Origin of the sequence: Faecalibacterium sp. Marseille-Q3530 (genome assembly GCF_017377625.1) — a bacterium.
In the GTDB taxonomy this organism is placed as follows: domain Bacteria; phylum Bacillota; class Clostridia; order Oscillospirales; family Ruminococcaceae; genus Faecalibacterium; species Faecalibacterium prausnitzii_E.
On record NZ_JAFREH010000013.1, the window covers coordinates 1 to 86,485 of the forward strand.

General features: G+C 54.8%; 82 protein-coding genes, 2 pseudogenes and 1 other annotated feature. Of the genes and pseudogenes, 60 read left to right on the top strand and 24 right to left on the bottom strand.

The features are described from left to right. Positions 1-152: transposon-transfer assisting family protein (locus tag J3350_RS10605; RefSeq protein ID WP_207686653.1), on the top strand; the 152-nt coding region annotated here is incomplete at its 5' end. A gap of 103 nt (positions 153-255) precedes the next feature. Here the strand turns inward: J3350_RS10605 and J3350_RS10610 are convergent. Further along, entirely contained in the window at positions 256-1,629 is a 1,374-nt protein-coding gene (locus J3350_RS10610; RefSeq protein WP_207686585.1) for a sodium-dependent transporter, read from the bottom strand. A 927-nt stretch (positions 1,630-2,556) separates the two neighbouring features. On the opposite strand from J3350_RS10610, the gene J3350_RS10615 reads away from it, so the two are divergent. The 14 genes from J3350_RS10615 (at position 2,557) to J3350_RS10680 (ending at position 20,423) form a co-directional block, all read left to right on the top strand. Next, positions 2,557-2,913 (top strand): TnpV protein, encoded by a 357-nt coding sequence (locus J3350_RS10615; protein ID WP_207686586.1) that lies wholly within the window; start codon positions 2,557-2,559, stop codon positions 2,911-2,913. Positions 2,914-3,074: 161 nt separating this feature from the next. Continuing rightward, positions 3,075-9,161: a DEAD/DEAH box helicase family protein gene (locus J3350_RS10620; protein ID WP_370569312.1), complete on the top strand. Its 6,087-nt coding sequence runs from the start codon at positions 3,075-3,077 to the stop codon at positions 9,159-9,161. Beyond that, entirely contained in the window at positions 9,158-9,490 is a 333-nt protein-coding gene (gene mobC / locus J3350_RS10625) for a plasmid mobilization relaxosome protein MobC (RefSeq protein ID WP_207686587.1), read from the top strand. The genes J3350_RS10620 and mobC overlap by 4 nt, the downstream gene beginning before the upstream one ends. 107 nt (positions 9,491-9,597) lie before the next feature. Further along, positions 9,598-9,873 carry a hypothetical protein gene (locus J3350_RS10630; protein ID WP_207686588.1) on the top strand — a complete coding sequence of 92 codons (276 nt, stop codon included), beginning with the start codon at positions 9,598-9,600 and terminating at the stop codon, positions 9,871-9,873. Between the two features lie 8 nt (positions 9,874-9,881). Then, the gene (locus tag J3350_RS10635) at positions 9,882-10,139 is read left to right on the top strand and encodes a hypothetical protein (RefSeq protein ID WP_207686589.1); all 258 of its coding nucleotides are present in this window, start codon (positions 9,882-9,884) and stop codon (positions 10,137-10,139) included. A gap of 628 nt (positions 10,140-10,767) precedes the next feature. Next, the gene (locus J3350_RS10640) at positions 10,768-12,183 is read left to right on the top strand and encodes a 6-phospho-beta-glucosidase (protein WP_207686590.1); all 1,416 of its coding nucleotides are present in this window, start codon (positions 10,768-10,770) and stop codon (positions 12,181-12,183) included. Between the two features lie 31 nt (positions 12,184-12,214). Next, a complete protein-coding gene (locus J3350_RS10645) occupies positions 12,215-13,408 on the top strand; it encodes a macrolide family glycosyltransferase (RefSeq protein WP_207686591.1) in 1,194 nt (397 codons plus the stop codon). A gap of 2 nt (positions 13,409-13,410) precedes the next feature. Continuing rightward, a complete protein-coding gene (locus J3350_RS10650) occupies positions 13,411-14,325 on the top strand; it encodes an AEC family transporter (RefSeq protein WP_207686592.1) in 915 nt (304 codons plus the stop codon). Between the two features lie 18 nt (positions 14,326-14,343). Then, a complete protein-coding gene (locus J3350_RS10655) occupies positions 14,344-15,012 on the top strand; it encodes a GDSL-type esterase/lipase family protein (RefSeq protein WP_207686593.1) in 669 nt (222 codons plus the stop codon). 372 nt (positions 15,013-15,384) lie between these two features. Further along, a complete protein-coding gene (locus J3350_RS10660; RefSeq protein WP_207686594.1) occupies positions 15,385-16,221 on the top strand; it encodes a PRD domain-containing protein in 837 nt (278 codons plus the stop codon). Positions 16,222-16,398: 177 nt separating this feature from the next. Next, positions 16,399-17,799, top strand: coding sequence for a PTS transporter subunit EIIC (locus J3350_RS10665; RefSeq protein WP_207686595.1), 1,401 nt, complete (start codon positions 16,399-16,401; stop codon positions 17,797-17,799). Positions 17,800-17,915: 116 nt separating this feature from the next. Further along, the gene (locus J3350_RS10670; RefSeq protein WP_207686655.1) at positions 17,916-18,680 is read left to right on the top strand and encodes a ChbG/HpnK family deacetylase; all 765 of its coding nucleotides are present in this window, start codon (positions 17,916-17,918) and stop codon (positions 18,678-18,680) included. A gap of 79 nt (positions 18,681-18,759) precedes the next feature. Further along, positions 18,760-18,957 (top strand): hypothetical protein, encoded by a 198-nt coding sequence (locus J3350_RS10675; protein WP_207686596.1) that lies wholly within the window; start codon positions 18,760-18,762, stop codon positions 18,955-18,957. 50 nt (positions 18,958-19,007) lie between these two features. Beyond that, a complete protein-coding gene (locus J3350_RS10680; RefSeq protein ID WP_207686656.1) occupies positions 19,008-20,423 on the top strand; it encodes a relaxase/mobilization nuclease domain-containing protein in 1,416 nt (471 codons plus the stop codon). Positions 20,424-20,748: 325 nt separating this feature from the next. Here J3350_RS10680 and J3350_RS10685 read toward each other — a convergent pair whose 3' ends face one another. Further along, on the bottom strand, positions 20,749-22,659 hold the full coding sequence (locus J3350_RS10685; RefSeq protein WP_207686597.1) for a LysR substrate-binding domain-containing protein: 1,911 nt from the start codon (positions 22,657-22,659) through the stop codon (positions 20,749-20,751). Between the two features lie 261 nt (positions 22,660-22,920). Between J3350_RS10685 and J3350_RS10690 the strand changes: the two genes are divergently transcribed. The 11 genes from J3350_RS10690 (at position 22,921) to J3350_RS10740 (ending at position 35,929) form a co-directional block, all read left to right on the top strand. Then, on the top strand, positions 22,921-23,982 hold the full coding sequence (locus tag J3350_RS10690; RefSeq protein WP_207686598.1) for a tripartite tricarboxylate transporter substrate binding protein: 1,062 nt from the start codon (positions 22,921-22,923) through the stop codon (positions 23,980-23,982). Positions 23,983-24,115: 133 nt separating this feature from the next. After that, positions 24,116-24,586 carry a tripartite tricarboxylate transporter TctB family protein gene (locus J3350_RS10695; protein WP_097777499.1) on the top strand — a complete coding sequence of 157 codons (471 nt, stop codon included), beginning with the start codon at positions 24,116-24,118 and terminating at the stop codon, positions 24,584-24,586. 13 nt (positions 24,587-24,599) lie between these two features. Next, positions 24,600-26,132: a tripartite tricarboxylate transporter permease gene (locus J3350_RS10700; RefSeq protein WP_207686599.1), complete on the top strand. Its 1,533-nt coding sequence runs from the start codon at positions 24,600-24,602 to the stop codon at positions 26,130-26,132. Next, the gene (locus tag J3350_RS10705; protein ID WP_242700259.1) at positions 26,125-27,231 is read left to right on the top strand and encodes an alpha/beta hydrolase family protein; all 1,107 of its coding nucleotides are present in this window, start codon (positions 26,125-26,127) and stop codon (positions 27,229-27,231) included. Before J3350_RS10700 ends, J3350_RS10705 begins: the two co-directional genes overlap by 8 nt. A gap of 13 nt (positions 27,232-27,244) precedes the next feature. Continuing rightward, on the top strand, positions 27,245-29,284 hold the full coding sequence (locus tag J3350_RS10710; protein WP_207686600.1) for a glycoside hydrolase family 28 protein: 2,040 nt from the start codon (positions 27,245-27,247) through the stop codon (positions 29,282-29,284). A gap of 15 nt (positions 29,285-29,299) precedes the next feature. Next, complete coding sequence (locus tag J3350_RS10715) at positions 29,300-30,394, top strand: glycoside hydrolase family 105 protein (protein ID WP_207686601.1); 1,095 nt, start codon at positions 29,300-29,302, stop codon at positions 30,392-30,394. A gap of 18 nt (positions 30,395-30,412) precedes the next feature. Beyond that, complete coding sequence (gene garD / locus J3350_RS10720) at positions 30,413-31,933, top strand: galactarate dehydratase (RefSeq protein ID WP_207686602.1); 1,521 nt, start codon at positions 30,413-30,415, stop codon at positions 31,931-31,933. Positions 31,934-31,997: 64 nt separating this feature from the next. Then, positions 31,998-32,882: a 2-hydroxy-3-oxopropionate reductase gene (gene garR / locus J3350_RS10725; protein WP_097777495.1), complete on the top strand. Its 885-nt coding sequence runs from the start codon at positions 31,998-32,000 to the stop codon at positions 32,880-32,882. A 16-nt stretch (positions 32,883-32,898) separates the two neighbouring features. After that, positions 32,899-33,801 (top strand): dihydrodipicolinate synthase family protein, encoded by a 903-nt coding sequence (locus tag J3350_RS10730; protein WP_370569313.1) that lies wholly within the window; start codon positions 32,899-32,901, stop codon positions 33,799-33,801. 24 nt (positions 33,802-33,825) lie between these two features. Beyond that, the gene (locus J3350_RS10735) at positions 33,826-35,058 is read left to right on the top strand and encodes a glycerate kinase (protein WP_207686603.1); all 1,233 of its coding nucleotides are present in this window, start codon (positions 33,826-33,828) and stop codon (positions 35,056-35,058) included. Between the two features lie 22 nt (positions 35,059-35,080). Then, the gene (locus tag J3350_RS10740; RefSeq protein WP_097777492.1) at positions 35,081-35,929 is read left to right on the top strand and encodes a sugar phosphate isomerase/epimerase; all 849 of its coding nucleotides are present in this window, start codon (positions 35,081-35,083) and stop codon (positions 35,927-35,929) included. Between the two features lie 403 nt (positions 35,930-36,332). Here the strand turns inward: J3350_RS10740 and J3350_RS10745 are convergent, their stop codons facing one another. Beyond that, positions 36,333-37,133, bottom strand: a complete 801-nt coding sequence (locus tag J3350_RS10745) for an SDR family oxidoreductase (RefSeq protein WP_097777491.1) — start codon at positions 37,131-37,133, stop codon at positions 36,333-36,335. Between the two features lie 241 nt (positions 37,134-37,374). Continuing rightward, on the bottom strand, positions 37,375-37,569 hold the full coding sequence (locus tag J3350_RS10750; protein ID WP_179859653.1) for a DUF3873 family protein: 195 nt from the start codon (positions 37,567-37,569) through the stop codon (positions 37,375-37,377). A 232-nt stretch (positions 37,570-37,801) separates the two neighbouring features. Between J3350_RS10750 and J3350_RS10755 the strand changes: the two genes are divergently transcribed. From J3350_RS10755 to J3350_RS10765, 3 genes are all read left to right on the top strand, one after another. Continuing rightward, complete coding sequence (locus tag J3350_RS10755; protein WP_207686604.1) at positions 37,802-38,134, top strand: helix-turn-helix domain-containing protein; 333 nt, start codon at positions 37,802-37,804, stop codon at positions 38,132-38,134. A 111-nt stretch (positions 38,135-38,245) separates the two neighbouring features. Continuing rightward, a complete protein-coding gene (locus J3350_RS10760; RefSeq protein WP_207686605.1) occupies positions 38,246-38,758 on the top strand; it encodes a hypothetical protein in 513 nt (170 codons plus the stop codon). A gap of 467 nt (positions 38,759-39,225) precedes the next feature. Next, positions 39,226-40,563: an FMN-binding protein gene (locus tag J3350_RS10765; protein ID WP_207686606.1), complete on the top strand. Its 1,338-nt coding sequence runs from the start codon at positions 39,226-39,228 to the stop codon at positions 40,561-40,563. A gap of 99 nt (positions 40,564-40,662) precedes the next feature. Here J3350_RS10765 and J3350_RS10770 read toward each other — a convergent pair whose 3' ends face one another. The 12 genes from J3350_RS10770 to J3350_RS10830 form a co-directional block, all read right to left on the bottom strand. Further along, positions 40,663-41,007 (bottom strand): GGDEF domain-containing protein, encoded by a 345-nt coding sequence (locus J3350_RS10770; RefSeq protein ID WP_207686607.1) that lies wholly within the window; start codon positions 41,005-41,007, stop codon positions 40,663-40,665. Between the two features lies 1 nt (position 41,008). Then, the gene (locus J3350_RS10775) at positions 41,009-41,623 is read right to left on the bottom strand and encodes a class I SAM-dependent methyltransferase (RefSeq protein WP_156060487.1); all 615 of its coding nucleotides are present in this window, start codon (positions 41,621-41,623) and stop codon (positions 41,009-41,011) included. 351 nt (positions 41,624-41,974) lie between these two features. Continuing rightward, a complete protein-coding gene (locus tag J3350_RS10785) occupies positions 41,975-42,484 on the bottom strand; it encodes a ferritin (protein WP_242700260.1) in 510 nt (169 codons plus the stop codon). A gap of 568 nt (positions 42,485-43,052) precedes the next feature. Beyond that, on the bottom strand, positions 43,053-43,982 hold the full coding sequence (gene trxB / locus J3350_RS10790) for a thioredoxin-disulfide reductase (RefSeq protein ID WP_207686609.1): 930 nt from the start codon (positions 43,980-43,982) through the stop codon (positions 43,053-43,055). Between the two features lie 14 nt (positions 43,983-43,996). Beyond that, positions 43,997-44,320 (bottom strand): thioredoxin, encoded by a 324-nt coding sequence (gene trxA / locus J3350_RS10795; protein WP_242700261.1) that lies wholly within the window; start codon positions 44,318-44,320, stop codon positions 43,997-43,999. A 161-nt stretch (positions 44,321-44,481) separates the two neighbouring features. Beyond that, positions 44,482-45,663 (bottom strand): FprA family A-type flavoprotein, encoded by a 1,182-nt coding sequence (locus tag J3350_RS10800; protein WP_207686610.1) that lies wholly within the window; start codon positions 45,661-45,663, stop codon positions 44,482-44,484. Between the two features lie 129 nt (positions 45,664-45,792). Beyond that, the gene (locus tag J3350_RS10805; RefSeq protein ID WP_207686611.1) at positions 45,793-46,656 is read right to left on the bottom strand and encodes a nitroreductase family protein; all 864 of its coding nucleotides are present in this window, start codon (positions 46,654-46,656) and stop codon (positions 45,793-45,795) included. Between the two features lie 34 nt (positions 46,657-46,690). Then, positions 46,691-47,734: a ribonucleotide-diphosphate reductase subunit beta gene (locus J3350_RS10810; RefSeq protein WP_005946381.1), complete on the bottom strand. Its 1,044-nt coding sequence runs from the start codon at positions 47,732-47,734 to the stop codon at positions 46,691-46,693. A 10-nt stretch (positions 47,735-47,744) separates the two neighbouring features. Next, positions 47,745-50,261, bottom strand: a complete 2,517-nt coding sequence (locus J3350_RS10815; protein ID WP_165852639.1) for a ribonucleoside-diphosphate reductase subunit alpha — start codon at positions 50,259-50,261, stop codon at positions 47,745-47,747. A gap of 165 nt (positions 50,262-50,426) precedes the next feature. After that, complete coding sequence (locus J3350_RS10820) at positions 50,427-51,638, bottom strand: FprA family A-type flavoprotein (protein WP_117506266.1); 1,212 nt, start codon at positions 51,636-51,638, stop codon at positions 50,427-50,429. A 23-nt stretch (positions 51,639-51,661) separates the two neighbouring features. Then, on the bottom strand, positions 51,662-53,575 hold the full coding sequence (locus tag J3350_RS10825) for an acyl-CoA dehydrogenase family protein (protein WP_207686612.1): 1,914 nt from the start codon (positions 53,573-53,575) through the stop codon (positions 51,662-51,664). Between the two features lie 22 nt (positions 53,576-53,597). Further along, on the bottom strand, positions 53,598-54,029 hold the full coding sequence (locus J3350_RS10830; protein WP_242700262.1) for an Rrf2 family transcriptional regulator: 432 nt from the start codon (positions 54,027-54,029) through the stop codon (positions 53,598-53,600). Positions 54,030-54,508: 479 nt separating this feature from the next. Here J3350_RS10830 and J3350_RS10835 point away from each other — a divergent pair, with 479 nt between their 5' ends. Together J3350_RS10835 and J3350_RS14175 are read left to right on the top strand one after the other, a co-directional pair. Then, a complete protein-coding gene (locus J3350_RS10835) occupies positions 54,509-55,588 on the top strand; it encodes a GGDEF domain-containing protein (RefSeq protein ID WP_207686614.1) in 1,080 nt (359 codons plus the stop codon). Between the two features lie 83 nt (positions 55,589-55,671). Beyond that, positions 55,672-55,839 (top strand): annotated as a pseudogene (locus tag J3350_RS14175) (hypothetical protein); the annotation flags it as partial. 409 nt (positions 55,840-56,248) lie between these two features. Here J3350_RS14175 and J3350_RS10840 read toward each other — a convergent pair. Both J3350_RS10840 and rbr read right to left on the bottom strand, forming a co-directional pair. Beyond that, positions 56,249-56,623 carry a desulfoferrodoxin family protein gene (locus J3350_RS10840; protein WP_207686615.1) on the bottom strand — a complete coding sequence of 125 codons (375 nt, stop codon included), beginning with the start codon at positions 56,621-56,623 and terminating at the stop codon, positions 56,249-56,251. A gap of 20 nt (positions 56,624-56,643) precedes the next feature. After that, positions 56,644-57,186, bottom strand: coding sequence for a rubrerythrin (rbr, locus tag J3350_RS10845; protein WP_158394941.1), 543 nt, complete (start codon positions 57,184-57,186; stop codon positions 56,644-56,646). 358 nt (positions 57,187-57,544) lie between these two features. Between rbr and J3350_RS14010 the strand changes: the two genes are divergently transcribed. The 6 genes and pseudogenes from J3350_RS14010 to J3350_RS14015 all read left to right on the top strand — a co-directional run. Further along, a complete protein-coding gene (locus tag J3350_RS14010) occupies positions 57,545-57,751 on the top strand; it encodes a DUF6219 family protein (RefSeq protein WP_082210884.1) in 207 nt (68 codons plus the stop codon). Between the two features lie 141 nt (positions 57,752-57,892). Further along, on the top strand, positions 57,893-58,063 hold the full coding sequence (locus J3350_RS10850) for a type I restriction enzyme endonuclease domain-containing protein (protein ID WP_370569315.1): 171 nt from the start codon (positions 57,893-57,895) through the stop codon (positions 58,061-58,063). A 163-nt stretch (positions 58,064-58,226) separates the two neighbouring features. Further along, on the top strand, positions 58,227-58,514 hold the full coding sequence (locus tag J3350_RS10855) for a hypothetical protein (protein WP_207686616.1): 288 nt from the start codon (positions 58,227-58,229) through the stop codon (positions 58,512-58,514). A 19-nt stretch (positions 58,515-58,533) separates the two neighbouring features. Continuing rightward, complete coding sequence (locus tag J3350_RS10860) at positions 58,534-60,039, top strand: DNA methylase (RefSeq protein ID WP_207686617.1); 1,506 nt, start codon at positions 58,534-58,536, stop codon at positions 60,037-60,039. Further along, positions 60,020-60,517 (top strand): hypothetical protein, encoded by a 498-nt coding sequence (locus J3350_RS10865; protein WP_207686618.1) that lies wholly within the window; start codon positions 60,020-60,022, stop codon positions 60,515-60,517. The genes J3350_RS10860 and J3350_RS10865 overlap by 20 nt, the downstream gene beginning before the upstream one ends. Positions 60,518-60,614: 97 nt before the next feature. Beyond that, positions 60,615-60,704 (top strand): annotated as a pseudogene (locus J3350_RS14015) (HFLK protein); the annotation flags it as partial. A 132-nt stretch (positions 60,705-60,836) separates the two neighbouring features. On the opposite strand, the gene J3350_RS10870 reads toward J3350_RS14015, so the two are convergent. After that, positions 60,837-61,781, bottom strand: a complete 945-nt coding sequence (locus J3350_RS10870; protein WP_097793271.1) for a bile acid:sodium symporter family protein — start codon at positions 61,779-61,781, stop codon at positions 60,837-60,839. A gap of 108 nt (positions 61,782-61,889) precedes the next feature. Beyond that, positions 61,890-62,148, bottom strand: a binding site (T-box leader). A gap of 313 nt (positions 62,149-62,461) precedes the next feature. Here J3350_RS10870 and J3350_RS10875 point away from each other — a divergent pair. The 10 genes from J3350_RS10875 to J3350_RS10920 all read left to right on the top strand — a co-directional run bounded on the left by J3350_RS10875 (position 62,462) and on the right by J3350_RS10920 (position 69,446). Next, positions 62,462-62,674: an HFLK protein gene (locus tag J3350_RS10875; protein WP_207686619.1), complete on the top strand. Its 213-nt coding sequence runs from the start codon at positions 62,462-62,464 to the stop codon at positions 62,672-62,674. 117 nt (positions 62,675-62,791) lie between these two features. Beyond that, entirely contained in the window at positions 62,792-63,517 is a 726-nt protein-coding gene (locus J3350_RS10880) for a MerR family transcriptional regulator (protein WP_207686620.1), read from the top strand. 103 nt (positions 63,518-63,620) lie between these two features. After that, positions 63,621-63,998 (top strand): desulfoferrodoxin family protein, encoded by a 378-nt coding sequence (locus tag J3350_RS10885; protein ID WP_015536964.1) that lies wholly within the window; start codon positions 63,621-63,623, stop codon positions 63,996-63,998. A 183-nt stretch (positions 63,999-64,181) separates the two neighbouring features. Next, positions 64,182-64,709: an O-acetyl-ADP-ribose deacetylase gene (locus tag J3350_RS10890; RefSeq protein ID WP_207686621.1), complete on the top strand. Its 528-nt coding sequence runs from the start codon at positions 64,182-64,184 to the stop codon at positions 64,707-64,709. A gap of 3 nt (positions 64,710-64,712) precedes the next feature. Then, entirely contained in the window at positions 64,713-65,378 is a 666-nt protein-coding gene (gene sfsA, locus J3350_RS10895; protein WP_207686622.1) for a DNA/RNA nuclease SfsA, read from the top strand. A gap of 437 nt (positions 65,379-65,815) precedes the next feature. Next, positions 65,816-66,094, top strand: a complete 279-nt coding sequence (locus tag J3350_RS10900) for a helix-turn-helix domain-containing protein (RefSeq protein ID WP_207686623.1) — start codon at positions 65,816-65,818, stop codon at positions 66,092-66,094. A gap of 280 nt (positions 66,095-66,374) precedes the next feature. Next, positions 66,375-66,668 (top strand): helix-turn-helix domain-containing protein, encoded by a 294-nt coding sequence (locus J3350_RS10905; RefSeq protein ID WP_207686624.1) that lies wholly within the window; start codon positions 66,375-66,377, stop codon positions 66,666-66,668. A gap of 142 nt (positions 66,669-66,810) precedes the next feature. After that, on the top strand, positions 66,811-67,878 hold the full coding sequence (locus J3350_RS10910) for a macro domain-containing protein (RefSeq protein ID WP_207686625.1): 1,068 nt from the start codon (positions 66,811-66,813) through the stop codon (positions 67,876-67,878). Between the two features lie 90 nt (positions 67,879-67,968). Then, complete coding sequence (locus J3350_RS10915; protein ID WP_242700263.1) at positions 67,969-68,730, top strand: vWA domain-containing protein; 762 nt, start codon at positions 67,969-67,971, stop codon at positions 68,728-68,730. Then, entirely contained in the window at positions 68,643-69,446 is an 804-nt protein-coding gene (locus J3350_RS10920) for an ADP-ribosylglycohydrolase family protein (protein ID WP_207686626.1), read from the top strand. Before J3350_RS10915 ends, J3350_RS10920 begins: the two co-directional genes overlap by 88 nt. Before the next feature lie 141 nt (positions 69,447-69,587). Here J3350_RS10920 and J3350_RS10925 read toward each other — a convergent pair whose 3' ends face one another. From J3350_RS10925 to J3350_RS10945, 5 genes are all read right to left on the bottom strand, one after another. Next, entirely contained in the window at positions 69,588-71,189 is a 1,602-nt protein-coding gene (locus J3350_RS10925; RefSeq protein ID WP_207686627.1) for a glycoside hydrolase family 36 protein, read from the bottom strand. Further along, on the bottom strand, positions 71,182-72,567 hold the full coding sequence (locus J3350_RS10930) for a glycoside-pentoside-hexuronide (GPH):cation symporter (protein WP_207686628.1): 1,386 nt from the start codon (positions 72,565-72,567) through the stop codon (positions 71,182-71,184). The genes J3350_RS10925 and J3350_RS10930 overlap by 8 nt, the downstream gene beginning before the upstream one ends. Further along, a complete protein-coding gene (locus tag J3350_RS10935; protein ID WP_207686629.1) occupies positions 72,558-74,939 on the bottom strand; it encodes a glycoside hydrolase family 2 TIM barrel-domain containing protein in 2,382 nt (793 codons plus the stop codon). The genes J3350_RS10930 and J3350_RS10935 overlap by 10 nt, the downstream gene beginning before the upstream one ends. Next, a complete protein-coding gene (locus J3350_RS10940) occupies positions 74,936-75,499 on the bottom strand; it encodes a TetR/AcrR family transcriptional regulator (RefSeq protein ID WP_207686630.1) in 564 nt (187 codons plus the stop codon). The genes J3350_RS10935 and J3350_RS10940 overlap by 4 nt, the downstream gene beginning before the upstream one ends. 209 nt (positions 75,500-75,708) lie before the next feature. Then, positions 75,709-76,362: an NAD(P)H-hydrate epimerase gene (locus J3350_RS10945; protein WP_207686631.1), complete on the bottom strand. Its 654-nt coding sequence runs from the start codon at positions 76,360-76,362 to the stop codon at positions 75,709-75,711. 287 nt (positions 76,363-76,649) lie between these two features. Between J3350_RS10945 and J3350_RS10950 the strand changes: the two genes are divergently transcribed. From J3350_RS10950 to J3350_RS11010, 13 genes are all read left to right on the top strand, one after another. Continuing rightward, positions 76,650-77,633, top strand: a complete 984-nt coding sequence (locus tag J3350_RS10950; protein ID WP_207686632.1) for a Gfo/Idh/MocA family protein — start codon at positions 76,650-76,652, stop codon at positions 77,631-77,633. A 92-nt stretch (positions 77,634-77,725) separates the two neighbouring features. Next, the gene (locus J3350_RS10955; protein ID WP_207686633.1) at positions 77,726-78,061 is read left to right on the top strand and encodes a hypothetical protein; all 336 of its coding nucleotides are present in this window, start codon (positions 77,726-77,728) and stop codon (positions 78,059-78,061) included. 117 nt (positions 78,062-78,178) lie between these two features. Beyond that, positions 78,179-78,616 (top strand): radical SAM mobile pair system MarR family transcriptional regulator, encoded by a 438-nt coding sequence (locus J3350_RS10960; protein WP_207686634.1) that lies wholly within the window; start codon positions 78,179-78,181, stop codon positions 78,614-78,616. Further along, positions 78,613-79,302 carry a radical SAM mobile pair protein A gene (locus tag J3350_RS10965; protein WP_207686635.1) on the top strand — a complete coding sequence of 230 codons (690 nt, stop codon included), beginning with the start codon at positions 78,613-78,615 and terminating at the stop codon, positions 79,300-79,302. Before J3350_RS10960 ends, J3350_RS10965 begins: the two co-directional genes overlap by 4 nt. After that, positions 79,290-80,198, top strand: coding sequence for a radical SAM mobile pair protein B (locus tag J3350_RS10970; RefSeq protein WP_207686636.1), 909 nt, complete (start codon positions 79,290-79,292; stop codon positions 80,196-80,198). Before J3350_RS10965 ends, J3350_RS10970 begins: the two co-directional genes overlap by 13 nt. Before the next feature lie 58 nt (positions 80,199-80,256). Continuing rightward, positions 80,257-81,024, top strand: a complete 768-nt coding sequence (locus J3350_RS10975) for an EFR1 family ferrodoxin (protein WP_207686637.1) — start codon at positions 80,257-80,259, stop codon at positions 81,022-81,024. A 27-nt stretch (positions 81,025-81,051) separates the two neighbouring features. Then, the gene (locus J3350_RS10980) at positions 81,052-81,678 is read left to right on the top strand and encodes an alpha/beta fold hydrolase (protein WP_207686638.1); all 627 of its coding nucleotides are present in this window, start codon (positions 81,052-81,054) and stop codon (positions 81,676-81,678) included. 32 nt (positions 81,679-81,710) lie between these two features. Then, entirely contained in the window at positions 81,711-82,115 is a 405-nt protein-coding gene (locus J3350_RS10985; RefSeq protein WP_207686639.1) for a C-GCAxxG-C-C family protein, read from the top strand. Positions 82,116-82,375: 260 nt separating this feature from the next. Continuing rightward, entirely contained in the window at positions 82,376-83,404 is a 1,029-nt protein-coding gene (locus J3350_RS10990) for a glycoside hydrolase family 172 protein (RefSeq protein WP_226947204.1), read from the top strand. A gap of 106 nt (positions 83,405-83,510) precedes the next feature. Then, complete coding sequence (locus J3350_RS10995) at positions 83,511-84,428, top strand: serine hydrolase (protein ID WP_207686640.1); 918 nt, start codon at positions 83,511-83,513, stop codon at positions 84,426-84,428. 235 nt (positions 84,429-84,663) lie between these two features. Then, the gene (locus J3350_RS11000) at positions 84,664-85,113 is read left to right on the top strand and encodes a low molecular weight protein-tyrosine-phosphatase (RefSeq protein WP_207686641.1); all 450 of its coding nucleotides are present in this window, start codon (positions 84,664-84,666) and stop codon (positions 85,111-85,113) included. Positions 85,114-85,418: 305 nt separating this feature from the next. Further along, positions 85,419-86,177, top strand: coding sequence for a cyclase family protein (locus tag J3350_RS11005; protein ID WP_207686642.1), 759 nt, complete (start codon positions 85,419-85,421; stop codon positions 86,175-86,177). Between the two features lie 18 nt (positions 86,178-86,195). Continuing rightward, entirely contained in the window at positions 86,196-86,405 is a 210-nt protein-coding gene (locus J3350_RS11010; protein ID WP_207686643.1) for a hypothetical protein, read from the top strand. Positions 86,406-86,485 lie beyond the last annotated feature (80 nt).

Sequence of the window (86,485 nt, forward strand, 5' to 3'; positions counted from 1 at the left end):
CCCGGCTGGGGCTTATCCACGAACTGCGGCTGATGCAGTGCTACCTGATGCCCGATGAAACTGCTCTGCGGGAACTGTCCGAACAGGTCATCGAAAAGCTGAAACTGCTGACCGATGCAGAGTTTGCGGAGGTTGAGTTTCCTATGGACTGATTTTTGCCGCCTGCGGGCGGCGTACATAGAATTTTTCATTAAAGAAAAACAGCCGTTTCCGCTTAAATAAAGAGAAACAGCTGCCTTTTTCAAAAATTTGTTGTCACATGGAAATCCAGCCAAGAGTATTGGCCACTGAACTGATCAGAATGATTGCTGCGAAGACAGGGCAAAGATAGCGAATCATAAAGTTGAAAATCTTTTTGCGGCGGAACGGTTTACCGTCCATTGTGATTTCTTCTTCGATTTTTTCTACGCCGATGACACGGGATACCAGCACGCAGGTGGAAATGGCGGCGATGGGCATCATAACAGAGTTTGTCAGAAAATCGAAGAAGTCCAGAAACTGCATCCCGAACACCGTCACACCGGCCAGCGGGCCGTAGCCAAGCGCGGACAGACTGCCTAAGACAACCATGATAATACCAATGCAGGCGGTAGCCATCTGTCGGTTCCAGCCGAGTTCATCCTCAAAGGTGGAAACGGCACTCTCTGTCAAGGCAATGGAACTTGTAACAGCGGCAAAGAGAACCAACAGGAAGAACAGTACGCCTACAACGTGGCCGAACCCCATACTCTCAAATACTTTGGGGATGGTGATGAACATCAAAGAAGGGCCTGCCTGCAGGGTGTTCGGGTCACCGCCAGAGAAGGAAAACACAGCAGGAATAATCATCAGACCTGCCATGATTGCAATGGCAGTATCAAAAATTTCGACATTTTCCGTGGATTCCTCAATGGAAACATCCTTTTTCATATAGGAGCCGAAGGTCACCAGAATGCCCATGGCAATGGACAGAGAGTAGAACATCTGCCCCATGGCGGTGACAACAGTCATCCATGAAAAGTTTGCAACGTTGGGAATCAGGAAATACTTGACACCGGCCAATGCGCCCGGACGGGTGACCGAGTAAATAGCTATGACCACAGATAACACCACCAGAACAGGCATCATCAGTTTGGACACACGTTCCACACCATTGCGAACACCGGCAAAAATGATGGCCAGCGTGAAAACCGTAAAGATGAGAAAACACACCTCGGCAGACTGGCCGCTGGAAATAAAAGCGGAAAAATAGCCATCCTGTGCTAACTCACTGCCGTGTCCACTGACATAGGTGGAAAGATAACGGATGACCCAGCCACCGATGACCGAATAGTACGGTACAATCAGAATGGGAATGATGGCATTGATCCATCCGCCAAACTTCAGCTTGCCGCTCTTGCCAAATGCTCCGAAAGCGCCGACCGGGCTCTTTTTGGTCATGCGGCCCAGCGCGGTTTCTGCCACGATCATGGTGTAACCAAAAGTAACGGCCAGCACAATGTACACCAGCAGAAAAATCCCGCCGCCATATTTTGCGGCCAGATACGGGAAACGCCAGATGTTGCCAAGGCCCACGGATGCGCCGGCAGCAGAAAGAACAAAGCCGATCTTACCGGAAAAGGCGCTACGCTTGGGTTGTTGTGAATCCATAGTAACACACTCCTATCCTTTTTTTCTATCCACAAACAGGATTAGTGTATCATAAATTTTACAGAGATACAATATTTCGTATCACAATACATTCCCCTGCGGGCAACTATAAAACGGTTGCCCGCTGTTTTTATGCTCAAAAACGGAAGGAGGCAACAATGTCAAGCAAAACCGAAGAATACCTTGCCCTTGCCCAGCGCACGGCCAACGGCTTGACCCGGTACTGGGAAAGCTGGACGGACTACTTGGCCACCGCATCCCGGCTGTACAAGTACCCCTTTGCAGACCAGCTCATGATCTACGCTCAGCGACCCGATGCCACAGCCTGCGCCGATTACGACGTCTGGAACAACCGCATGAACCGGTATGTCCGGCGCGGCTCCAAGGGTATCGCTCTGCTAGACGAATCTAGCGGATACCCGCGTCTGCACTATGTGTTTGATGTGTCGGACACCGGGGTGCGCCGCAATTCCCGTGATCCGGAGGTGTGGCAGCTCGGTCCCGATTTGATGCAGTCGGTTTCGGAGATGTTGAGCAAGACCTACGGCATCAGCGGGGAGCGTGTCAGCCAGCAGCTTGCGGATGTTGCCGGGAAACTGGTGGCAGATTACTGGGACAACAACGGCGGAGACATCCGCGTCATCGTTGACGGTTCGCTGCTGATGGATTATGATGAAGCCGGGATGGAGATGCAGTTCAAGTCCGCTGCCGCCATCAGCGTCACCTACACGTTGCTGGAACGCTGTGGATTCGAGCCTGCCGGGTGGTTCGACAAGGACGATTTTCAGGCGATCTACAACTTCTCCACCCCGGATGCCGTCTTTGCCCTCGGCGCAGCAGTCAGCGACATGAGCCGGGATGTCTTACGCCAAATTGAGCGCACCGTTAAAACAACCATTCGCCGCAGAAACAACGAAAGGAGCCAATATGAATATGAACAGCAGGAACGTGACCTACTCGACCGTCGGGGACTACCAGCTCCCGAACCTGACCCTGAACCAGCCCCGGAAGCCGCTGGGCAAGTACGGCAGGCTGCGCCGGACGTACCTGATGAACCATCGCCCGGTGTTGTACAACACGATGCTCCTGAACGGGAGCCTGTACCCGCACCTGACGGAGGTGGAGCAAACAGCAGAGAGCCGGATGCAGCAAACCATGGAGCAGTTGCTGAAGCAGGCCCCGGCCCCGGACAAGGAGCAGAATCAGATGGTATGGGTGCAGCACATGAACAGCCTGAAAGCGCAGGCCGAGGAACTGGTGCTGACGGAGCTGATCTACAGCTAAGTTTTCTGGATGCGAATATCCCCACAGAAGCCCAGCAAATCGAAAAAATCGACCAAGCGGAGAGCGAAAAAACGCCCTCCGCTTTTGTTTTGTCGCAGGCGGAAATCGAGAACGAACTGCGTAAGCACGGTTCAGGATTTGCAGGTGGTAAGCAGCGCATTATGGCACTGTACCAGAGCCAGCCTGATTGCAATCTCCGTGCCAAGGCACTGGCAAAGGAATACGGCATCGGTGGGCACTCCCACGATTTTTTGGACGGCAGCAGAGGCTTTGTCAACCATGACTGGAAAGGGCTGGAATTCGACCATTACCCCGACCACCAGAAAACCACCCTGAAATGGGCACAGGTGGAACAATATATCGACCTGATGATTCAGTCCGACCGCTACCTGACCGACAAGGAAAAGGAGTATTACACGCCACCCATCAGCGCAAAGCCGGATGGTGCCCTGACCCATGCAAAAAACCTGATCCGGGATTTCTGCTTGGAGGAATACGACTCCGAGCCGGACTTCTCCAATTTGTCCAAGATCGGCATCGCCTACACCAACGCCACAGACGAGGAGATTCCCATTCAAGTTAATGTGGATTTGGTGGGATACCGGGTGGAACGGTATCTGGGTGAGGTGCTGATAGACGAGCGGCAGTACGAAAGTCTGGAGGAACTGACTGAAACCGAGTTGGAGGCTCTGGATTTTTCGGAACTCGTCAGCGTCACGGATGATGAACTGGAGCACTACCACAGCAAGGCGGAAGAACGCCCGGCACGGCTGCCGCTGGATGCCGCCACCGAGTACAACGCCCTGAAGGAGCAGTACCCGGACGCTCTGGTAGGCTTTGAGCAGAACGGACAGTTTGAGTTTTACGGCGAGGATGCCCGGAAGGTCTGCGAGCTTGTAGGTGGAAAGTTGCTGGAAAAGGAAACGGAATTGGGCACAGTCCCGGTCACCGGTTTTCCACGCGACCAGTGGGCATACCGTGCCAAACAACTGTGGCAGTGCGGCGAGAACGTCTATCTTGCTGGGCTGAACGAGGACGGTACCCACCACCAGACCAAGTATCTGCGCCGGGAGGATTATCTGCCGCTGGGCACTACCATCCACATGGAGGGGCGCACTTTCCGGGTTGATACGGTAAATTTTGATAAAGATAGCGTGACCCTGCAGGATGTGGCACTGGCAGAAATGCGGATGCCGATTTTCCGGGAGGAACCGCTGGCGCTTGTCCGGGAGTTGTACGAACAGGAACAGGATATTCCGCAACTTTCCGATGAGGAATTGGACGAATTGCCCATCTCTACTGTGATAGACGGAAAGGTGCAGACCTTCCCGGATGCCGCCGCCTTGGATGAGGCCCTGAATGCTGAACCTGCGCCGGAGCCTGCCGGGAACTTCCACATCACGGATGATGATTTGGGTATCGGAGGTCCTAAGCAGAAATACGCCCGGAACATCGAAGCCATCCGCACCCTGTTTCGGTTGGAGGCGGAGCACCGTGGTGCCACCGCTGAGGAACAGCGGGTGCTTTCCCAGTATGTAGGCTGGGGTGGTCTGGCAGATGCTTTCGACCCCAACAGGGACGGTTGGGCAAAGGAGTACGCCGAACTGAAAGGGTTACTCTCCGAGGACGAATACGCCGCCGCCCGTTCCAGCACTCTGAACGCTCACTACACCAGCCCCACCGTGATCCGTGGCATCTACGATGCCGTGGAGCGCATGGGTTTCCAGTCTGGCAACATTTTGGAGCCGTCCATGGGTGTGGGCAACTTCTTTGGAATGCTGCCGGACAGCATGGCAGATAGCCGGCTGTACGGCGTAGAACTGGACAGCATCACCGGGCGCATTGCGAAAAAACTGTACCCGCAGGCAGACATTACCGTCGCTGGCTTTGAGACCACCGACCGCCGTGATTTCTACGATTTGGCGGTGGGCAATGTGCCTTTCGGTCAGTACAAGGTCAACGATAAGGCGTACAACAAGCTGGGATTTTCTATCCACAACTACTTTTTCGCCAAGGCCATCGACCAAGTGCGTCCGGGCGGCATCGTGGCATTCGTCACCAGCCGCTACACCATGGACAGCAAGGACAGCACCGCCCGCAAGCACATGGCAGAGCGTGCTGACCTGCTGGGAGCTATCCGTCTGCCCAACAATGCGTTTAAGGCAAATGCAGGCACGGATGTTGTCAGCGATATTATCTTTTTGCAGAAGCGTGACCGCCCTGCGGACATCGAACCTGCATGGGTGCAGTTGGGCAAGACCGAAGATGGCTTTGCCATCAACCAGTATTTCGTAGACCACCCGGAAATGGTGCTGGGAAATTTGGAACTGGAAAGCACCCAATACGGTCACGACCTGACCGTTGCGCCCATCGATGGCACTAGCCTTGCCGATCAGCTTGCCGAAGCGGTACAGCATATTGAGGGTCAGTACACCGAAGTCGAGGTAGAAACACCAGATATTGCGGATGCCGAAAACGAGAAGCATATTCTCCCGGCTGACCCGGATGTGAAAAACTTCTCCTACACGGTGGTGGACGGTGAGGTGTTCTACCGGGAAAACTCCGTGATGACGCAGGTGGAGCTGTCCGACACCGCCAAGGGGCGTGTCACCGGCATGGTGGAGCTGCGGCAGATCGTCAACGACCTGATTGACCAGCAGTTGAACGATTACCCGGACGAGGATATTAAAGCGACACAGGCAAAGCTGAACATTGTCTACGATGCCTTTACCGCAAAATACGGTCTGCTGAACGACCGCAAAAATGGGCGGCTGTTTGAGCAGGATTCCTCGTATTATCTGCTGTGTTCGCTGGAAAATCTGGACGAGCAGGGGCAGCTCAAGAGCAAGGCGGCGATGTTCACCAAGCGCACCATTCGCCCGGAGCGCACCGTCACCAGCGTGGATACCCCCAGTGAAGCACTGGCAGTGTCCATGGGGGAGCATGGCAAGGTTGATCTGCCTTATATGGCAGAACTGCTGGGCACACCCGGCGAGTACGGGCGCATCACCACCGAACTCTCCGGCGTGATCTTCAAAGATCCTGCCGCCGACCCCACCGACCCGGAAGCAGGCTGGCAGATGGCAGACGAGTACCTGTCCGGCGATGTCCGGGCAAAGCTGCGAATGGCGCAGTTCGCCGCCGAGACGAACCCGGAATTTGTGGTCAATGTGGATGCGCTGACCAAGGCGCAGCCCAGAGAACTGGAAGCCTCAGAAATTGATGTGCGGTTGGGCGCAACATGGCTTTCCCCGGACATCATCCAGAAGTTTATGACCGAGACCTTCCAGATCCCCTACTATCTGCGCCATGCAGTCAAAGTGAGGTATTCTCCTTATACCGCAGAGTGGCGTGTGGAGGGCAAGACCGCCACCGGGCGGGGCGATATTATTTCCTCTGAAACCTACGGCACATCCCGTGCCAACGCCTACAAGATTTTGGAGGAAACCCTGAATCTGAAAGATGTCCGCATCTATGACACCATCGAGGATGCCGAGGGCAAACCCAAGCGTGTACTGAACAAGCGGGAGACCATGCTGGCGCAGCAGAAACAGCAGGTCATCAAGGACGCTTTTGCCAACTGGGTCTGGCAAGACCCTCAGCGGCGCATTGCGCTGGTGAAGCAGTATAACGAGCTGTTCAACTCAACTCGCCCCCGTGAATACGATGGCTCCCACATCCATTTTGTCGGTATGAACCCGGAAATCACCCTCCGGGAGCACCAGCGCAACGCCATCGCTCATGTGCTTTATGGCGGTAATACGCTGCTTGCACACGAAGTTGGCGCGGGCAAAACCTACGAAATGGCGGCATCCGCTATGGAAGCAAAACGGCTGGGGCTGTGCCAGAAAAGCCTTTTTGTCGTGCCCAACCATCTGACGGAGCAGTGGGCAAGCGAGTTTCTGAACCTTTATCCCAATGCGAAACTGCTGGTGGCACGGCGCAAGGACTTTGAGACTGCCAACCGCAAAAAATTCTGTGCCCGCATCGCCACCGGGGACTACGATGCCGTCATCATCGGGCATTCGCAGTTTGAGCGCATCCCGCTGTCCTTTGAGCGGCAGGAACGTATCATTCAGGAGCAAATTTATGAAACGCTTGCCGCCATCAATGAGCTGAAAGTCCACGCAGGTGAGAATTTCTCCATCAAGCAGATGGAAAAGACCCGGAAAACGCTGGAAACCAAGCTGGAAAAACTGCGCTCCGATGAGCGTAAAGACGATGTAATTACCTTTGAACAACTGGGTGTTGACAGGCTTTTTGTGGACGAGAGCCATTTTTACAAGAACCTCTTTTTGACCACAAAAATGCGGAATGTCGCAGGATTATCCACGAGCGAAGCCCAGAAATCCAGCGATATGTTCGGCAAGTGCCGCTATCTGGATGAGATCACCGGCGGGCGGGGCGTGGTGTTCGCCACGGGCACGCCCGTGAGCAACTCCATGACCGAACTGTACACGGTCATGCGGTATTTGCAGTACAGCACCTTGCAGCAGAAAAAACTGACCCACTTTGACTGCTGGGCATCCACCTTTGGCGAGACCACCACCGCCATCGAACTTGCCCCGGAGGGCACCGGCTATCGTGCCCGCACCCGGTTTGCAAAGTTTTTCAATCTCCCGGAGTTGATGTCCATGTTCAAGGAGGTAGCCGACATCAAGACCTCTGACCAGCTCCACCTGCCTGTGCCGAACGCAAAATTTGAGACCGTGGTGGCAAAACCCTCGGAGATTCAAAAGGAAATGGTGCAGGAACTGAGCAAACGTGCTGCAGAAATCCACTCCGGCATCGTGGATGCGTCCGTGGACAATATGCTCTGCGTCACCAACGATGGGCGCAAGATTGGCTTGGACGTTCGCCTGATGAACCCCATGCTGCCGGACGACCCCAACAGCAAACTGAACGTATGCGTTCAGAACGTGCTGAAGATCTGGGAGAAAGGCAAAGACCAGAAGCTGACCCAACTTTTGTTCTGCGACCTCTCAACACCAAAGAACGATGGCAATTTCAACGTCTACGATGATATTCGCAAAAAGCTGATTGCCGCTGGTGTACCGGAAAATGAGATCGAGTTTATCCACAACGCCGATACCGAAGCAAAAAAAGCGGCATTATTCTCCAAAGTGCGCTCCGGCGATGTGCGAGTTTTGCTCGGAAGCACTGCAAAAATGGGAGCGGGCACCAACGTCCAGTCCCGACTTGTGGCGGTGCATCATCTGGATGTTGGCTGGAAGCCCAGCGACATGACCCAGCGCAATGGTCGCATCATCCGTCAGGGCAATATGAATAAGGAAGTCAAGGTGTTCAATTACGTCACGGAAGGGACATTTGACTCGTACTTGTTTCAGACCCTTGAGAATAAACAGCGATTCATCAGCCAAATCATGACTTCCAAATCTCCGGTGCGCTCCTGCGAGGACGTGGACGAGCAGGCACTTTCCTATGCGGAGATCAAGGCACTTTGTGCCGGAAATCCGCTCATCAAGGAGAAGATGGACTTGGACGTTCAGGTCGCCAAGCTGAAGGTGCTGAAAGCTGACCACCAGAGCCAGAAATTCCGTCTGCAAGACAAGCTGCTGACCAAATTCCCGGCTGACATTCGGGAAACGAACGCCTATATTGCTGGGGTGAAAGCGGACGCACAGCTTGCCGCCGCCCATCCGCAGGGCAAGGAGGAGTTTTGCGGCATGACCATCAGGGGCGTGACCTACGATGAGAAAAAGACCGCCGGTGAGCGTCTGGTGCTTGCCTGCTCCGAACTGCCCAATGCCGAGGAAAAAGTGATCGGCAGCTACCGGGGCTTTGAACTGTCTCTGCGGTTCGACACCTTTCGCAGCGAGTATCAGGCACTTTTGAAGGGCCAGCGGAAGTACACGGTGCCCTTAGGCACCGACCCGCTGGGCAACATTATCCGTCTGGATAATTCGCTGAACAACTTCCCGGAGCGCATTAACTCTGCTGAGAATGAACTCGCCACTCTGCATCAGCAGCAGGCGGCGGCGCAGATCGAGGTGGAAAAGCCCTTCCCGCAGGAAGAAGAACTGGCTGAAAAATCAGCACGGCTTGCGGAACTGAATGCTCAGTTGGACGTAGACGAAAAGAGCCATGACCCGGAGCAGGAGGAACAGCCAGACGAGGATGCCTCTCGCCGCCCCTCGGTACTGGCGGCTCTGGAAGAAAAATCCGACAAGCCGGAGCCGGTGAAGCCCTTCCGCAGTTATTACGACAAGGACGGTGATGCCCGGTGAGGGAAAAGCGGGATGAAATCATTATCCTGAGAACCACAAAAACCGAGAAGAACCGCATTTATGAGAAAATGCTGGGCATGGGCATCCGAAGCCTGAGTGCCTATATCCGTAAAATGGCACTGGATGGCTATTGCCTAAATCTTGACCTGCCGCAACTGCGGCGCATGGCATATCTTTTGCAGATGTGCAGCAACAACCTGAACCAATATGCCAAAGCCGCTAACGAAAATGGTCGGGTCTACGCCGCCGACATGGAGGACCTGCGGCAGCGGCTGGACGAGCTGATCGACATTGGTCGGCAGATTCTTTCCCGGCTGGCAGAACTCTAAAATTTTCCCCGCAGTTGGAGGGCTGCGGGGTACATACGGGTTGACATCCTTGCAGCGCAGGGGTTGACACCTTTATAATAGGAACGAAAGAAAGGCAGGTGCTGGATATGAGGTTCGTTTTTAAGATGATCGTTTTCCCGTTTTGGCTGATTACTGCTTTCCTTGCGCTGATGCTGAAATGGACGCTGAACCTGTCGGCGTTCGTGCTGGCTCTGCCCATGCTGTATATCTTCGGCTGCGGCCTTTATACACTGTACTGCCGGGAGTGGATGCAGTTTTTGATCTTACTGGTGGCAGAGTTTGGCTGCTTTGTGTTGATTTTCATGGGCACTTTGATTGCAGATACAGCAGAGCGTTTTAGTGGCTGGGTTGCCGGATTGTGAGGGGTGCTATGGAAAACCAAAAATTGGAGGCTTGTTATTCTGAGCACAGCAGCACGATTTTTTCTGAAATGCTGGGCGAGGACGAAAACTATCAACGGCTGAAAAACGCCAAAATAGCGGCAGAGAAAGCCTTGCAGAGCATCATCAGCCAAGAAGCGTGGAAGCAATACCTCGCCTTGGATGAGATCTGCAATGAGCTGGAATGCACCCGATATAAGGCGATGTATCTTGCAGGGGCAGCAGACTGCAAAAAACTAGAAGAATGATATCTGCTGAAATCCGTTTTCCTTGAAAGACATACGCACACCTTCTTCTTCGATGTGCTTATAGTATATCACATTTCCTACCATATTGGGTATCTTTCGTTTATTTATCGTAATTTTTTACCTTTGACCTTTTGCCCCCAACATCAGATTCTGAATATAATGTGCGCAAAAAGGCTTGGCTCCACAAAACGAAATTTATTATAACGTACAAAATTTAAGCGCTATTTTGGTGCATATGACGATTGACAAAACTGCATTAACAGTGGTAAAATACAAAAAATATGTAAGGTTTGTTACTCTTTGGAGGCTTTTCCTTGCACATACAAGCATGTTGTTGTATGTTTGTGTGTGTTAGGAGGAGTCTCCATTTTTTTTGAAGTGGAAAAATTATTTTGAAAAGCGAGTAGTAGGCAGGCACCACTTATTAGTTTAAATAAACTGTGAAGCTCATGGAGGAATTTTGAAGTATCAATGGGGCATAAATACAATGTAATTGCACCCCAACTGTACTCACTTTCAAGGCTTTAGAGTATTGGATGGTTTTGACAATATGTCCATCGCAGGCAGACAAAGTTTCTATTAAAAATCCTGCCTGAAACTGAGAAATTGCTGAATTGGAGGATTGTTTATGAGTAAATTCCCAGAACCATTTTTGTGGGGAGCAGCGGCTGCGGCCAATCAGATGGAAGGTGCCTATGATGCGGATGGCAAAGGTTTAAGCATTATGGACGTCATGACTGCGGGTAGCAAAACCGTCAAACGTCAGATGACAGAAAGTATCGAAGATGGTGTGTATTATCCGAATCATGTGGCGGTGGATTTCTACCATCATTACAAAGAGGATGTGGCCCTTTTTGCAGAGATGGGATTCAAGTGCTTCCGCACATCCATTGCCTGGAGCCGAATCTTCCCGGACGGAGATGAATTGTCACCTAATCCCGCGGGTTTGCAGTTTTATCACGATCTGTTCGACGAATGTCTGAAATATGGCATCCAGCCGGTGGTGACCCTGAGCCATTACGAGATGCCTCTCGGCCTCGTGAAAAAATACGGCGGCTGGCGAGATCGCCGTGTGGTGGATTTCTTCACTCGATATTGCGAAGCGGTATTTACTGCCTACAAAGACAAAGTAAAATACTGGATGACTTTCAACGAAATGAATGCCCTGGAATTTGATACCTGGCGTACTGCAGGAATTCAGATTCGTCCTGATGAAAACCGGATGCAGGTTACTTATCAGGCGGCCCATCATCAATTTGTTGCCAGCGCCAAAGCTGTACTACTGGGCCATAAAATCAATCCAAATTTCAAAATTGGCTGTATGACCCTCTTTGGCAGAGTATACCCCGAAACCTGTAACCCACTGGATGTCAAAGCTGCCGATGATATGATGGCGGGGATGCTGGCTTTCCCCGACGTACAGGTGCGGGGTGAGTACCCTCAGCGTCTGCTGAAACAGCTGGATCGCCAAGGTGTCATCCTGCAAATGGAGCAGGGAGATCTGGAGATTCTGAAAAAAGGCACGGTGGACTATATCGCATTCAGCTACTATAACTCATTAACTCAGACAGGCAGCAGAGAGCGCGCCGAAAAGGCAAAGGGCAATGTGGTCATAGGAATTGTAAACTCCTATCTGCCGTCTAATGAATGGGGATGGCAGATCGATCCAATGGGTCTGCGGTTAAGCATGCGTTACCTCTATGACCGATATCAGAAGCCCTTGTTTGTCGTAGAGAACGGTCTGGGTGCATCAGATGTGCTGGAGACAGATGGTTCTGTACATGACCCCTATCGGATCGATTATCTCCGTCGTCATATCGAATCGCTGAAAGCGGCCATTTGTGAGGATGGAATCCCGACCATTGGCTATACCATGTGGAGTTGTATCGACCAGGTTTCCTCCAGTACCGGCGAGATGAAGAAAAGATATGGTCTGATCTATGTGGACCGGGACGATCAGGGGAATGGCACGCTGGCACGGACCCCCAAGGACTCCTTCTACTGGTATCAGCATGTGATTGAGACCAACGGCGAGGAACTGTAAAGCAGCTGCCTCTATGGAAAGGAGTATTTCTATGCATATTGCTTTTGTTTCCCTCGGAGCTTTCGGCCATGTTAACCCCACCCTGGCCCTTGTGACCGAACTGGTGAAACAGGGGGTCCGGGTGACCTACTTCTCCACCGAACAGTTCAAGAATATTGTGGAGCCCACCGGGGCCAGGTTCGTAGCCGTGCCCTCCTGGATGGCACAGCAGGCCGGCCAGCAGGAAGGCGGCGCCGATGAGGACGTGGGCGCCACCGTCCCCTTCCTCTTTTTGAATGAGGCCGGCAGCTACATCGACCCCATCCTGGAGGTGCTGAAAGCCGACAAGCCCGACGCCATCGTCCACGACTTTGCCGGTATCGCCGGCACCATTGCCGCCGACGCCATCCATGTCCCCAACGTGATGCTGTACACCAGCTACCCCTCCAACGACAGCTACTCCATGGCCGCTGGCTTTGAGAGCGTCCCGGCGGAGCATCCCCTCCGCAAAGCCGTCGATGAAATCGCCAAGGGCTTTGTGAAGAAATACGGTTGCCGCAAAATGACGGTGAAGGAAATCTTCGACGGCCACGGAGATTTCAACCTGGTGATGATGCAAAAGCGGCTGGTGCCCCACAACGAGACCTTTGGAGACAACTTTGTGTTCACCGGGGTCCAGATCGGCAAGCGGACCGCCTTCGGCAGCTGGAAGGCCCCCGACAACGGCAAACCCCTGCTGTACTCTTCCCTGGGCACCGCCTTCAACAACTGGCCGGAGTATTACCCTATCCTGTTTGACGCAGTCCGGGACTTGGACATCAACGTCTTCGCAGCCCTGGGTTCCATCGACCCCGCCAGCCTGAAGGACATCCCCGCCAACGTGGAAGTAGGCCAGATGGTTCCCCAGCTGGACATCCTGTCCCAGGCATCGGTGTTCATCACCCACGCCGGCATGGGGGGCACCGGCGAGGCCATCTACTACGGCGTGCCCATGATCGCCATCCCCCAGATGGAGGAGCAGGCCATCACCGCCCGGCAGATCGAAAAGCTGGGGCTGGGCTGCGCCTTCCTGGACAAGAACGCCATCACGAGCGAGGGCCTGAAGGCCGCCATCGTGAAACTGCTGACCGAGCCCTCCTACAAGGCCACCGCTGCGGAATTCAGCGCAGATATGAAGAGCCTGGGCGGTGCCAAGGCTTCTGCTGAGGCTCTGCTGGGATTCCTGACCCGGAAGGGGGAGAAGTAATAGTGGAACTGTTTGGATTGACAGCCCAACAGCTGGTGCTTATGTTGATCTATCTGCTTTTGGGTTATGAGCTGTTCCGCTTCCACATCATTACTTCGGAAGGCAGTCGTGATCTGGCTGCATTGCTGGTGAAACTCGTCATCCCCGCCATCATCATCAATAGTTTCTGTGTTCCCTTTGCGGTGCAGAAACTGGCAGATCTGGCAGTCAGCTGGCTTTTGGCCGCGCTGCTGCTGGCGCTGGCCATCGGTATAGCCCATATTTTGTATCCCCACGCCCCGCTGGAGCATTTCAGCGCCGCCTTTTCCAACGCCGGATTTATGGGCATTCCGCTGGTCACAGCCGTGCTGGGGAGCGAAGCCGTATTGTATGCGGCACCCTTTGTGGCTTTGCTCAACGCCCTGCAATGGACCTATGGCATGGACGTAATCCGGGAAAAGAAAACCCCTCTTTCCCTTGGCCGGATTTTCTGGAATCCCCCTATGGTGGGCATTGGAGTAGGTCTGATCCTCTTTGTCACTGGATGGGGAGACGCAATGCCGGCTCTGCTGGGCAATGCCCTTCAGGGAATCTGTGCATTGAATACCCCTCTCGCCATGATGATTCTGGGGGTTTATCTGGCCAAAGAATCCCCAAGGACCCTGTTCACTGATAAAAAACTCTATCAGGTATGTGCCGTCCGTCTGCTTCTGGTCCCGGTGGTTTCCATTGCGGTCCTATGGGCCCTGCCTGTCCGGCGAGACATCGCCTTAGCTGTTTTGATATGTGCCGCCGCTCCAGTGGGGGCCAATGTAGCAGCCTACTCCCAACTGCTGAACAAGGACTATGTCTACGCCAGTAAGATTGTGGTGTTTTCAACGTTGTTCTCCTTGATCTGTTTGCCACTGATCGTTATAATTGGACAAATGGTTTTATAAAAGACAGGAGGTTCTACGATGGACTTTGATACATTTTATCAGGAAAATCTAAAGCGGGAAAAAGCTGACAAAATCACCCGCTATCATCATCTGAACCGCTATGTACGAAAAGGACAAATCGTGTTCGCCGGTTCCAGTTTGATGGAGCAGTTCCCCATTTATGAGTTTTTGCTGGACGATCAGCTTCCCTTCACCATCTACAACCGGGGTGTGGGCGGTTTTACAACTGCGGAAATGTTGCAGACTCTGGATGCCTGTATCTTCGAGCTGGAGCCCTCTCATCTGTTCCTGAACATCGGGACGAATGACCTGAATGGACCTGATTATGACCAAAACAGACTGATTTCCAACTACGAAAAAATCCTGCAAGCTGTCCGTCAGCACTTGCCTCAGACCAAGCTCTATCTGCTAGCCTATTACCCGGTAAACCCTAATGTCACAGATATTCCCTACCTGAAGGAAGTATTCCGTCACAGGACAAATACGCGAATTGCGGCAGCCAACGAAGCTGTCAAAAAGTTAGCACAGAAGTATGGTGCGGAATACCTGAATCTGAATGATGGACTGACAGATGCAGACGGTGATCTCAAAGCAGATTTTACAGTGGAAGGTATGCATATGTATGCAGACGGATATCGTTTCATATTGCGTAATCTGCTGCCAGTATTAAAACAAATTCATTTGTAACTATTTATAGATTACTTTTAGGCAATCCTGATCACGGTGTACTCATAATAGATAAATATTATCGGAGCATTCTGAACCTTGGATCTTGAGTTTCTAGGGTCACGGCAGTCTGTTCCGATAATATTTTGTCAATCATCTGTCTATCAAAGTTAATCTAAATGAGCCGCTTCCTTTCCTCGTTATAATGCACAATTCTGCGGAGTTTTCTTGGTGAAATTCACAGCTTGACATTTTCATATTAAAAATCTATAATATAGAAAAATAAAGCGGTTTGTTACTCTCCGGAGGCTTGTCCGCAAAGGCATGGGAAATGTAATTCGGTGCTTTTGTGTACGCCTGCGGTTTTATTTTTGTGGGCTCGGAGGGATATGTATGATCGTTGTAAAAAACATCAATAATAATGTCTCCCTCTGTCTGGACAGCCGCGGTAAGGAAGTAGTGGTGTTTGGAAAGGGCGTGGGTTTTGTAAAGCCGCCTGCTGAAATACCGCTCGCAAAAATAGAACGAACTTTTTACGACTTAAACAGTCAGTATCTATCTCTTCTAAATGATATTCCAGTCAAAGTAATTGATTTTACAGCCAGGCAGATAACAGCTATCCAGGATACCCTTCCCTATGAAACGAATTCCAACCTAATCCTAACTTTAGCCGACCACCTGGCTTTCGCTATGGAGCGAGCCCAGAAGGGCATTTACATCCCCATGCCCTCTATCTATGCGATGGAGACCGACTACCCATTAGAGATCAGTGTGGGTCGACGGATAGTAGCTAATTTGGAGCAGGAGTTCAAGACACGGCTTCCAAAGGGGGAGGTTCAAGGCGTGGCCATGCACTTCATCAATGCCCGAACCGGCCAGTCCAACCAAGCTGAGGCCAGCATTGAGGAGCGGTATGAGGACATCTTGGAGCGGACTACACAGATCATTGAGCACGAGCTGGGTATTACGGTCCAGCGAGATACCTTTAGCTACGCCCGCTTCGCCACCCATGTGCAGTATCTCCTAAAACGCATTTTTGACGATACGCACATCGACAGCGTCAATACCCAGATGTATGAGTCGATTCGGGACGAGTATGAAGCGGTATCAGGATGCGTGGACAGAATCGGAGAGTATCTGAAGAGCAACTGGGACGCGGAGTTAACGGAAGAGGAAAAACTCTACCTCATCATGCACATAAATCGGGTGCGCAGCAAAGAAATCGAATAGATTCAAAAGTGAATATGCTATAAAAAGGATTTGTTACCCTGCGAGGGGGCTTGACCTTTCAACACAGTGGGCGATATTTTTGCGCTGACTGTGCTGAAGGTCTTTTTTTTTGTATTTTAGGCGTTGGGCCCGACGCCATAAAATAAAACTAACACTGTTCAAAAAGGAGAGAGTACCATGGCAACTGACAACAAAAAAATCGCTCAGGACGTTCTGGCCGCTGTTGGCGGCAAGGATAACGTGACCTCGGCTACCCACTGCATGACCCGACTGCGTCTGACCCTTAAAGATATGGGCCTTCCCAATGAGGAGGAGGTCAAGAGCATCTCCGGCGTGCTTGGCGTGGTCCAGACCGGCGGGCAGTTCCAGATCGTAATTGGCCAGAATGTGCCCAAGGTTTACCGGGAGTTCTGCAGTCTGACGGGCCTGGCCGCCCAGGAAACGATCAACGAAAAACTGGATGCGCCCAAGGAAAAACTGACCCCGAAAAAAATCGCCTCCAACATCATGGGCTACTTAGCAAGCTGCGTAACCCCCCTGGTCCCTGTTATGATGGCAGCTGGTCTGTTTAAGGCTGTACAGGCCATATTGGGTCCTTCTATGTTCGGCATACTTACCGTAGAGAGCCATACCTATCTACTGCTGGATTTTGTTTTCAATGCTGGTTTCTATTTCATGCCGATTTTGGCAGGATTTAACGCTGCTAAAAAACTAAAAGTCACGCCTGCTCTTGGTGCTTATATGGGCTGCATTCTCTTGGCACCTGGCTTTATGCAGATGGTAACTGACAAAACGCCCTTCACTATCTTTGGCATCCCGGTTACCATGACAAATTACAGCCAGACGCTGTTGCCTGCTGTGGTGTCAGTGGCTTTCCTGGCTTTGGTTTATAAGCAGATCGAGAAGGTCATGCCCAGCTCTTTAAGCACCATCTTTACCCCGTTTCTCACGATGTTAATTACTACTCCCGTTGCTCTTTTGGTCTTAGCCCCCATTGGAACAATTGCGGGCAATTTGCTTGGCGGCGGCATTGTGGCGTTTGGCAACGCTACTGGTTTCCTGGGCGTGGCCGTCCTCGGTGCTATTTGGGAACTTCTGGTTATGACTGGTATGCACATGGTGGTCTCTATGCCGTTTTTTATCCTCTTCTTTGAACAAGGCTATCAAAGCGGCGCCATTTTAGGGGCTAACTGCGCTACCTGGGCTTGCTTCGGCGTGGCTTTGGGCGCGTTCCTGCGGATGAAGAAAAAAGAGGACAAGTCTATGAGCCTGGGCTTCTTCATTTCCGGTATCATTGGTGGTGTTACCGAGCCTACTTTGTATGGCCTGTGTCTCCAGTACAAGCGCTGCTTCATTCCCTTGATGCTCGGAGGTTTTTTGGGCGGCGCTTATATGGGCATCACTAATGTTTGCCAGTACGTACTGGGCAGTGGTACAAGCTTCCTGAGTGTCATTGGCTTTACCGGCGGAACTACTGCCAACCTGGTCAACGGTATCATTGCATGTGTTCTGTCTATGGTGGTAGCCACTGTGGCAACTTACTTTATCGGTTTCAGCAAAGAAGAGCTTAAGGGATAAAACTACGTTTTGCCCATCCCCGGTTCCGTCTGTGGGCTGGGGATGGGTTGCAGGCAAATCGCTTTCTACACGAGAAGCAGTTAAATATAAATAAGTGAAAGGGGATCAGATGAGTGATGGAAAAGCTCCAACTCATTGTTCGCGCTGATGACATTGGCTATTCTGAGGGCGTAAACTACGGCATCGAGAAGTCAGTGAAATCGGGTATTGTTCGTTCGGTGGGCCTTATGCCTAATATGGCTGCCGCCGCCCATGGTCTCAAACTGTTGGAGGGTACCGGAGTATGTATCGGCCAGCACACCAATCTGTGTATTGGAAAGCCCTGTGCCGATCCCAAGCTGATTCCCAGCCTGTTGGATGAGAATGGAAACCTGAAAAGCAGCAAAGCCTATCGGGAAGCTTGGGCAATTGGTAGCGAATTTACAGTCTTGGAGGAAATGGTCATAGAAATTGAGGCCCAATACCATCGTTTTAAGGAATTGGTAGGACATGACCCCAGCTACTTTGAGGCTCATGCTGTAATGAGCAAGAATCTTATCGCTGGGCTGAAAATTGTGGCCGAGAAGTATGGCCTTAAATACAACGCTATGAACTTTGATGGAACGGGTACCTTTAGCGGCAGGCCGCTCACCATTTGTCCAATGAACTCCATGAAACCAAACTATGATCCCTGGGAAACTCTTAAGAGCGGGGTGCGGAACGCCACACCAGGAAAACCAGCCGTATTCGTAGGACACCCTGGATATATTGATGACTTTCTCCTTTGTTCCAGTTCACTTACTCTTAACCGTGCCAAAGAGGTGACGATGCTCACCGATCCAGCCATGAAGAAATGGTTAGATGAGCAGGGCGTCGAGCTCATCACCTATGATGATATTTGAAGATAGACAAACAGCCTAAGGAGAATAAGCGTGTCCTGGGACGCAGTAGTTTGAGTACAACAGCACGATTTTTTCTGAGATGCTGGGTGAGGACGAAAACTATCAGCGGCTGAAAAAAGCCAAAATAGCGGCTGAAAAAGCCATGCGGAGCGTCATCAGCAAAGAAGCGTGGAAGCAATACCTTGCTTTGGATGAAATCTGCAACGAGCTGGAATGCGCCCGTTACAAGGCGATGTATCTGGCAGGTGCTGCTGATTACGAAAAATTATCCAAATGATCTTGATGCCGCCTTCGGGCGGCATTTTTGTTGCAAAGGGGGTGATGATGCTGGCAGCAACACGGTTGATTGCGCTGCACAAAAACAAAGGCAAGTCGGTTGCGGCCTGCCTGAAAAGCCGCACGGACTATGCAAAGAATCCTGACAAGACGAACAGGGGAGAGCTGGTCAGCAGCTACCAGTGTAGCCCTTTGACCGCAGACGAAGAATTTATGCTGTCCAAGCGGCAGTACGAACTTGCCACCGGACGCAGACAGAAAAGCGATGTGATCGCTTATCAGATACGGCAGTCCTTCCGACCCGGTGAGATCACCGCAGAGGAGGCTAATAAGGTGGGCTACGAACTGGCCATGCGCTTTACCAAGGGCAAGCACGCCTTTGTGGTGGCAACGCACACAGACCGGCAGCACATCCACAACCATGTGATCTTCAACTCAACAGCGTTGGATGGCACCAGAAAGTTTCGGGATTTTTTCTTTTCGGCGTTGGCAGTGCAGCGGTTGAGTGACCTGATTTGTTTAGAGCATCAGTTGTCCATCATTGAGAAGAAACCCTACCGGGAACGGCAGAAGCGTGTTCTCTATCCTCCCAAGGAGAGTAATCGTGACCGCTTGTGCGGAATCATCGACACCATCCTTGCAGAACAGCCGAAGGATTTTGAAGTCTTTCTGCAAAAACTGGAGCAGCAGGGCTATGAGGCGAAGCGTGGCAAGTACACGGCGGTGAAGGGAAAAGGGCAGAAGCGCTTTATCCGGTTCCGCACTCTGGGCACCGGCTATGGTGAGGACGAGATCAAAGCGGTGCTGGAGGGCAAGGCGAAACACCAACCGTACCAGAAGCAGCCGCCCAAAGAACAGCCCTTCCAGTTGCTGGTGGACATTCAGGGAAAAATGGCAGAGGGCAAAAGTGTCGGCTATAAAAAGTGGGCAACGAAGTTCAATCTGAAAGAGATGTCCAAAACTCTGCTGTTCTTACAAGAGCAGAAAATCAGCAGTGCCGAGGAGCTGCGGGAACGTGCAACGGCAGCAACAGAACGCTATCATGCTATGGGGGATTCCATCAAGGCAGCGGAAACAAGGCTGACAGAAATTGCTATCCTGAAAACCCACATTATCAACTATGCCAAGACCCGTGAAGTGTACGCCGCCTATCGGAAAGCCGGGTACAGCAAAAAGTTTTTGGAAGCCCACCGAGAGGAGATCACTCTGCACAAGGCGGCGAAAACTGCCTTTGACGAGGCCGGACTGCAAAAATTGCCTAAGGTCAAGGAGTTGGATGCGGAGTTTGCAGAGCTGCTGACCAAAAAGAAAGCAGCCTACCCGGACTACCGCAAGGCACGGAACGAGATGCAGAAACTGGTTCGGGCACAGAAAAATGTAGAACGATTTTTTGCGGAGGAAAAGGGCACCACCGAGAAAACTCAGACCCGATATGAATATTCTGTTTGTCGTCACGCACGATTATGAATTTCTGAACCGGGCGTGTAACTGCTATGTCCGGATAGATAAGATAAATTGATCGGGAAAATAAAAAAACAGCGACTTTGAACGGTCGAATTTGCTTTCAGACCTTCAATAGCAACAGCACCCCCACACAGATTGACATGCTACCCCCAGAGTATTCAGAGTTTTGTTTTTTACTCTGTCTACTCTGGGGGTAGCATATCACAGGACGGTGCCGGGGGCGAATTCTCCCGTTTTTTGGACTTCCTCAGCAGGCTTGCCGACATTCAGACCGGGAAGACCGTTGCTGCGGATGTTTCGTTTTGCAAAAGACGGTGCACCGACTGATTTATGGAAGTGCCAGCACATCGGTAAGGGAGGTGCGGATCAGTTCTATCAGCTCGTCGGTCACCGGGGGCAGGGTGCGTCCTACATGGTGTGCCAGCAGCAGATACAAAGGCTGGGGCGGGTCCAACGCAGCGCACCGGGGATGGTGGCGGCGCTCCATCAGGTTCAGGGGCAGCAGGGAATCGGCAATGCCAATATTTGCTAGCTGCCGCAGGATGGAGGTATCCGCCTCACAGGCAGCGGGGGGCAGCTGCCCGAACATCTGGGGCAGCAGGGCGTCTTGCAGGGTCCGGAGGGTGGAGCCTGCCGATGCCATTAGCTGGGGGCGGGGGTCCAGCCCCCCGGGGAACAGATCCCCGGGCTGCCATCCCTCCGGGCAGCGGCAGGGGGCAAAGCAGTAGACCATCTCCGTAAGGGTCAGTACCTGACAGTGCAGCAGGTCCTGCCGGGGCTGGGAGGAAAGAAAGATGCCCAGATCTGTGGAGGAGTTCATCAGGGATTCCAGGGTCTGCTCCCGGTTCTCCTCACGGATGGTCAGCTGGATATCCGGGTGCCGGGCGCAGAATGCAGGCAGGGCGTGGTCCCGCAGCGCCTTGGCAAACAGGGGGTCACAGCTGATATACAGTTTACCGCCGCGTCCCTGCCGGTAGGACTTGGTGTGGGCAAACATCTCGTTTTCGATGTGGAGGATGTTCCGGGCGTTGTTTACAAAGATGGTCCCGGCACTGGTGGGACGCAGCCGGTTGTGCTCCCGGGTGAACAGGGGAGTGCCCACCATCTCCTCCACGGCACGCAGGTGGCGGGAAAGGGCGGACTGCGCCAAAAAATGCCGCTCTGCCGCCCGGGAAAGACTCTGCTCCTCCACGATAGAAATCAAATACTCCATCACCCGGCTGTCAAGGTTCACCTCCTGCATGGTCTGCAGGGCGGTGCCCACTGCCTCCCGGGGCAGGCTGCCGGTGTCTGCCAGCTGAGAGGGTGAGAGCACTTCTTGCAGCAGCTGGTCCACCAGCGGGTCGTCGGTGGGCTTGTACCGGGGATCGCGGAGGCGTTCAGTGATCAGCAGACCTGCCAGATACCGCTCCGGCTCCGTAAGGGTGTGCCCCAGCGGGAAACGCAGGTGCAGGGTCTGGTGCACAGGAGGATTCAGCGGACGGTAGGCAAGTTCGCTGCAGGGAAATACGTGAGCGTTGCTTACCAGCCCCACTCCCACTGCCTGATGCATCATGGAGTCCAGCAGGATAACGTCGTTGGACTCAAAGGCGACTACGGGCTGGAACCCCGCCTGCTGGAAAAGCTGCTCTGCAATGAGCCGGATGCTGTGGCGGGGACCCTGCAATACAAAGGGAGTGTCCCGCAGGTCTGCCAGATGGATGGTCTCCTGCTTTGCCAGTGGGTGGGAGGCAGGCAGGGACACCAGCAGTTCTTCGTGGGCAATGGGGATGTCGGTGATCTCGCTGCTGGTGGCACCGGCGCCCAGTGCCAGGTCCACCAGTCCCCGGGCGATGGCTCCCGGCTGCTCGGCGGCATACAGCTCGGTGAGGCTCAGGGAGATGTCCGGGTACCGGCGGGAGAACTGGTTGTAGATCTTGCTGAAGATGATGGCACCCCGGTTGGGGGCGGTGGCAAGACGGATCGCCTTGCGGTTGCCGCCGGTGACCTCTTTCATGGTCAGCAGCATACGGTTCTGCTCGTCAAGGATCTTCTGGGTGCATTCCACCACATACCGTCCCACGGCGGTTGGGTACAGGCGGCGGTTGTACCGCAGGAACAAAACAAAGCCAAAGGTGCGCTCGCACTCTGCCAGAAACTTGCTCAGCGCCGAGGGGGAGACGTGGAGCGCCTGCGCCGCATGGCTCAGATTGCCATAATTTGCAATGGTGGAAAGGTAATAATACTGACGGGTGTTCATAGCAGTTCCCTTTTGTTACAAAATGGTAAAAAGTCGGATTTTAGCCAGAAATCTGCAAAGTGCTGGGGAATATGGAAAAGTTTTTCCATAATAAGTATAAAGGACCACAAAAGGAATTGCAAGCTGCTGTGAACAAATCGTTATGAAAAAACGGAATTCTTGTGTATCGTAAAGTGAAGCGGCAGGTTGTACAATAAAAGCACAGAGAGGGTAACACCTCAACCAACGCAGAATGATCACCGGAAAAGAAGGAGACTAACAATGAAGAAGATCACCAGAAGATCCATGCTCAAGGGCAGCGCCGTTGCTGCTGCAGCCCTTGCCCTGTCCGCCTGCGGCGGCTCCAGCTCCAGCTCCAGCTCCGCTTCCTCCGCCAGCGCTGCTGCATCCGCAGCCGCTGACGGCATCGGCTTCCCAAAGAATGAGACCATCACGCTGGCGGTTCCCGGCAAGGCAGGCGGCGGCTCTGACTTGGCCATCCGTTACTACAGCGAGGGTCTGAACCGTATCTACGGCCTGAAGACCACCGTCACCAACTACGACTCAAACACCGTCGGCCACCAGACCGTCGCCAACGCAAAGCCGGACGGCACCACCCTGACGCTGGCTACCTCTTCACTGAACATCCAGTACATCACCGGCAACGCTACCGTAAACCCCATGACCGACTTCACCTTGATCGCCTGCCTGCAGGACAACGGCTTCTCTACACTGGCTGTTCCTGCAAACGCACCTTACGATGACTTTCAGGGCTTCGTCGATTACGCAAAGTCTCATCCCAATGAGCTGAACGCCGGTATGCCGGCTGCAGGTGCAAACACCTTCCTGTTCGGCAAGCTGTGCAGTGTTCTGGGCATCGAGCTGAACAAGGTTGAATGTGCTTCCGAGTCTGACCGTCTGACCAATCTGGCCGGTGGATTCATCGACATCGGTGTCGTGGGTCTGGGCAACGCTCAGGAGTATTCCAAGGCCGGCAAGCTGAAGGTCATCGGCACCGTGGCGGGCGACGGCATCACCATCGACCAGTACCCCGCTGAGCTGCCTGAAAACTACAAGACTCTGCAGGAGCAGGGTTTCAAGGACTGCTACATGCTGGTCTACCACTACCTGATGGGACCTGCCGGCATGGACGAGACCATGGTCAAGCAGATGAACGCAGCCATGGAAGAGGTTGTCAACGACCCCACTGTCCATGATGGCATCGCAGGCATCGGCCACATCCCCGGCTGGCACGACCTTGAGGAGTCCGAGGAGCTGCATCAGAAAGAGTACGATGAACTCGTCAACATCGCAAAGAACCTCGGTATGTACGTTCAGGGCTAACCCAAAATTCTGCCATCGACTGCACTTTTTATCTGCACAGAAGTCTTTCTCTGAAAAGTGTAGATCCTCCTAAATAGACAGCCCGGAGCTTCTCCTCTCCGGGCTGTTTTTGAGAAAAGCGAGAGGTACTTCCATGAAAATGAGACACGATATGGTAACAGGCATCGTTGGCTTGCTTACCTGTATTTTCTTCTTCATCATGACCCAGCAGGTCCGCCAGCCGGCCAATCTGCTGGAGCCGGGTCCCCGGCTGCTGCCGTATGTGGCTATCTTCCTGATCGGCATCAGCTCCATTGCCCTCATCGTCAAGGGCTACAAGGAGCGCGAGATTGCCGAAAAGCCCTATTTCCCCAAGGGCGGCGTGATCAAGGTCACCAAGAGCTTTTTGATGCTGGTGATCTACGCCGTGGCTATGACCTATCTGGGATTTGTGATCACCACCCCGTTTGCAACCGCCGCCTTTATCTATGATTTGAAGGGCAACAGCGAAGTTAAGCCCGTGTCCACCGTCATCATCTCGGTGGTCGTCACGGCTGTGCTCTACGCAATGTTCGTCTTTGCGTTCCAGATCAAACTGCCCGCCGGCGTTCTGTTCGGCGGCTAAGGAGGGAAAATAAATGGCTGCATATCTTTCTGCTTTACTGGTCTGCATGAAGCCGCTGAACCTGCTGCTGATCTTTGCCATGGTCGCGCTGGGCATCGTCTTTGGTGCAATCCCCGGTTTGTCCGCTACTCTGGGCATCGCTCTGCTGCTGCCCATCACCTTTGGTCTTTCCACCGAGACTTCCTTTGTCATGCTGCTTGCCATCTGGATCGGCGGCGTGTCCGGTACCTTTATCTCGGCGGTGCTCATCGGCATCCCCGGTTCTTCCTCTGCCATTGCCACCTGCTTTGACGGCTATCCCATGACCCAAAAGGGACAGGCAAGCAAGGCGCTGGGCATCGGCATGACCGCTTCCTTCATCGGCACCGTGTGCTCTGTGGCGATCGCCACCGTGCTGTCCCCGGTGATCGCAGAGGCGGCTCTGCATCTGGGACCCTGGGAATATTTCTCCCTGTGCTTCTGCGCCATTACCCTTATTGCCTCCCTGTCCAAGGGCAACATCTTCAAGGGCATCATGTCCGCCGGCATCGGTCTGCTCATGGGCTGCATCGGCATGGACCCCATCAACGGCGCTACCCGCTTCACCTTTGGCAATGTGTACCTCACCTCCGGCATCAGCACCGTTGCACAGATGCTGGGTATGTTCGCCATGTGCCAGATCATCCGTGACAACGCCAAGGGCGAGGCAAAGATGCCCGATGTGGACGTCAAGAACATGAAGGGGCTTGGCATCGGCTTCAAGGACATCATCGAAAACATCAAGACCATTATCTTTGCATTCGCTTCCGGTCTGTGGATCGGCTTCTTGCCCGGCATGGGCTCCGGCATCTCCAACATGGTCGCCTATGGCTATGCCAAGGGCATCAGCAAGGATCCCGAAAGCTTTGGCAAGGGCAACCCCGCCGGCGTGTGGGCATCCGAGACTGCAAACAACGCTTCTCTGGGCGGCGCTCTGATCCCCATGATGGCTCTGGGCATCCCCGGTGACGGCATCACCGCTATGCTGATCGCAGGTTTGACCATCCACGGTCTGCAGGCTGGTCCTCTGTTCATGACCGAGCAGCCGGACCTTGCTATGCTGATCTTTGCCTGCGTCATGGTGTCCGCCATCGTCACCTACCTGATCCAGATCGTCACCAAGCGCTGGTTCCCCTACATCCTCAAGATCCCCTATCACTACCTGTATACCGTCATTCTGGTCATCAGCTTCATCGGTGGCTACGGCATCTCCAACACCATGTTCAACATCTACGTCATGCTGGCACTGTGCCTGCTGTCCCTGTTCATGAGCGTTGCCGGTCTGCCCACCAGCCCGCTGGTGCTGGCGTTCATCCTGTCCAGCAAGTTGGAGCGGTACTTCCGTCAGGGCATCAGCTACGCCCACGGCAGCTATGCCCCCTTCTTTACCCGTCCCATCTCTCTGATCCTGCTGATCGTCTCGGTACTCTGCGTGTTCTGGCCCTACATCTCCGATCACCTGAAGGCGAAGAGGGCGGCAAAGAACCCTGCCCCCACTGCCGCAAATGTGGACGTGAACGATGACTGATCCGGTACAGCTGCCTGCCCAGGAGCGGGTCTACGGTTCCCTTGCCTCCATGCTGCGCAAGTACGACCGCTACGCCCGGCAGGACGCTTTCCGGGGCAGCACTCCGGAGGAATTCCGGCAATGGCGGGAAGATACCCGAAGCCTTTTGCATTCCCTGTTGGGAACATGTAAAATGGAACGTGGTATACAAGATGCTCGCCGAATGGAGACCGTCTTCACAGAGGAGGGTATCCGCCGGGAGCACTGGAGAATCCAGGTGGAACCGGAGGTCTGGATGACCCTGTTCCTTTTGGCGCCTGCCGGCGCTGGAAAGGACACCCCGGTGATCCTCTGCCCTCCGGGGCACAACGGTGCCGGAAAGTACTCGGTCGCCGGTGTGCGGGACTACCCGCCCATTACCGAAAAGATCGACCACTACCATTACGATTACGGTCTGCAGCTGGCAAAACAGGGCTGCGTGACGGTGTGCCCGGACTGCCGGGGCTTTGGAGAGCGGCGGGAGGACCCGGAGGACACCCGGCGGCTGCCGGAAGGACTGAAGGGCGACTGCTACCGGCTGGCACACATGGGAGAGCCTCTGGGCATCCCGGTGTTGGGGATGCTGACCTGGGACCTGGCAAGGCTCATCGACTGGCTGGAAGAGGACAGGCGCTTCAACACAGACCGTCTGGGGGCCGTGGGGTTTTCCGGCGGCGGGATGCAGACGCTGTGGCTGGCGGCGCTGGACGACCGGGTAAAGTTTGCCGCCATCAGCGGCTATATGTACGGCTACCGGGACGCCCTGCTGACCCTGAACAACAACTGTTCCTGCAACTATGTGCCCCACCTGTGGGAGCATCTGGACATGGGCGATATCGCTAGCCTCATTGCACCCCGCCCGTTGTGGGTGCAGTCCTGCCGGGAGGACCGGCTCAACGGTCCCCGGGGCGTGGTAAACGCTCAGGAGCAGGTGGCGATCGCCGCCGAGGCGTACCGGCTGCTGGGTGCACCGGAAAACCTCCGGCACCAGATCTGCCCCGGCACTCACCAGTGGCACGAAGAAGACCTTGCAGAATATCTGACATTTCTTTTGGAGCATTCCATCAATAGCAAAGAGTAAGGGAGTTTTCCCCATGAACAAAAACGAGCTGCGCAATACCATCCTGTCCCAGATCCAGTTGCCCTGCATCGGCAAAAACCGGATGCAGGTGGAGCCGGTGCCGGGACAGATGCAGACCCGACAGCTGCAGCAGGCGATCGACGACCTCAGCCGGCAGGGAGGCGGAACGCTGGTCCTGCAGCCGGGCGTCTACCGCACCGGTGCGCTGCACCTGAAAAACGGCGTGGAGCTGCACCTTGCATCGGAGGATACTCTGGTGCAGTTTGTGCCCGATGACCCGGCAGAAAACTACCCGCTGGTGTTCTCTCACTGGGAGGCAAGTCCCTGCTACAATTTCAGCGCCCTGCTGTATGCCTGTGATGCACAGGACATTGCCGTTACCGGCAAGGGGGTGCTGGACGGCGGCGCCGATGCAGACCACTGGTGGAACTGGCATCATCAGGTGGAGACCTCCTGGTCTGAAAACAAGCCGGACCTGCAGCTTGCCGACCGCAGTGCCCTGCGCAGCATGAATCTGGGCGGGGTGCCGGTGGATCGGCGCATCTTTGGCGAAGGACACTACCTGCGCCCCAACTTCTTCCAGTCCATCCGCTGCCAGCGGGTGCTGCTGCAGGGGGTCACCCTCCGCAACAGCCCCATGTGGCAGCTGAACCCGGTGCTATGCAGCAGCGTGGTGGTGGACGGGGTGACCCTTTCCAGTCACGGTGCCAACAACGACGGCTGCGACCCGGAGAGCTGCAACGGCGTGTGGATCAAAAACTGCCGCTTTGACACCGGCGATGACTGTATCAGCCTGAAGTCCGGGCGGGACCGGGACGGCAGAGAGGCAAATGTGCCCTGCCGGAACATCCTGATCGAAAACAACGACTTTGCAGACGGTCACGGCGGCGTGGCACTGGGCAGCGAGATGAGCGGCGGCATCTACAATGTGCTTGCCAGCGGCAACCGATTCTCCAGCCCCAACCTGACCTATGCACTGCGGCTCAAGACCAACGCCCGGCGGGGCGGCGCTGTGGAGCGGGTCATGCTATGCGACAGTGTGATGGACCACGTCCACGGGGCGGCGGTCCACGGTACCATGCTCTACGAGGATGGGCGCAACGGCGACAGCCTGCCGGTGTTCCGGGACATCACCATGGAGAATATCACCGCCCACGGCGGAGATTACGGCGTCTTTCTGGAAGCATTCCCGGAGGTGCCTATTACCGGGCTGGTGATGCGGAACATCACCATTGACGGGGTGCGCCAGTGCCTGCGCAGCATGAACTGGAAGGATGCGGTGGTGGAAAACGTTACCATCAACGGTAAACGGTTCCCCCGTCCCGGCTATGTCCGGATCCTGGGGGTGCCCTGCATCGGAGGCACGGTCACTGCCAGCGCCGAGAGCTGCGGTGCACAGGAGCCGCTGACCTTCTGCTGGGAGGCGTCTGAGGATAACAAAAACTGGACCCGGTGCGGCGGGGGAGAGACCATCGCAGTGCCTGACGGGGCGGCATACCTCCGGGCCAGCGCCGCAAACCCTGCCGGAGACCGGGAGAGCAGCCGCAGCTACCGGGTGCTGCCGGCACCGGCGCAGGGAGCCGTTCCCCGGCTGTACTGCCGTGGGATGCTGGACGCCCCGGAACTGGAGCGGGGCAGCGAGCCGGTGACCCGGCTGGAAGTAGCGCAGATGCTGCTGCCCCTCGCCGATGATCAGCTGCCTGCCCCGGAGCTGACGGATACCGCCGAAGAAGCGGCACGCCGGGCAGCGGCAAACCGGTTCTTCCCGCTGGAAAAGGGCTGCTTTGCCCCCCGGCGCACCATCTCCCGACAGGAGATGGCAACGGTGGCAATGCAGGCGTGCGGGGTGAACTACCGCAACGCATCCAGTACCATGCCGGTGTGCACCGACGTGGACCGGGTGGCAAACAACTACGGGACCAATGCGGCGCGGGCGCTGTATTTTGGATTCATGCAGCTGGAGGCGGACGGACGCTTTGACCCGGAGCGTCCGGTGAGCCGGAAAGAGGCTGTGGAGATCCTGGACCGGGTGGCAGATTTTGCCGGACTGTAAAAGGAGATAAAACGCATGTGGCTGGAGTATTTTGAACAGTATCTGGACCGGGTCTTTCCCCGGTTCCTCAGCGAAAAGCCCTGGAATTATAAAGACGACCTTTGCATGGTGGGGGCGGAGGACCTGTACTGCGCCACCGGCAGCGAAAGTTGGCGGGAGCCGGTGCGCCGGAACTCTTCCTTCCTGATGGACGACGCCGGCAGGGTGGCAAACTGGGTGCCCGGAGAACACAACATCGACAAGGTGAGCTTTGGCAAGTCCATGAGGATCCTGCGGGATGTTACCGGGGAGGCACGGTGGGCAGAGGGCGTGGAGCGCGCCTACCGCATTCTGGCGGACTACCCCCGCACCGTCACCGGGAACTTCTGGCACAAGGACATCTATCCGGATCAGGTCTGGCTGGACGGCTTGTACATGGGGATGCCCTTCTACGCCGCCTGCCTGACAGAAAACGGCGAGGACCACTGGGACGACATTCTGGACCAGTTTACCTCTGCCCACAAACTGCTGTGGGATGAGCAGCTGGGTCTGTACCGTCACGCCAACGACTGCTCCCGGAAGATGGAGTGGGCGGACCCGGTCACCGGGCAGAGCCCGGTGGTGTGGCTCCGTGCCGAGGGCTGGTTCCTCATGGCACTGGCGGACACCTACGAGATCGCAAAGGACCGCACCCCCCGTGCCGGGGAGCTGTGCCCTCTGCTGAAAAACGCACTGGACCGTCTGCTGCCCTATCAGGTGGCAGACACCGGCATGTTCCTGCAGGTGGTGGATCGGGCAGACCTGACCGGCAACTACTCCGAGACCTCCGGCAGCGCTATGGTCGCCTACGCCCTGATGAAGGGTGCACGGCTGGGAATGCTGCCGCCGGAATACGGGGAAAAGGGTAGCCGGGTGCTGGACGGCATCCTGGACACCTACCTGAAAAAGGGCGAGCAGGGCTGGGAGCTTCACGGCATCTGCGCCAGCGCAGGTCTGGGACCGGGACCGGACAACCGCACCGACCGCACCGGCACCCCGGAGTATTACCTGAGTGAAAAGCAAATGGTGGACAACCAGCACGGTGCCGCCGCCTGCATGATGGCGGTCAGCGAGCAGCTGCGCCGTGCATAAGAGTATGAGGTGATTATTATGGCAGAACGTTTGACCATCCAGATCAAAGACAACGACAACGTGGTGGTTGCCGTCCACGACCTGCCCGCAGGCACAAAGACCGAGAGCGGCGTGGTCACCCGGGATCCCATCCCCCAGGCACACAAGATCGCACTGGTGGATATCCCCGCCGGCGGCGAGATCATCCGCTACGGCGTGGTGCTGGGCTATGCAAAGAACGACATCCCCGCCGGCAGCTGGATCAACGAGCATATGTTGGACCTGCCGGAAAGCCCGGCACTGACCGATATGCCCTGGGGCACCGACATCAAGACCCCGGACCAACTGCCCACCCCGCCCCGGACTACCTGGATGGGCTACCGCAACAAGGTGGGTCCTGCCGGCACCCGCAATCTGCTGGGTATCGTCACCACTGTGCAGTGCGCTGCAGGCGTGGTGAAGGTGGCAGTGGAGCGCATCAAAAAGGAGCTACTGCCCAAGTACCCCAATGTGGACGGCGTGGTTGCCATCACTCATCCCTATGGCTGCGGCGTTGCCATCAACGCTCCGCTGGCATACATCCCCATCCGTGCCATCACCAATGTGATCCGTCATCCTAACTTTGGCGGTGAGGTCATGGTGGTGGGTCTGGGCTGCGAGAAGCTCACCTACGACCGGGTGCTGCCTCCGGAGGACATCAACCCGGAGAACTGCCTGACTCTGCAGGACTGGAAGGGTCACGATGCCATGATGCAGGCGATCCTGGACATGGCGGAGAAGAAGCTCCAGAAGCTGAACCTGCGCCACCGGGAGGAGCTGCCCCTCAGTGAGCTGCTCATCGGTATGCAGTGCGGCGGCAGCGATGCATTTTCCGGCATCACCGCCAACCCCAGCGCAGGCTATGCAGCGGATATGCTGGTAAAGGGCGGTGCCACCGTAATGTTCAGCGAGGTCACCGAGGTCCGGGACGGGGTGCCCATGCTTGCCGCCCGCTGCGTCAGCGCCGAGGTCCGGGACAAGCTTGCCGCCGAGATGAAGTGGTACGATGATTACCTTGCCGAGGGCGGTGTGGACCGGGATGCCAACCCCACTCCGGGCAACAAGAAGGGCGGTCTGGCAAACATCGTGGAAAAGGCAATGGGCTCCATTGCCAAAAGCGGCACCAGCCCCATCGTGGAGGTGCTGAGCCCGGCGGAGAAGCCCTCCAAGCACGGTCTGATCTTTGCCGCCACCCCTGCCTCCGACATCGTGTGCGGACCTTCTCAGGTGGCTTCCGGCATCGGTCTACAGGTGTTCATGACCGGTCGTGGCACCCCCTACGGTCTGGATGTGGCACCGGTCATCAAGGTGTGCAGCCGCAACGAGATGAAGGAGCAGTGGTTCGACCTCATCGACATCTCTGCCGGTCACGTTGCCACCGGCGAAGCGACCATTGCCGATGTGGGTACCGAGATCTTCAACCTGATCCTGGACGTGGCAAGCGGCACCAAGGAGCCTTACAGCGATCAGTACGGCTTCCACAACGATATGTGCATCTTCAACCCTGCCCCCATTACCTGAGGTGCAGCGCAAGATAGAGTACGAATACGGAAATCATTCAAACAACCTTATGGAGGGAACGATTATGAAAATCGGTTTTATTGGTCTGGGTATCATGGGCAAGCCCATGGCAAAGAATCTGCTGAAGGCAGGCTACACCGACCTGCTGGTGAACAACCGCAGTCAGGCTCCGGTGCAGGAGCTGGAGGCCGCCGGTGCAAAGGGCGCCACCCAGCAGGAGATCGGAGAGCAGTGTGATGTGGTCATCACCATGCTGCCTAACTCTCCGCAGGTCAAGGAAGTGATGCTGGGCGCAAACGGCGTGGCTTCCCACATGAAGCCCGGTGCAGTCTTTATCGACTGCTCTTCCATCAACCCGGTTGCTTCAAAAGAAATCTATGCCGAGCTGCAGAAGAAGGGCGTGGAGATGCTGGATGCTCCCGTCTCTGGCGGCGAGCCCAAGGCGATCGACGGAACCCTGAGCTTTATGGTAGGCGGCAAGCAGGAGATCTTTGACACCTACAAGCCGGTGCTGGACGCCATGGGCGCTTCCACCGTCCGCTGCGGCGAGGTAGGCGCAGGCAACACCACCAAGCTGGCAAACCAGATCATCGTGGCATGCAACATTCAGGCTCTTGCCGAGGCTCTGACTCTGGCACAGAAGGCAGGCGTGGATCCCGAGCTGGTGTTCCAGGCGATCAAGGGCGGTCTTGCCGGCTCTACCGTCATGAACGCAAAGGCTCCCATGATGATCGCAGGCAACGACAAGCCCGGCTTCAAGATCGACCTGCACATCAAGGACCTGAACAACGTTCTGGACTGCGCACACGCTGTGGGCGCTCCCGTGCCCATGACTGCCGAGGTGCAGGAGATCATGCAGTGGCTCCACAACCACGAGGGCGGTCAGAAGGACCACAGCGCCATTGCCCAGTACTACGAGTACCTGACCGGCATCCAGATCGGTCGCTGAGGATAAAGGAGCACAGATGATGAACACGGAATTTATGAAGGGCGTTGTGGTACCCATCCTCACGGTCATTGACGGTGAGGAGAAGATCGACGAAGCGGGAATGCGGGATCAGGTGGAGTATGTCATCCAGGGCGGCGTCTCCGGCATCCTTGCCTTTGGCTCCAACGGCGAATTCTACATGGTGGAAGAGGACGAGATGGAGCGTGGTCTGAAGATCATGGTCGATCAGTCCGCAGGTCGTGTGCCGGTGTACTTTGGCATCGGCGCCATCAGCACCAAAAAGTGCTGCCGTCTGGCACAGATGGCGGTCAAGAACGGCGCAGCTGCCGTCAGCGTGCTGCAGCCCATGTTCCTGAAGCCCACCTACGCCGAGCTGTATAATCACTTTAAGACCATTGCAGAAAGTGTTCCCGAAACGCCGGTTTTGTTGTATAATAATCCCGGGCGGGTGGGCTACACCCTCAGCGCACAGCTGGTGGAAGAGCTGGCACACACCGTGCCCAACATCGTGGGCATGAAGGATACCAGCGGCGACATCACCCAGACTTCCGAGTTCATCCGCCGCACCCAGGACGTGGAGTTCAAGGTCTTTGGCGGCAAGGATACCCTGCTGTACGCCAGCCTGTGCCACGGTGCCGTGGGCGGCGTGTGCACCGCAGCAAACTTTATGCCGGAGCTCATCACCGATGTGTACAATAAGTACGCCGCCGGTGATCTGGCAGGCAGTCTGGAGGCACAGTTCAAGCTGAACCCGGTGCGCCTGTCCATGGACGCTGCCAGCTTCCCCGTTGCCGCCAAGGATATGGCAAATCTCCGGGGACGCAAGGTAGGCGTGCCCTACCTGCCCACCCTGCCCACCCCGGAAGGGGCGGCAAAGCAGGGCTTTGTAAAGACTATGACCGAAGCCGGTCTGCTGTAAACCTGTGTAAAAGGAGGCTGCCCCATGAATCAGGCACTGCGTAAGGACGCCCAACAGATCCTTGCATCCAGCCTGCAGGCGGTGCTGCCGGACGAAGCGGTCCAGCGTGCCCTGCGGGACTTTGAACCCCACGGAGGTCGTGTTCTGCTGGTGGCTGCCGGTAAGGCAGCGTGGCAGATGGCGGCGGCTGCGGTGCGGACGCTGGGCAGGGTGGACGGCGGCGTGGTGGTGACCAAATACCACCACGTGAAGGGGGACATCCACGGGGTGGTCTGCTGCGAAGGCGGACACCCGGTGCCGGACGAAGGCAGCTTTGCCGCCACCCAGAAAGCACTGGAGCTGGTGCAGGACCTGACCGCTGCAGACGATGTGCTGTTCCTGCTGTCCGGCGGCGGCAGCGCCCTGTTTGAAAAGCCTCTGGTCCCCGGGGCAGAGCTGCAGGACATCACCGGGCAGCTGTTGGGGTGCGGGGCGGACATCGTGGAGATGAACACCATCCGCAAGCGTCTGTCTGCCGTCAAGGGCGGGCGGTTTGCCCGGCTGTGCGCTCCGGCACAGGTCTACAGCATCGTGCTCAGCGATATTCTGGGAGACCCGCTGGATATGATCGCCAGCGGTCCCGCCTGCCCGGACAGCAGCACCTGTGCCGATGCCCTGGCGATCGCAGAAAAATATCAGCTGAAGCTTTCCCCGGAGGCACGGGCACTGCTGGAGCAGGAGACCCCCAAGACGCTGGACAACGTCACCACCCGCATCACCGGCAGCGTCCGGGAGCTGTGCGCTGCCGCTGCAAAGGAGTGCAGCGCTCTGGGCTATGAGCCGGTCATGCTCACGGACCAGCTCTGCTGCGAGGCACGGGAGGCAGGCAGCTTTCTGGCAAGCATCCTGAAAAGCCATGCAGGGCAGGGCAGGAAACTTGCCTTTCTTGCAGGCGGTGAAACGGTGGTCCACCTGACCGGTAAGGGTCTGGGCGGACGGAATCAGGAGCTGGCTCTTGCCGCTGCCCCCGGCATTGCCGGGCTGGATGCAGCGGTGTTCTCCGTAGGCAGCGATGGCACCGATGGTCCCACCGATGCAGCCGGCGGCTATGTGGACGGAGAGTCCGCCGCCGCTCTTGCTGCAAAGGGGCTGGATGTGTTCGAGGTGCTGCAGAGCAACGATGCCTACCATGCACTGAAAGCAGTGGATGGTCTGCTGGTGACCGGACCTACCGGAACCAACGTGAACGATGTGGCAGTGGCACTGCTGCACGGCTGACAGGAAAAAGGAGGTACATCCCATGATCCAATTTGGTCTGCGTCTTCACGATGCGGAGAAGCTACCCATGGAGCAGCTGCTTCCGCTGGTAAAGGAAAAGGGGTTTACCTGCGCACACCTTGCCCTCAGCAAGGCAATGAAGGAGTATCCCTGCGGTCCCAGCGCCCTGACCCCGGGCTACGCACTGTATCTGCGCCATCTGTTTGAGAAAAACGGCATTGACGTGGCGGTGCTGGGCAACTATCTGAACCTTGCACATCCGAACCCTGATGCGGTAAAGGATATGCAGGAAAAGTACTACGCCCATATCCGGTTTGCTAGCCTGCTGGGTTGCGGTATGGTGGGCACCGAGACCGGTGCGCCTAATCCGGAGTACAAGTTCTGCCCCGAGTGCCGCAGTGACAAGGCTCTGATTACTTTTATCAAAAATCTGAAGCCGGTGGTACGCTGCGCCGAGCAATACGGAGTGACAGTAGCGATCGAGCCGGTGGCACGGCACATCGTTTACGATGCAAAGCGTGCCCGGCTGGTGCTGGATGAGATCGGCAGCCACAACCTGCAGATCCTTCTGGACCCCGTCAACATGCTGAGCATGGACAACGTGGACCGCCGGGAAGAGGTCTTTGCCGAGGCGATTGAGCTGCTGGGCAAGGACGTGGCAATGATCCACTTTAAGGATTTTCTCCGTCATGACGCCGACGGTCAGCTGAAGGCGTGCGGCGCAGGGCAGGGCGAGATGGAGGATTACTCCACCATCCTGCGTTTCGCAAAGCAGGAAAAGCCCTTCGTCTTTGCTACGCTGGAAAATACCACCCCGGAAAATGCCGTGGCGTGCCGTGAGTTCCTGCAGAAACAGTACGACAACTGCTGAAGGAGGATATGACCGGAGGGGGCTGTTGCACAAGCTCCAACAAAAAGACCAGAGTTATTTAGCCGAAAGGCTTTACAACTCTGGTCTTTTGCTTTGGGTAGCTTGAGCGAGCGACAACCACCAGCTCCGCTGGTGGAGCAAAAATGCTTTAGCTACAAGATTCGAGCAAAGCGAGATGACAAGAAAATCATCGTCTTAGAAGATGTACTTTATGACACTGAACGAGATGCAGGAACTGGTTCGGGCACAGAAAAATATAGAACGTTTTTTTGCAGAGGAAAAGGACACCACCGAGAAAAAACAGATCCGTTAAACAAATGACGCCGAGGATTCTTCCCGTTTTGGGAGGCATCCTCGGCGGATTTTTTAGTTTATGTAGCAGTTTTGTGGAGCAATGCGCCTGTTACCCGTATATTTTCCCTACGATCCTTCCTCGTGCTGCAGCAGGCAGGAGCTTACACAAAAGGCTCAGGAATTTATACTGTGCACCAGCAACATAAACGACTGCCGGGTTCTTTTTCTCCACAATACCGGCGATGTACCGCCCAATGCGTGCTGGGTCCATGCCGTTTTGCTCGTCATGCTCCATCTGACTGACACTCCGGGAGATACGCCCGCCGTATTCATCATCGCCGAGAATGCTTTTCTGGCGTGCCTTTGTGAATCCGGTGCAGATATCGCCCAGTTCTACGACGGTAACGTGGATGCCGTAGGGTTTGACTTCATTTGCCAGTGCATAAGAGTAAGAAGAAACGGCGGCTTTGCTTGCAGAGTAGAAGGTCTGAAACGGAATGTGTGCTACGGCAGCAACAGAGCTGATGTTCACAATATGCCCCTTCCCCTGATGGCGCAGGAAGGGGAGAACTGCTTTATTTACAGTGACTGTCCCGAAAAAGTTTACATCAAACTGCGCTTTGGCTTGTTCCATGGACGTAAACTCCACCGCACCGGAAATGCCAAAGCCTGCACAGTTGATCACTGCATCAATTTTGGTCTCTTTTTGGATGACCTGCTGCACAGCGGCGTTGACCGCATCTTCATCGGTCACATCGACAGACAGATGGGTGACACCCTCCATAGGGATATTCCTGCGGCTGAACTCATAGACGATGCAGCCATTCTCTTTCAGAGCGGATGCCGTGCACCGTCCGATGCCGGAGCTTCCTCCGGTAACAATGACGACCTTGTTGTTTTCTCCTGCCATGACTTTCCTCCTGAAAATGTTGAGCTGATTCGAGTATACCGCATCGCAAGACGACTGTCTATATTGATTCTCGCTGGGAAAGTCTTTTGTCGGTATAGACGGAACAGGTCGTTATGGAAGAAGAAAAGGCAGAAAAATGAAAACAGGATCCAGCTGGCGTAGTGTGATCTACGCTGGCTCCTTTGTTGTAGCGAACCACCGAGGAAATCTCTCGTTTGGGAAGGTATCCTCGACGGCTTTTTTAGTTTATGTAGCAGCGATCCTGCTTTACAAGCCAATCTTCACACAACCGCTGGGCTTCTTCCTTTGTGCAGCAGGTGCAGTTGAAAAGTCTGCCACGGAAAGAGCAGTAAGTGTAGTGTACTCTCGAGACTCCATTGACATCTCGAAAATTAACGCAGCGTTCCTCACCGGGCAGCAGATAGATCGTATCCACGTTCAGCAGCTCCTTTTACCTTCGTTCATGTGCCAAGAGGCACAACGTTTGCTATTGTACCATGTACCGTCCCCAAAGACCATTGCTTTTTTGACCAAAGATACGCACAAAAATTTTTCGTTTCAAAAGTGTCCAACTGGCGTTGAACAAACGCTATTAGATTGTGTATAACAAAAATTGCGACAGGTATGCTATTGGTGTGTAACAAACACAATTAGAATGTGAGGTCGCTATGAATACGCTTTTGGGTCAACGAATACGAGAACAGCGCAAGGAAAAAGGCTGGACGATCGAGCAGTTTGCAGAACGGGTCGATTTGTCAGCAAATTATGTTGGAGATTTAGAGCGCGGAGTAAAAATTCCCAAACTGGAAACCTTTATCCGAATCGTAGAGGTGTTGGACGTATCCGCAGACGTGCTGATCCGGGATTCCGTTCCATCCGCATCCCATGTGGCAGATGACGAACTGAGCAAAAAGTTGAGCCAGCTCACGCCGGGGCAAAAGAAAGCTGCCATTGACATCCTGAATGCTTACACCGACAATATCCCCTATATCACAAAATAACACCTATGTCAAGGAGCGCAGCAAACGTGCTGACGCTCTTTCTTTTTGCCCTCAAATAGTCTATAATCAACGCTATAAGCGTTAATATAACGCTAATAGTGAGTATTTGAGGTGAACGACATGACAATCCTACCCAGTATCGAAGAAGCAATGGAAGATGCCCGGAATGGAAAGCTGAGTCCGTATTGGCAGAATGATCTAAAACGCGAATGCCTGCACAAGGAGTTATCGGATGAAGAACGGCAGGCGCTTTCGGAACTGAATCGCATTTTGTCCGAGACTCCGCAATGGAGCGGCGAAGAAGAACTGTGTATCGAAATGGAGAACATCGGTGGCAGGGTTCGCTTCTGTCACTTTTGGAATGAGCACTACTCCATGGTGCAGTTGACGGAAGACCGTAACGGAAAATACTCCGCAGCCTACGTTCTGGATGCAGAAACCACCCCGGATGTGCGTAAGGTGGCGGCATTGCAGGCACAGAAAGAACTTGCGGACTGTATGCAGGTGTGGGGCGTTTCGTTTCTGGATGCGCCTGTTCCTGAACAGATGAAGTACGATTCTCTTGCAGAAGCCGCTTCTCACCTCATGCAAGTTTTGAACGACCCAGAGCACATCACCGGGTAAAAAGCGTCCCGAAGGGATGCGCAGCCTGCATTGGGAAATGCAGATCAAAGGGGCTTGGGGTGTTCCCCAACAAGCGTTTTGCAACGCAAAATAAGCAGTTGTATATACGTCTGCACTGCTTGCTGGTACAATGTCATCGATGAAACAAAAATAGTTTCATCAAAGACGGTTATATGGTTGTGCCGATTTCCAAAACATAGTAATATTGAAGTACTAACTGGGGCTGAAAGTGGCAAAACTGCTTGCTTGGTTTCCATTCAGGAATTACTAACAGCGTAGACCGTCCGTTCGCTTCGTATACCGTCAGCGTCACAAATTGACACCAATTTATCATTCTTCACGAAGTATGTGCTAAAATCTCTTGACAGCACCTCACAAAATATGTTATCTTTTGTAAACATCCTTGAAAAGATATGACATTTTCTGGGGACCGAACACAAACCGATTTTTCTCTGGAGGAAAGACCCATGAAACAGGAGATCATCCGCAAACTGAGCGCTGCCGTGGCCATGAGCCTCGTTGTTGGCGTCTCTCTGGCCGCCTGCGGCGGCGGCAGCAGCTCCACCGCCGCTGGTGTGACTAAGACCGGCTCTGCCGAAGGCTTTGGCGGTGCTGTCACCGCCACCCTGACCGTGGATGCCAACGGCACCGTTACCGACTGCGAGCTGGAAGGCGCACAGGAGACCGAGAGCATCGGCGGCGCTGCACTGGAAGAGCTGTCCAAGCAGGTCGTGGCCGCCAACGGCCCCGCCATCGACGGCGTTGCCGGTGCCACGGTGACCACCAAGGCCGTCCGGAAGGCCGTTGCCGCCGCACTGGGTGTGGAGCTGGCCGAAGAGGCCCCCGCCGACTCTGCTGCCGCAGCCCCCGCTGAGCCCGCCGCCATCGTCCCGGTGGAAGGCGGCATCCAGATCGGTCAGGCCTATGCTGCCGCCCACGGCACCAAGTGCTTCACCGAAGCGGTGGCTGTGGTGAAGGATGACGTCATCCTCGCCGCCTACCTCGACGATTTCCAGTTCACCAGCGCCGATGCAGGCGTGACCGCCGTGCCCAACTCCGACTCCGACTTTGCCGCAGGCTACGCCGAGGGCAAGGTGCTGATGTCCAAGCGGGCCAACGCTGATTATTACAGCAAGATGATGGCCGAAAAGGGTGGCTCCACGGTCGCTCTGGATGCAAACTTCGACGCCATCCAGAACTTTGCTGTCGGCAAGACCATCTCCGAGCTGGAAGATGTAGCCGCCAAGGGTGCCGAGGCTGTGGACGCCGTCTCCGGCGCAACGCTGGTGGATACCGCCGGTTATCTCTCCGCCATCGTGGATGCCGCCAAAAACGCCCAGACCACGCAGGCCGTGGAGTTCAACGGCAGCTCCGAGGACCTGAAGCTGAATGTGGTCTATGGGGCCGCACACGGCACCAAGTGCTTCACCTCCGGCGCTGTCGCCACCGCCGGGGACACCATCGTGCTGAGCTACATTGACGAGTTCCAGTTTGCCGGTTCGGACGCCGGGGTCGTCGGTGTGCCCAACTCCGATTCTGACTTCGGCGCAGGCTACGCCGAGGGCAAGGTGCTGATGTCCAAGCGGGTCAACGCCGATTACTACAGCAAGATGATGGCCGAAAAGGCTGGTTCCACCGTTTCGCTGGATGCCAACTACGACGCCATCCAGAACCACGTGAACGGCATGAGCATTGCCGACGCCGAGGCTCTGAGCAAAGATGAAAAGGCTGTGGACGCCGTTTCCGGTGCCACGCTGGTGGATACTGCCGGCTACGTTGGTGTGCTGGTGGATGCCGCAAAGTAAGGCAAGAAAAATAACGTTCCTCTGAACACAGCAGCGCCCGCCGGGAGATCTCCCGGCGGGCGCTGTTTATTGTATGCTATTGGATCCAGAACGGTCCGCCTAAACCGAGGGCCGCGCTGCGCGCTTCTGGCGTTCCTTTTCCCTGTACATCCGGTCGTCGGCTTCGCGGAGGAAGGCGGGCAGGTCTTCGACCGACGACTGCCAGAACGAGCCGATGGCTGCATCCACCTGATGGCAGACCAGTGCCGCCCGCAGAGCTTGCACCTGCTGTTCAAATTTTTCCTGCGTGACCGGGCAGCAGATGACCACGAACTCGTCCCCGCCAATGCGGCAGGCTTCACCGGGGAACACATCGTTCAGCGCATCAGCTGCACGGCAGATCAGGGCGTCGCCCGCCGCATGGCCGAAGCAGTCGTTGCAGCGCTTCAAGCCGTTGAGATCCATATCACACCTCCATTTTTACACACTCGGCATAGGTCAGCGGGAACGAAGCTTTCAGGACAGCGCTTTTCCGCACCGTCCAGCCGTTTTGCCGCAGGAAACGCAGGTATTCCTCGCTCGTCCATCTGCTGTGGAGAGGGAAGCCTGCCAGCTTCATGAAAAATGCCTTGACCTTGCCGGAAAACGAGTTTCCCGCGTGGGTGAAGGTCGGCGCGATGAGCACGCCGTCCTCTTTCAGCACCCGCTTGATTTCTTGTAGGGCTTTTTCCGGCTGCGGCACGATGTGCAGCGCATTGGACACGATCACCACATCAAAGGACTTATCCGCATAGGGAAGGCGGAACATATCCTGCACGGAAAAGTGCAGCTTGGCAGAGTGGTTATCACGCTTGGCCTCTGCAATCATCTCCGCGGAGGCATCCGTCGCCTCGATGTGCGCTGCCGCGTTCACAATGTGCTTTGCAATCAGTCCCGTGCCGGTCGCCAGCTCCAGCACCGTTTTGGCTTTCACCACCGGTCGGATCAGCTTATACATCTCTTCGTATGCCGCCCGATCCTTTCGCATAAAGCGGTCGTAACGACCGGCATTTTTGTCCCAGAAGGTCTTTCGTTCTTTCATAGCCGTTGCCCTTATCTCTTCTTTATTTTTTGCCGCATTGTGCCTCTCGGAAAGGATTCAAAGTGCCACTAAATTTTCCAGTGCAGGCATCTGTCCCGCCGCTCTCAGGCGTATTCCAGCAGTGCATTGCACGCCGGACAAAGCGCCTCGCCCCTTGTCCAATGCACGCCACAACAATACCGGCGCACCATGAGGGTAACGGTTTCGGTCTCCTTTTCCTTGTTCAAGTTCTGAAGTCCTTTCTGTTTTATACATAGTTAACCAACACTAACCATCTGGTGGAAGAAAAGGCAGGCCACCTGTATGTAGTCTGCCTTTTGCCTGATGCGAAATCCCGCAGACACGCGGGGCTTACAGCACCAGCGAGGGCGCGGTGTAGACCCGTGCCTTCAGCTCGCTGTTTAGCATATACAGCCCCTTGCTGTCACCGCCGAACAGATCCATCTTGGTAATGATGTCAGCGGCGTTCTTCTCCTCCTCACCCTGTTCCTTGATGAACCAGTCCAGCATCTGCATGGTGCGGAAGTCCCTGACCTCGTATGCGGCGGCGTAGATGGCATTGATGCTGGCGGTGACCAGCATCTCGTGTTCCAGTGCTCTTTTCAGCGGGGCCATGTGGTCGCCTCGTTCCCACTCCGGCTTTGCGATAGCCTCAAAGGTGACGCCCTCGCCGTTATTCTGCAAATACTGACAAAACAGCATGGCGTGATCCCGTTCCTCCTGCGCCTGTACCCGGTACCAGTTCTCAAAGCCGTCCAGTCCGACGGCGGCGTAGTAGTTGGCAAAGTCCAGATACAGATAGGCGGAGTAGAACTCCTTATTGATCTGCTCGTTGAGCAGAAGAGATACGTTAGCGTTCATGATACTTCTCCTCCATAAGATTGTCTTTTCCTGCTCCCGGCAGGGGGGCAGATATACCGTACCCAGAGCGATGCTGGGATGCTCCCTTTTCATCTCCAGGAACACCTGCTCCGCCTTAGGATGCTGCTGCAGCTCCGTTGCGGCGGCCAATATCTCCTCTGCGTATTTTGGCATACCGCCAACCCTCTAAATGCAAGAATGGGTCTTATTATTTTGCTTTTATTATACCTATATTTTTTTCTCTGTCAACAACCACAAAGGGCTTGTGCGCCAAAAGCTGCCTCGAAGCCGATTTTCTCAAATTATGTGACGCCGTCACAGTAAAACCGCTTGTCACGCGGTAATACTACGCATAAAAACACAGCCGCAGAGTACATCTGTGGCTGTGTTTTGTGTTCAGTTGCTCACTGTTGTGTGGACTGGATATGGAGAGACAACACATCTCCCGATCTTACATGGGTTATCTTATCTGCCATCACTCTGGCAGTTTGCCTTGCAGATATGTCGGCATTCCCGCGGCGGTCGTATCCGGCCTGACCTTAAACATGGCTTTTTGAATCTACCTCCCTTATCGGTTTTCCGCGATATATTTCTCCGCCATGTGAACTGCCACCGCGCCGTCCGCCACGGCGGTGACCACCTGACGGAGGGGCTTCGTCCGCACGTCGCCCACGGCGTAAACGCCGGGAATACTGGTTTCCGTGGTCTCTCCGGCCACGATATAGCCGCCGCCGTCCAGCTCCAGTTGACCCACCGCCAGCGCCGTGGCGGGCTGTCGGCCCACGCTGACAAATACGCCGTCGCAGTCCACCACGCTTTCCTCACCGGTGACGGTGTCCCGCAGGCGGACGCCGGTCAGCCTGTCCCCGGAAAGCAGCGCGGAAACGACGCTGTTCCAACGGAATTCCACGTTTTCGGCCTGTGCCAGCGGCTCGTGATAGATCTTGGTGGCCCGCAGGGTGTCTCTGCGGTGGACGAGGATCACTTTTTTCGCCACGCGGCTGAGAAGGAGGGCATCTGCCGCGGCGGAATTGCCGCCGCCCACCACGACCACCGTTTTGCCCTTGTAAAACATCCCGTCGCAGGCGGCGCAGTAGGCCACGCCTCGGCCCACCAGTTCCGACTCTCTGGCCACGCCCAGCGTTCTGGGGTTCGCACCGGTGGCCAGCACCACGTTTTTCCCCAGAAAGATCCCCTCGCTGGTCTCCACGAGCTTGGGAACCGCCGTCAGATCCATGCGGAGGACTTCTGCGTATTCGCTGCGTGCCCCGAAGCGCTCCGCCTGCTTTTGCATCTTCTCCGCCAGAGAGAAGCCGTCTATCCCGTCCTCAAAGCCAGGATAGTTGTCGATCTGCTCGGTCAGGGCCATCTGCCCTCCGGCGGACAGTTTTTCCAGCACGATGGTGTCCAGCCCCGCCCGTGCCGCGTACAGGGCGGCGGTGTAGCCGCCCGGTCCGCCCCCCACCACGAGCATATCATAAACATGATTGTTGTTCATATCTGAACCCTCCGTTATTTCGCCAAGGCTTCCTGAATGAAACGGTCGATTTCTGCCTTTGAGCCGGGCGCGGTGATGGAATCCACGGCCTTTCCGTGCCGGTACAGCACCAGAGTTGGGATGTCCTCGATCCCCTCGGCCCCCGCCAGCCGCGGCTCCTCGTCAATGTTGATCTTGCCGACGGCGAGGCTGTCCGCGTATTCCTCTCCGATCTTCTCATACGCGGGGCCGATCCTCCGGCAGTAGCCGCACCAGGGCGCCCAGAAATCCACCAAAACGGGCTTTTCCTCCCGGATCGCCTGCTCAAACTGCTCCTGATTCATGTTCATAGCTGCCATATCTGCCAGCTCCTTTCCTTTGTTTGGGTATTCTCAAGACTCCGGTCTCGCCCCACACCACATCGTGACCTCAACCTGAGATGACGGTACTCTGCCCTTGGGACATAAAGCAGATGAGTAAGACCATCATCTGTACGAGAATAGCTGCGGTTTGTTGCAGCTTATTCTGCGCAGAGCTCAGCCACCAGAGCGTCCATCTGCGCTTCGCTGGTTTGGTTCAATGCACCACGCAGAGACACTACCGTTTCGTAAAGGTGGATATCCTTCATCTCCTCCAATTTGGTGCGCATCAGCCGCGCGGCAGCAGGTGCCCAAGAGCCGTCTTCAATAAGGCCAACCCGGCGGTTTCGGAATCCCTTTGTCCGTAAATGTTCCAAAAACTCCCTCATGGGCGGAAACAGTCCTCCGTCATAGGTGGAGCTGGCTAAAACCAACTTCCCGCAGTAGAACGCACTGGCAACAGCGTAGGAAAGATCTGTCACAGTGAGATCACATATGTTGACCTGTACGCCTTTTTTCTCTAATTTACCCTTGAGGGTCTTCGCCGCATGGGCAGTATTTCCATGGATGGATGCGTGAGCGATCAGGATGCCCTCCGGTTCTTCCGGTTTCCATTGTGACCAGAGATCATAGAGCCGCAGGTACTCCCCCAAGTCTTCTGTGAGCATGGGGCCATGGAGCGGGCAGATCGTTTTGATCTCCAGCGCGGAGATTTTTTTCAGCAGCGCCTGCACCTGTGTGCCATACTTTCCGACGATGTTGTAATAATACCGCCGGGCCTGCGGCGCCCAGGGGGCACGGGCAGTCCGTTCCAGTGAACCGAAGCGGCCGAAAGCATCTGCCGAGAACAGGATCTTTTCCTCCTCTTCATACGCTGCCATCACCTCCGGCCAGTGTACCATCGGTGCCAGCAGAAAGCGCAGCCGGTGCAAGCCCAAGGAAAGCGTATCTCTTTCGCCAACCTCCAGCATACGATCTTCCGACAATGCACCTGTGCCGAAGAACTGCTTGATCAGGGTAAATGTTTTCGCGTTTCCCACGATCTTCATCTCCGGGTACTTTTGTGCCAGCCGCATGAGGCTGCCGGAATGATCCGGCTCCATGTGTGTGACCACAAGATAGTCGGGGTTGCGCCCCTCCAACACCTGCGCTACATTGGAAAGCCATTCCTCCGCCGCCCGTGCGTCCACGCTGTCCATCACGGCGATTTTCTCGTCCAGAATGACATGGGAGTTGTAGCTCACTCCCATAGGCTGGACGGGGTACTGGTTTTCAAAGAGTGCCAATGTGTTATCATCCACCCCTACATAGCGGATGGCATCTGTTACCGTTTGGATAGCCATATAAAATATACCTCCTATTTTCCTTACTCAGACTCTGACTGATAGGTTCTTCTTTTCTAACGAAACATACGCTCAACCGCGGATCGACGGTCGCGCATTTTACCGTTGCCTTGCTTCCCCCCAGAGTCGTTACATGTGGTACACCGCAGCGGGGCGAAGTCCTTCCGGCAGGCCGTCGGGCGCAGCAGGTGAAAGTTCCCAGCGTACCTGCCCCGCCCACTGGGAGGCGACGGCGGAGAAGTGGAGCATGACAATACCGAGATCCAATGCGGCATCCAAATTATCGGTGTAGGCATCCTCCTGCTGCACCAAATAGATGCTGTGATCCTGCACAAGGAAGCCATAGGGCTGACGGTTGAGATAGCTGGGGGAGAGCGAAGCGGCGTAGAAGGACTGCCAGAGCATATCGTCGTAGAAGTCCATCATCTCGTCAAGCCCAGACTTGTTGCTCCAGCTCCCCATGTGAACCAAATCGTGCACGCCCTTTTTGGGCGCGTAGTACTGCTGCTCGGCCCGCACATCGATCTGAGACATACTTAGGATATTCAGCCGCAGCTTTTTTGCGGTCTTTTCCCCGTAGCCAAAGGCAACGATTGCCGCCACCTCTAACGGGGTGGCGAGAGACAGTGCCTTTTTGATTTTGTCGCTGTCGGTGAAGGTCATCCAGCAGGTGTCGATGTCCAACTCAGTCAGCTTGAGGACGAGATCTTCCATCATGTAGCCGGCGTTGATGGCCGCATAGGAATGCGGGGCAGACATAAGGAGCAGGTAATGCGGTGCTCCGATGAGAAATTGATTATAGCCCGCTGAGCTCTCCAGCGCCGGCTGTGCATCCTTGTCCAAGACGATCAACTCCGTTGCAATCTCCGGGACAAGACGGGGGCAGGTCTTTTCATAGTAGGATCGGAGCTGGCCGATAGCCTCGCTCGGAACTTCCTTTTCGCGGAATGCGTGAACGGATCTGCGATTTTGAATCATAGCGCTGTAATTCATAGTAATATCTCCTATTCTGATGTCTTTGGTTTTCTTATAAATCGTCTATCAGTGCGGTGCTCTTGGCGTAGGCGGTACTGCGTGCCTCAAAGAAATCGGTCTTGACCATGTTGGCGTCGGCGTACTGGCTGACCCATTCCATGCTCTCCGGTTCGCTCTCAAAGCCTGGATACAATGCGGGATAGCCAAGGCTGGTCCAGCGGAGGTTGCCGAGATAGCGGATGTAATCGCTGATCATCTGCCGGTTCAGCCCCGGGATGTCGTCGCCGATTACATAATGCCCCCATGCGATCTCCTGCTCCACGCCCTCACGCATCATCTCGCGCAGCGCTTGTACGCTCTCGGCGGTGAACAACTCCGGCTGCTCCTTTTGCAGCTCCGTGATGATATTGCGGAACAGCCACAAGTGCGTGTTCTCATCGCGGTTTATGTAGCGAATCTCCTGCGCCGAGCCGGGCATCTTCCCGTTTCGGGAGAGATTGTAGAAGAACATAAAGCCGCTGTAAAAATAGATGCCCTCCAAAATATAGTTTGCCATCATCACGCGCAGCAGCGTGGGAGCGTCCTTCCGCTCCTGAAACTCGTTGTAGCAGTCCCCAATGAAGGTGTTGCGGCGCAGCAGATGCTCGTCCGTTTTCCATTGGTAGAGGATGTCATTGCGCTCCACGGGGGAACAGATGGTGTCGAGCATATAGCTGTAGCTCTGTGAGTGGACACACTCCTGAAACGCCTGAATGGACAGGCAGAGATTGACCTCGTTGGCGGTAATGTAGGCGCCGATATTAGGCAGGTTCGCTGTCTGAATGGAATCCAAAAAGACAAGAAAACTCAGAATTTTATCGTAGGCGCTGCGCTCGGCTGACAGCAGGCGGGGATAGTCCTTCACATCCTGCGAGAGATTGATCTCCTCAGGGATCCAAAAGTTGTTCATGGCCTGCCGGTACCAGTCGCTGACCCAAGCGTACTTCATATTGTTGAAGTCATTGAGGTTAGTGGTATTGCCGCCGATCATGCGCCGCAGGCGCACATCAGGGTCGCCCTCCGGGTTAAAGAGGGGCTTTTTCTTCAGTTCTGTCATGCTATCCTCCTTATGACGAGCAGCTTTCGCAGGCCTCGACCTCAAGGGCCTTGCTGCGGACATAGTAAATGGTCTTGACGCCGGCCCTCCACGCCTCCAAATACAGTCTGAGCACCTGACGCATGGAATAGTCGTTGGTGATATAGAGATTCATGCTCTGCGCCTGGTCAATATGTCTCTGGCGAAGGCCCGCGGCGCGTACCGACCAGCTTTGGTCGATCAGATGCGCTGCCTTATAGTACCACCATGTGTCCATAGAAAGCTCCGGAGCAACGCGGGGCAGCATGCTGCCCTTTTTTTCCTCTAAAAAGAATTTCTTCATAATTGGATCTATGCCCGCCGACGTGCCGGAGAGGATAGATGTGCTGGAGGTCGGTGCGACCGCCAGCAGATAGGCGTTGCGCATTCCCTGCACCGCCACCGTTTTCGCAAGCGCCCGCCACTTTTCGGAGGTATAACCCCGCTTTTCAAAATACGCGCCCGTCTGCCAGTCGCTGCCCTCAAAGAGCGCGTAACGACCCTTTTCCCGTGCCAGAGCTGTGTCCGCCTTGACAGCGGCGTAGTTGATGAGCTCGAACACTGCGTCGGTGAAGGCAAGGTGCTCATCGCTCTCCCAGTGGATGCCGCGCTTTGCCAGCATGTGGTGGTAGCCGCTGACGCCCAGGCCGATGCTGCGGTACTTCTGATTGGTAAGCCGCGCGTATTCCAACGGGTAGAAGTTGAGGTCAATCACATTATCCAGTGCGCGGATGGCCGTTTCCACCGTGCGTTCCATATAGGCCTCGTCCTCCACCGGCAGATTACCGAGAGACAGACTCGCCAGATTGCAGACCACAAACTCACCTGGGCGTGTGGCCGTCACCACAATTGTGTCGCCGTTCTCCGTGTGCACCTCAGTGCTGATGTGCTCGATGGGTGCCATGTTCTGCGCGATCTCCGTACAGAGATTGGAGCAATAGATCATTCCCGTGTGGCCGTTTGGGTTCATATGATTTACACTGTCGCGATTGAAAGCGAAGGGTGTGCCGGTCTCCACTGCCGAGCGAAGCACCAGCCGCACGATGTCCTTGACGGTGACGCTGCGCTTTTCGATGCGCGGGTCATTGACGCAGTCCAGATACCGCTTCTCCCATTCTGTACCCCAGTAATCCTCCAGTGCGTAGCCCTTGACCGTGAGGATCTCATGCGGACACATGAGATGCCACGGCGCGTCTATGTTCTCCTCCGCCAGTCGCCAGAATAGATCCGGATAGCACACGGCGGGAAACACATCATGTGCCTTCATGCGGTCGTCGCCGTTGTTGGTGCGCAGTTGAAGGAATTCCGGCAGATCCCGGTGCCATGCGTCTAAGTAAACCGCCACAGCGCCCTGCCGCATCCCCAACTGATCCACCGCCACGGCGGTGTCGTTGACCAGCCGGATCCAGCGGATAACACCGCCCGCCGCCCCTTGAAAGCCGCGGATGGTGCTGCCTGCAGCGCGCACCTTACCGAAGTACATCCCCATTCCACCGCCGAATTTAGAGACCTTTGCGAAGTTGTCCAGCGAGCGGTAGATGCCGTCCAGACTGTCCGGCACAGTGTCCACAAAGCAGCTTGAAAGCTGATGGTAGGGCTTTCGTGCGTTGGACATGGTAGGTGTCGCCATCGTGACCTCCATACGGCTGAGCATATCGTAAAAGCGTTTTACCCACCCCATGCGGTCAGAGCCTTCGTTCATAGCAAGATGCAGCGCGATACCCAAAAACATCTCCTGCGGTGTTTCCAGCGGCACGCGGCTGCGTGACTGGATCACATAGCGTTTGAGCAGCAGGTCAAGGCCGGAGTAGGTGAACAGCTCGTCCCGTTCCGGGCAGAGAAAGTCCTCCGCCATGGCAATCTCCTCGTGGGTATAGTGGGCAAGGATATAGTCACCGTAGAGTCCCTTATCCGTCAGATAGCGAAGCTTGCCATAGAGGTCGCAGACGCCGCGCCCCTCCCATTCCTGTGCGTTGCGACAGCGAAAGGAGTGGTTCAGAAGCCGCGCCGCGATGAACTCCCACTTGGGTGCCTCTGCCGTAGTCAGCTCTACCGCCGCCTTGGTCAGTGCCTCAGCCCGCTCATCCTCCGTCATGCCCAGGCGACAGAAACTCTCAAACTTCATTTGAAGCGCCGCGAGGGAGTAGACTTCCTCGGTAAAATCCATCTGGATGCGGCGCAGCACCTCGTCAAGCGAGTCATCCCCCACCGTCCGCGCGATGGTATGCCGGACACGGCGCAGCGCAGACCGCTTTTCGCGGTAGAGGATGTACGCCTTGGCCACCTCATAGTGTCCGCGCTCCATGAGCGTTCGCTCCACCTCGTCCTGCACACGTTCTACGGTGAGCGGCACTGTGACGGAGAGATTGTTGAGAACGGTGGCGAGGATCTCATCCATCTCTCTGCTCCCGATCTCCTTGCCCTGTCCGTCAAACGCCTTTTTCATGGCGTTGAAAATTTTCTCCTGTTGAAAGGGAACAGACTCCCCGTTTCGTTTTCTGATCTCCATTTCGATCCTCTCATCTTCTCCGGTCACTTCTCATGTCCTTTTGAGCAAAGAGCGGGCAAGCGCAGTATCACGCTTGCCCGCTCTGTTTTTGAAAGCCGGTTTTTCTGCAGCCGACGCGGCGGGGTTGTTTGTTGTTTGTTGTCTTGGTTTTGGCTTCCCTGCCAGTTACTTCATAGATTCCAGAATGGCGTCCGCCAGTGCTTCCAGCTCAGTGCGCTTGTCCGTGCCCATGGACGAAGCGAGGCTGAGCCGCTCGTTGAGCACCGTCATGTTCTTAAGCTCATCGTTGACAAATTTCTGCATGAGGTCACCGGACTTCACCGCCCATGAGCCGTTTTCAATGATGGCAAAGGTGCGATTTTGCAGATTCAGTGCCTTCATATCCATGAGGAAGTCATGCATGGCGGGGTAGATGCCGAGGTTGTAGGTCACAGAGGCCAGGACAATGTGACTGTACTTAAACGCCTCGGAGATCAGCTGGGAGACATGAGTGGAGGACACATCGTACATCGCCACCTTGCTCATGCCCTTATCGCAGAGCGACGTCGCCAGCGCCTGCGCCGCGTTCTCCGTGTTGCCGTACATAGAGGCGTAGACGATGAGCACGCCCTGGGTCTCAGGGGCATAGCGGCTCCATGTGTCGTACTTTTCGATGAACCAGCCCAGATCCTTGCGCCACACGGGGCCGTGGAGCGGGCAGATGTACTTGATCTGATCCAAAACGCCGCCGGCCTTTTTCAGCAGGAGCTGGATGTGGGGGCCGTACTTGCCCACGATGTTGGTAAGGTAGCGGCGGGCGTCGTCCAGCCAGTCCCGCTCGAAGTCCACCTCGTCGGCGAACAGCTTGCCGTCCAGCGCGCCGAAGGTGCCGAAGGCGTCGGCGGAAAAGAGGACGCCGTCGGTGACGTCGAGGGTCACCATGGCCTCCGGCCAGTGAACCATAGGCGCGCCCACAAAGGTGACGGTGTGCTTGCCGAAGGAGAAGGTGTCGCCCTCCTTCACCTCGATGCACTCATGTCCGTCCACATGGAAGCCGAACTGCCGCATGAGCATGAATGCCTTCTCGTTGGAGATCAGTTTCACCTTGGGATGGCGCAGCAGGATCTCCTCGATGCAGGCGGCGTGATCCGGCTCCAGATGGTTGACCAGCAGGTAGTCCAGCTCGCGGCCATCCAGCACATACGCCAGATTTTCCAAAAGCTGGCGGCAGGCAGACCAGTCCACCGTGTCAAAGAGCACCGTCTTTTCATCCAGCAGGCAGTAGGCGTTGTAGCTTACGCCCCGGGGAATGGGAAAGCAGTTTTCAAACAGGGCCAGGCGATGGTCGTTGGCGCCCACCCAGTAGAGGTCGTTCGTTACTTTACGCACGCAATACATCTTATCTTGCCTCCTTCACGGCCTCAAGCCTTTACAAATTGATCCTTCGTCTCCGCGCACTCGGGACACACCCACTCGGCGGGAAGCTGCTCAAAGAGCGTACCGGGCGCGATCTCGCCGTCCTCGTCGCCCAACTCCGGCACATACTCGTAGCCGCAGCCGCTGCAGACGTAGCGGTCGCCGATGGGGGCGGGCTTCGGCGGCGTGGGCCGCTTCATCTTTACCATGGGCGGCGCGGGCAGCTTTTCGCCGCTATCCAGCGCGGCAGTGAGCAGGGGAAGGATCTCCTCCACATCGCCCACGATGCCGTAGTCGCAGTTCTTGAAGATAGGCGCGTTACCGTTCTTATTGATGGCCACGATGGTGGAGGCATCCTTGATGCCCTTAAGGTGCTGGGATGCGCCGGAGATGCCGCAGGCGATGTACAGATTGCCGGTGAACTTCTGACCGGACATACCCACATAGCGGTTCAGCGGCAGATATTTGAGAGTCTCCGCCACAGGACGGGAAGAACCGATGGCCGCACCGGCGGCCTTGGCCAGCGACTCTACCAGTTTCATGTTCTTTTTCTCCCCGATGCCCTTGCCCGCGGAGACCACCCGCTCCGCCTGCGGGATGGGCGTATCCATAGGGATGCCCACGGAGAAGTCGTGACCATCCTTCTTCAGCGCCGCCACAAGGTCGGCCACCTGCTGGGCAGCATCCCCCTCCCGGAAGATGGTCTTTTTGCGAATGCCGGTGATGGGCGCGGGTTTCTTGGCCGCCGAACGGCTCTCGCCGCCGGAGCTCTTGCCCAGCCTGCCCAACAGATGAGAGGCGATGACCACCCGCTGGATCTCGTTAGTGCCCTCGTAGAGGGTGGTGATCTTGGCGTCGCGGTAGGCCCGTTCCACCTCCATGCCCTTGAGGTAGCCGCTGCCGCCGTGGATCTGCAAGGCATCGTTGGTGACCTCCAGCGCGATGTCCGAGGCGTACATCTTCGCCATGGCGGACTCCATGCCGTAAGGCGCGTGCTGCTCCTTCAGCTCCGCCGCGGAGTAGATGAGGAGCCGGGCGCAGCGCAGCTTGGTTGCCATATCTGCCAGCTTGAAGGCGATGCTCTGCTGGGCCGCGATGGGCTTGCCGAACTGGACGCGCTCCTTGGAATAGCTCAACGCGTGCTCAAACGCGCCCTGGGCGATGCCCAGCGCCTGCGCGGCGATGCCGATGCGTCCGCCGTCCAGCGTGGACATGGCAATCTTGAAGCCCTCGCCCTCCTTGCCCAATAGGTTTTCCTTGGGAACCTTCACGTTGTTGAAGATCAGCTCCGCCGTGGAGGAGGAGCGAATACCCATCTTGTCATAGTGGTCGCCGAACTCAAAGCCCTTCCAGCCCTTCTCCACGATGAAAGCGGAGATGCCCCGGGTGCCGATGTCCGGCGTGGTGACGGCGAAAACCACATAGGTGTCCGCCTTAGGGGCGTTGGTAATGAAGATCTTGCCGCCGTTGAGGAGGTAGTAGTCCCCCTTATCCAGCGCCGTGGTCTCCGTGCCGCCGGCGTCGGATCCGGCGTTGGTCTCCGTAAGGCCGAAGGCGCCGATCTTCTCGCCCTTGGCCAGCGGAACCAGATATTTCTTCTTCTGCTCCTCGGTGCCATAGGCGAAAATGGGCCATGAGCCGAGGGAGACGTGGGCGGAGAGGATTACGCCCGTGCCGCCGTCCACACGGGCCAGTTCCTCCACCGCGATGGCGTAGCTCAGGGCATCAAGACCGGCACCGCCGTACTCCTTGGGGTAGGGAATGCCCATCCAGCCCAGCTTACCCAGCTTCTTGACAGCCTCCTCGGGAAACTCGTTGTTCTGATCCATTAAAAATGCGAGGGGCTTGATCTCCTCCTCCGCAAAACTCCGGATCTTCGCGCGCAGCTCTTCGTGCGCCGCCGTGGTTTGAAACAACATATGGGTACCTCCTTTTAAAATTTTACAGCTTGCTTGTATCTTGGGAATCTGATCCGCCGGTCAGCAGCCTGCGCAGGCTCACGGCACGGAACGCCTCGTCCTGCTTTTGCTGCAAGGCCGCCAGTTGACAGTGGATGGCGCACCGCCCATGCTTGTCCTGCCAGCGGCATTTATATCCCGGCTCCATGCAGGCGCACAGGATGCCCCGCTCCCCCACGACCCCCATGAGATCGTAGAGGGAGGTCGCGTCCAGATCGCAGGACAGCGCGCAGCCGCCGAGAGCGCCGCGGCTCACCCGCACCAAATTGCCGGCGGAGAGCTTGCGCAGAATCTGGTAGGCAAACTGATTGGGGATCAATTCCGTTTCCGACATCTCGGCCACCGAATGCTTCTCCCCGTCCAGCAGCACCCGCAAAATGCGCAGCGCGTAGTCCGTCTCTTTGGTGATGATCATGCTCCACATCCTCTTTTCGCTTGCTTGTTAATACTATCATATCAATCTTGATAAATTTTGTCAAGATTATTTCAAAAAAAATATTGCTTTCATACAGACCGCCCCAGCCCGGGTCAACTTCGCTTTCCATTCAGCGAAAAGCCATGTTCCTTACAATTATAGAAGCCGAAAAAGCTGTGCCGTGGCAGTCCGCCGAAAGCAGAAAAGACTATGCCTGAAAACCAGAAAGCGGAGAAATTGGTTGGGGCTCGCAGGGGTCGCCCATCCAAGGCGGATGAGGCGATCCCTGACAAGCCTAAGCCATCCAACCGAAACAAGCAATAAAGTGCGTGCTTTTCATTTTATTCATGCCGATCATTCTTGGGAGACAGTAGAAAAATTTCCATTGTTATTGACATGATGTGCGTTACAGAGTAAAGTATTCATCAAGACTGATTCGCAATAAAGAATATCATGGTCGTTCCGTGATCGAGGTCGTTATGATAAAAGGAAATGTAAAAATAGATCGCAAAAATCTCATCAGCATCCTGCAAAGCTGCCTTGTGCTGATTTTGGTGATCCTTGTCGCTCTGATGATGGTCGAGATCGGCAACCTGAAGGGCACGGCCCGTGTCATCAATTATGCCGGGCTGGTGCGCGGAGCCACGCAGCGGGCGGTAAAGCTGGAGATCACAGGCACCCGAAACGATGAGTTGATCGCGTATTTAGACGATATTTTAAGCGATCTGACATCCGGGGATGGGCACTACGAATTGGTAAAGCTCAAGGACGCGGCCTATCAGGAAAGGCTGGACATCCAGCGTGCCTACTGGGAGCGGCTCAAGGCGGAGGTCGCGGCGGCCAGACAGCGTGGATATGAGAACACCCAAATCGTTGCCATGAGCGAGACCTATTTTGAAATGGCGGACGAAACGGTGTCTGCCGCGGAACATTATTCAGAACAGATCGCCATGAAGATCCGCACTATTGAGATCCTCTCGGCACTGGATATGCTGTGCCTGGTGATCCTGATCATGCTCCAGACCGCCATGGCACTGAAAATGGCCCGGAAAAACCAACTGCTGGAGCAGAAGGCATACATCGACATCCATACCGGCCTGCCCAACAAAGGCTCCTGCGAGGAGCTTCTCAACAACAGGGAAATTCTCCGGGAGCCTACGGCCTGCGTCATATTTGACCTGAACAATCTGAAAACCGTCAACGATACGAGGGGTCATTCGGCGGGTGACCAACTGATCCTGAGCTTTGCCCGGCTTTTACGCCGGGTGATCCCGGAAAAGCATTTCGTGGGCAGATACGGCGGCGACGAATTTATGGCGGTCATTTACCATACGGACCGGCAGGAGGTGGAGGGCATACTGGACAGTCTGCGCAGGGAAGCCGATGCTGCAAACCGTGACGGCAATCAGCTTCCTCTCAGCTACGCCTACGGTTGGGCGATCTCCACCGATTATGAAGGCTGCGTCATGCAAATGCTGCTGAACAAGGCCGACTATTGCATGTACGAAAATAAGCGAGCCTACTACGCCACCCACGACCGGAGAGCGCCCAGGTCATAAGGCTCTTTTCAAACGAAAAACAGCAAGAACGAATTCGTCGCCACTATTGCGAAAAAAGCCTGGTCTGACGAAGAAAGGACAGGGAGGCGGCACTGAACGTCCACGTCGCAGTTGTGATGGAGGAACTGAAGGCTGGTGGCAGCGTGCAGTTCATCAGCTTCGTTAGCTTTGAGGTGAAGGGGTGCGCTGCCCGATCTGCCGGTTCGATGGTTTGCTGTACAGAAAACTTCCCAGCAGGTACTCTACGATGAACGCTGGGGCGAGGGGCGGACGACTATCTTCTTTGCTGCACAACTGCACCATTTTCTCATACACGGACGATAGATCCAGCACTGCCTCACATTTCCGGAGGATGGTCTCCTGCTGCATTAGATACTCGATTAATCTGCCAAGCTGATCTGGACATTGCTGTAACGATACATAGCTGCCCTCCAGGTACAAGGTTTTTGCTGGATTTTTGCCAGTTCTCTTGCTCCAATTATACAACAGATTGGCCTCTATGGATTGAAATATAAGGCTTTTTCTTTTATTCAGTGCATATTAAGTTAGGATGTGCAGTAGATGCTCCATTTTACCGCAGGACAAAGTCTTTTTCTGTGACAAGGTTACATTGATAAAAAAATCCGGTGCTTTTGGAGCACCGGATTTTAAGAAGGTGAATTACGCTTTCCACAGACTGTGGAGGTTGCAGTAGGCGTAGACCGCCTCGACCTCATCGCCCTCACAGAGAGCGAAGCAGACCTCCGGCTTTTCGCCGGGATGCAGTTCCTTACGCTGATTGCCCTGCTTGGTCTGGAGAGATACCCATTCGATGTAGTGCTCCGGCAGCATGGGGTGCTCCACGGAGCCGACCTTGACATGGACGATGCCGTTTTCCACTGTCCAGACAGGGACGTGCTTCTCCACGGCGGCGTCGGTGGTGCCGGGAACGATCTCTCTCATCGGCTCGCCGCAGCAGACGACAGGGACGCCTGCGTCCTTAACTTTGGCAATGATGTTACCGCAATGCTTGCAAATGTAAAACTTCTGCTCCATGATAATTCTCCTTTTTTTCTTTAATAGTTTTCTGCGTGAATTTCAAAATAGCTCTGGGGATGGTTGCAGGTGGGGCAAACCTCCGGGGCCTTCTCGCCCACGACGATGTGACCGCAGTTGCGGCACTCCCACACCTTGACCTCGCTCTTGGCGAAGACCTCCGCCATCTCCACATTGTGCAGCAGGGCACGGTAGCGCTCCTCGTGGTGCTTTTCAATGGCGGCGACCAGGCGGAAACGCTGGGCCAGCGCATGGAAACCTTCCTCATCGGCTGTTTTGGCAAAGCCGTCGTACATATCCGTCCACTCGTAGTTCTCACCCTCAGCGGCGGAGAGAAGGTTTTCTGCGGTGTCGCCAATGCCGTTCAGTTCTTTGAACCACAGCTTGGCGTGTTCCTTCTCATTATCAGCGGTTTTGAGGAACAGTGCCGCGATCTGCTCAAAGCCTTCCTTCTTGGCCTTGGATGCAAAATAGGTGTACTTGTTGCGTGCCTCGGACTCACCGGCAAAGGCAGCCATCAGGTTTTTTTCGGTTTGAGTTCCTGCGTATTTCGTTTCTTTCATGGTGGATACTCCTTCCTGCTTTTCTGCTTTTATTGTAGCAAATCTATGATTTTCTTCTGTGACGAAGTAACATTCCTTGCATGGGAGCGTTCCTACCTTTGTATTCGGTATATTCCGATTGTAGCACTTTGAGCAGAAAAAAGCAATTTTTTTCAAAAGCTGCTACATTTTCCGTCCTTATATGTGTGCCGGCTGATATTCGGAGTCGAATGCTACATGTGAGCCTTGTTCGTAATGCCCACCGATCATGACCGTAGCGGCAGTCACAGCATCCACATGAAAACGTTCCCGGTAATGCTTGCATTTTCGTAAAAAAACGTTATAATTGAATCAGTTAAATCAAAGGAGGTATCAAATCATGAAATCACATAAATACTGGTCCTTAGGCGCACTTTTCTGTATGTTGGGATGCATTTATTCTGGAATCAAAAAATCTATGACTGCGCATAAATACTTTGCCTATTCTTCATTGCTTTGTATGGGCATGTCCATTTATTCCGGTCACAAACTGGTTTCTCCAAAGAAGAAAAAAATCACTAAATCAAATAATAGTGAGAATAGTTAAACAAAAAAATTTCCTTTCTTTATCTTTATTCTCCTTGCCCTGCGGGACCAGTATGATTTTGAATACGGAACCGATAAAGAGGTTGACGGTGCTGTCATCAACGACAAGTGCAAGGTTCTGGCGCAAAAGGTCGAAGAGATTATCGACACCAAATCTTCGTTTGCTGACTGGCTGAACAATCAGAACGTCCGCAATCAGTTGAAGCTGGAGATCAAGATCTGCCTTGTAAAAAACGGCTATCCTCCACAGTACAGCCCCGATGTTTTCAAAAAGGTCATGGAGCAGGTCGAGAACTTTGAGGAGAACAATTAAATCATCCATAAAGAAAAAAATACAGCTATATTCAGGCTTCACACTGAAATATAGCTGTATTTTTTTGCATCGCTAACAATTGTTGTGCTTTCTCTTGAAAACAACGTAAAGATTTATTATAATAAGATAAATAGTTGTGGACTTTGCAAAGGAGCTGTGAGGAATGAACCAGAATTATCGCCGCAAAACAGAAAAGGTCTACGTGAAGGTGAACTCTGATTTTGACGCAACCGGCTATATGCAGCCCCGGCAGATCACATGGGGCGATGGTCGGACGTATCCCATCGAGCAGGTGCGGGACTTTCGCCCTGCAAATACCATTGCCGATATGCCCGGCGACTGTTATACTGTAATGGTAAAGGGACAGGAGCGGCACCTGTTTTTCGAGCGTTCCGACCCACGGTTTCCCTCCCGGTTCGGCAGATGGTTCGTGGAGGTGGAAACCAAATAACACAAAGGAGGGCTGAATCATGGCAGCGCAGCGCACCTATCTGGCAATCGACCTGAAAAGTTTCTATGCCTCGGTGGAGTGCGTAGACCGCCATCTGGACCCCCTGACCACCAATCTGGTGGTGGCAGACGCCTCCCGCACCGAAAAGACCATCTGCCTTGCGGTGTCGCCCTCCCTGAAAGCCTACAAGATACCCGGCAGAGCACGGCTGTTTGAAGCCGTTCAGCGGGTGAAAGAGGTCAACGCCCAGCGGCTGCAAACTGCCATCCGGCAGAAAAAGGCAGTCCGGGGAGAGGATGGCAAATACCACTTTGCCAGCACCTCTTTTGATGCCAATGCCCTGAACGCAGACCCTGCACTGGGGTTGAGTTACATTGTTGCGCCGCCCCGGATGCAGCGGTATCTGGATGTGTCCACCCAAATCTACAAGACCTACCTCAAATATGTGTCCCCGGCAGATATTTACCCCTACTCCATTGACGAGGTTTTTATTGATGTGACGGGCTATCTGCCCTATTACCACATGAGCGCCCATGAACTTGCCATGACCATGGTGCGGGAGGTGCTGTACAACACCGGCATCACCGCAACGGCAGGCATCGGCACCAACCTCTACCTTGCAAAGCTGGCCATGGACATTGTGGCAAAGCATATTCCGGCAGACAAAGATGGTGTCCGCATTGCGGAACTGGATGAGCAGTCCTATCGGTATCTGCTGTGGAACCACAGACCGCTGACGGATTTCTGGATGACCGGTCCCGGCACCGTCAAACGACTGGAAGCCCACGGCATTTATACGATGGGGGACTTGGCGCGGTTTTCCGTCCACGGGGAAGATCGTTTGCATGAGATTTTTGGCGTGGATGCGGAAATTCTCATCGACCACGCATGGGGCTATGAGCCCTGCGGCATGGAGCAAATTAAAAGCTACAAGCCCAGCACCAACAGCATCAGCGAGGGACAGGTGCTGACCTGTCCCTACCCCAACGATAAGGCAAAGCTCATCGTCCGGGAAATGGCAGAGATTCTGATGTTCCGGCTCACCGAAAAGAAGCTGGTGACGGAATCCATTACCCTGGAGATAGGCTACGACCGGGAGAACGTGGACAAGGGCTGCTATCGTGGTCTGACCCAGACCGACCGCTACGGCAGAACTATCCCCAAGGCGGCGCACGGCACGGTTCGATTTGATGCCCCCACCAATCTGGGCAGCACCATCATCAACGAAAGCGCAAAGCTGTTTGAGCGCATCACCGACCCGGCGCTGACGGTGCGGCGCATTACCATCAATGCCAACAAGGTCACGCCGGACGAGGGCATCTATCAGGTGGATTTTTTCACCGACACCAAGAAGCTGGAAAAGGAGAAAAAACTCCAGCAAGCCATGCTGGGCATCAAGAACAAGTATGGCAAAAATGCTGTGCTGAAAGCCAGCAGCTACGAAGAGGATGCCACCATGCGCCAGCGAAATGCGCAGATCGGCGGTCACAGCGCAGGAGGTTCAGATGGAAAACTACAAAAATAGCAAGGCCGGGCGGGAGACCGTCCGGAAATACGGGGACATTCTGGAGATGGAACGCCCTCAGACCGAAGAATCCCTTCGCAAGCACCCCCGCATGACCCTTCAGAATCGTGCCAAGATCTTTTCGCCCTTCTCTCCGCTGCGGGGCTATGACGAGCAGCTTGCCGCAGAAAAGCAGCGCACCGAGCGGGTGACGAGGCGCATTCTGACTGAAGAGGAAATAGCGGCTCTGTCCGATCGGCTGATGCAGGTCACCAAGGGCATGACCGTCACGGTGCGATACTTCAAAGAGGATACCGCCCACCCGGAGGTTCCGGCGGTGGGCAATTACATCACCCTGACCGGAAAAGCAGACCGCATCGACCCGGTGTTCCGCACCTTGCAGGTGGGCGACATCGTGGTGCCTTTTGAAAATCTGGTGGAACTCAGCGGGGAAGGCATCATGGACATCGATGCGTATCTGGGCATCGGGGAAGAATGAGATGACAAGAAATGCTGAAAGAGATGTTTATGGGACACCTCTTTCGCTAAAATGACCTCAGAAGAAGCAAAACACACTTCGGATGGAGGAAAATACAATGGCAAACGGTGATTACGGCTACTTCGGCAAAGGCGACACGGGCTATGCCCGGTACATGACGGCCTTCAACCGCAACTTTGGCGGCTCGCCCGCCCTCGCCCGGACGGTGACGGCTATCTGGGCAAGCAGGAACATCACGTCTCCAGAATTTTGTACTGAAAAAAGGGCTGCTGCACAGGGAACAGACCTTGTGCAGCAGCCCCTTATGGTATGTAGTAACTCAGTCCTTCTTCTCGGCGGTGCGGGCAAAGAAGTTGGCGAGGACGGCACCGGAAATGTTATGCCACACAGAGAACACAGCGCCGGGGATGGTTGCCAGCGGATACTGTGCAAAGTGGGCGGCAGCCAGAGAGGTGGCCAGACCGGAGTTCTGCATTCCGACCTCGATGGAAATTGCACGGCACTTGGTGGAATCCAGCTTCAGCAGCTTACCCACGCCAAAGCCGGTGAGGTAGCCCAGCAGGTTGTGCAGGATGACAACGGCAAGGATCAGCAGGCCGCTGGTCATGATCTTGGCGGAGTTTGCGGACACAACAGCGCAGATGATGAGCACGATGGAAGTGGTGGAGATCAGCGGCAGCACCCGGACGGCGTTCTGGGTGAAGGCGTGGAAGAAGTGATTGACCACAAAGCCCAGTGCGATGGGAACCAGCACCACCTTGACGATGGACAGGAACATGCTCATGGGGTTCACCTCCACCCGCTGACCGGCATACAGCAGGGTCAGCAGCGGGGTGAGGAAGGGCGCCAGCACGGTGGAAACTGCGGTCATGCCAACGGACAGTGCAACGTCGCCCTTGGAAAGGTAGGTCATCACGTTAGAGGAGGTACCGCCGGGGCAGGTGCCCACCAGAATGACACCGATGGCAAGCTCAGTGGGCAAGTGGAACACCTGGGTCAGCGCCCATGCCAGAAAGGGCATCAGGGTGAACTGGGCAATGCAGCCAACGACCACGTCTTTCGGGCGGCTGAACACTACCTTGAAGTCCTCCGGCTTCAGGGTAAGACCCATGCCGAACATGACGATGCCCAGCAGGGTGTTGACCCATGCGGTCTTTACCACGCTGAAGGGACCGGGGAACAGCAGCGCCAGTGCCGCTACCACAATGACGATGGCGGCCATGTATTTGCCCACAAAGTCGCTTACTTTTTCCAATGTTTTCATGATGAAATCTCCTTTTTCAAAACACTTATTTTTGCGGATGCAAAGGCAATGAAACATCCGGAAAATGGCTTTCCCGCAAACAAAAACGCCTTTGTCCCCTACGGTTCGTAAGAGACAAAGGCGCATAAACTCCTCTGCGGTACCACTCTTATTGCCGGTGCAAAGCCCGGCCCCTCAGTGCGCATCCAACAACGCGCGGCCCGTGATAACGGGGGCCTGCCGTTCCCGCTTACTGGGGCGTAGATACCGCCCATTCAGCCGGAAAGCTCGGAGAGGATCTTCCCACGGACGCCCTGCACTGCCTTGCACCATCCGGCAGCTCTCTGCAGCATTCTTTCCGGGTACTCTTTCTCGTCATAGCCGAATATTTCACTGCCACGGAGTATACTCTTCTGCCGGGTCGAAGTCAAGAAAAACGACCCTTCTAGTTTTTCATCCGGCTCACGCCAAGAGTGAAGCTGGTTCATGCAATGGCTGCTTTGTCGTTCCCTGCGGGTATTCGCCCTTACCGTGCCGGTGACACGGAGACATTTTTCGTTGCTCATGCCGCGGAGTACTACGGGTAAAGGCGCTGGAAAGAGATGGACTAATTTTCTGAAAGGGATTTTTATGGGACAACGCTCCTGATAGAATAGGCTCAGAAAGAGAAGCAAAACACACTTCGGATGGAGGAAAATACAATGGCAAACGGTGATTACGGCTATTTCGGCAAGGGCGACACGGGCTATGCCCAATACATGACGGCCTTCAACCGCAACTTTGGCGGCTCGCCCGGCGGCGGTGGCGGAGGAAACCACAACAATGGCGGTGGTGGCGGAGACGGCAGCGGCTGCGGCTGCCTCATCGCCATTGCGGTGGTGGTCGTGCTGGTGCTCCTCGGCATGGGAAGCTGAGGGCAGCCCCACGGTGCAGAGCTGCTTGTGGTAAACGGCGGAAAAAACTAAAAAAGCACTTGACCCTGACGTTGCGTCATAGCGTATACTGAGCTTGTCGCAAGGGAGGAAAACGAAATGATGACTGTCAAGGAAGTGAGCAATCTGACCGGGGTGAGCATTCGGACGCTGCAATATTATGATAAAATCGGTCTGCTGCATCCGGCGCATCGAACGCAGGCGGGATATCGCCTGTATGATGATACTGCACTGGAACGATTGCAACAGATCTTGCTGTTCCGAGAACTGGAATTTTCACTGGAGGATATCCGAAAAATTCTGAAAAACCCGGAGTTTGACCGGGAAAAGGCACTGGAACAGCAGATCACATTGCTGACCCTGAAAAAACAGCATCTGGAAAAGTTGATCGCTCTTGCGGAGAAGATTCGGACAACAGGAGGAAACGTTATGGACTTCAACGCATTTGACACACAGAAGATCAAGGAATACGCAGAACGTGCAAAGAGAGAGTGGGGCAAAACCACAGAGTATCAGGAATTTGAGGCAAAAAACGCCCGTCGGACGCAGAAGGAATCTGGCAGCATCAACGAGCAGTTGATGGGGCTCGTAGCGGCATTCGGAACGCTGCAAACAAGAGAACCGGCAGACCCCGCAGTACAGGCGCAGGTGAAAAAGCTGCAGGACTTTATCACCGAGAATTACTATACCTGCACGAAGCCCATTCTGCATCAACTTGGACAGATGTATGGTGCCGGCGGCGAGTTTACAGAGAATATCAATGCTGCCGGGGGAGAGGGTGCGGCAGAATTTGCTCAGAAAGCCATTGAAATTTATTGCCGATAAGTGTGAAGCTGTCTTGCGTGACCCGGTCACAGAAAACATAACTAGGAAATGTTATCATATAGCCATAGAAAACACCAACAACATTCCGATGGAGGATTTTAATATGAAGGCAAAATTTTATATCTGTGAGCACTGTGGCAACCTGGTCACCACCATCCACAACGCAGGCGTTCCGCTGGTCTGCTGCGGCGAAAAAATGAAGGAACTGCTCCCCAACACGGTGGAAGCCAGCGGCGAAAAGCATCTGCCGGTGGCAGAGCTTTCCGGCAGCACCCTCACGGTTACGGTGGGTGCAGTGGAGCATCCCATGGTGGATGTGCACCACATCCAGTGGCTCTTTGTGGAGACCGAAAACGGTGGACAGCTCCGCTACCTCGCCCCCGGTCAGGCACCCAAGGCGGTATTTGAGCTGGGCAGCGAAAAGCCGGTGGCGGTCTACGCCTACTGCAACCTGCATGGTCTTTGGATGACGAAACTGTAAGAAATAAACGGGCTCCTGCCAGTGGTTGAACGCTTGCAGGAGCCTGTTTTGGCGTGTGGCCAGAGGGATGATGCAGCGTTAAAAATATTCTGCTTGACCTTGTGCAGAGGATGAAGTAATATACTCGCAAGAAACCAACTTACGAGTGTATTTTATGCAACTACGCTTTGAGGAGGAAATGCCATGCGTTCCGAACAAATCAAAAACCAACAGGAAATCGTGCAGGGAGACATTACCAAGCTGAACTGTGACTGCATCGTGAATGCAGCCAACCGCAGCCTGTTGGGCGGCGGTGGCGTGGATGGGGCTATTCACAGGGCAGCAGGGCCGGAGCTGCTTGCCGAGTGCCGCACCCTGCACGGCTGCCGCACCGGCGAAGCGAAAATCACCAAGGGCTACCGGCTGAAGGCAAAGTACATCATCCATACGGTGGGTCCCATCTACTCCGGCACCCCGGAGGATGCTGTGCAGTTGGCAGACGGCTACCACAATTCGCTGGAGCTGGCAAAGACCTACGACATCCACAGCATCGCCTTCCCGGCAATTTCTACGGGCGTGTATGGCTACCCTCTGGATGCTGCCACCGAGATTGCGGTGGATACAGTGACCGATTGGCTGCAAAGCCATGCGGATTACGATATGAAGGTCATCTTCTGTTGCTTCGATGCCCGGACAGCGCAGGCGTATCAGACAAAAATGAAAATGGGGTAAACATTGAAATACAGAGAGATCGTGGACGGTATTTTTCTTGACCGCCCCAACCGTTTTATTGCCCATGTAGATGTGAACGGCACAGTGGAAACCGTTCATGTCAAAAACACCGGGCGGTGCAAGGAACTGCTGCTGTCCGGTGTGGCGGTGCGTCTGGAAGTGTCGGACAACCCGAAACGCAAGACAAAATACGACCTTGTGGCGGTACACAAGCAGGAACTTGGCTGGGTCAACATGGACAGTCAGGCACCCAACAAGGTGGTAGGAGAGTGGCTTTCCAAGCAGAACTTTGACCTTGTCAGGCCGGAGTTTGCATACGGAAAATCCCGCATTGATTTTTACATGGAAAAGGGCGAACAGAAATACCTGCTGGAAGTCAAAGGCTGCACACTGGAAGTGGGCGGCATCGGTTATTTCCCGGATGCGCCCACCGAACGAGGCGTGAAGCACTTGCACGAGTTAGCACAGGCGCAGCGGGCAGGGTATCGGTGCACAGTAGCCTTTGTGATCCAGATGGAAGGCATCACCGAGGTGAGGCCGAATGTTGGTACGCAGCCGGAATTTGGCACAGCGCTGGCCGAAGCAAAAGCCGCAGGCGTGAGCGTGCTGTTCCTGCTTTGCCATGTCGGGCGGGACAGTCTGGAAATCGTGGAGCAGCGGGAAGGGTGAAAAGAGAGGGAACAAAAGAGCACGCTATTTGCGTTTGTTGAACGCTGATGGCGTTTAATTTGTTGCGCTGAATCGTAAAAAATGCTGTCTGTGGAAAATGTAGAAAATCTGATGTGTTTGTGTTGCAAAGTAAGACATATTGATGTTTTTCAAATGAATTTATGAGTAAATATGCATGAAATTGGCGAAAAAATGCCTTCTCGTGAGTTTGCTACTTAAAAATCGTTGCGATACTACGGCAAAAAGGACTTGACGGAAGAAAAACTCTATGGTAATTTATGAACAAATTTGACTTTAATGAAATAAAGTTGAATTTGAGCCGTCATGCGCTATTTTGGCATGAAAAGAAGAAAGTATCTTTACCACAGGGAGGATTGAAAATAAAACCCAGTTTCTCCGCCCAAACCGCTGCGTAGCAGCAGAAAGGACGACCGAATATGAGTTATGACAAAGTGCAAGTCGGCAACAGAATCCGTGGAAGCCGCCTCGAAAAAGGCTGGACGCAGGAACGGCTTGCAGCAGAAGCTGAAATTTCAGTGCAGCAGCTTCGCGCATTGGAAAAAGGACAGCGCAATTTGGGCGTAGACCACTTGGGACGCCTGTCGGATGCAATGGGAGTCAGCAGTGATTTCCTGCTGAAAGGTTGTTCTGAAAACAGTATATTGGTTTGCAAGATGCTGGATGACCTCAAGAAAAAATTGCAGCCGTCAAAGTAAATCGCAGAAAAATGAGCGGTTTTGCCGCAAAAACAGTATATTTTAGCGCTTTACAGCAATGAAAGTACTTGCTATAATATCGCCATGGCGCAAGTTTCAGTTGCGCAAGAGGGAAAATTGCCTGAAATGCATTAAAGGCTGATAATACTCCGTGAGCTGCTCACAAGAGCAGCTCCATCGAGTCGCGGTCATTGTGCATTTTCAAGCTGAAAACAGGCCGGGACTCGGAAAAGGAGTCTCGGCCTGTTTGTGTTTTCGGCGCAAAGGAAAGGATTGAACAATGCGATTTGATGCAAAAGAATTCGGCGGACGTATCCGCGATTTGCGGAAAAAGAAGGGGATTACACAGGAACAGTTGAGTATAATGCTGAACGTTAGTGCGAACCATCTTGCAAAAGTTGAAACGGGAAGCCGCTGCTGCTCGATTGAGTTGCTGCAGGATCTTTCGTCCTGCCTGAATGTCAGAACGGACTATCTGCTGAACGGAGATGCACCGCATAACAACCATCTGAGGGAAAGACTGACGTTTCTTGCACAGGAGTTGGAAAGGCTCACGATGGACCTTCCTGCATGAGGGTAAAATCTCTGATGCGGCACTCCGGTCTTTTGCAGCCTGCTCCTTGCCAGAGCTGTGTGGACAGCAAAATAAGCGCAGCCCTTGCACCGCCTTGCCGGATGTGATAGGATGAAGAAAACCACATGAGGGAGGAAACACCATGCCTTTTTTGATGCTCCGCAACGACATCACCAAGGTGGCAGCGGATGCCATCGTCAACCCGGCGAACCGAAATCTTTTGCAGGGCAGCGGCACCAGCCACGCTATCTATCAGGCAGCAGGGGAGCAGGAGCTGACCGCCGCCTGTGAAGCCATCGGGCATTGCGATTTGGGCAGGGCGGTGTGCACCCCGGCGTTCGGTTTGCCTGCAAAGTATATCTTCCATGCGGTCTGCCCGGCATGGCACGGCGGATTTTTTGGAGAAGCAAAGCAACTGGCCGGTGCGTACAATTCTGCGCTGGAACTAGCAGCAGAATACCACTGCGAGAGCGTGGCTTTTCCGCTGCTGTCCAGCGGAAACTACGGCTACCCCAAGGAGCAGGCCTTCCGCATTGCGGTGGATACCATCACGCAGTACGTCATGGAGCACGACCTGACCGTGTATTTGGTGCTCTACGACCGGCACTCGCTGGCGGTGAGCCGCAAGCTGTTCACCTCGGTGGAGGAGTACATCGACGACCACTATGTGGTGCAGAACGATGAAAGCTACCAGTTTGACCGTCGGCGCAGAGAATCCGCAGAGCGTCGGCGCAGGTTGGAGGAAGATACTGCGCTTGCCGACCGAGAGTATCCCGCGCAAGAGTGCGCATCGCCGGTCTTTGCGACTGTGCTGAGGCAGCAGAGTGCCCCCATGGCAGCCCGCAGTCTGGAACACCTGATGGACAACCTGGGCGAGAGCTTCACCACCCGGCTGCTGCGGCTCATTGACGAGCGTGGGCTGAAGGATTCCACCGTGTACAAGCAGTCCAACATCTCCCGGCAGCACTTCTCCAAAATTCAGTGCAACCGGGACTACAACCCCAAAAAGAAGACCGTGCTTGCCTTTGCGGTTGGGCTGCACCTGTCCGAAGACGAGACCATCGACCTGCTCAAGAGTGCGGGCTATGCCTTTTCGGATGGCTCCAAGCGGGACTGGATCGTGCGGTATTGCCTGGAACACAAAATCTATAACATCAATCAGGTCAATACGCTATTGTTTGAATACGATCAGGAACAGCTGGGTGCGTGATTTGTCGCCTGCCCGTTGACCTTTTGCCCTCCAGTTTGTGGTATCCTCTTGTCAGAAAGACGGAACACCACAAAACGGAGGGCATTTATTATGAAGAAGAATCTCACAGAGCTTGTTTTTATCCTTGACCGCAGCGGCTCCATGGGCGGGCTGGAAGCGGACACCATCGGCGGGTTCAACGCTATGTTGACCCGGCAGAAGGAGCAGGAGGGCGAGGCTAACGTGACCACCATCCTGTTTGACCACGAGGTTCAGTTGCTGCACGACCGCTTTCCGCTGCACGCCGTTGCGCCGCTGACCGAAAAGGACTACTACGTCCGGGGCTGCACGGCGCTGCTGGATGCCATCGGTTACGGCGTGGAAAAGATGGTGAACATCCAGCGCCATCTGCCGGCGGACGAACGTGCCGAAAAGGTTATCTTTGTCATCACCACCGACGGACTGGAAAACGCCAGCAAGCGGTTCGGCTACGAGAAGATCCGCCGACTGATTGAGCGGGAAAAAGAACGGTACGGCTGGGAATTTCTGTTCCTTGGTGCCAACATGGACGCTGTGCAGGAGGCTGCCCGCTTCGGCATCGGGGCAGACCGGGCGGTGCGGTTCGAGAACGATGCGCAGGGCGTGGCGGTCAACTACCATGTAGTCAGCGAAACGGTCTGCCGGATGCGGCAGGCAGACTGCCCGGCATCCGTCGGCGCAGAGGGGAAAGAGGAAATCGAAGCCGATTTCCAGAAGCGGCATCAGGGGGAAAGGAGGAAACGGCCATGTTGGGAGCAATCTTGGGAGATATGGTGGGCAGCCCCTTTGAATTTGACCACAACAATTACAAGCACAAGGACTCCCCCCTGCTGAGCGAAAGATCGCACTTCACGGATGATACCGTTATGACCTTTGCAGTGGCACGAGGCGTGATCGCAGGGCAGGGAGATGCACAGAAAACCTTTGCCGAGGTGCAGCACGAAATGCGGCGTTTGGGCAAGGCATACCCCAATGCCAGTTATGGTGGGATGTTTGGTCGATGGCTGCGTGCGGAGCATCCGCAGCCCTACGGCAGCTTTGGAAACGGCTCCGCCATGCGGATGGCTGCGGCAGGCTGGCTGTTCGATACGCTGGACAAAACGCTGGAGATGGCAAAGGTGACTGCCGAGGTCACCCACAACCACCCGGAGGGCATCAAGGGCGCACAGGCCACGGCAGCAGCGATCTTTCTGGCACGCACCGGCCACAGCAAGCCGGAGATCCGGCAGTATGTTGAGCAGACTTTCGGCTACGATTTGAGCCGCACCTGCGATGAAATTCGCCCGTACTATCGCCATGTGGAGACCTGTCAGCAGACCGTGCCGGAGGCTATTATCGCCTTTCTGGAAAGCACCGGCTTTGAGGATGCCCTGCGCAATGCGGTCTCCCTCGGCGGCGACAGCGACACCCTTGCCTGCATCACCGGCGGCATTGCCGAAGCCTTTTACGGGATGCCGTCTGAATTGCAGCAGGAAACCTTGAAGCGTCTGCCGGAGGAGATGCGGGCAGCGTATGAGCTGTTCCGGCAGAACCTTGAGCGCAGGATGTGACACCGTCGGTGCTGCACAGACTCAAGCGGTATTTGAAAAACTGAGGATCTTACCGACAGAACGGCAAAACACCCGCCTGTGTATGGTGTGCAAAGCACAGTACACGGGCGGGTGCTGTTTTGTTGGGGTTTGTTCACGCCGTCAGAAGGGGGTAAAACATAATTTTTGTGGAGTTCCGTCCAGCAGATACCGGATATAGAAACGGTCGTTTTCCGTTTCCACCTGCACCTGGGTGGCGTGCTCAAAGAGGGTGCGCAGGCGGCGGTACTCTGCCCGCTGTGCATCCGTGTAGTGAGACGGCATATCCGAGGTCAGGAACACATTGCCCAACAGGGCGTTGACCGTGGCAAGGGTGCGTTTTTGCTCTGCCGTCAACTTGCAGTTTTCCTCCCGGAGGAAGAACACATCCGGGTCGCTGCCATAGGCACGGCCATTGAGCTGCCGCCGGAATAGCGTGTTGTTGATGGCCTGCTTTGTGGACACCCGCTCCCGGTGGAACAGGCGCATATACCACACATCGTCCCAGTCCAGCCCTACGTCACAGCTGACACGGCAGTAATCCACCAGCCCGAAAGCAGGCATCACCGGAACGCCGCAGCCAAGGATGGTCTTTTGTCCACACCAACTGCGCAGCAGCTCCATAGCACGGTACATCCGGGCTGCCCGGCTCTCGCGGGCGTTGCCAAAGGGGGCAGCACCGTACAGAAAATCCAGCTTGACAAGGTCGAAGCCCCAGTCGTTCAGCACCCGGTCAAATACCCGGCGCAGATAATCCAGCACGGCCGGGTTGTCGAGATCCAGCGCATAAAAGCTACTCCAGTTGCAGCCGCAGCACCACGGCGCACCGTCCACTTTCAGCAGCCAGTCTGAGTGCTGCCGGAAAAGGGCAGAGTCCTTTTCGCACACAAAGGGCGCAAGCCAGAGCCCAGCCTGAAATCCGGCGGCGTGAATTTCCTCCACCATGCCTTTCAGCCCGTGGGGGAATTTCTGCGCATCCGTTTCCAGCCAGTCGCCCACCTTGGGCTCCCAGCCATCGTCGATCTGGAACAGGTCTCCCAGACAAAGCAGGCTGCGACATCCGGTCAGGTCCTCCCGGATGGTATCCTCGGTGATGTCCTGATAGCGGTTGTACCAACTGGAATAGCCTGCCAGCTTCTTCTCCGTCCGGGGCTTGATGCCCATAGCCTGAAACCAGCCGTCGAACACCTCGGTCTCGCCGCCCTCGGCAAAAAACAGGTCGAACAGGGCAACGCTGCCGCCGGGATGCTCCACCCCGGCGCAGTCACGCTCCAGCGTCAGCAGGGCTTTGCCGCTGTCGTAGCGGAGGATGGTGTAGCCCGGCTTCTCGTCCAGCGATGCCACCAGTCGGAACTGCTTACCCTTGCGGAAATAGCAGTAGGAAAAGCCGTGGCTTTGACCTTTTTGATGCCCGTAAGGTACAAAGTGATAATCGCCGTAGCGGTCAAAGGCATATTTTTTGCGCAGAAAGCCGGGGATGTGGTCGGTACCGCGTAGCTTGTCGTTCCGGTCCAGCTCCGGGCTGTAGGTCCATGTCTGGTAGCCGTTCATGAACAGACGCTCGTCTGCTTCCATCGTCCACGGCATCTCGGCACGTACCGCCTTCAGCGTCCCGGCGGGCAGGTCTGCCGTCAAATGCAGCGCACCGCCATTCTCCGTGACCGTGCAGTTGCCTGTCTGCACGCCGCCGGAAGTTTCCGCGTACCAGTGCAGCATTTCAGTCATGGTGCGCTTCCTCCCCGTGGAGCTGTGCGCTGATCTCGGCAGCGCGGGCATCGGTCAGAACAAACTTGCGGCGGAACAGTACCAGCGCACCTGCCAGAACCAGCATGGGCAGAACGGTCATCATCAGGCGCAGACCCAGCAGCGTTCCGGCACTCTGTACTGCCACCGGGCCGGTCTCCTCCGTGTTGCCCACAAGACCGATGAGGTCCAGCCCGATGCCGGTCAGGAATACCGCCACACCGGAGGCAGCCTTGACCACAAAGGTCTGCATGGAAAAGATAACGCTCTCCTCCCGGCGGCCGGTCTTGAGCTGACCGTAATCCACGCTGTTGGAAAGGAACAGGGTGGTCAGCACGGTCAGCATTCCGTTGCAGGCGAACACCACCACGCCCGGAATGCACAGCAGGGCAAGGCTGTGGGACAGGCCGGTCAGGCAGAACACCAGCAGCGTGCCGTAGCCGCACAGCGCCAGCACAAGGCTGAGCTGAAATACCTGCGTGCTGCTGAGCTTTTTGCGCAGCAGCGGGTAAAGCACCATCATGCCAAGGATCTGTGCCGCACCGCCCACGGTGGAAAACAGGGTGTAGGTGGCTTTCCAGCCTGCACCGCCAAGGTCATATTTGAAGAAATAGATGATGAAGTTGGAGGTAAGGTACAGCGCCGAGTTGATCAGCACGATGCTGCCCACCACTACCATAGCCTGATCGTTGCGGAACAGGGCGGAGAACATCTCTTTTACGGTGGCGGTCTTCATCTCACTGGGGGTGGTTTCTTTCATGGAAATGCAGCACACCAGCTCTGTCACTGCAAAAATCACCGCTACGATCAATGCCACCCAGCGGAAGCCAGCGCGCTCGCTGTCGCCGCCGAGTGCTCCCACCAGCAGCATGGTGAACATGGCAATCAGGGCAGAGCCAACGCCTGCACAGGTACGGCCCACCATGGAAAGGTTCTCCCGGTCTTTTGGAGTGCGGGTCACGGCCGGGATCATGGACCAGTAGGGGATATCCATCATGGTATAGGTGACGCCCCACAGGATGTACACCGCGCTGAAATAGACCATCAACGCCGCTTCGTCCAGCGCCGGGGCGGCAAACAGGGCGTAGAGCACCAGCGCATTGAGCAGCGTGCCGGAAAAGATCCACGGACGGAAACGTCCCCAGCGGGTGCGGGTCTTTGCCACCAGAACCCCCATAAAGGGGTCGTTGAAGGCATCAAAGAACCGGGCAGCCATGAGCACGACGCCCACAAAGCTGGCCGAAAGCCCCAGCACATCCTGATAATAATACATGACGTAAGAAGCCGACAGGGCATATACCATATCCTTGCCCACGGCACCAATACCAAATGCGGTTTTCTGTTTCAGGGTCAGTTCCATACAGCGTCCTCCTTTTCAATGGTGAACCGCAGCACAACGGGCTGGGTCTGCGGGGCAGAAACGGTCAGCACAGCTTCTCCGGCAGTGCCCACGGTGCGCAGATAGGTTCCGGTCATGCCGCCCTCGGCAACGGCGGTCTGCGGGCCCACAAGGGCGGCGCTGCCCTCCACCGCAAACTGCACCGGGAACTGTGCGTAGGGGGCTGGGGTGCCATTCTCGTCCAGAATGCGCACCCGGACAGCCGCCATATCGTAAGTGTCTTTTTCCTGAAGAGCCGTCCGGCTGACCTTGACTTCCAAGTGCAGCTTTGCACTGGGGCAAAGGGTCACGCTGCGCACCACGTTGCCGTCCTGCACGGCATCGAACCGCCAGCGGGTAGCTTCGCCGCCCCAGTTGCCCACATATTTGCCGTAAAGCGCTACGCCATCTGCAAAGCTCATTTTGTAGTGCAGCATACACCAGCCGAATTTGACCTTGTAGGCCAGCGGCAGTCCCGCCAAGCCGTATTTCCCGGCAGCCAGCAGGCAGTCCCGCACAGCGGCCGCTTTGGACGGCGAAAAATGCTCCTGCGTTTCCAGCAGCTCGCCAATGGGATCGTCCATCACAAAGGGAGGGTGGGGCAGCGCCGTCCACTCGCTTTGGCGCAGGGCGGTGACGAACACATCGTTTTTATAAAGCTTTACCTGCTGGGCATTGCTGAAAACGTAGGCTGTGCCCAGCTGCCCGGCGGGGTTATCGCCGATGTCCATGGAGGAGCTGACCGCCAGCACCGGGTCAGCGTCACCCTGACTGGCATAGACTGCTGCCGCCAATTTGGGGTTACGGAAGCTGTCCAGCACCCCGTGGTAGCAGATGCGATCCCCGGAGCCGAAATCTTTATGGGTCTGGTAGTCGAACATACACCAGCCGAAGCACCCGGCGTGTTCCCCGCTGCCGTAAGCGGCATTCTGAACCCGGACATGCCGCAGGGCGTGTTCCTGTCGATGGGGACCATCGTCAAAGGGCTTGGTGGGGTACATGTGACCGTTGCACTCCGAGATGAGCAGCGCCTTGCCCATATCCGGGGTCACGTCCTTTTTGGGCTTTGCGCCGGGCGTTACGCCGTTGTGGGAAAAATCGTTGTAGGCGTAGACATCCTCCAGCAGATGGCTCTTTTCCAGATACCGCACGCCGGAAGTGGCGCGGCTTGGGTCCAGCTGATGGGCAATCTCGTTGGTGCGGGTGTAAAAGGCATCGTCGTCCACGCTCTCGTTGATGCGCACACCCCACAGGATGATGCTGGGGTGGCTGCGGTTTTGCAGGAGCATCTCCCGCAGCATCTCGCAGGCGGCGTCCTTCCAGTTGTCATCCCCGATGTGCTGCCAGCCCGGCAGCTCGGTGAATACCAGCAGACCCCGCCGGTCGCACTCATCCAGAAAATATGGACTTTGGGGGTAGTGGCTGGTGCGCACGGCGGTGCAGTGCAGCTCCTCCTGCAAAATGCGGGCATCCTCCCGCTGCAGGCTTTCCGGTGCGGCATAGCCGATGTAAGGGTAACTCTGGTGCCGGTTCAAGCCCCGCAGAAAGGTCTTTTTTTCGTTGAGGTAAAAGCCATCCGCCCGGAACTCCGCCGTGCGGAAACCAAAGACCACCTGTTTGCGGTCGATGGGCTGTCCGGCTGCGTTCAAAAGCTCTGCCACGGCATGATGTAAAACTGGATGCTCTGTGTCCCACGGTTGTGCGTCCGGGACGGAAAGCTGCATTTTCCCGGTTTCTGCCGCCTGTGCAGTCTGCTGGGCCAGCAGGGTGCCGTCTGCGGTCTCCAGCCGGATGCGGACCGCCACGGCTGCGGGTGTAAGCTCTGCCGTCCACTGCACCACAGCCTCTCGCAGGGTGGGCGTGTACACGAATAAATCTGTCAGGCGGCTTTCTGCCGTAGCTTCCAGCCAGACCTCCCGGTACAGCCCGCCGTAGGTCAGGTAGTCGATGACAAAGCCAAAGGGTGGAATGGCCGGGTCTTCACGGGTATCCAATTGCACGGTCAGCAGGTTTTCACCCTCCCGGTCCACAAGGTCGGTGATCTCCACCGTAAAGCCGGTATAGCCGCCCCGGTGCTGCCCGGCAACCCTGCCGTTGACCCGCACCACCGCCTGATGGGCGGCTCCGTCAAAGCGGAGAAACAGCCGGGGCGCAGCCTGTACCGGCGGCACCCGGAACCGCTTCCGGTAGCCGCAGACCATCTCGTAATCGGCCGGAGAGGCATAGTGCAGCGGCACCTCCCGGCAGGTATGGGGCAAGCGGACGGCTTGTTGTTTTGGGACAGGCAGCCCCTTGCCAAAGGCTTCCGTCCAGTGTCGTGTAAACTCCCAGTCCTCGCAAAAGCTGTGTTTCATCGCGGCAGCACTCCTTCCAGTAAAATCGAGATCATTTCCTCCAGCACAGCCACATACTGCACCCCGCTTTCTGCCAGACTGCGGTCTGCCAGAAAGCTCTCAATGGATGCGGTGATCATCTGCCGCAGCACCGGCAGGGACACCGGACGCATGACTCCCTCTGCCACAGCCTGTTCCAGCAGCGCCATGGTGGGTTCCCACCCGTTTTCCAATTGACTGCGCACCCGCGCCGCCACCACCGGGTATTTCTCGTCCAGCTCCTTCATCTGCCGCAGGTCCAGCGCGGCGTATTCTGTCGGCATGGCAATGATGACCGCCCGCAGCTTCTCCTGCAAAGTACCGCTGCCCGCCAGAACTTTCTGCTTGCAGTGGTGGATGTCCGCAAAGGCGTGGTCTACCATGTCCAGCAGAAGGGCCTCCTTGGAGGGGTAAACGGTGTAGATGGTCTTTTTGCTGATATGCAGCGACTCTGCCACCTGCTGCATGGTGAAATGCAGCCCCTGTTGACGGAATAACTGCATCGCCTGTGTGCGCACCAGCGCATCGAGCTTTTCCTGCATGAGCGTCCTCCTTGTGGAAACTGTGCTTGCTTTTCTGGTTTCCATTCTAGTGTGGAAACTGAGTTAAATCAAGTGGTTTCCGCATTTTCTGCGTTCTGCCAAGAAAGTGCAGACATTTTGCAGCAGAATGACAAAAAGAACCCCGGCGTGCCTTGAAAGCTGCCGGGGTCTTTTGCGTGCAGGTGCTTTTCCGCGGCGGCAAGCCCTCGTCAAAACTCCGGGTGCCATTCATCCCGGATGCCAATGTCGGCACAGACGATTTTTCCGCACAGCGGCGCAGAGGTTTTTGCGATATGCAGCGGTTTATAGCTGTCGAAGGTTACAGTCATATCTGCATGGACAGCACCCTCGGCAACCTCGCCGGTATCCGTGTTGATGCCGCTGGGCAGGTCTACGGCCAGCACAAAGGCACCGCTCTTGTGCAGACGGCGTATCAGCCCGCAGGCGGCAAGGCCGGAAGGCCGCAGTTCACCATGGAACCCGGTGCCGTAGAGGGCATCCACAACGGCAGCAAAACTCTGCGTTTCCAGTACAGAGCAGTCGGTGCAGATGTGCACCGGCAGGGAGTGCAGACGCTCAAAATTGCGGATGGCGTCAACGGTTTTCGGCTCGCCCTCGGCCAGAAGAACGGTCACGTTCCAGCCGTCTTTTGCCGCGGCGCGGGCAATCACGAACCCATCACCGCCGTTGTTGCCCTTTCCGCAGACCACCAGCAGTCTGCCGGGATGCGGGAACTGCTTTTGCAGTTCAGCGTAAGCAGCCAGTCCGGCATTTTCCATCATTTGCAGGTAAGGCAGACCGTGGGCATCCCCGGCGCGTTCAATCTCCTTCATCTGCGCAGCCGTCACAATGCGATGTTTCATGTTGGCACCTTCTTTCTATCTCTATTATAATGGATGAGAATGTTTGGAACAAGGTGAAAGATACCGGTGCATAGAATCTGTCCCCGGAGAGTTGGAACAAGCCCTCCGGGGGCATTTTTGTTTTTCACTCTCTTTTCCGTAGGGGAAAACCATGGTATACTGAATCCAAAGTATAGCAGTTTGCGTTTTTGATGCTCAAGCAACATCCGCAAACTGCATATCGCAAATATGCCGTTTTGATCGGCACTATTTTTGAAAATTGCGATAATAAACAGGGAGGTACCGTTATGAAGTGGGGAATTTTAGCGACCGGCACCATTGCCAAAAAGTTTGCATCTACGGTAGAGCAGATGGGCGCAGAGGGGGAGCAGCTTGTTGCCGTGGGCTCTCGGCATCTGGAAAGCGCACAGGCGTTTGCGCAGCAGTACGGCATCCCCCGCTGCTATGACTCCTACGAAGCCCTTGCCGCCGACCCGGAGGTGGAGGCCATCTATATCGCCACCCCCAACACCCTGCACTACGAAAACTGCAAGCTCTGTCTGGAGCAGGGCAAGCACGTTTTGTGCGAAAAACCCTTTACCATCAGCCCGGAGCAGGCACAGCAGCTGTACCGTCTGGCAGAGGAAAAGCACCTCTTTCTCATGGAGGCGTTCTGGATCTGGCTGCTGCCGCTGTATGACCGCCTGCGCGAGATCCTTACTGCTGGCACCATCGGGGAACTGAAGCAGATCACCTGTCAGTACGGCTTTGTGGCCTCTGGTGCCCGGAAGGACCGCAAGTTTGATTCCGGTCTGGGCGGCGGTGCGCTGCTGGATATCGGCATCTACAATCTGGGCTTTCTGCGCATCCTTACCGGACAGGACCCGGAGAAGGTGGAAACCAAAGAGGTGCACATCAACGAGTACGGTACCGACGATTACAGCCGCCTTGCACTGACCTACCCCGGCGGTTGCATGGCAGAGTCTGTCCAGACCATCGGGCAGGAGCTGGAGCGCAATGCCCGCATCCTTGGCACCAAGGGCAGTATTTTCCTGCCGGATTTCCAGCACGCCGAGACCATGACGCTGGAAGTGGAGGGCAAAGAGCCGGAGGTCATCCGCTGCCCGGTGGACATCAACGGCTTTGAGTATGAGATCCGGGAAGCAAGCCGCTGCGTCAAGCTGGGGCGTACCGGCAGCGACCGCTACACCCCGCAGGACAGCCTTGCTCTGACCCGCCTGATGTACGACACCCGCATGAGCTGGGGCATGAAGTTTGCGGGCGAGGTGTAAGCGCACACCCTGCCACAAAGGGCTTTTTTGCGTGCGAAAACCATGGTATACAGAGAGCGACAACTCGGAATTTGACAAAGGAATGTGATTGTATGAAAATGAAGCTATCTGTTATGGCTGTAATCATTTTGGTTCTCGCGATATGTGTATCGGCATGGTTTTATGGATACTACAATCGCAAAAGCAACGACAATCTTCCCACTCTGACGGCAATCGCAGAAATGAGTGAAGCCGATGTTAATAGCCTTTTGCCAGGGTACCATATTGACCAGCTTAGAGAGGTATGGGGGAAGCCTGATACCAGTGAAAACAGCACTGCATGTTGGAAACTTGGGAATGACACTACTCTCGTTGTAAGTTATAAAAATAATGGTATAATTGCGATTTGTGGCCTTAAAGACGATAGCGGTGCCTCCATAGGAGAATAACAAATTCCAGTTTGGAGAATTGAAAAAACGGAATTTCCCTATTAAGACATATAAACTCTTGACAATAAAGCTCCTATATAGTATGTTTTTAATAAACTACTATATAGGAGCTTTTGTATGGAAATGAATGGAGGATTTCTTGTCACCAAAATAAAACAGCTTGGAGACCGGATTTTCGAGAAGATTCTCAGTGAAAAGAATATTGATGCGTTTAATGGAGCCCAAGGGCGTATTCTTTATGTGCTGTGGCAGAAGGATGGTATTTCAATCAGGTCACTCTCGACTAAATGCGGATTAGCGATAACATCTCTTACGACGATGCTGGAAAGAATGGAAAATCAAGGGCTGATAAGCCGTGTTCCGTCTGAAACGGACAAAAGGAAAACGCTCCTGTTTCTGACTGAGAAAGCACATGCCTTAAAGGGCGAGTACGATTCTGTATCGGATGAGATGGGCAGTATTTACTACAAAGGTTTTTCAGAGGAAGAAATTACCCGGTTTGAGGAATGCCTCGACCGCATCAGAAAGAATCTTGAGGAGTGGCAGAAGTCATGAGTATTTGTATCAAAGATCAGATTCAGAACATGAATATCGTCATTGGCTGCACAGTGGGGTGTACATATTGCTATGCCCGCAACAACGTGAAACGCTGGCATATGATGGATGACTTCGCTGACCCTGAATTCTTTCCGGGTAAGCTCAAGATGATGGAAAAGAAACGTCCGCAGAACTTTCTTCTTACCGGCATGAGCGATCTCTCTGGATGGAAGCCGGAATGGAGAGACGAGGTATTTGCAAAGATCCGTGAAAATCCACAGCATCAGTTCCTGTTCCTTACCAAGCGACCTGATTTGCTGGATTTTGATACCGATCTGGAAAACGCATGGTTTGGCGTTACGGTGACGAGGAAAGCAGAACTGTGGCGTATTGACGCCCTTCGGAAAAACGTCAGAGCAAAACATTACCATGTTACCTTTGAGCCGTTATTCGACGATCCCGGCACAGTTGACCTTTCCGGAATCAATTGGATCGTTGTCGGCACCATGACCGGAGCTCAGAGCAGGAAGATTCATACGGAGCCGGAATGGGCATGGTCTCTGGCGGACCAGGCACATAAGCTCGGCATTCCGGTGTTTATGAAGGAAGACCTTGTCCCTATCATAGGGGATGAAAATATGATTCAGGAAATGCCGGAAGAATTTAATAAAGTGTTAGAGGTACAGAAATCATGGAAGAAGTAATAAATGGAATCCTCATTCGTGAGGTGGAAACAAAGAACATCATGACGAAGTCTAGTCTGCCGGTAGGCGGTTACTCGGTCAATCCCTATGTGGGCTGTACACATGCCTGCAAGTATTGCTATGCTTCTTTTATGAAGCGCTTTACCGGGCACACGGAAGAATGGGGCACTTTCCTTGATGTGAAGCATTGGCCCGAAATTAAAAATCCGAAGAAATATGCCGGACAGCGTGTGGTCATCGGTTCTGTGACAGATGGCTACAATCCACAGGAGGAGCAATTTGGGAATACCAGAAAACTTCTGGAGCAGCTGATCGGCAGTGACGCAGATGCTCTGATCTGCACAAAGTCTGATCTTGTGGTACGAGATATTGATCTGCTGAAGAAGCTTGGACGAGTAACCGTTTCATGGTCGATCAACACACTGGATGAAAATTTCAAGAACAATATGGACTCTGCTTCGAGCATTGAGCGGCGTATCGCTGCTATGAAGCAGGTATATGAAGCAGGTATCCGTACAGTCTGTTTCGTATCCCCGGTATTTCCCGGTATCACGGATTTTGAAGCCATCTTTGAGCGGGTAAAGGATCAGTGCGATCTGTTCTGGCTCGAAAATCTCAATCTTCGAGGCGGTTTCAAAAAGACAATTATGGATTATATCGCCGAAAAACATCCTGATCTTGTGCCACTTTACGACGAGATCTATAACAAGCATAACCGCAGCTACTTTGAAGCACTTGAAGTAAAAGCCGCGGAAATGGCTAAGAAGTATGATTGTCCCTTTGTGGATAATGAAATGCCTTATGGAAGAGTCCCGCAGGGACATCCGGTGATCGTAGATTATTTCTATCATGAGGAAATCCGAGGGACAGAGAATACCGGAAAAAGAAATCGCTAACTTCCAGTTTGCCGGGTAGACAGACATCTAAAAAACATGCAAAAACGAGGAAATTGCCATGGTACTATATTTTTCGGGAACCGGCAACAGCCGGTATCTGGCGCGGCGCATTGCCGAAGGGTTGGAGATGCCGCTTTACGACCTGAACGCCTGCATCAAGGCAGGGAATACCGCCCCGGTGCAGACCGGGCGGGATGTGGTGCTGGTCACGCCTACCTACGCATGGCGCATCCCCAGGGTGGTGTCGGAGTGGCTGGGCAAGACCACGCTGACCGGGGCAGAGCGTATCTGGTTTGTGATGGATTGCGGCAGCGAGATCGGCAATGCAGCAGGCTATAACCGGCAGCTTGCGGCGCAAAAACACCTGCAGTATATGGGCACAGCCCAGATCATCATGCCGGAAAACTACATTGCCATGTTCAATGCACCCCGGAATGAGCAGGCACGGAGCATCGTGGAGCAGACAGAGCCTGCACTTCAGGAGATACTGACCCGGCTCAAAGCCGGGCAGGAGTTTCCTGCGCCGAGAGAGAACCTCTATGACCGTTTTATGAGCGGCCCGGTGAACCCGGTGTTCTATCGGTTTTTTGTAAAAGCGGATGCCTTCCGGGCAACGGATGCCTGCATCGGCTGCGGTAAGTGCGTGGAGCTGTGCCCCCTGAACAACATCCGTCTGGAAAACGGCAAACCGGTCTGGGACAAGGACTGCACCCACTGCATGGCGTGCATCTGCTACTGCCCCAAAGAAGCCATCGAGTACGGCAAGAAGAGCAGGGGAAAGCCACGGTATCACTTTGAAGCACTGGAAAAGAATCAGGACGTATGAAGAAAAAACGATGATGGTAAAAAGTATATGAAGTATTTATACTTACATGGATTAGGACAAAAACCAGACAGTTGGGACAGAGTAATAAAAGAAACGAAGGTCTCGGACAGCAGCGTCTGCTTGAGTTTGGCAGAGATGCTGGAGGACAAAGCGGCCACTTATGGGGAACTGTATGCTGCATTTTCAGGAGAGTGTGATAAGGAACATGATGAAATCGTCTTGTGCGGGCTTTCCTTGGGTGCTGTTCTGGCACTTAATTATGCGATAGACCATCCGAATAAAGTAAAGGCACTGGTGCTAATTGCAGCACAATATAAAATGCCTGAAAAGCTATTGAAGTTCCAGAATATGCTGTTTCGCTTTATGCCGAATACAATGTTCAAGCAATTTGGATTCAAGAAAGCCGATGTGATCAGTTTGTGCGGTACGATGACGGAATTGGATTTCGGGGATTCATTATGTAAGGTGTCCTGTCCGGCATTGATCGTTTGTGGGGAAAAGGACAACGCAAACAAAAAAGCCTCAAAGGAACTTGCCAGTTATTTGAGCGATTCCCACTTCCATGAACTTCTGAAAGCAGGTCATGAAGCAAACATAGAATCTCCGGAGGAATTGGCAACAGTGTTACAGAAATTTTATGATAATGTCGAATAAACTACGATTCATCAAAGAAAGAGGATTGTAAAATGAACGTCGAAGAACGGGCGGCACAGGCTGCCGCATGGAAAGCTACTGGACAGTGCAACTGTGCACAGGCGGTGCTGAAGGCATTTGAGGACAAGCTGCCGGTGGATGCCGACACCCTGATGAAGCTGGGCGCAGGCTATGCCGCCGGCATGGGCTGCATGGAGAGCACCTGCGGCGCACTGATCGGCGCTGTGATGGTGGCGGGCATTGTCACCGACGGCAAGGGCACACCCCGCATTTCCAAGGAACTGCTGCAAAACTTTCAGGAAAAGTGCGGTGCTACCATCTGCAAGGATCTGAAGGGGATAGAGAACGGCGCACCGCTGTGCCCGTGCCCGGAGTGCGTCCGCAACGCTGTTCTGGCACTGGGCGAGGTGCTGAGAAGAAGGGCTGCAAAATCCTGAATGGTCTTGGTATGTCCAGCTCCAGAGGGCTGCTCAGATCGAATTATGGATCGGATAGAAGGCTCCACTGGATGTGATGCGAAAAGAATTAAAGGAGATTATCAGGGAAGAAAATGAGAAGACGCAGACGGAATGATTCTGTAATTCCGTCACTTCATGGGAGATAAATGTTATAGTGAATTTATAGCGAATAGAGAAACGCGATAGCGTAGTAAGCAATCATTTCAGATGATCAAGGTTTGATCAGAGAGGAGAAGAATATGAACAACTATTGTATGATCCAGAACTCCAAAACGTTTGCATTTTCCGCAGAGAATCCAACCGGTGTACGCGCAGGTGGTTCCCAGGGCGGTGACTGCACCAAGCTTCGTCCGACCGTGACGATTCCTGCAGGGGAAACCGTAACTCTGGTAGATGCTGCAGGACCGGGTGTGATCCAGCATATGTGGTTTACCGGATATGTAGGGCACCATTTTATCATCCGTATGTATTGGGATGATCAGGAATATCCGTCTGTGGAAGCTCCGCTCTCTGCATTCTTCGGATGTGCCTATGATGAAAATTTCGTGGACAGGGATGGCAAATATCCGGTGTTGAATTCTGCCATGATGCTGGTAGCTCCTGGTCGCGGCTATAACAGCTATTTTGAGATGCCGTTCCATAAGAGAGCTCGGATCACGATGGAAAACCGTGGTGACAAGGATGAAAATCTCTATTATATTATCACCGGAGCTTATCAGGAGATTCCAGCGGAAGCTGGTTATTTCCATGCCACCTATCGCCAAGAGCACCCGGTTCAGAAGGGTCGTACCTACACAATCGTTGACGGAATCGAAGGCAGGGGACAATTTGTCGGTGTGACTCTGGCAACTGGTATGAATGGCAACAATACCTGTTGGGTAGAAGGCGAAGCCCGCATGTATCTGGACGATGATCCGTATCCGTCTATCCACTATACCGGAACTGAAGACTACTTCGGCGGTTCCTATGGATTTGGAAATGACATCATCATCAAGAGCTATCAGACCTTCAGCGGCTTATATACAGGCATGTATGCAATCTATGGAGACAACCGGGAATTCTATAACGGACAGCAGAGATTCCTGCTGTATCATTTCCATATTGCAGACCCGATCCGTTTTGAGAATAAGTTTCGTATGACACTCGACAACATGGGCTGGACCGGACCGCGTTACGATGATTACACCAGTGTTGCTTATTGGTATCAGACCCTGCCGTCCGCACCGCTGATGCCACTGCCGACAGATGCAGAGATGTGTATGAGATAATAGAACCAGATTGGAGATGTCAGATAGATTGGTTTTAACCTTGCGACACGTCGCATCGGTTATATCGGACTGACATCAGAGATTTGCCGGAAAGGATAGAGGTATTATGCTACTGGAAAAGAAGTTTTTGGAATTTCATCGTTATGCCAGCAGCCACAATCTGCCGCTGGAAGCTATCAGTGTCGGAGATGAGAACAAGGTACTCTGTGAGATGCACTACGCAGCAAATGCACCGAGAAATATTTATTCACATACCAAGAGTTTTACGGTAACAGCAGTTGGACTCGCAATAGAAGAGGGAAAACTAAGCCTGGAAGATCATGTGGCGGAAGTGTTTAAAGATAAACTTCCTTCAAATCCGGATCCAAATCTGGAGAAGATTCAGTTGAAACATCTGCTCTGCATGTCCAGTGGCTTTGGTAAGGCACTTCTGATGAATGCGGACAGACGTCCGGGCGTCGGCGCACCGGATTATGAGAAATATATGATGGCACAGCCGGTTCCTGTGGAGCCAGGCAGTGCATTCTGCTATTCCTCTGCCGACAGTATTCTGGCTGCTCATATGGTAGAACGGGCCGTTGGCAAGCGGATGGGAGAGTATCTGTATGAGAAGGTATTCCAGCCCCTTGATATGGGATGGCCGCTCTGGGAGCATGATCCACAGGGACATCCGAATGGCGGCGGAGGTATGTATCTGACTTGTACCGAGATGATGAAACTGGGACAGCTCTATCTGGCTGAGGGTAACTGGAAGGGCGAGCAGATTGTCAGCAGGGACTGGGTGCAGGAGGTGTCCACCCCGAAATTTACCTTCGAGCCATCTGCAGATCTCTGGCATGTAGGATATGGCTATCAGTTCTGGATCAGTCCATATCCAGAATCCTATCGTGCTGATGGCGCATTCGGACAGATTACAACGATTCTCCCAGAGAAGGGATTGGTTGTTTCCATCCAATGTCCGGAGCGAGGTAATTTCGATCAGGTGAAACGTGCGCTGCATGAACATTTTCTGATGGAATTGTAAGAATAGACTTGCAACAATATGCTATAATTTGCCCAGAAACCGTACTTTTGGCTGAAAAGGCTTAAAATCAAGGCTTGTAGGGAATGTGGATGGGATTTGTACCCCCATTTGTACCCCTGATTTCTCAAAAACATGAGATTTTATGAGAAAATATGAGAGAATACATGATTTTGAAAAAGTTCCATAGAGCCAGTAAAATCAGGGCTTGAGACGATATGAGAGGATATAAGAGATTATGATAAAAGTATTATTCATCTGCCATGGCAATATCTGCCGCAGCCCTATGGCGGAATTTGTGATGAAGGACTTAGTGGAAAAGGCGGGAATTTCCGCACAGTTTGAAATTGCCTCGGCGGCCACAAGCACCGAGGAAATTGGCAACCCGGTCTATCCGCCTGCCCGGCGCAAGCTGGCTGAGCATGGCATCTGCTGTGCAGGCAAGACCGCCCGGCAGATGACCCGGCGGGACTATGAGACCTACGATTATCTCATCGCCATGGACCGCAACAACCTGCTGAATATGGTGCGGTTTGTGGGCAGTGACCCGGAGCATAAGGTCTCATTGCTGATGGAGCACACCAGTCGCCCTGGCGATGTGGCAGACCCGTGGTACACCGGGGATTTTGAAGCCACATGGCAGGATGTGCTGGAGGGCTGCACCGCCCTGCTGGAAGAGCTGCGATAAAAGGGAAAGGGGATGACGAAACGTTATTGCAAGGGCGAACGGTTTGCTGACCTGTCGTTTGCCGGGGAAGTCTTTGATAGTATAAACCTATTGACATGGTAAGAAAATGGGCTTATACTATCCCCAACACAAGGAAGGGAGCGCAGACAGATGAAATATACAGCAGATGCCCGGCACAGGCTGCCTGGGCGAATGCGCTGCTCCCAGACAAATTTCCGGCAGACAGACTGAGAAAAAACAGGAAGATGCCGTTGTCTGGGAGAAGCGCCCGAACATACTTCGTCACAATAAAAGGAGAACCGACAATGGCTGATTGTAAACTGTGGAACGCACTGAAAAATGCTAAAAAATATCGCTGGGTGGAACTTTCTCACTCGCTGAACAACGAAAGCCCCTACTGGTCCGGCATCCCGGAAGGCTCTGTGGAGCTGGCAAAGACCGTGTGGGACTGGGGCAAGCCGGAACTGGAATGCTTGATCCAGACCTTCAAATTCCCCGGACAGTTCGGTACCCACATCGACTTCCCGGGGCACTTCATCAAGGGCAAAGCATTGTCCGAAAGGTACGATGTGAACGACCTGATCTTCCCGCTGGTGGTCATCGATATTTCCCAGCAGGCCAAGAAAGACCCTCGCTACGCTGTGACGGTGGAGGACATCAAGGCCTATGAAGCAAAGTACGGTCCTATCCCGGATGGTGCGCTGGTGGCTCTGCGCAGCGACTGGTACAAGAAGTGGCCGGATATGGATGCGCTGTCCGGCATCGACGCAGAGGGCAAAGAAAATGCCCCCGGCTGGTCGCTGGAAGCATTGGAGTATATCTACAAGGTGCGCAACGCCGCCGCCAACGGCCACGAAACGCTGGATACCGATTCCTCTGCGGTGGCGGAGGAAAAGGGAGACCTTGCCTGCGAGCGCTATGTTCTGGACAACGACAAGCTGCAGGTGGAGGTGCTTGCAAATCTGGATAAAGTTCAGCCTGCCGGTGCGGTGGTCATCGTTTCTTATCCCCGCATTGAAGGTGCAACCGGTCTGCCTGCACGGGTCTGGGCCATTACCGAATAAGAGCGGAGAAGTGGGAAAATGTCCTTTGAAAAAGCAAAAGCAGACCTGGAAGAAAAAGGTCTGGGAGACCATGTCATTGTGCTGAACGAGTCCTCAGCTACGGTGACCGGCGACAGCGACCGCACCGCCCGCGCCATTGCGGCGCAGGTGGGGGCACACCCCGCATTTCCAAGGAACTGCTGCAAAACTTTCAGGAAAAGTGCGGTGCTACCATCTGCAAGGATCTGAAGGGGATAGAGAACGGCGCACCGCTGTGCCCGTGCCCGGAGTGCGTCCGCAACGCTGTTCTGGCACTGGGCGAGGTGCTG

Excerpts from the sequence above, each read along its gene's own strand:
- J3350_RS10610 (WP_207686585.1), bottom strand. The coding sequence starts at position 1,629 with ATGGATTCACAACAACCCAAGCGTAGCGCCTTTTCCGGTAAGATCGGC.
- J3350_RS10615 (WP_207686586.1), top strand. The coding sequence starts at position 2,557 with ATGAATATGAACAGCAGGAACGTGACCTACTCGACCGTCGGGGACTAC.
- J3350_RS10620 (WP_370569312.1), top strand. The coding sequence starts at position 3,075 with ATGGCACTGTACCAGAGCCAGCCTGATTGCAATCTCCGTGCCAAGGCA.
- J3350_RS10630 (WP_207686588.1), top strand. The coding sequence starts at position 9,598 with ATGAGGTTCGTTTTTAAGATGATCGTTTTCCCGTTTTGGCTGATTACT.
- J3350_RS10635 (WP_207686589.1), top strand. The coding sequence starts at position 9,882 with ATGGAAAACCAAAAATTGGAGGCTTGTTATTCTGAGCACAGCAGCACG.
- J3350_RS10640 (WP_207686590.1), top strand. The coding sequence starts at position 10,768 with ATGAGTAAATTCCCAGAACCATTTTTGTGGGGAGCAGCGGCTGCGGCC.
- J3350_RS10645 (WP_207686591.1), top strand. The coding sequence starts at position 12,215 with ATGCATATTGCTTTTGTTTCCCTCGGAGCTTTCGGCCATGTTAACCCC.
- J3350_RS10655 (WP_207686593.1), top strand. The coding sequence starts at position 14,344 with ATGGACTTTGATACATTTTATCAGGAAAATCTAAAGCGGGAAAAAGCT.
- J3350_RS10660 (WP_207686594.1), top strand. The coding sequence starts at position 15,385 with ATGATCGTTGTAAAAAACATCAATAATAATGTCTCCCTCTGTCTGGAC.
- J3350_RS10665 (WP_207686595.1), top strand. The coding sequence starts at position 16,399 with ATGGCAACTGACAACAAAAAAATCGCTCAGGACGTTCTGGCCGCTGTT.
- J3350_RS10670 (WP_207686655.1), top strand. The coding sequence starts at position 17,916 with ATGGAAAAGCTCCAACTCATTGTTCGCGCTGATGACATTGGCTATTCT.
- J3350_RS10675 (WP_207686596.1), top strand. The coding sequence starts at position 18,760 with ATGCTGGGTGAGGACGAAAACTATCAGCGGCTGAAAAAAGCCAAAATA.
- J3350_RS10685 (WP_207686597.1), bottom strand. The coding sequence starts at position 22,659 with ATGAACACCCGTCAGTATTATTACCTTTCCACCATTGCAAATTATGGC.
- J3350_RS10690 (WP_207686598.1), top strand. The coding sequence starts at position 22,921 with ATGAAGAAGATCACCAGAAGATCCATGCTCAAGGGCAGCGCCGTTGCT.
- J3350_RS10695 (WP_097777499.1), top strand. The coding sequence starts at position 24,116 with ATGAAAATGAGACACGATATGGTAACAGGCATCGTTGGCTTGCTTACC.
- J3350_RS10700 (WP_207686599.1), top strand. The coding sequence starts at position 24,600 with ATGGCTGCATATCTTTCTGCTTTACTGGTCTGCATGAAGCCGCTGAAC.
- J3350_RS10705 (WP_242700259.1), top strand. The coding sequence starts at position 26,125 with ATGACTGATCCGGTACAGCTGCCTGCCCAGGAGCGGGTCTACGGTTCC.
- J3350_RS10710 (WP_207686600.1), top strand. The coding sequence starts at position 27,245 with ATGAACAAAAACGAGCTGCGCAATACCATCCTGTCCCAGATCCAGTTG.
- J3350_RS10715 (WP_207686601.1), top strand. The coding sequence starts at position 29,300 with ATGTGGCTGGAGTATTTTGAACAGTATCTGGACCGGGTCTTTCCCCGG.
- garD (WP_207686602.1), top strand. The coding sequence starts at position 30,413 with ATGGCAGAACGTTTGACCATCCAGATCAAAGACAACGACAACGTGGTG.
- garR (WP_097777495.1), top strand. The coding sequence starts at position 31,998 with ATGAAAATCGGTTTTATTGGTCTGGGTATCATGGGCAAGCCCATGGCA.
- J3350_RS10730 (WP_370569313.1), top strand. The coding sequence starts at position 32,899 with ATGATGAACACGGAATTTATGAAGGGCGTTGTGGTACCCATCCTCACG.
- J3350_RS10735 (WP_207686603.1), top strand. The coding sequence starts at position 33,826 with ATGAATCAGGCACTGCGTAAGGACGCCCAACAGATCCTTGCATCCAGC.
- J3350_RS10740 (WP_097777492.1), top strand. The coding sequence starts at position 35,081 with ATGATCCAATTTGGTCTGCGTCTTCACGATGCGGAGAAGCTACCCATG.
- J3350_RS10745 (WP_097777491.1), bottom strand. The coding sequence starts at position 37,133 with ATGGCAGGAGAAAACAACAAGGTCGTCATTGTTACCGGAGGAAGCTCC.
- J3350_RS10755 (WP_207686604.1), top strand. The coding sequence starts at position 37,802 with ATGAATACGCTTTTGGGTCAACGAATACGAGAACAGCGCAAGGAAAAA.
- J3350_RS10765 (WP_207686606.1), top strand. The coding sequence starts at position 39,226 with ATGAAACAGGAGATCATCCGCAAACTGAGCGCTGCCGTGGCCATGAGC.
- J3350_RS10770 (WP_207686607.1), bottom strand. The coding sequence starts at position 41,007 with ATGGATCTCAACGGCTTGAAGCGCTGCAACGACTGCTTCGGCCATGCG.
- J3350_RS10775 (WP_156060487.1), bottom strand. The coding sequence starts at position 41,623 with ATGAAAGAACGAAAGACCTTCTGGGACAAAAATGCCGGTCGTTACGAC.
- J3350_RS10785 (WP_242700260.1), bottom strand. The coding sequence starts at position 42,484 with ATGAACGCTAACGTATCTCTTCTGCTCAACGAGCAGATCAATAAGGAG.
- trxB (WP_207686609.1), bottom strand. The coding sequence starts at position 43,982 with ATGAACAACAATCATGTTTATGATATGCTCGTGGTGGGGGGCGGACCG.
- trxA (WP_242700261.1), bottom strand. The coding sequence starts at position 44,320 with ATGGCAGCTATGAACATGAATCAGGAGCAGTTTGAGCAGGCGATCCGG.
- J3350_RS10800 (WP_207686610.1), bottom strand. The coding sequence starts at position 45,663 with ATGGCTATCCAAACGGTAACAGATGCCATCCGCTATGTAGGGGTGGAT.
- J3350_RS10805 (WP_207686611.1), bottom strand. The coding sequence starts at position 46,656 with ATGAATTACAGCGCTATGATTCAAAATCGCAGATCCGTTCACGCATTC.
- J3350_RS10810 (WP_005946381.1), bottom strand. The coding sequence starts at position 47,734 with ATGACAGAACTGAAGAAAAAGCCCCTCTTTAACCCGGAGGGCGACCCT.
- J3350_RS10815 (WP_165852639.1), bottom strand. The coding sequence starts at position 50,261 with ATGGAGATCAGAAAACGAAACGGGGAGTCTGTTCCCTTTCAACAGGAG.
- J3350_RS10820 (WP_117506266.1), bottom strand. The coding sequence starts at position 51,638 with ATGTATTGCGTGCGTAAAGTAACGAACGACCTCTACTGGGTGGGCGCC.
- J3350_RS10825 (WP_207686612.1), bottom strand. The coding sequence starts at position 53,575 with ATGTTGTTTCAAACCACGGCGGCGCACGAAGAGCTGCGCGCGAAGATC.
- J3350_RS10830 (WP_242700262.1), bottom strand. The coding sequence starts at position 54,029 with ATGATCATCACCAAAGAGACGGACTACGCGCTGCGCATTTTGCGGGTG.
- J3350_RS10835 (WP_207686614.1), top strand. The coding sequence starts at position 54,509 with ATGATAAAAGGAAATGTAAAAATAGATCGCAAAAATCTCATCAGCATC.
- J3350_RS10840 (WP_207686615.1), bottom strand. The coding sequence starts at position 56,623 with ATGGAGCAGAAGTTTTACATTTGCAAGCATTGCGGTAACATCATTGCC.
- rbr (WP_158394941.1), bottom strand. The coding sequence starts at position 57,186 with ATGAAAGAAACGAAATACGCAGGAACTCAAACCGAAAAAAACCTGATG.
- J3350_RS14010 (WP_082210884.1), top strand. The coding sequence starts at position 57,545 with ATGAAATCACATAAATACTGGTCCTTAGGCGCACTTTTCTGTATGTTG.
- J3350_RS10855 (WP_207686616.1), top strand. The coding sequence starts at position 58,227 with ATGAACCAGAATTATCGCCGCAAAACAGAAAAGGTCTACGTGAAGGTG.
- J3350_RS10860 (WP_207686617.1), top strand. The coding sequence starts at position 58,534 with ATGGCAGCGCAGCGCACCTATCTGGCAATCGACCTGAAAAGTTTCTAT.
- J3350_RS10865 (WP_207686618.1), top strand. The coding sequence starts at position 60,020 with ATGGAAAACTACAAAAATAGCAAGGCCGGGCGGGAGACCGTCCGGAAA.
- J3350_RS10870 (WP_097793271.1), bottom strand. The coding sequence starts at position 61,781 with ATGAAAACATTGGAAAAAGTAAGCGACTTTGTGGGCAAATACATGGCC.
- J3350_RS10875 (WP_207686619.1), top strand. The coding sequence starts at position 62,462 with ATGGCAAACGGTGATTACGGCTATTTCGGCAAGGGCGACACGGGCTAT.
- J3350_RS10880 (WP_207686620.1), top strand. The coding sequence starts at position 62,792 with ATGATGACTGTCAAGGAAGTGAGCAATCTGACCGGGGTGAGCATTCGG.
- J3350_RS10885 (WP_015536964.1), top strand. The coding sequence starts at position 63,621 with ATGAAGGCAAAATTTTATATCTGTGAGCACTGTGGCAACCTGGTCACC.
- J3350_RS10890 (WP_207686621.1), top strand. The coding sequence starts at position 64,182 with ATGCGTTCCGAACAAATCAAAAACCAACAGGAAATCGTGCAGGGAGAC.
- J3350_RS10900 (WP_207686623.1), top strand. The coding sequence starts at position 65,816 with ATGAGTTATGACAAAGTGCAAGTCGGCAACAGAATCCGTGGAAGCCGC.
- J3350_RS10905 (WP_207686624.1), top strand. The coding sequence starts at position 66,375 with ATGCGATTTGATGCAAAAGAATTCGGCGGACGTATCCGCGATTTGCGG.
- J3350_RS10910 (WP_207686625.1), top strand. The coding sequence starts at position 66,811 with ATGCCTTTTTTGATGCTCCGCAACGACATCACCAAGGTGGCAGCGGAT.
- J3350_RS10915 (WP_242700263.1), top strand. The coding sequence starts at position 67,969 with ATGAAGAAGAATCTCACAGAGCTTGTTTTTATCCTTGACCGCAGCGGC.
- J3350_RS10920 (WP_207686626.1), top strand. The coding sequence starts at position 68,643 with ATGTTGGGAGCAATCTTGGGAGATATGGTGGGCAGCCCCTTTGAATTT.
- J3350_RS10925 (WP_207686627.1), bottom strand. The coding sequence starts at position 71,189 with ATGACTGAAATGCTGCACTGGTACGCGGAAACTTCCGGCGGCGTGCAG.
- J3350_RS10930 (WP_207686628.1), bottom strand. The coding sequence starts at position 72,567 with ATGGAACTGACCCTGAAACAGAAAACCGCATTTGGTATTGGTGCCGTG.
- J3350_RS10935 (WP_207686629.1), bottom strand. The coding sequence starts at position 74,939 with ATGAAACACAGCTTTTGCGAGGACTGGGAGTTTACACGACACTGGACG.
- J3350_RS10940 (WP_207686630.1), bottom strand. The coding sequence starts at position 75,499 with ATGCAGGAAAAGCTCGATGCGCTGGTGCGCACACAGGCGATGCAGTTA.
- J3350_RS10945 (WP_207686631.1), bottom strand. The coding sequence starts at position 76,362 with ATGAAACATCGCATTGTGACGGCTGCGCAGATGAAGGAGATTGAACGC.
- J3350_RS10950 (WP_207686632.1), top strand. The coding sequence starts at position 76,650 with ATGAAGTGGGGAATTTTAGCGACCGGCACCATTGCCAAAAAGTTTGCA.
- J3350_RS10955 (WP_207686633.1), top strand. The coding sequence starts at position 77,726 with ATGAAAATGAAGCTATCTGTTATGGCTGTAATCATTTTGGTTCTCGCG.
- J3350_RS10960 (WP_207686634.1), top strand. The coding sequence starts at position 78,179 with ATGGAAATGAATGGAGGATTTCTTGTCACCAAAATAAAACAGCTTGGA.
- J3350_RS10965 (WP_207686635.1), top strand. The coding sequence starts at position 78,613 with ATGAGTATTTGTATCAAAGATCAGATTCAGAACATGAATATCGTCATT.
- J3350_RS10970 (WP_207686636.1), top strand. The coding sequence starts at position 79,290 with ATGGAAGAAGTAATAAATGGAATCCTCATTCGTGAGGTGGAAACAAAG.
- J3350_RS10975 (WP_207686637.1), top strand. The coding sequence starts at position 80,257 with ATGGTACTATATTTTTCGGGAACCGGCAACAGCCGGTATCTGGCGCGG.
- J3350_RS10980 (WP_207686638.1), top strand. The coding sequence starts at position 81,052 with ATGAAGTATTTATACTTACATGGATTAGGACAAAAACCAGACAGTTGG.
- J3350_RS10985 (WP_207686639.1), top strand. The coding sequence starts at position 81,711 with ATGAACGTCGAAGAACGGGCGGCACAGGCTGCCGCATGGAAAGCTACT.
- J3350_RS10990 (WP_226947204.1), top strand. The coding sequence starts at position 82,376 with ATGAACAACTATTGTATGATCCAGAACTCCAAAACGTTTGCATTTTCC.
- J3350_RS10995 (WP_207686640.1), top strand. The coding sequence starts at position 83,511 with ATGCTACTGGAAAAGAAGTTTTTGGAATTTCATCGTTATGCCAGCAGC.
- J3350_RS11000 (WP_207686641.1), top strand. The coding sequence starts at position 84,664 with ATGATAAAAGTATTATTCATCTGCCATGGCAATATCTGCCGCAGCCCT.
- J3350_RS11005 (WP_207686642.1), top strand. The coding sequence starts at position 85,419 with ATGGCTGATTGTAAACTGTGGAACGCACTGAAAAATGCTAAAAAATAT.
- J3350_RS11010 (WP_207686643.1), top strand. The coding sequence starts at position 86,196 with ATGTCCTTTGAAAAAGCAAAAGCAGACCTGGAAGAAAAAGGTCTGGGA.